The organism is Phaeobacter sp. PT47_59 (assembly GCF_028890025.1).
In the GTDB taxonomy this organism is placed as follows: domain Bacteria; phylum Pseudomonadota; class Alphaproteobacteria; order Rhodobacterales; family Rhodobacteraceae; genus Phycobacter.
Genome location: NZ_JARCJL010000013.1, coordinates 1 through 110,681 on the forward strand (window position 1 = coordinate 1; position 110,681 = coordinate 110,681).

112 protein-coding genes and 3 tRNA genes (1 of these 115 running past the window's edge) are annotated in these 110,681 nt (G+C 63.2%); 59 read left to right on the forward strand and 56 right to left on the reverse strand.

Going from position 1 to position 110,681, the window contains the following annotated elements:
* The first annotated feature begins 207 nt into the window (after positions 1 to 207).
* From PXK01_RS13010 to PXK01_RS13020, 3 genes are all read left to right on the forward strand, one after another.
* A complete protein-coding gene (locus tag PXK01_RS13010; RefSeq protein WP_274860394.1) occupies positions 208 to 582 on the forward strand; it encodes a hypothetical protein in 375 nt (124 codons plus the stop codon).
* Positions 583 to 751: 169 nt separating this feature from the next.
* Positions 752 to 1,411 (forward strand): hypothetical protein, encoded by a 660-nt coding sequence (locus tag PXK01_RS13015; RefSeq protein WP_274860395.1) that lies wholly within the window; start codon positions 752 to 754, stop codon positions 1,409 to 1,411.
* Entirely contained in the window at positions 1,408 to 1,842 is a 435-nt protein-coding gene (locus PXK01_RS13020; RefSeq protein WP_274860396.1) for a hypothetical protein, read from the forward strand. The genes PXK01_RS13015 and PXK01_RS13020 overlap by 4 nt, the downstream gene beginning before the upstream one ends.
* A 6-nt stretch (positions 1,843 to 1,848) precedes the next feature.
* Here the strand turns inward: PXK01_RS13020 and PXK01_RS13025 are convergent, their stop codons facing one another.
* Positions 1,849 to 2,343, reverse strand: a complete 495-nt coding sequence (locus PXK01_RS13025; protein WP_274860397.1) for a hypothetical protein — start codon at positions 2,341 to 2,343, stop codon at positions 1,849 to 1,851.
* A 75-nt stretch (positions 2,344 to 2,418) separates the two neighbouring features.
* Here PXK01_RS13025 and PXK01_RS13030 point away from each other — a divergent pair, with 75 nt between their 5' ends.
* Positions 2,419 to 2,637, forward strand: coding sequence for a helix-turn-helix domain-containing protein (locus PXK01_RS13030; RefSeq protein ID WP_342456192.1), 219 nt, complete (start codon positions 2,419 to 2,421; stop codon positions 2,635 to 2,637).
* A gap of 142 nt (positions 2,638 to 2,779) precedes the next feature.
* Entirely contained in the window at positions 2,780 to 3,004 is a 225-nt protein-coding gene (locus PXK01_RS13035) for a hypothetical protein (protein WP_274860399.1), read from the forward strand.
* A 340-nt stretch (positions 3,005 to 3,344) separates the two neighbouring features.
* Here the strand turns inward: PXK01_RS13035 and PXK01_RS13040 are convergent, their stop codons facing one another.
* Positions 3,345 to 3,725, reverse strand: coding sequence for a hypothetical protein (locus PXK01_RS13040; protein ID WP_274860400.1), 381 nt, complete (start codon positions 3,723 to 3,725; stop codon positions 3,345 to 3,347).
* 202 nt (positions 3,726 to 3,927) lie between these two features.
* Between PXK01_RS13040 and PXK01_RS13045 the strand changes: the two genes are divergently transcribed.
* Positions 3,928 to 4,410, forward strand: coding sequence for a hypothetical protein (locus PXK01_RS13045; protein WP_274860401.1), 483 nt, complete (start codon positions 3,928 to 3,930; stop codon positions 4,408 to 4,410).
* A 48-nt stretch (positions 4,411 to 4,458) separates the two neighbouring features.
* On the opposite strand, the gene PXK01_RS13050 is transcribed toward PXK01_RS13045, so the two are convergent.
* Together PXK01_RS13050 and PXK01_RS13055 are read right to left on the reverse strand one after the other, a co-directional pair.
* Entirely contained in the window at positions 4,459 to 4,821 is a 363-nt protein-coding gene (locus PXK01_RS13050; RefSeq protein WP_274860402.1) for an SEC-C metal-binding domain-containing protein, read from the reverse strand.
* Between the two features lie 308 nt (positions 4,822 to 5,129).
* Positions 5,130 to 6,239: a cyclic GMP-AMP synthase DncV-like nucleotidyltransferase gene (locus tag PXK01_RS13055; protein ID WP_274860403.1), complete on the reverse strand. Its 1,110-nt coding sequence runs from the start codon at positions 6,237 to 6,239 to the stop codon at positions 5,130 to 5,132.
* Positions 6,240 to 6,332: 93 nt separating this feature from the next.
* Between PXK01_RS13055 and PXK01_RS13060 the strand changes: the two genes are divergently transcribed.
* Positions 6,333 to 7,091 carry a Cap15 family cyclic dinucleotide receptor domain-containing protein gene (locus PXK01_RS13060; RefSeq protein WP_274860404.1) on the forward strand — a complete coding sequence of 253 codons (759 nt, stop codon included), beginning with the start codon at positions 6,333 to 6,335 and terminating at the stop codon, positions 7,089 to 7,091.
* Positions 7,092 to 7,216: 125 nt separating this feature from the next.
* On the opposite strand, the gene PXK01_RS13065 is transcribed toward PXK01_RS13060, so the two are convergent.
* From PXK01_RS13065 to PXK01_RS13075, 3 genes are all read right to left on the reverse strand, one after another.
* Positions 7,217 to 7,291: transfer RNA gene (locus PXK01_RS13065), tRNA-Asn, on the reverse strand.
* Between the two features lie 173 nt (positions 7,292 to 7,464).
* Positions 7,465 to 9,963 (reverse strand): hybrid sensor histidine kinase/response regulator, encoded by a 2,499-nt coding sequence (locus PXK01_RS13070; RefSeq protein ID WP_274860406.1) that lies wholly within the window; start codon positions 9,961 to 9,963, stop codon positions 7,465 to 7,467.
* A gap of 12 nt (positions 9,964 to 9,975) precedes the next feature.
* Positions 9,976 to 10,473, reverse strand: coding sequence for an oxidoreductase (locus PXK01_RS13075; RefSeq protein ID WP_274860408.1), 498 nt, complete (start codon positions 10,471 to 10,473; stop codon positions 9,976 to 9,978).
* 323 nt (positions 10,474 to 10,796) lie between these two features.
* On the opposite strand from PXK01_RS13075, the gene PXK01_RS13080 reads away from it, so the two are divergent.
* Positions 10,797 to 11,411 (forward strand): response regulator transcription factor, encoded by a 615-nt coding sequence (locus PXK01_RS13080; protein WP_274860409.1) that lies wholly within the window; start codon positions 10,797 to 10,799, stop codon positions 11,409 to 11,411.
* A gap of 224 nt (positions 11,412 to 11,635) precedes the next feature.
* Here the strand turns inward: PXK01_RS13080 and PXK01_RS13085 are convergent, their stop codons facing one another.
* A complete protein-coding gene (locus tag PXK01_RS13085; RefSeq protein WP_274860410.1) occupies positions 11,636 to 12,511 on the reverse strand; it encodes a hypothetical protein in 876 nt (291 codons plus the stop codon).
* A gap of 128 nt (positions 12,512 to 12,639) precedes the next feature.
* Positions 12,640 to 13,866: a cytochrome P450 gene (locus tag PXK01_RS13090; protein WP_274860411.1), complete on the reverse strand. Its 1,227-nt coding sequence runs from the start codon at positions 13,864 to 13,866 to the stop codon at positions 12,640 to 12,642.
* Between the two features lie 123 nt (positions 13,867 to 13,989).
* On the opposite strand from PXK01_RS13090, the gene PXK01_RS13095 reads away from it, so the two are divergent.
* Positions 13,990 to 14,337, forward strand: a complete 348-nt coding sequence (locus PXK01_RS13095) for a TfoX/Sxy family protein (RefSeq protein WP_274860413.1) — start codon at positions 13,990 to 13,992, stop codon at positions 14,335 to 14,337.
* Positions 14,338 to 14,410: 73 nt separating this feature from the next.
* Here PXK01_RS13095 and ndk read toward each other — a convergent pair whose 3' ends face one another.
* Together ndk and PXK01_RS13105 are read right to left on the reverse strand one after the other, a co-directional pair.
* Entirely contained in the window at positions 14,411 to 14,833 is a 423-nt protein-coding gene (gene ndk / locus PXK01_RS13100) for a nucleoside-diphosphate kinase (RefSeq protein ID WP_274849034.1), read from the reverse strand.
* A gap of 147 nt (positions 14,834 to 14,980) precedes the next feature.
* On the reverse strand, positions 14,981 to 16,183 hold the full coding sequence (locus PXK01_RS13105; protein ID WP_274860414.1) for a multidrug effflux MFS transporter: 1,203 nt from the start codon (positions 16,181 to 16,183) through the stop codon (positions 14,981 to 14,983).
* A 126-nt stretch (positions 16,184 to 16,309) separates the two neighbouring features.
* Between PXK01_RS13105 and PXK01_RS13110 the strand changes: the two genes are divergently transcribed.
* The 3 genes from PXK01_RS13110 to PXK01_RS13120 are packed head-to-tail and all read left to right on the forward strand — an operon-like array spanning position 16,310 to position 19,427.
* Positions 16,310 to 18,163, forward strand: a complete 1,854-nt coding sequence (locus tag PXK01_RS13110) for an ABC-F family ATP-binding cassette domain-containing protein (RefSeq protein ID WP_274860415.1) — start codon at positions 16,310 to 16,312, stop codon at positions 18,161 to 18,163.
* Positions 18,160 to 18,786 (forward strand): MarC family protein, encoded by a 627-nt coding sequence (locus PXK01_RS13115; RefSeq protein ID WP_274860416.1) that lies wholly within the window; start codon positions 18,160 to 18,162, stop codon positions 18,784 to 18,786. The genes PXK01_RS13110 and PXK01_RS13115 overlap by 4 nt, the downstream gene beginning before the upstream one ends.
* A gap of 59 nt (positions 18,787 to 18,845) precedes the next feature.
* Entirely contained in the window at positions 18,846 to 19,427 is a 582-nt protein-coding gene (locus PXK01_RS13120; RefSeq protein ID WP_274849030.1) for a retropepsin-like aspartic protease family protein, read from the forward strand.
* 79 nt (positions 19,428 to 19,506) lie between these two features.
* Here PXK01_RS13120 and PXK01_RS13125 read toward each other — a convergent pair whose 3' ends face one another.
* From PXK01_RS13125 to PXK01_RS13150, 6 genes are all read right to left on the reverse strand, one after another.
* Positions 19,507 to 20,868, reverse strand: a complete 1,362-nt coding sequence (locus PXK01_RS13125) for an SPOR domain-containing protein (RefSeq protein WP_274860417.1) — start codon at positions 20,866 to 20,868, stop codon at positions 19,507 to 19,509.
* 160 nt (positions 20,869 to 21,028) lie between these two features.
* Complete coding sequence (gene upp, locus PXK01_RS13130) at positions 21,029 to 21,661, reverse strand: uracil phosphoribosyltransferase (RefSeq protein ID WP_274849028.1); 633 nt, start codon at positions 21,659 to 21,661, stop codon at positions 21,029 to 21,031.
* 79 nt (positions 21,662 to 21,740) lie between these two features.
* Positions 21,741 to 22,955 (reverse strand): phosphopentomutase, encoded by a 1,215-nt coding sequence (locus PXK01_RS13135; RefSeq protein WP_274860418.1) that lies wholly within the window; start codon positions 22,953 to 22,955, stop codon positions 21,741 to 21,743.
* Positions 22,955 to 24,259 (reverse strand): thymidine phosphorylase, encoded by a 1,305-nt coding sequence (locus PXK01_RS13140; protein WP_274860420.1) that lies wholly within the window; start codon positions 24,257 to 24,259, stop codon positions 22,955 to 22,957. The genes PXK01_RS13135 and PXK01_RS13140 overlap by 1 nt, the downstream gene beginning before the upstream one ends.
* Before the next feature lie 6 nt (positions 24,260 to 24,265).
* On the reverse strand, positions 24,266 to 24,658 hold the full coding sequence (locus PXK01_RS13145) for a cytidine deaminase (RefSeq protein ID WP_274860422.1): 393 nt from the start codon (positions 24,656 to 24,658) through the stop codon (positions 24,266 to 24,268).
* A complete protein-coding gene (locus PXK01_RS13150; protein ID WP_274860423.1) occupies positions 24,655 to 25,758 on the reverse strand; it encodes a cupin domain-containing protein in 1,104 nt (367 codons plus the stop codon). Before PXK01_RS13150 ends, PXK01_RS13145 begins: the two co-directional genes overlap by 4 nt.
* 180 nt (positions 25,759 to 25,938) lie before the next feature.
* Here PXK01_RS13150 and PXK01_RS13155 point away from each other — a divergent pair, with 180 nt between their 5' ends.
* Positions 25,939 to 28,212, forward strand: coding sequence for an NADP-dependent malic enzyme (locus PXK01_RS13155; RefSeq protein ID WP_274860424.1), 2,274 nt, complete (start codon positions 25,939 to 25,941; stop codon positions 28,210 to 28,212).
* 326 nt (positions 28,213 to 28,538) lie between these two features.
* Positions 28,539 to 30,614: a putative bifunctional diguanylate cyclase/phosphodiesterase gene (locus PXK01_RS13160; protein WP_274860425.1), complete on the forward strand. Its 2,076-nt coding sequence runs from the start codon at positions 28,539 to 28,541 to the stop codon at positions 30,612 to 30,614.
* 16 nt (positions 30,615 to 30,630) lie between these two features.
* Here PXK01_RS13160 and PXK01_RS13165 read toward each other — a convergent pair whose 3' ends face one another.
* Together PXK01_RS13165 and PXK01_RS13170 are read right to left on the reverse strand one after the other, a co-directional pair.
* Positions 30,631 to 31,101 (reverse strand): DNA polymerase III subunit chi, encoded by a 471-nt coding sequence (locus tag PXK01_RS13165; RefSeq protein WP_274860426.1) that lies wholly within the window; start codon positions 31,099 to 31,101, stop codon positions 30,631 to 30,633.
* A 7-nt stretch (positions 31,102 to 31,108) separates the two neighbouring features.
* Complete coding sequence (locus tag PXK01_RS13170) at positions 31,109 to 32,584, reverse strand: leucyl aminopeptidase (protein ID WP_274860427.1); 1,476 nt, start codon at positions 32,582 to 32,584, stop codon at positions 31,109 to 31,111.
* Positions 32,585 to 32,780: 196 nt separating this feature from the next.
* Here PXK01_RS13170 and lptF point away from each other — a divergent pair, with 196 nt between their 5' ends.
* Genes lptF through rsmA form a run of 6 tightly spaced genes read left to right on the forward strand, consistent with a single transcriptional unit; the run spans position 32,781 to position 40,328 of the window.
* Positions 32,781 to 33,920, forward strand: coding sequence for an LPS export ABC transporter permease LptF (gene lptF, locus PXK01_RS13175; RefSeq protein WP_274849044.1), 1,140 nt, complete (start codon positions 32,781 to 32,783; stop codon positions 33,918 to 33,920).
* Positions 33,917 to 35,038 (forward strand): LPS export ABC transporter permease LptG, encoded by a 1,122-nt coding sequence (gene lptG, locus PXK01_RS13180; RefSeq protein ID WP_274849019.1) that lies wholly within the window; start codon positions 33,917 to 33,919, stop codon positions 35,036 to 35,038. The genes lptF and lptG overlap by 4 nt, the downstream gene beginning before the upstream one ends.
* A 1-nt stretch (position 35,039) precedes the next feature.
* A complete protein-coding gene (locus PXK01_RS13185) occupies positions 35,040 to 37,202 on the forward strand; it encodes an LPS-assembly protein LptD (RefSeq protein ID WP_274860428.1) in 2,163 nt (720 codons plus the stop codon).
* Positions 37,187 to 38,458, forward strand: a complete 1,272-nt coding sequence (locus tag PXK01_RS13190; protein WP_274860430.1) for a peptidylprolyl isomerase — start codon at positions 37,187 to 37,189, stop codon at positions 38,456 to 38,458. Before PXK01_RS13185 ends, PXK01_RS13190 begins: the two co-directional genes overlap by 16 nt.
* The gene (gene pdxA / locus PXK01_RS13195; RefSeq protein WP_274860431.1) at positions 38,455 to 39,432 is read left to right on the forward strand and encodes a 4-hydroxythreonine-4-phosphate dehydrogenase PdxA; all 978 of its coding nucleotides are present in this window, start codon (positions 38,455 to 38,457) and stop codon (positions 39,430 to 39,432) included. The genes PXK01_RS13190 and pdxA overlap by 4 nt, the downstream gene beginning before the upstream one ends.
* A 50-nt stretch (positions 39,433 to 39,482) precedes the next feature.
* Positions 39,483 to 40,328 (forward strand): 16S rRNA (adenine(1518)-N(6)/adenine(1519)-N(6))-dimethyltransferase RsmA, encoded by an 846-nt coding sequence (gene rsmA, locus PXK01_RS13200; RefSeq protein WP_274860432.1) that lies wholly within the window; start codon positions 39,483 to 39,485, stop codon positions 40,326 to 40,328.
* 75 nt (positions 40,329 to 40,403) lie between these two features.
* On the opposite strand, the gene PXK01_RS13205 is transcribed toward rsmA, so the two are convergent.
* The 3 genes from PXK01_RS13205 to prfA all read right to left on the reverse strand — a co-directional run bounded on the left by PXK01_RS13205 (position 40,404) and on the right by prfA (position 43,225).
* Positions 40,404 to 41,096: a DUF4167 domain-containing protein gene (locus tag PXK01_RS13205; protein ID WP_274860433.1), complete on the reverse strand. Its 693-nt coding sequence runs from the start codon at positions 41,094 to 41,096 to the stop codon at positions 40,404 to 40,406.
* A 223-nt stretch (positions 41,097 to 41,319) separates the two neighbouring features.
* Entirely contained in the window at positions 41,320 to 42,135 is an 816-nt protein-coding gene (prmC, locus tag PXK01_RS13210) for a peptide chain release factor N(5)-glutamine methyltransferase (protein ID WP_274860488.1), read from the reverse strand.
* Between the two features lie 34 nt (positions 42,136 to 42,169).
* Entirely contained in the window at positions 42,170 to 43,225 is a 1,056-nt protein-coding gene (gene prfA / locus PXK01_RS13215; RefSeq protein WP_274849013.1) for a peptide chain release factor 1, read from the reverse strand.
* An 85-nt stretch (positions 43,226 to 43,310) separates the two neighbouring features.
* On the opposite strand from prfA, the gene PXK01_RS13220 reads away from it, so the two are divergent.
* A complete protein-coding gene (locus PXK01_RS13220; RefSeq protein WP_274860434.1) occupies positions 43,311 to 43,628 on the forward strand; it encodes a hypothetical protein in 318 nt (105 codons plus the stop codon).
* Between the two features lie 117 nt (positions 43,629 to 43,745).
* On the opposite strand, the gene PXK01_RS13225 is transcribed toward PXK01_RS13220, so the two are convergent.
* The 4 genes from PXK01_RS13225 to PXK01_RS13240 form a co-directional block, all read right to left on the reverse strand.
* On the reverse strand, positions 43,746 to 44,183 hold the full coding sequence (locus tag PXK01_RS13225) for a DUF1499 domain-containing protein (RefSeq protein WP_274849011.1): 438 nt from the start codon (positions 44,181 to 44,183) through the stop codon (positions 43,746 to 43,748).
* A 67-nt stretch (positions 44,184 to 44,250) separates the two neighbouring features.
* Positions 44,251 to 45,198, reverse strand: a complete 948-nt coding sequence (speB, locus tag PXK01_RS13230; protein ID WP_274849010.1) for an agmatinase — start codon at positions 45,196 to 45,198, stop codon at positions 44,251 to 44,253.
* A 7-nt stretch (positions 45,199 to 45,205) separates the two neighbouring features.
* Positions 45,206 to 46,177 (reverse strand): agmatinase, encoded by a 972-nt coding sequence (speB, locus tag PXK01_RS13235; RefSeq protein WP_274849009.1) that lies wholly within the window; start codon positions 46,175 to 46,177, stop codon positions 45,206 to 45,208.
* An 81-nt stretch (positions 46,178 to 46,258) separates the two neighbouring features.
* Positions 46,259 to 47,434, reverse strand: a complete 1,176-nt coding sequence (locus PXK01_RS13240; RefSeq protein WP_274849008.1) for a M20 aminoacylase family protein — start codon at positions 47,432 to 47,434, stop codon at positions 46,259 to 46,261.
* A gap of 62 nt (positions 47,435 to 47,496) precedes the next feature.
* Between PXK01_RS13240 and mazG the strand changes: the two genes are divergently transcribed.
* The 5 genes from mazG (at position 47,497) to PXK01_RS13265 (ending at position 50,671) form a co-directional block, all read left to right on the forward strand.
* Positions 47,497 to 48,321: a nucleoside triphosphate pyrophosphohydrolase gene (gene mazG, locus PXK01_RS13245; protein ID WP_274860435.1), complete on the forward strand. Its 825-nt coding sequence runs from the start codon at positions 47,497 to 47,499 to the stop codon at positions 48,319 to 48,321.
* Positions 48,322 to 48,355: 34 nt separating this feature from the next.
* Positions 48,356 to 49,297 carry a nucleoside hydrolase gene (locus PXK01_RS13250; RefSeq protein WP_274860436.1) on the forward strand — a complete coding sequence of 314 codons (942 nt, stop codon included), beginning with the start codon at positions 48,356 to 48,358 and terminating at the stop codon, positions 49,295 to 49,297.
* Positions 49,294 to 49,749, forward strand: a complete 456-nt coding sequence (locus PXK01_RS13255; protein WP_274860437.1) for a GNAT family N-acetyltransferase — start codon at positions 49,294 to 49,296, stop codon at positions 49,747 to 49,749. Before PXK01_RS13250 ends, PXK01_RS13255 begins: the two co-directional genes overlap by 4 nt.
* Before the next feature lie 142 nt (positions 49,750 to 49,891).
* On the forward strand, positions 49,892 to 50,167 hold the full coding sequence (locus PXK01_RS13260) for a glycine zipper 2TM domain-containing protein (protein WP_274860438.1): 276 nt from the start codon (positions 49,892 to 49,894) through the stop codon (positions 50,165 to 50,167).
* A gap of 255 nt (positions 50,168 to 50,422) precedes the next feature.
* Positions 50,423 to 50,671, forward strand: coding sequence for a DUF2798 domain-containing protein (locus PXK01_RS13265; protein ID WP_274860439.1), 249 nt, complete (start codon positions 50,423 to 50,425; stop codon positions 50,669 to 50,671).
* Positions 50,672 to 50,741: 70 nt separating this feature from the next.
* Here PXK01_RS13265 and eno read toward each other — a convergent pair whose 3' ends face one another.
* The 3 genes from eno to PXK01_RS13280 all read right to left on the reverse strand — a co-directional run bounded on the left by eno (position 50,742) and on the right by PXK01_RS13280 (position 53,621).
* Entirely contained in the window at positions 50,742 to 52,016 is a 1,275-nt protein-coding gene (gene eno / locus PXK01_RS13270) for a phosphopyruvate hydratase (RefSeq protein WP_274860440.1), read from the reverse strand.
* Between the two features lie 150 nt (positions 52,017 to 52,166).
* Positions 52,167 to 53,054, reverse strand: a complete 888-nt coding sequence (locus PXK01_RS13275) for a DMT family transporter (protein WP_274849001.1) — start codon at positions 53,052 to 53,054, stop codon at positions 52,167 to 52,169.
* Positions 53,055 to 53,204: 150 nt separating this feature from the next.
* Positions 53,205 to 53,621 (reverse strand): Fur family transcriptional regulator, encoded by a 417-nt coding sequence (locus PXK01_RS13280; protein ID WP_274849000.1) that lies wholly within the window; start codon positions 53,619 to 53,621, stop codon positions 53,205 to 53,207.
* 404 nt (positions 53,622 to 54,025) lie between these two features.
* On the opposite strand from PXK01_RS13280, the gene PXK01_RS13285 reads away from it, so the two are divergent.
* Entirely contained in the window at positions 54,026 to 55,348 is a 1,323-nt protein-coding gene (locus tag PXK01_RS13285) for a DEAD/DEAH box helicase (protein ID WP_274860441.1), read from the forward strand.
* A 69-nt stretch (positions 55,349 to 55,417) separates the two neighbouring features.
* On the opposite strand, the gene PXK01_RS13290 is transcribed toward PXK01_RS13285, so the two are convergent.
* On the reverse strand, positions 55,418 to 56,119 hold the full coding sequence (locus PXK01_RS13290) for an endonuclease/exonuclease/phosphatase family protein (RefSeq protein ID WP_274848998.1): 702 nt from the start codon (positions 56,117 to 56,119) through the stop codon (positions 55,418 to 55,420).
* A 132-nt stretch (positions 56,120 to 56,251) separates the two neighbouring features.
* Here PXK01_RS13290 and PXK01_RS13295 point away from each other — a divergent pair, with 132 nt between their 5' ends.
* The gene (locus PXK01_RS13295) at positions 56,252 to 57,139 is read left to right on the forward strand and encodes a DMT family transporter (RefSeq protein ID WP_274860442.1); all 888 of its coding nucleotides are present in this window, start codon (positions 56,252 to 56,254) and stop codon (positions 57,137 to 57,139) included.
* A gap of 186 nt (positions 57,140 to 57,325) precedes the next feature.
* Here PXK01_RS13295 and PXK01_RS13300 read toward each other — a convergent pair whose 3' ends face one another.
* Entirely contained in the window at positions 57,326 to 58,744 is a 1,419-nt protein-coding gene (locus PXK01_RS13300; RefSeq protein ID WP_274860443.1) for a protein adenylyltransferase SelO, read from the reverse strand.
* 71 nt (positions 58,745 to 58,815) lie between these two features.
* Between PXK01_RS13300 and PXK01_RS13305 the strand changes: the two genes are divergently transcribed.
* Positions 58,816 to 59,235, forward strand: coding sequence for a cupin domain-containing protein (locus PXK01_RS13305; RefSeq protein WP_274860489.1), 420 nt, complete (start codon positions 58,816 to 58,818; stop codon positions 59,233 to 59,235).
* Between the two features lie 109 nt (positions 59,236 to 59,344).
* Here PXK01_RS13305 and PXK01_RS13310 read toward each other — a convergent pair whose 3' ends face one another.
* Positions 59,345 to 60,457, reverse strand: coding sequence for an anhydro-N-acetylmuramic acid kinase (locus PXK01_RS13310; RefSeq protein ID WP_274860445.1), 1,113 nt, complete (start codon positions 60,455 to 60,457; stop codon positions 59,345 to 59,347).
* A 127-nt stretch (positions 60,458 to 60,584) separates the two neighbouring features.
* On the opposite strand from PXK01_RS13310, the gene tyrS reads away from it, so the two are divergent.
* Complete coding sequence (tyrS, locus tag PXK01_RS13315) at positions 60,585 to 61,838, forward strand: tyrosine--tRNA ligase (RefSeq protein ID WP_274860446.1); 1,254 nt, start codon at positions 60,585 to 60,587, stop codon at positions 61,836 to 61,838.
* Between the two features lie 337 nt (positions 61,839 to 62,175).
* On the opposite strand, the gene PXK01_RS13320 is transcribed toward tyrS, so the two are convergent.
* Positions 62,176 to 62,313 (reverse strand): hypothetical protein, encoded by a 138-nt coding sequence (locus PXK01_RS13320; RefSeq protein ID WP_274860448.1) that lies wholly within the window; start codon positions 62,311 to 62,313, stop codon positions 62,176 to 62,178.
* Positions 62,314 to 62,358: 45 nt separating this feature from the next.
* Between PXK01_RS13320 and PXK01_RS13325 the strand changes: the two genes are divergently transcribed.
* Together PXK01_RS13325 and PXK01_RS13330 are read left to right on the forward strand one after the other, a co-directional pair.
* Positions 62,359 to 63,273: a GNAT family N-acetyltransferase gene (locus tag PXK01_RS13325; protein WP_274860450.1), complete on the forward strand. Its 915-nt coding sequence runs from the start codon at positions 62,359 to 62,361 to the stop codon at positions 63,271 to 63,273.
* Positions 63,274 to 63,353: 80 nt separating this feature from the next.
* Complete coding sequence (locus tag PXK01_RS13330; protein ID WP_274860452.1) at positions 63,354 to 64,109, forward strand: SDR family NAD(P)-dependent oxidoreductase; 756 nt, start codon at positions 63,354 to 63,356, stop codon at positions 64,107 to 64,109.
* Between the two features lie 156 nt (positions 64,110 to 64,265).
* Here the strand turns inward: PXK01_RS13330 and PXK01_RS13335 are convergent, their stop codons facing one another.
* The 3 genes from PXK01_RS13335 to PXK01_RS13345 all read right to left on the reverse strand — a co-directional run bounded on the left by PXK01_RS13335 (position 64,266) and on the right by PXK01_RS13345 (position 67,537).
* The gene (locus PXK01_RS13335) at positions 64,266 to 66,077 is read right to left on the reverse strand and encodes an ABC-F family ATP-binding cassette domain-containing protein (protein WP_446728451.1); all 1,812 of its coding nucleotides are present in this window, start codon (positions 66,075 to 66,077) and stop codon (positions 64,266 to 64,268) included.
* 61 nt (positions 66,078 to 66,138) lie between these two features.
* Positions 66,139 to 66,885 carry a GNAT family N-acetyltransferase gene (locus tag PXK01_RS13340; RefSeq protein ID WP_274848991.1) on the reverse strand — a complete coding sequence of 249 codons (747 nt, stop codon included), beginning with the start codon at positions 66,883 to 66,885 and terminating at the stop codon, positions 66,139 to 66,141.
* A gap of 181 nt (positions 66,886 to 67,066) precedes the next feature.
* Entirely contained in the window at positions 67,067 to 67,537 is a 471-nt protein-coding gene (locus tag PXK01_RS13345; protein ID WP_274848990.1) for an outer membrane protein assembly factor BamE, read from the reverse strand.
* A 155-nt stretch (positions 67,538 to 67,692) separates the two neighbouring features.
* On the opposite strand from PXK01_RS13345, the gene PXK01_RS13350 reads away from it, so the two are divergent.
* The 8 genes from PXK01_RS13350 to PXK01_RS13385 all read left to right on the forward strand — a co-directional run bounded on the left by PXK01_RS13350 (position 67,693) and on the right by PXK01_RS13385 (position 73,919).
* Positions 67,693 to 68,229 carry a YceD family protein gene (locus PXK01_RS13350; protein ID WP_274848989.1) on the forward strand — a complete coding sequence of 179 codons (537 nt, stop codon included), beginning with the start codon at positions 67,693 to 67,695 and terminating at the stop codon, positions 68,227 to 68,229.
* Positions 68,230 to 68,493: 264 nt separating this feature from the next.
* The gene (rpmF, locus tag PXK01_RS13355; RefSeq protein WP_274848988.1) at positions 68,494 to 68,700 is read left to right on the forward strand and encodes a 50S ribosomal protein L32; all 207 of its coding nucleotides are present in this window, start codon (positions 68,494 to 68,496) and stop codon (positions 68,698 to 68,700) included.
* A 39-nt stretch (positions 68,701 to 68,739) separates the two neighbouring features.
* The gene (plsX, locus tag PXK01_RS13360; RefSeq protein WP_274860454.1) at positions 68,740 to 69,846 is read left to right on the forward strand and encodes a phosphate acyltransferase PlsX; all 1,107 of its coding nucleotides are present in this window, start codon (positions 68,740 to 68,742) and stop codon (positions 69,844 to 69,846) included.
* A gap of 21 nt (positions 69,847 to 69,867) precedes the next feature.
* On the forward strand, positions 69,868 to 70,839 hold the full coding sequence (locus PXK01_RS13365) for a beta-ketoacyl-ACP synthase III (protein WP_274848986.1): 972 nt from the start codon (positions 69,868 to 69,870) through the stop codon (positions 70,837 to 70,839).
* A 92-nt stretch (positions 70,840 to 70,931) separates the two neighbouring features.
* Positions 70,932 to 71,234 carry an integration host factor subunit alpha gene (gene ihfA, locus PXK01_RS13370; protein ID WP_274848985.1) on the forward strand — a complete coding sequence of 101 codons (303 nt, stop codon included), beginning with the start codon at positions 70,932 to 70,934 and terminating at the stop codon, positions 71,232 to 71,234.
* A gap of 44 nt (positions 71,235 to 71,278) precedes the next feature.
* Positions 71,279 to 72,577: a MerR family transcriptional regulator gene (locus PXK01_RS13375; protein WP_274860455.1), complete on the forward strand. Its 1,299-nt coding sequence runs from the start codon at positions 71,279 to 71,281 to the stop codon at positions 72,575 to 72,577.
* Between the two features lie 71 nt (positions 72,578 to 72,648).
* Positions 72,649 to 72,725: transfer RNA gene (locus PXK01_RS13380), tRNA-Pro, on the forward strand.
* 114 nt (positions 72,726 to 72,839) lie between these two features.
* Entirely contained in the window at positions 72,840 to 73,919 is a 1,080-nt protein-coding gene (locus PXK01_RS13385; RefSeq protein WP_274860456.1) for a 2'-deoxycytidine 5'-triphosphate deaminase, read from the forward strand.
* 13 nt (positions 73,920 to 73,932) lie between these two features.
* Here PXK01_RS13385 and PXK01_RS13390 read toward each other — a convergent pair whose 3' ends face one another.
* From PXK01_RS13390 to PXK01_RS13420, 7 genes are all read right to left on the reverse strand, one after another.
* Entirely contained in the window at positions 73,933 to 74,133 is a 201-nt protein-coding gene (locus PXK01_RS13390) for a hypothetical protein (protein ID WP_274848982.1), read from the reverse strand.
* Positions 74,134 to 74,196: 63 nt separating this feature from the next.
* Positions 74,197 to 74,877: an SMC-Scp complex subunit ScpB gene (scpB, locus tag PXK01_RS13395; protein WP_274848981.1), complete on the reverse strand. Its 681-nt coding sequence runs from the start codon at positions 74,875 to 74,877 to the stop codon at positions 74,197 to 74,199.
* A complete protein-coding gene (locus tag PXK01_RS13400) occupies positions 74,877 to 75,674 on the reverse strand; it encodes a segregation and condensation protein A (RefSeq protein ID WP_274860458.1) in 798 nt (265 codons plus the stop codon). The genes scpB and PXK01_RS13400 overlap by 1 nt, the downstream gene beginning before the upstream one ends.
* Positions 75,667 to 76,677 (reverse strand): beta-N-acetylhexosaminidase, encoded by a 1,011-nt coding sequence (gene nagZ, locus PXK01_RS13405; RefSeq protein WP_274860459.1) that lies wholly within the window; start codon positions 76,675 to 76,677, stop codon positions 75,667 to 75,669. The genes PXK01_RS13400 and nagZ overlap by 8 nt, the downstream gene beginning before the upstream one ends.
* The gene (locus PXK01_RS13410; RefSeq protein ID WP_274860460.1) at positions 76,674 to 77,918 is read right to left on the reverse strand and encodes an SPOR domain-containing protein; all 1,245 of its coding nucleotides are present in this window, start codon (positions 77,916 to 77,918) and stop codon (positions 76,674 to 76,676) included. The genes nagZ and PXK01_RS13410 overlap by 4 nt, the downstream gene beginning before the upstream one ends.
* 93 nt (positions 77,919 to 78,011) lie before the next feature.
* Complete coding sequence (gene argS, locus PXK01_RS13415; RefSeq protein ID WP_274860462.1) at positions 78,012 to 79,757, reverse strand: arginine--tRNA ligase; 1,746 nt, start codon at positions 79,755 to 79,757, stop codon at positions 78,012 to 78,014.
* A 141-nt stretch (positions 79,758 to 79,898) separates the two neighbouring features.
* Entirely contained in the window at positions 79,899 to 81,053 is a 1,155-nt protein-coding gene (locus tag PXK01_RS13420; RefSeq protein WP_274860464.1) for a deoxyguanosinetriphosphate triphosphohydrolase, read from the reverse strand.
* Between the two features lie 94 nt (positions 81,054 to 81,147).
* Here PXK01_RS13420 and PXK01_RS13425 point away from each other — a divergent pair, with 94 nt between their 5' ends.
* The gene (locus PXK01_RS13425; RefSeq protein WP_274848975.1) at positions 81,148 to 81,471 is read left to right on the forward strand and encodes a HesB/IscA family protein; all 324 of its coding nucleotides are present in this window, start codon (positions 81,148 to 81,150) and stop codon (positions 81,469 to 81,471) included.
* Positions 81,472 to 81,534: 63 nt separating this feature from the next.
* On the opposite strand, the gene PXK01_RS13430 is transcribed toward PXK01_RS13425, so the two are convergent.
* From PXK01_RS13430 to PXK01_RS13440, 3 genes are all read right to left on the reverse strand, one after another.
* A complete protein-coding gene (locus tag PXK01_RS13430; RefSeq protein ID WP_274860465.1) occupies positions 81,535 to 82,503 on the reverse strand; it encodes a DMT family transporter in 969 nt (322 codons plus the stop codon).
* Complete coding sequence (locus tag PXK01_RS13435; protein WP_274860466.1) at positions 82,500 to 83,603, reverse strand: DUF6902 family protein; 1,104 nt, start codon at positions 83,601 to 83,603, stop codon at positions 82,500 to 82,502. Before PXK01_RS13435 ends, PXK01_RS13430 begins: the two co-directional genes overlap by 4 nt.
* A 152-nt stretch (positions 83,604 to 83,755) precedes the next feature.
* Positions 83,756 to 84,103, reverse strand: a complete 348-nt coding sequence (locus PXK01_RS13440; RefSeq protein WP_274860467.1) for a DUF6749 family protein — start codon at positions 84,101 to 84,103, stop codon at positions 83,756 to 83,758.
* Between the two features lie 378 nt (positions 84,104 to 84,481).
* Here PXK01_RS13440 and xth point away from each other — a divergent pair, with 378 nt between their 5' ends.
* On the forward strand, positions 84,482 to 85,288 hold the full coding sequence (gene xth / locus PXK01_RS13445) for an exodeoxyribonuclease III (protein ID WP_274860469.1): 807 nt from the start codon (positions 84,482 to 84,484) through the stop codon (positions 85,286 to 85,288).
* 7 nt (positions 85,289 to 85,295) lie between these two features.
* Here the strand turns inward: xth and PXK01_RS13450 are convergent, their stop codons facing one another.
* Together PXK01_RS13450 and dksA are read right to left on the reverse strand one after the other, a co-directional pair.
* Positions 85,296 to 86,465: an FAD-dependent monooxygenase gene (locus PXK01_RS13450; RefSeq protein ID WP_274848970.1), complete on the reverse strand. Its 1,170-nt coding sequence runs from the start codon at positions 86,463 to 86,465 to the stop codon at positions 85,296 to 85,298.
* A 92-nt stretch (positions 86,466 to 86,557) separates the two neighbouring features.
* Entirely contained in the window at positions 86,558 to 86,980 is a 423-nt protein-coding gene (gene dksA, locus PXK01_RS13455) for an RNA polymerase-binding protein DksA (protein WP_192966958.1), read from the reverse strand.
* 208 nt (positions 86,981 to 87,188) lie between these two features.
* On the opposite strand from dksA, the gene PXK01_RS13460 reads away from it, so the two are divergent.
* From PXK01_RS13460 to PXK01_RS13490, 7 genes are all read left to right on the forward strand, one after another.
* Positions 87,189 to 88,028: an AAA family ATPase gene (locus PXK01_RS13460; RefSeq protein ID WP_274848968.1), complete on the forward strand. Its 840-nt coding sequence runs from the start codon at positions 87,189 to 87,191 to the stop codon at positions 88,026 to 88,028.
* A 183-nt stretch (positions 88,029 to 88,211) separates the two neighbouring features.
* Positions 88,212 to 88,667: a GNAT family N-acetyltransferase gene (locus PXK01_RS13465; RefSeq protein WP_274860471.1), complete on the forward strand. Its 456-nt coding sequence runs from the start codon at positions 88,212 to 88,214 to the stop codon at positions 88,665 to 88,667.
* A 1-nt stretch (position 88,668) separates the two neighbouring features.
* A complete protein-coding gene (locus tag PXK01_RS13470; protein WP_446728452.1) occupies positions 88,669 to 90,048 on the forward strand; it encodes a DUF2927 domain-containing protein in 1,380 nt (459 codons plus the stop codon).
* A 66-nt stretch (positions 90,049 to 90,114) separates the two neighbouring features.
* Positions 90,115 to 90,282 carry a hypothetical protein gene (locus tag PXK01_RS13475; protein WP_274848966.1) on the forward strand — a complete coding sequence of 56 codons (168 nt, stop codon included), beginning with the start codon at positions 90,115 to 90,117 and terminating at the stop codon, positions 90,280 to 90,282.
* 20 nt (positions 90,283 to 90,302) lie between these two features.
* Positions 90,303 to 91,487 carry a vWA domain-containing protein gene (locus PXK01_RS13480; protein WP_274848965.1) on the forward strand — a complete coding sequence of 395 codons (1,185 nt, stop codon included), beginning with the start codon at positions 90,303 to 90,305 and terminating at the stop codon, positions 91,485 to 91,487.
* 80 nt (positions 91,488 to 91,567) lie between these two features.
* Positions 91,568 to 92,254 (forward strand): M48 family metallopeptidase, encoded by a 687-nt coding sequence (locus tag PXK01_RS13485; protein ID WP_274860473.1) that lies wholly within the window; start codon positions 91,568 to 91,570, stop codon positions 92,252 to 92,254.
* Between the two features lie 87 nt (positions 92,255 to 92,341).
* Positions 92,342 to 93,334: an LLM class flavin-dependent oxidoreductase gene (locus tag PXK01_RS13490; RefSeq protein ID WP_274860474.1), complete on the forward strand. Its 993-nt coding sequence runs from the start codon at positions 92,342 to 92,344 to the stop codon at positions 93,332 to 93,334.
* 3 nt (positions 93,335 to 93,337) lie between these two features.
* Here PXK01_RS13490 and PXK01_RS13495 read toward each other — a convergent pair whose 3' ends face one another.
* From PXK01_RS13495 to PXK01_RS13510, 4 genes are read right to left on the reverse strand one after another with little or no spacing between them, the layout of a single operon-like run.
* Positions 93,338 to 93,880, reverse strand: coding sequence for an RSP_2648 family PIN domain-containing protein (locus PXK01_RS13495; protein WP_274848962.1), 543 nt, complete (start codon positions 93,878 to 93,880; stop codon positions 93,338 to 93,340).
* Between the two features lie 4 nt (positions 93,881 to 93,884).
* Positions 93,885 to 95,108, reverse strand: a complete 1,224-nt coding sequence (locus PXK01_RS13500; RefSeq protein ID WP_274848961.1) for an RSP_2647 family RNA methyltransferase — start codon at positions 95,106 to 95,108, stop codon at positions 93,885 to 93,887.
* 52 nt (positions 95,109 to 95,160) lie between these two features.
* A complete protein-coding gene (locus PXK01_RS13505; RefSeq protein ID WP_274860475.1) occupies positions 95,161 to 95,439 on the reverse strand; it encodes a hypothetical protein in 279 nt (92 codons plus the stop codon).
* The gene (locus PXK01_RS13510; RefSeq protein ID WP_274860476.1) at positions 95,423 to 98,221 is read right to left on the reverse strand and encodes a [protein-PII] uridylyltransferase family protein; all 2,799 of its coding nucleotides are present in this window, start codon (positions 98,219 to 98,221) and stop codon (positions 95,423 to 95,425) included. The genes PXK01_RS13505 and PXK01_RS13510 overlap by 17 nt, the downstream gene beginning before the upstream one ends.
* 770 nt (positions 98,222 to 98,991) lie before the next feature.
* On the opposite strand from PXK01_RS13510, the gene PXK01_RS21995 reads away from it, so the two are divergent.
* Entirely contained in the window at positions 98,992 to 99,267 is a 276-nt protein-coding gene (locus PXK01_RS21995) for a DUF6455 family protein (RefSeq protein WP_446728453.1), read from the forward strand.
* Between the two features lie 117 nt (positions 99,268 to 99,384).
* Positions 99,385 to 99,957, forward strand: a complete 573-nt coding sequence (locus tag PXK01_RS13515) for a thermonuclease family protein (protein ID WP_274848957.1) — start codon at positions 99,385 to 99,387, stop codon at positions 99,955 to 99,957.
* 209 nt (positions 99,958 to 100,166) lie between these two features.
* Here the strand turns inward: PXK01_RS13515 and PXK01_RS13520 are convergent.
* Positions 100,167 to 100,241, reverse strand: a tRNA-Val gene (locus PXK01_RS13520).
* Positions 100,242 to 100,585: 344 nt separating this feature from the next.
* On the opposite strand from PXK01_RS13520, the gene PXK01_RS13525 reads away from it, so the two are divergent.
* Both PXK01_RS13525 and PXK01_RS13530 read left to right on the forward strand, forming a co-directional pair.
* The gene (locus tag PXK01_RS13525) at positions 100,586 to 100,843 is read left to right on the forward strand and encodes a YjhX family toxin (protein WP_274848956.1); all 258 of its coding nucleotides are present in this window, start codon (positions 100,586 to 100,588) and stop codon (positions 100,841 to 100,843) included.
* 17 nt (positions 100,844 to 100,860) lie between these two features.
* Complete coding sequence (locus PXK01_RS13530; RefSeq protein WP_274860478.1) at positions 100,861 to 101,400, forward strand: GNAT family N-acetyltransferase; 540 nt, start codon at positions 100,861 to 100,863, stop codon at positions 101,398 to 101,400.
* Between the two features lie 69 nt (positions 101,401 to 101,469).
* Here the strand turns inward: PXK01_RS13530 and lon are convergent, their stop codons facing one another.
* From lon to tgt, 3 genes are all read right to left on the reverse strand, one after another.
* Complete coding sequence (lon, locus tag PXK01_RS13535) at positions 101,470 to 103,881, reverse strand: endopeptidase La (RefSeq protein ID WP_274860480.1); 2,412 nt, start codon at positions 103,879 to 103,881, stop codon at positions 101,470 to 101,472.
* A gap of 426 nt (positions 103,882 to 104,307) precedes the next feature.
* Positions 104,308 to 104,901 (reverse strand): hypothetical protein, encoded by a 594-nt coding sequence (locus tag PXK01_RS13540; RefSeq protein WP_274860481.1) that lies wholly within the window; start codon positions 104,899 to 104,901, stop codon positions 104,308 to 104,310.
* 89 nt (positions 104,902 to 104,990) lie between these two features.
* Positions 104,991 to 106,121: a tRNA guanosine(34) transglycosylase Tgt gene (tgt, locus tag PXK01_RS13545; RefSeq protein WP_274860482.1), complete on the reverse strand. Its 1,131-nt coding sequence runs from the start codon at positions 106,119 to 106,121 to the stop codon at positions 104,991 to 104,993.
* Between the two features lie 70 nt (positions 106,122 to 106,191).
* Here tgt and rimK point away from each other — a divergent pair, with 70 nt between their 5' ends.
* From rimK to PXK01_RS13575, 6 genes are all read left to right on the forward strand, one after another.
* Positions 106,192 to 107,604, forward strand: coding sequence for a 30S ribosomal protein S6--L-glutamate ligase (gene rimK / locus PXK01_RS13550; protein WP_274848951.1), 1,413 nt, complete (start codon positions 106,192 to 106,194; stop codon positions 107,602 to 107,604).
* Between the two features lie 80 nt (positions 107,605 to 107,684).
* The gene (locus PXK01_RS13555; protein ID WP_274860483.1) at positions 107,685 to 108,575 is read left to right on the forward strand and encodes an SPFH domain-containing protein; all 891 of its coding nucleotides are present in this window, start codon (positions 107,685 to 107,687) and stop codon (positions 108,573 to 108,575) included.
* Positions 108,575 to 108,856 carry an NfeD family protein gene (locus tag PXK01_RS13560; RefSeq protein ID WP_274860485.1) on the forward strand — a complete coding sequence of 94 codons (282 nt, stop codon included), beginning with the start codon at positions 108,575 to 108,577 and terminating at the stop codon, positions 108,854 to 108,856. Before PXK01_RS13555 ends, PXK01_RS13560 begins: the two co-directional genes overlap by 1 nt.
* A 92-nt stretch (positions 108,857 to 108,948) precedes the next feature.
* Positions 108,949 to 109,509: an STM3941 family protein gene (locus PXK01_RS13565; RefSeq protein ID WP_274848295.1), complete on the forward strand. Its 561-nt coding sequence runs from the start codon at positions 108,949 to 108,951 to the stop codon at positions 109,507 to 109,509.
* A 133-nt stretch (positions 109,510 to 109,642) separates the two neighbouring features.
* Positions 109,643 to 110,005: an SUF system Fe-S cluster assembly protein gene (locus PXK01_RS13570; protein WP_274848294.1), complete on the forward strand. Its 363-nt coding sequence runs from the start codon at positions 109,643 to 109,645 to the stop codon at positions 110,003 to 110,005.
* Between the two features lie 105 nt (positions 110,006 to 110,110).
* Positions 110,111 to 110,681, forward strand: the beginning of a protein-coding gene (locus PXK01_RS13575; protein WP_446728454.1) for a glycerophosphodiester phosphodiesterase family protein. Its footprint extends 656 nt past the window's final position; only the first 571 of its 1,227 coding nucleotides appear in the window; its start codon is at positions 110,111 to 110,113; the stop codon falls past the right edge of the window.

A 110,681-nucleotide genomic window follows, 5' to 3' on the forward strand; every position in this document is an offset into this window, starting at 1 on the left:
CGTCGGTCAGCCAGAAAAGATTGCTCATGTCACCGCTCCGTTTTCGGATCCGTGAATCACGCAGCGCTCGGAAAATCAATGCATCCTGACCCTAGGTAATGAAGTTATGATAAAATCCTCGTATGTCAGAGGGGCGGCTTGTTGGCTTACGTGCCCGCGAGATAACGGCACGGTGTTCCGGACGCCAATGACGCCCGAGAACCCCGAATGAGTGAACCTGCGACCCGGCCAATCCCGCCTTTGCCTTCAATCTCCTATGCCAAGACCAAACAAGCGGCCGAGGCGTTGGTTATGGAGGCGTTTGAGGACTTTCCGCCGTCCTCAGATTTCTCAATGCGGGCCAATGCCGTTCGGTTGCTGGTTGGCATGTGGTTCATCCACGGCAGTATGTCCTTTCCCAGAGGCTGGGTCACACCGGCAATGCAGGCATTCATTGAAAGCGGTGTTGATTGCCCCAACCCTCGGTGCTGGCGATCTTATCGGTCAGATGTGAAAGACAACCCTGGCCAATTCCTTTCAACCCCAGGAGCGCCGGGTGATCTTATCCGGCAAATGGAACTCGACGTGATGGGCGAAGTCTAAGCCAGCATTTCACGCTGCACAGTCACACGCTGGTCCCCCGCAGCAGGCAAACGCGGCATCGTATAGCTGTTGGGTCATTTCAACTCCTTTCCCGACACCGGACGGCTAGCATGTTTCTCCTTTTCAGCTAGCCGTCCGGCTCACCGACGACCGCTAAACGAGGACCGATATGGATAAGAAGGAATTGGACCAACGCATTGCCGAACTGAACGCCGAGCGTGAACGCCTGAGCGGGGAACTCGACAAAGCCCGTATCGAGGCCCGAGAGGCCATGATCGCCGGGAAGAAACCCGGCGGAACCGCAGCCGCATTGGCTGAACGGATCGCAATCGTGGACGATGCCTTGGCCGAGCTTCAAGACCGCAGCCGAGGGGCTGCCGAAAGTGCCGAACGGAACAATCGCCGGCGTCGTGCCGAGGCCGCACTTGATGCCACATCGAAGCGGGCCAAGCTCGCCGCCGAAGTGGATGATGCTCTCAATGCGCTGACTTCTTCGTGGGATGCTTATGCCGATGCCCTGCGTAAAGACGTTGGGCAGGTTTCGGGTGCTGGTGGCGACCTGACCGCCGTGGAGCGGGCGCTGACGAACAACCGGGCCGCTGAGCCCCTGGTGAAAGCTCTGATCCAGTCAGGCGGCGTCAAGCTCGCCCGCACCTTTGGCATCGATACCCCGATCCGGGAACGCCACGCAATTTCTCTTGTCGATGCCGAGGGGCGGGTGGCCGAAAGCCTACGGGTGGAATTGCTCCGCATCAAGGCATCGTCCCCGCAACCTTACGTGTCCCGAGAGGCACAAGCTGAACTGGAAAAGATGGAGGCCACACGATGAGCCAGGAAGGACAACGCCATGCCGCTGAACTGGCACGGCTGGAAGCACGCAAGAAAGACCTGGAAGACGCTTTGATGCGGCTGGCCCGTGATGAAGCCGAAGCTCAGGAAGTCGCTGAACTGGCCCTGGAGGTCGAACAGCTTGAAAACCAAGTGGAGACCGCCCGAGCGGCGGCGAATATGGAGAAGACCATGACCAAAGATGTGCGTAAGGTCGCACGGCTAAACCGTGAAGCCGCCGAAACCCAGCTTGATACGCTGGCCAAATCGATGCAGCAGGACGGTGAAACCTTCGAGAAAGCCTACCTGCGGGCGCTTGATACCGACATGGGTAAGGCGCTGATGCAGACCCGCGACGATGCTCAGGAACTTGAGCGGGGTGGCATCACTAGCATGGATGTTGCCGAAGCGCACAAACAGCTTGGCGGCTAACGCGATTTATGGCTTGCCCTTCGACAGAAGGGCCTCAACGGCATCGGTCAGCGATGCAATCGAACTGTGCCGGTGCCCCGAATACTTATCCTTCGAGGTTGATAGACGGCTGGGCGCCAGCACGTACTTGTTCGGACGGTCGGTAGCTACGGCCGGAATGTCGGTCGTCGGTATCATCCAGGCCGTTTCTATGGCCAGGGTCTCCATTTCCATGACGACACATATCAACGCCCCCGACTTGCCCTCCCCAAACGTCGTTTTCTGGACATCGAACTGCACCCTCTTGACCGGTTTGTCTGGGTCGAGCAGCCAAGACTTCACCTGAATCGGCAACGCCCGGCCGCTGATCTTGTCGAGCACGACCAAATCGATGCCGTGGTCGTCTGACAGAGGCTCAAAGGGCGACAACCTTCCTCCGGACTGTGACATGAGCGCCGTTGCCACATGCAACTCAGCGATCTTGCCTCTTTGCGTCGAAGTCAGATTTTGGCGCAATCCCATTGCGTTATCCTGTTTTGGGATAATTCTATTTCGGGATTATCGCGACCAGCACGAGCAGTCAAATGGAACGTGCGGTTGTCAAAGAGCATCTACGATGAAGAATACAGGAAGCTCATCGACGATTTGCGCGCTGAGCGGAAGGCGGCTGGCCTGACGCAACAGGCCTTGGCCGATAGATTAACGAAGCCTCAATCTTTTGTGGCCAAGGTTGAGGGCTACGAAAGGCGGATTGATGTAATTGAGTTCGTCCACTGGTGCAGGGCGCTCGGCATTGAACCCGCCAAATTGATGTAGGACCGCCTGGACGCCGCAGCACGTCACCCCGACATACTATCATTTACCTCTGGCGCCCCAAATAAGGATATGCCGGGGCTTGACGTTTTCCTATTAGATGGTCCGTTCACACGAATCGTGGACGGCTATTTGGAGAAAACTCATGCCTATGGACCAGCCCAACATGCCAAACTTAATCCAGACTGATGTGGTCTGTCTGGAGCAACGCAGGAACGACCTCGCAATTCAACTTGAGGATGTGGAATGCACACTTTGGAACGAGATGGTCAACATCGCGATCCAGCTCGAAAGGGGCAATGCGATTTCATCGGAGGCCGCCCTGGTACTGGCCCGGAACGATCTTCCTGATTTCGAAGACTGGGACTGAACAATGGTGCCGTCCATCTATTGGTGGTCGGCCCTTCTCGTTTTCAACGGCAAAAAAGGAGATTGATATGCCTTTGGATAGAATTGGTGTTGCATCTACGATGCTAAACTTTAATCCCGATTGCACCGCGCGAACGTTAGCTGAAGCGCTTCAATGTTCGGAAGGATATGCCGCGTCGCTTAGGACATTCTTTCGCAACAGCGACGGGAGCGCCGAAGCGATGCGACAGAAGAATAGTGAGGCCAGTCGGCGTTGCAGAGCTGGGAAGCAAGCTCTCCACCGAGACGCAGCGTAATATTGTTGGGCGCCGGGCTTGGTCACCGGCGCCCAACGGCGTCGATTAGCTTGCGAGGACGGTACTGTGCCGAAAAGCATGAACGCCCACACGCCCGCCGTATGTACAAGACTCGATTTTGTGTGACGCAAATTCTGCAAGGGTTGGCAGTTCCGTGTCTAAGAGGCTGAACTCCTCCACGAGAAATTCACAGACATGCCCATGTGCAATCTCGAATGCTTCCTTAACCAGATCAGTCGGCGCATCGGTGACAAGGGCAGGACAGTTCACGGCACCTAAGCCGTGAAGGGCGCCGGATTCCGCGTACCAATTCCGCTCCTCCAGCCAATTCGCGGCCAAATCCAAATGGAGCATCTCTGTTGAATAAAACTGCGACTCCGTCAGGGCAGTATTCTTATTCGGAAAGGGGATTATCTTTGCGGTCAATTTGTTTCTCCTTTTTGCGGTAACGGTTGGATTGTGAACTTCGAGGCTATTTCCCGGAACCCTCATGTCCGATTGCAGGGCGCAATGCGGGCTAAGAAAAGACCGCTATTTCGCTTGAAGCAATTTGTGAGCAACCGACCGGCTCGCAGGCTACCCGCTTCTCGACAGGATGATCCTATCAACGCTGATAAGGAGAACAGCCATGACCAAGACCACCTATGTTGCAACTGCACCTGACGGATCGGAACACACCCGCAAGACCGATCGAACCTACTCTCATGCTGTCCTGCTGGAAGGCAAAGACGGTTGGGCAGTGGTCGGCTTCTGCGGTCGTCTTGACCTCGCCCAAAAGAAGCAAGGCGAGCATCCGGGCAGTATCTTTGTCGAGGTCAGAGAACTCGGTGCGACCGAGGCCGACGAGACCAAGGCCGAGGCTGCCGAAGACGCCGAGCAAGCCAGCCATGAGGCAGAGGAAGCCGCCGAGACCGGTCGGCCAAAGCTGACGATCAGCCGCCTCACTGAAAAGCTGCTGATGGACGAAAATTTGGGCTATGCGGCGATTGTGGATCAGATCGTGGCCGAGTTTCCCGGTGCCAAAACCACGACTCGCTCGGTTGCTTCTGTTGCAGCGGTCATGCGGAAGAAAGGTGTGGATGTTCCGATGCGCAGGAAGTCAAAGGGCTAGGCGTTTGTGTAGTTGGCGGCCTTCGTGGTCGCCGACCCCAGCAGTTCCTTAGGCGGCTTTTCGTGGCGTGATCGTGGCGTGCATCCGTTTTGCCATAAACGACGGAATTCTTTGGCTCAACCTTCGGAGATCATCGCTGTGACAGTCCCTCAGGCGTTTCCCGCTACCGCAAGGACACAATGCGTGTCCTTTAATTTTCTGGCGAGAAAGCAGGTGAAGATAGTCTGCTATGACTCTTGCGTCGGGGGACACGCCGAGAAGATCAGCATAGCTTTCTAAAACGCCGAGAACGCCATGTGATCTTTCACCATAGGGCCAACTGCCATTGACCTCAAAGTGGGTCTGGCTGACGAAATAGTCGTGCATCGGCCCAGTGAGAAAGGTCTCAAAACGATGATCTGGTGCCGTCAATAGCCACTCCTCCCAAACGCCTAGGCAGCAGTTCCCATCCTCTGGAAAAACATGACGATCAGCTATCCGCGGAATACGCCCTCCGGTCTCGAAAACGACTGGTTCCTCAACGGGAAATCCCGCTGTCACTCCTGCCTGGATTTTGTAGGAATCGAAGACCCCATCTGGCGTATCGACTGGCCCATCGGGTCCACAAGCAAGGAACTGGCCCTCAAGAATAATTAGCCTTTCTGTTCGTGAAACGCTCAGCTCTGGCTGATGATGAGCTACTGCCTTTTGCACCTCAGAATAGAAGGCGTCCGGTATAGTCACTCCGCCCAAGGTTTGCCACCACTCCCGCTCTCTTTCCGAGCGTTGACCGCCGACTCCATTCGCGATTGCTTTTCGCTATCTGAGAGTGCAGCCGCTGCTTTCGAGGCAAGAAATGGTGCGGCCAGACCGGCACCGCCAAGAGCACTCTTGGTTTCAAGGGGAGCACTGGAGCTGTTTGCCGCATTCTTAGTAGCATCGTCAAAAAAGCTATGGCGGAAGACGGTCTTCCAAATCTTGTTGGCGTCTGAATCTGTGATGTCGTCCGCGTCAAGTTTGTCGAGTTCCTTTACGGTGTCCTTAGCCTGGTCGATCAACCGACCAATGCGGTCGGTATCCTTGTCGTCTGATACTTGAACTCCGTTGGCAAACACGGGCGTGTATTTCGAACGCTGTGACAGGCTGCGAAGCGTCTCCCGGAAGGACCTGTCGTCGCGGCCCTCATCCGCCGTGTAGCACTCAATGAATAGCGCGGTAGCGACCAAACCGCCGGGAAAAGACCTTTTGAGCCTTGCGGCATGCGTCTTCGAGAAGAACTTACCAAATCGGATGATGCGTCGCAGCTGGTAGCTGCCCGAAGTCTCCGGGCTTTTCCAGGAAACCTCTCGCTCAATCCACTGGTTCATGGCGGCAGGGTCGGAGGCAACCCACTCATCGCCCGAAGACAGTTCGTAGCGCCAGCCTACATCGGTCCAGCGCCTACGGAACACGGGGAAATCACACTGATACCCGTCCGCATACACAACCCGGACACACTTTTTCTTGGTCACCGGATCGTTCTTCATATTCGTCGCCTTGCGGGCGATTGCTTGGCGAACCCAATCACGGGTGGTTCTCGGTCCATTGGCATCGTCCTGATCGAAAACGATTCCAAGGTCGATGTCGTACCGGCTTTCCTGGTCGGATTCCGGCGGTTGGGTCATGGTCTTTTGAGCGTAACCACCTTGATTGATGGTTTCTTTGAAGGCTGGCTTTTCCAATTCTTCGAGACCCTTCTCGATACGGTCGAGATTGGTTTCGCGTCTGCGCTTCATGTCCGCGCGCTGGTCGTTGCTCAGCCGGACGTGTTGGTTGTGAAAGCTGGAAATTCGCTTTGAAAAATCATACATCTTGGGCACCTGCCTCTGTCGTTCCCCTCAATCTGGTGGGCGCGCCGACGAAATTCAAGGGGATTGGGCCAGAAAAGAATCGGAGAACGAATCGTGTATTCACTGTTGCCTTGGAGATGGATTGGTTCCGCTGTCGCGTTGATTGTGGCGGTCTCGCTTTACGCCGACGACATTGGTCTGCTGTTGGGCTTTACGGTAACCGATCAGCACCTCATCCGATACCTGCCTCCCGTGCTCTTGGGTTTCCTCGCCGGGTTTTTCGGACCCACTGGCTACTGGGCACCTTGGCGGGTTGTGTGGCGCTTGATACCCGCTCTCAACAGATGGCTACCTGACCTGAATGGAGTATGGCTGGGGACAACTGGCTCCAATTGGCCGACGATCAAGAAGATGCTGGATGGGGCACAGGCTTACTCGGTCATTGACAAAGAAGAGTTGCACTCAACGCAAGAACAGGTGGATGCTATGGCCGTTCAGGTTACGGCCTCCTTGTTCCGTTTGAAGGTCGAGGCGGGCCTCAGTTCGACCGACGGGCGTTCGCATTCGATAACCGCGAAGCCTCACCGGGATCAGCACTCTGGGCGGATACATCTCACCTACGTCTATGAACAGACTTCGCCAAATCCGGCCATCACAGACGAGGAAAGGCATATGGGTGCTGCCGACCTGACCATCGACCCGGACAACCTCGACGTAGCCGAAGGAGTGTATTGGACCCGAAGGAATTGGCAGATAGGGCTCAATACAGCAGGGCGCCTTGAACTGCACCGATCCACTCAACGCAAGGAAAAGGGTAAATCTCTACGTCAATATGCGGCGGAGGAGAAAAAGCGTTTAGAGGCCGATAGTTAGCGAAAGAACATGGCACTGGGTCACAAATGATCCAACAACACCGATCCGGGCAGTGTTTGCTGTACTTACTCTGTACTCGAAAAGAAAAAGGACTTAGCGGATGAGCGCTAAGTCCTTGAAATCTTTGGCTCCGGCGGTAGGGATCGAACCTACGACCAATTGATTAACAGTCAACTGCTCTACCGCTGAGCTACGCCGGAACGGTGCAGGCGATATAGCGGGACCATTGCGGCGCGTCCAGAGGGAAATTGACGTCGCCCGCAAGTTTTTTGCCCCAGTCAACTCTGCAGCGCATAGACATAACCCATTGGGCGCACGGGTTTCTTTTGGGACCATGCGGTGTGTCGCGCGGACGAATGCCTCTGGCGCAGGGTCAGGCACACATGTGGACGGAGAGGAAGCTCTCCGCCTCGCTCCAGATTTCGTCCAGAAGCTGCGGATCGACCACCTGATCGCCCTCGGCCATTTCAATCTCCAGCATCAAGGCCCGGAAGCGGGTCAGGCCCAGGACCGCCGCGGAGCCGGCCAGGCGGTGAGCCTCCTGGCGCAGGGCGCTGGTCAGTTCGGAACTGGCAGCCAGATCCGCGCGCAGCCGTTCGACATCCTGACAGAAGGTGACCAGGAACCCCCGGGCGCGCTCCGGACCCAGGGCATCGAAGAACTGAACGATATTCTCCTGCTGATTGTCCTCGGCCAGCACCGGCGTGCGACCGGCGCGGCGGGCGATCAGATCGGCCAGTTCCCGTTTGCTGATCGGCTTGGTGATCACCTCGGCAAATCCGGCCTCCAGAATGCGGGCGTGATCCTCGGGGGCGGCATGGGCGGTCAGGGCCACGATATCCGTGCCCTCTGCCAGTTTTCCCTCCCGGATCCGGCGAATGGCCTCGATGCCATCCACCTCGGGCATGCTGATATCCATCAGGATCAGATCGAAGCTGCCGTCCCGTGCCGCCTCCACAGCCTGCAGGCCTCCGGCGGCGGTGGTCACCTCCTGGCCCTGCTGCACCAGCATCTGCTCCAGGAGCAGGCGATTGATATCGTTGTCTTCCACCACAAGAATCGCGTTGGAGCCGCTCTGCTGCTTGGTGGCGGCATCGTCTTGCTCCATCTGGGCAGAGGCAATCGGCAGCGGCATGGAAATCGTGAACAGGCTGCCCTCTCCGACCTCGCTTTCGCAGGTGATTCCCCCATCCATCGCCAGCACGATACGCCGGGTGATGGCCAGCCCCAGACCGGTGCCCTCGTTGCCGCGCCGATAGCTGGCATCGAGCATGGTGAAATCCTCGAAGATCCGCTGCTGATCCTCCTCGGGAATGCCGGGGCCGGTATCTGCCACCTGGAACTCCACCTGATCCGTGTCGGCTTGGCGCTGGATATCGACGGAAACCGCACCTTCCTTGGTGAATTTCAGCGCATTGGCAATCAGGTTCAACAGCGCCTGCTGGATCGCACGCGGCCGCCCCGCCACCATCGGTGACGGACCCAGGCTGCAATGCAGAGACAGGTCGATGCCACGGCTGAGCGCCGTGGCCTGCTGGCTTTCTAGCAGGCCTTCGGCAAGCTCCTGCAGGTCGAAGACGCGCATCTTCTCCGGATCGACGCCCGCCTCCAGGCGCGACAGCTGCAGAACATCATTGACGTGATGCAGCAGCAATTCGCCGGACACCCGCATCGCCTGCAGATAGCGCGCCTGTTCGCTGGTGGGATCGGTGTCCTCCAGCAGATCGATCGCGCCCAGCACCCCGGTCAGCGGCGTGCGCATCTCGTGGCTCATCACCGTCAGCAGGTTCGCCTTGGCCCGTTCCCCCGCAAGCGCATCGTCGCGCGCCGTTCGCAGCTCTTCCTCGGCGGCCATGCGGTCGGAGATATCGCGCAGGAAACTGACAAAAACCATGTCCTGCCCGGTCTGGCTGAGAGACAGCGACAGTTCCACCGGGAAGATCTCGCCCGTTTTACGCATGCCGTCCAACTGCACCCGCCCTGCCCCGATGACGCGGTTTTCACCGGTTTTCAGGAAACGGGCCATGCCGCGGGCATGTGCCTCGCGCAGGTGCGGCGGAATGATGAGGTTTTGCATCTTCTGCCCGATGGCCTCGGCGCGGCTATAGCCGAAAATGCTCTCGGCGGCTCCGTTGAAGGCCTGGATACGGTCCTCCTGATCGACCACCAGGATCGCATCCAGCGAGGAAGAGATCATCGCCTCCATCCGGGAGGCGGCGCGGCGGCGTTCCTCGGCCAGAGACTGCCCGCGCCGGTACATGCGTGCCAGCATCAAGGCGGTGATGGCCAATGCCACAAAAAGCCCCAGGATCACCCAGGCCAGCTGTGACAGAATGCTGAACAGCTGCAGACGCTTGGCTTCCGTCCCCTCGACCTGGATGACCACGCCGAACAGGGCCAGTTCGCGGACTTCCTCGCCGTTGTGGGCGAGTTCACCCTGCACCTGGAGCATATTCTGCAGCAATTGCTGATCGCTGACATCGATCAGCTCGGCCAGCCGATCCAGCCGGGCGCTTAGCCCGCCCAGGAGCACCCCGCCCGCCTCGCTTTCGCGCAGATCCTGAAACAGCGGGCTTTCGAGAAAGGTTGCAATGCGGCTGTAGTAGATGTCGAACTGCCGCCGGAGCAGGCCCAGGTCTTCAGGCGCCTTGGCGGCGTTGACCGCGGCTGCAAGTTTCAGATGCTCGACCTCGGCCTGAGACATCACCCATTGCATGTTGTCGGTTGCCGCAGTCGAAAGCCCCTCAAGGCGCAGCAGAACCTGGTGACCCAGACGGACGGACTGCACCGCGAGCAACGGCAGCACGATCAAGGCGGCTGCCAGAACCCAACGCGATGCAAGCGGAAAACGCCACTCCGTCTCTTGTGTCACCGATCCTCACCCTCACTGCTGCACGTCGATCCGATCCAGCTGCCAGATGCTCCGGGAATAGACCGCTTCGGTCTTATAGGCGGGATTGCTGTCATAAGGGTAAACAAGCCACAGCGGCCCCTTGGAACGTACCGACATCTCGGCGCCGTTGCGTTCATAGGCGATGATCGGCCCCCCTTCGACCGCATCCGAAACCGGCACTTCGACCATGTAGTCGTTGATCGCCCGCGCCTGAAGCACTCCTTCGGACACGCCCAGATGCGTGGTCAGCGCCAGCAGCGACACGCCAGAAAACGTCTGCGTGCCCGTGGTCCAGATGGTTTCGGTTTCAAATGAAGTTTCCCCCAGTGCTTCCAATTCGCTGCGCGTGAAGGTGACGGGCGCGGACTCTTCACCTGCAAGACGCACGGTGAGCAGCACGCCGTCCTGGGACCCGGCCCAGGCCGAACCGGCCGCCCCCGACCAGATTGCCACCGCAAAAGCACATAAGGTCCTGATCAAACGGGTCATATCTATCTCCTTCTCCATCCCGGACTATCCTGATGCGCCTACCATGCCAGATCGCAATCGACCTGCCACCTACAACTGTGGATATATTTCTATACGAAGGGATAGGCACCACACCCAATCGAGAGCAGCATTCGACTATTGCAGCATTCTCATTACTTAATGCTATGTTATTATTTAATTAGATTGTATTGGCACGCGACCGCATCAGGCCCTTATAGACGATTGTTTAGGAGAATCGGAGCAACGGCAGCGGGAGTTGATACTTATGAAACCCTTGTCGGGTAGTGTTTGATCTCGACGTCTCACATTGGCTGAGGAAATGTATGCGTATTCTTTTGGCAGATGACCACGATATGGTTCGGGAAACGATTTCCGCCTACCTCAGCAATGAGGGCGGCGCAGAGGTCTCTTTGGCGACGGATCTGTCCGGCGCCCTGGATAAGATTTCTGCGGAAGGCCCCTATGACCTCGTGCTTCTGGATTACCAGATGCCGGGCATGATGGGGCTGGACGGTCTGGCCAAGGCGCTGGCGGCCAATGGCGGCAAAGGGGTTGCCATCCTGTCCGGCAGCGCCCCTGCAAATACCGCCAAGGCGGCGCTGGATGCCGGGGCCATCGGCTTCATCCCCAAGACCATGGGGGCGCAGTCCCTTCTGAATGCGGTTCGGTTCATGAGCGCCGGGGAAGTCTACGCCCCGGTCGATCTGATGCGCGCCGAGAGCGCGACCCCGACGCACCCCTTGGCCGAACGGCTGAGTCCGCGGGAACTTGAGGTGCTGAACGGGCTGTGCCGGGGGCTTTCAAACAAGGAAATCGCCCGCGAGCTGGACCTTCAAGAGGTCACCATCAAGCTGCATGTGCGCACCCTGTGCAAGAAGCTGGATGCCAAGAACCGCACCCAGGCCGCGCTGACCGCCAAAGAGGCAAGCCTGTTCTGACCCCCGGGCGGATCGGTCGCCTACGCCGCAAAAGACATCTTTCGCAAAAGAAAGTGCCCCGCCGCGCCGGAACCGGGCATGCAGCGGGGCGTGATCCAGGCATGAAGCAAAGCCGATGGGCCGGTTGGGGAGGCCAGGAAGCAGCTTTTGCCCGGATGGGGAGTGGTCTTCGTTCCAAGTGTCGCGGTGCCGAGCCATCGGGCCCGCCATCGCTTGGCTCGATCTCAAGCGGCGATTGCACGCCCTGTTGCCGGTTTTTGACCGGCAGCCCGGGTGGCGGCAGCGCGATCGGCCTGCGCATCGCTGTACCAATCCGCAAAGGGATCCTGCTGTGGGTCTTCGCACGGCAGCGCCACAACCGTCTCCATGCGCGCCAGGATCGCTGTTTCGAAATCTTCCCGACGGACCCGGTCATAGGCCTGCGGCGCAAGGCGCAGGAAGCCATCGCGCGCATCGATCTCTTCGACCGCACGTTTGGTGGATTGCAAAAGACGCGGCGCATAGCGTTTGAAGGCCGCCAGCAGGCTTCCGGCCCGTACCATGTAGACACCCGCATTCGTCAGCGCGGCGGACGCCGAGGCGCCGGAAGTGGCGTCTTTGAACAGCGCCTGAACCGGCTCACCCAAGCGGGCACGGCACAGGGGCTGCGCGTGACCATAGCGGGAGGTGCCGCGGCCCTCCTGCGTCAACAGCACCAGGCTGCCGACAAAGACCTCCGGCAAGGCCGCCTCTAGGACGTGATAAAAGGGAGCGCCTTCGGCACCGGAATACTCGGCCGGAAGCACCAGAAGAGTGGCCTCCGGGTCATGCTGGAACCTGAGCGCGACCGCCGCCAGGGCGGCAGCAGAATTCGACAGGCCGGGTTCGATCAACAGGTCGCCCGAGGCGCCCACCGCCTGCATCTGTTGCACCGCGAGGAACCTGTGGGCTTCGCAGGCAACGATGGTGGGCGCGGCGAACATCGGGTGCATCAATCCCCGCAGCAGCGATTGGAACCGGCTTTCGACCATCTCTTCACCGCAGAAATGCGCAGGCAGGCTCTCTGCCGCCCCGCATCCGCCTGGCTCCTGCGGGCCAGAAAGTACAATCGGATAGATCATGTGACGCCTCTCCGGGTTGATACCGTTAACCCATTAATAGGCCCGCAGCCCCGCAAAAGCGCCTATCCATGGGGCGGAAGACCCGGTGCAAAAGGATAGGCCCTTGGCGCGAAACTACTGCTTCAGGCTCACCCCAGCCGCGAAGGCAGATGCGCATAGCCCCGGAACCGGATGCGCCCGCCGGGCACCCGACCGGGCAACAGATGGTAGTTCGGATAGCGCTTCAGGAAACGCTCGATTGCGATCTTCCCTTCCAGCCGCGCCAGTGTCAGCCCGACGCAGACATGCGGTCCGCCCGCAAAGGCCAGATGGCGGTTGGGCTTGCGCGCGATGTCGAAACGCCCCGGATCCTTGAACACCTCCGGGTCGCGGTTGGCCGCCCCGATCACCAGGTGCAGGTTGGTGCCGCGCGGGATCTCCACCCCGCCGATCTCGACCATTCGGGTGGTTTCGCGGTTGCCCAGCTGGTTCGGGGACCGCATGCGCAGCATCTCCTCCACCGCCGGTTTGATCAGCTCGGGATCCTCCTGCAGACGCGCGCGCTGATCGGGGTGATCATTCAAGAGCGCCAGCCCGTTGCCGATCAGGTTGGTGGTGGTCTCATGCCCCGCGTTCAGGATGAAGATACAGTTCTGAATGAGTTCGATCTCGCTCAGCTGCGCATCCGCCCCCTCGCCCCGAATGAGCCGGGTCAGCACATCTGTTTCGGGATCACCGGGATGCGCACGACGATCGGCGATAAGGCCGGTCAGGTAGGTCTTGAACTCCTCCACCGCGCGATGGCCCTGCGCCAGCTGCGCGTCGCTCAAGGCAGGCTCCAGCGCGCCCAGGATCGCCAGCGACCAGTCCCGCAGCGGACCGCGCTCCTCCATCGGCACGTCCAGGAGATTGCCGATGATCTGGATCGGGATGGTGGAGGCGAAATCCTCGATCAGGTCCACCTCCTCGCGCCCTTCCATCGCGTCAAGCAGCTGATCCACGGTATCGATCAGCCCCTGCTCCATCCGGCCAATGGCGCGCGGCGTCAGCGCCGAGGTCATGATCTTGCGCACCCGGGTATGCAGCGGCGGATCAGAGAACACCAGCGATGTGGTGTGATGTTCAAACAGCGGCGAGCCTTCCCCGAACTTGGGCGCAAAGGCAGCCTTCTTGTCCGATGAAAACGACGTGGTATCGCGATAGATCCGGTCCAGATCTGCGTGCCTGCTCAACAGGATAGAGCCATCCGGTTGTTTCAGCACCGGCGCATCGGCCAGGAGCGCATCATAAAAGGGAAAGGGATCTTCGACAAATCCGTCCGGCGGATTGGCCAGATCAAAGGCGTGGATACTATCGGTGGCTGGCTGTTTGCTCACGTGTGCTCCTCCCAGAACGTGCCGTAAGGTCATCCGCCCATCCGTGAGTGTCAATCACCATGCGGGAAAATTCCGCAACGAAACCGGCGTGACAGGATCGCGCAACCCGCATATGTTCGCCTTATGTCCTCGCCCATCTCGTCGATCCGCAATCTTGGCCCCGCCTCGGAAGAAGCCTTTGCCCGTGCCGGCATCCATTCCGCCGAAGAGCTGCGGGATCTTGGCGCCGATGCCGCCTATGCACGGCTGTTGCAGGCGGGCAGCCGCCCCCATTTCATCGGCTACTACGTGCTGGTGATGGGGCTTCAGGGCCGCCCCTGGAACGATTGCAAGGGGGAGGAGAAGACGGCCCTGCGCAAGCGGTTCGATCAGATCAAGGCCGAGAACAAAACGGCCACGACCCAGGCCGCCGGCCTGTCACGGCTTGAGCGCGAGCTGGACGCCATCGGTGTCATCCCCCGGCGCGGGTGAGGTACCTCAGCAAAGAAAAAGGCCGCGCAGGTCTCCCCGCACGGCCCGAATTCCTGATCAGGACAGATCCGGCTTAGCCGACCAGTTCCAGACCGGAGAAGAAGTAGGCGATTTCAACCGCTGCGGTTTCCGGTGCGTCGGAACCGTGGACGGAGTTTTCGCCAACCGATTCTGCGAACTCGGCGCGGATGGTGCCGGGGGCCGCATCGGCGGGGTTGGTGGCGCCCATGATTTCGCGGTTTTTCGCGATGGCACCTTCACCTTCCAGAACCTGGCAGACGATCGGCTCGGAGGACATGAATTCGCACAGTTCGTCGTAGAAGGGACGCTCGGCGTGCACTTCGTAAAACTTGCCAGCCTGTTCCTTGGTCAGGTGGATGCGCTTTTGCGCGACGATGCGCAGGCCAGCTTCTTCGAACTTGGCGTTGATCGCGCCGGTCAGGTTGCGGCGGGTTGCATCGGGCTTGATGATCGAAAAGGTGCGTTCCAGAGCCATCGGGCGTTCTCCATTCCAAAATGCGGGCACGGGGGCAATTCCCGCGCCGGATATCTCGCGCGCCGCCTAGCATGCCTGCGCCCGCATGGGAAGGGCCGAGTTGCGCCAAGAGGCCATTTACACGCGCCCAGGCGGCACAGCGGCGTGTCAGCCCGCCTCGGGCAAGGGATCGCACCGATCGACCCAGCGCACATAAAGCGCAGAGGCCAGCGCCAGGATGCTGGAGCAAAGGATGATGCCCAGCACCGCGAAAGGCGCGAGGTGAGGCTCCACCAATGCGCCGGTCAACGAGGTGATCACCGCGCCAAGCGCCACCGACAAGGCGCCCGAAAGCCCCGAGGCGCTGCCCGCAAGATGCGGCCGTACCGACATCAGACCGGCACTGGCATTGGCGATGGTAAGCCCGTTGCCGAACCCCACAAGGATCGCCGAGCCGAAGAAGACCGGAACCGATCCCTGCCCCAGTGCAAAGAGGAACAGACCCGCCAGCGGGCCAAGGGTCGCACTGATGCGCCCGGCAATGATCAGCGTCAAAAGCGGCACCCGGCCCGCAACCCGGCCGGTGATGAAATTGCCCAGCATGAAGCCACCGGTGATGATGCCGATTCCAAGCCCCACCATGGCCGGGCTCAGGTCGAACCAGGCCGCCGCCACCAGGGGCGCACCGGTGATGAAGGCAAAGAAACCGCCAATGGAGAAGGCGACACACAGGCTGTAGCCCCAGAACCGGCGCGAGGCCAGCAGTTCGGGGTATGTGCGCATCTGTGCACCGAAGGTGGCGGACCGGTTGCTGTTGGTCTCGCCCCAGTCGCCCCAGGCCAGGGCCAGCATGCCAAGGCCCAGCACAGTATAAAGGACAAATCCCGCCCGCCAGCCGAAGGCCATTTCCAGGAAACCGCCCAGCATCGGCCCCAGCATCGGCGCCAGGGCCATCGCCATCGAGACATAGCCCATCTTGCTGGCGGCCTCTTGGGCGCTGTGCATGTCGCGGATCGCGGCACGCGACACCACCTGCCCCGCAACCACCGCGCCCTGCGCCAGGCGAAAGCCCAAGAACACCCAGATCGATTGCGCCAAGGCGCAGCCGACAGAGGCCGCAACGAAGATCGCAATCGACAAGAGCATCACCGGACGCCGCCCAAAGCGATCCGACAGCGGCCCCATCACCAGCTGCAGCACCGCGGAAATCGCCAGATATCCGGCGATGGACAGGTTCACCAGGCCATAATCGGCCTGGAAATCCTCGCCGATCCGAGCCAGTGACGGCAGAAACATATTGAGCGACAGAACCGACAGGGCGGTACCGAAGATGAGCGTCACGATGTGAGGCGCCGTTTGCGCAGGCCGCATGGGGAGATCACCGACAGGAAAGGTATCAATGTGATCCAGCTAGCACGCAAGCCCAGGAAGGACCAGTTGCAACGCGGCGTTTAATGGCGCTGGTTTGCCCCCATCGGCTCTGTTATGAGCGCTGCCATGTTACGCATTCAGGACATCACCTATTCGGTCGAAGGCCGCCCCCTGTTCGACGGGGCCAGCGCCACCATTCCCACCGGTCACAAGGTCGGCCTTGTGGGGCGCAACGGCACCGGCAAGACGACGCTGTTCCGCCTGATCAAGGGCGAGCTGTCGCTGGAGGGCGGCAGCATCTCCCTGCCCTCCAAAGCGCGGATCGGCGGTATCGCGCAGGAGGCACCCGCCTCGGATGTGTCGCTGATCGACACGGTTCTGGCGGCCGATACCGAACGCGCCGCCCTGATGGCCGAGGCGGAGACCGCGACGGACCCTGCCCGCATTGCCGAGGTTCAGACCCGCCTGGCCGATATCGACGCCTGGTCGGCAGAGGCGCGCGCCGCCTCGATCCTCAAGGGGCTTGGCTTTGACGAAGAGGCGCAGCAACGTCCCTGCGCCGATTTCTCGGGCGGCTGGCGAATGCGGGTGGCCCTGGCGGCGGTGCTGTTCTCGGAGCCGGACCTCTTGCTCCTGGACGAACCGACCAACTATCTGGATCTGGAAGGTGCGCTCTGGCTTGAGGCCTATCTGGTGAAGTACCCCCATACGGTCATCATCATCAGCCACGACCGCGAGCTGCTCAATCGATCGGTCGGCGGCATCCTGCATCTGGAGGATCGCGGGCTGATTTACTATGGCGGCAACTACGACCAGTTTGCCCGCCAGCGCGCCGCCAACCGCGCCAATCAGGCCGCAGCCGCCAAGAAACAGGAAGCGCAGCGCGCCCACCTGCAGGCCTTTGTGGACCGGTTCAAGGCCAAGGCCAGCAAGGCCAAACAGGCCCAGAGCCGCGTCAAGATGCTGGAGAAGATGGAAACCATCCGCGCGCCCGAAGATGCGGCGCGCACCGTTTTCACTTTTCCCGAGCCCGAGGAACTGTCGCCGCCGATCATCGCCATGGAAGGCGGCTCGGTCGGCTATGGCGACACCGTGATCCTGTCGCGCCTCAACCTGCGCATCGATCAGGATGACCGGATCGCGCTCTTGGGCAAGAACGGTGAGGGTAAATCGACCCTGTCGAAACTGCTCTCAGATCGCCTGAAGCCGATGTCCGGCAAGATCACCCGCTCCGGCAAGCTGCGCATCGGCTTCTTTGCCCAGCACCAGGTGGACGAGCTTTATATCGACGAAACGCCGCTGCAGCACCTGCAGCGCGAGCGCCCCGAGGAAGGCCAGGCGAAACTGCGCGCCCGCCTTGCGGGGTTTGGCCTGGGGGCAAATCAGGCCGATACCGAAGTCCGGCGCCTATCGGGCGGGCAAAAGGCGCGCCTGTCGCTCTTGCTGGCCACGCTGGATGCACCGCATCTGTTGATCCTCGACGAGCCGACCAACCACCTGGATATAGAAAGCCGCGAAGCCCTGGTCGAGGCGCTGACCGCCTATACCGGCGCCGTGATCCTGGTTAGTCACGACATGCACCTTCTGAGCCTGGTGGCGGATCGGCTCTGGCTGGTCTCGAAAGGGACCGTGGCGCCCTACGAAGGGGATCTCGCCTCTTATCGGGCGCTCTTGCTGGAAAAGGACAAACCCGCCCCGAAAGTATCTGCGCCCAAGCCCAAGCCGAAACGCCCCTCCCGCGATGCCATGCTGGCGCTGCGATCCGAGGCGCGCAAGGCAGAGGACCGCGTCAACAAGCTGACCGAGATGAAGGACAAGCTGGACATCAAGCTGGCCGATCCGGAGCTTTACGAGGTAGAGAAGAAGGACGAGGCCCGCGTCTGGCAGGCCAAGCACGCCGAGGTGATGGAGGCGCTGGAGCGCGCCGAGACCCTGTGGATGCGCGCCCTTGAGAAACTGGAAAAGGCCGAAGCCCTATGATTGACACGGCCTTTCTGATCACCTCCTTTGTCACGCTGTTTGTGATCATCGATCCCATTGGCCTGACCCCGATCTTTCTGGCGCTGACCCAAGGCATGAGCCCGCGCCATCGGCGCGGCGTCGCCATCCGGGCCTCGCTCACGGCCACCTTCATCCTGGCGCTCTTCACCCTGTTCGGGGAGGCTGTTCTGGCCTTTGTCGGCATCTCCATGCCCGCCTTCCGGGTGGCCGGGGGCGCGCTGTTGTTCCTGACCGCGCTTGACATGCTGTTCGAACGGCGCACCAAGCGGCGCGAACACCAGGGCGAAGAAGCCACCGAACAGGAGGACCCATCGGTATTCCCGATCTCGATCCCGCTGATCGCGGGGCCGGGTTCGATCGCGACGGTGATCCTGCTGGCAGGTCAGAAACCGGGGATCGAAGGCTTCGTTCTGGTGATGAGCATCGTTCTGGCGGTGCTGGCGCTGATGCTGGTGATGTTCATGGTCTCGGGCGTGTTGGAGCGTCTTCTCGGCAAGACCGGCATCAATGTGGTCACCCGCCTGCTGGGCATGCTGCTCGCGGCGCTGTCGGTGCAGTTCATTCTGGACGGTCTGCGCGCCTTTGGCTTTGCCGGGGGCTAGGCCCCAAGGGCTAGGAACTCGGCTCAAACTTCCTACATCAAGGGCCAGGAGGCGCGCACATGAGCGATATGGACTATGGCCGGGTGATCTATCTGGTGCTGCTGCTGTTGGCCGTGGGATCCTGGGTCTTTGTGCAGAACCGGCAATCCCTGGGTAAGACGGTGCAATCCCTGGCGATCTGGGCCTTCATCTTCCTCGGCGTCATCGCGGGCTACGGCCTGTGGGGGGATATCCGCCAGACCGTGATGCCGCAGCAAAGCGTGATGACCGAACAAGGCCGGGTCGAGGTGCCCCTGGCACGGGACGGGCACTACTATCTCACGCTCTCGGTCAATGGCGCGCCGGTGAATTTCCTGGTGGATACCGGCGCCAGCCAGGTGGTGCTGAGCCGCAAAGATGCCGAACGAGCCGGGATTGACACCGAAAGCCTCGCCTATCTGGGCCGCGCGCAGACCGCCAATGGCGAAGTGCGCACCGCCTCCACCTGGGTCGAGGAGATGTCGCTCGGCGGAATCACAGACAAGGGCGTGCGCGTCTGGGTCAACAGCGGCGACATGGAGAAATCGCTTCTGGGCATGGGGTACCTGCAGCGCTGGTCCCGGATCGAGATCCAGAACCGCGCCCTGGTTCTGACCCGCTAGCCTGGTTCTGACCTGCCAGGATGTGCAAATCCGCCAAGATGTGCGAACCCGCTAGGCCAGAACGCCCAACCTGAGCGGATTACTTGCTGAGCCGCGCCTTGGGGTAACCGGCACCACGCACCCTGTTCAAAGCCGCCTCCCCGGCCCCGTCACCCGTGAAGGGACCAGCCAGAACCACCTTATAGGGTTTCCCGTTGCGGGTCGCCGTGCCCAGACGTACGGGCAAGCCCGTGCCACGCGCCAGGGCCTGGGCAGCGCTGCGTGCCGCTTCGGGATCGGCAAAGGTTGCGGCGCGCACATAGCGGCGCGGACCAGCGTCGGATGATGCTGTCTCGGCTGCCGGATCAGAACGGGTGGACAGGCGCATCATCAGCGGTTCGCGTGCTTCGGCCGCACTGCGCGCCTGATGTCCGGACAGGCGCACCGTCGGGCGATCCAGCGGCTGTCTCACCAGGGTGCGCGGCACCTTGTCGGTCCAGATTTCCGCCATCCGGGCGTCGCCCTCGGCGGTCCGCTGGGCGCGCATCGCATTCATCCGGTCGTCGTCCCGTTCGACACGCACATATCCCGGAGGAACAGTTGCGTCCTGGCGGATCACGGCCGATGCAATTGTACGCTCGGCCCGGCGCAGGTTCAGGCGATCATCCTTCCAGACCGGGCGATACCCCTCGGGCACGGAAAGATCGCTGCTATAGCGCCGCTGATGATAGACATGGGCCGGGACGACAGGCGTATTCGGCGCCAGCTGTAGGGAAGAGTTTTGATCGTAGCGTCCCCCACGACCATAGGTCACCGGAGATTCCGCTTGCGGGCCGCAGCGCACGTTCGCCCCGCTGTTGATATACTGCTGGCTGATGGCCGAAGCACCGGGACATCCACCCGCCGCAGGTGAGACCTGCCGGATCACCGGCGCGGGGGCAGGCGCAACCGGCGCCGGTTTGACGACCCGCGGCGGCACTGAGGCAGTCACCCGGGCCGGGGTGGCGCTGGTGCTGCTGGCGGTGCGTCGCGGCTTGGCGGTGGTCACGACCCGTGGCGCGGGCGCTGGCGTTCGAACCGAGGCCGCAGGCGCGGTTTGCGCCGCCGCGGCGCTGGCCGTCGTCGTCGTTGCGCCACCTGGGCGCTGCGATTCTGGCAAGGTGATCATCTCAAACGCCGGAGCACCACCGGTTCCTGTCTTGGTCGTTCCTGCGATGGTGGTCGGCTTGTAGCCACACAGCTGCTTGCGGCTGCGGGTGACCCGCGGCACCCAGCTCACATTGCCGTCGATACCCGCACGGATGTAGATACAGCCACGGCTGTCCACATATTGCTTGCCCTTGTAAGAGGCGGGCGGAACTTCCGATGGCGGACCCGACGCACGCAGTGTCTGCGCCTCTGCCCCTTGAAGGCCAAATGTGCCTGCAATCAAGGCGAGCGCGACAATTCTTGTTATTCTCATGAGACAGCCCCACAACATATGGGCGCAGGATGCCTGAAAATGAAATTTGAGTAAACCCGGCGGCAGGACAATCTTCCTGCCACCGCGCAATTTGTTTCCATGTCCAGTCAAGGCGCGCGAACCTGCGCGCCGCCCCCCGTTCCAGACGGCGAGCGACCGTTTACTTGGTGCCGAACATCCGGTCGCCGGCATCGCCCAAACCGGGCATGATATAGCCCTTCTTGTTGAGCTCGCGATCCAGCGCGGCGGTCACGATCGGCACATCCGGGTGCGCCTCTTTCATGCGGGCAACCCCCTCGGGGGCGGCCAGCAGACACAGGAAGCGGATATTGTTGGCACCTGCCTCTTTCAGCAGGTCAATCGCCGCCACCGAAGAGTTGCCAGTGGCCAGCATCGGATCGACCGCGATCACCAGACGATCCTTCAGGCCTTCGGGCGCCTTGAAGTAGTATTGCACCGGCTGAAGGGTCTCTTCGTCGCGGTAAAGACCGACAAATCCGACCCGGGCCGAGGGGATCAGCTCCAGCACGCCGTCCAGCATGCCGTTGCCGGCCCGCAGGATCGACACCAGTGCCAGTTTCTTGCCTGCCAGGATCGGTGCTTCCATTTCTTCCATCGGCGTTTCGATGGCGGTTGTGGTCAGCGGAATCTCGCGGGTGATCTCATAAGCGAGAAGCTGGGTGATCTCGCGCAGCAGGCGGCGGAAACCGGCGGTGGAGGTGCCCTTGTCCCGCATCAGGGTCAGCTTGTGCTGCACCAGCGGGTGATCGACAACGGTCAGATGATCGGACATAGCGGCATTCTCCTACAGAAATCTCTGTTCTCTCTTATGCGCCCTTGCCCCGGACAGGCAAGCCGGAAGGCCAAAGCCGTCACAGAAAGCTGCGACCGGGGCCTGTGCTTGGCACCCCCAGATGCGCGGCCAGCGAAACACCGACATCGGCAAAGGCACGGGCGCCGATAGGGCCTGCCCGCCCCGCCCCCGCCACCAGCACCGGCACCTGTTCGCGGGTGTGATCGGTTCCGGGCCAGGAGGGATCATTGCCATGATCGGCGGTCAGCACCAGGATGTCACCCTGGCGCAGACGCGGCAGAAGCTTGCCGATTTCGGCATCGAACCATTCCAGCGCCCGGGCATAGCCCGAGATATCGCGCCGGTGCCCGTAAAGGCTGTCGAACTCGACAAAGTTGGCAAAGGTCAGGCTACCGTCTTCGGCCGTGTCGATGGCCCCTGCCAGATGCTGCATCAATTCGGCATCGCTGCCCTTTTTCAGGGTGTCGATGCCGCTCATGGTGAAGATATCGCCAATCTTGCCGATGGCATGAACCCTGCGCCCCGCATCCTGCACCCAGTTGGTCAGCAGCTTTGCAGGCGGCGCAATGGCAAAGTCGCGCCGGTTGGTGGTGCGGGTGAACCCAGCCTCGGGCGTACCGACAAAGGGACGCGCAATCACCCGGCCCACTTTCATCTCATGCAGGCGCGGCGCCACCGCGCGGCACAACTCCAACAGGCGTTCCAGGCCGAATGTCTCTTCATGGGCGGCGATCTGGAAGACGCTGTCGGCGGAGGTATAGCAGATCGGCGCGCCGGTCTGCATGTGTTCGGCGCCGTGGCGCGCAATGATCTCGGTCCCCGAGGCGTGGCAATTGCCAAGGATGCCATCCGCACCCGCGGCCTTTGCCACAAGGGCGCTGAGCTCCGCTGGAAAGGCAGGATCAGTGTCGGGAAAGAAATGCCAGTTCCAGGGCACGGGCAGACCAGCCAATTCCCAATGCCCCGAAGGCGTATCCTTGCCGGGGCTGACTTCGGCGGCGCAGCCCCACAGCCCTTCGGGCGTGGCCGCCAACCCCGGAACGGGGACGGAAGAGGCCAGCCGCATGGCGGCGCCAAGGCCCAGCCGATCGAGATTGGGCAGATTGAGCGGGCCGCTGCGCCCCTCTTCGGCGCGCCCCTCGGCGCAGGCCTGAGCAATATGGGCCAGCGTGTTCGCGCCCAGATCCGGCAGATCGCCATTGTAGAAACGGTGCGCATCCGGCGCGCTGCCAAGGCCGACGGAATCCATCACCACAAGAAAGGCACGGGGCATCAGGTGATCCTTTCATGGATGAGCGGAGGCAGCTCCGGCGCCATCCTAGAAATGGTGATCGCCGCCCGCACCTCTGCGGCAGCGCGGTCTGCGGCGTCCTCGCGCGATGCATGGATGCGCGCCATCGGCGTACCGCGCGCGACCCTGGTGCCAAGCGGCAGGATATCCGACAGGCCCACTGCCGGGTCCACCAGATCGCTCTCCACCATCCGCCCACCGCCAAGGCGCACCACGGCAAGGCCCAGCGCCTCGCCATCGATGGCGCTGATATAGCCTGCCTCCGGTGCTGCCACCTCGCGGATGACGCTGGCCTCTGGCAGGACACGGGCCCAGCCCGTGGCAAAATCCCGAGGGCCACCCATGGCCGCCACCATCGTTTCGAACCGCTTGGCAGCCCGGCCATCCCGCAAGGTCGCCGATAGCTGCTCTGCCGCCTCTTCCTCTGTCTTGCAAAGCCCCGCCTGCACCAACAACACCGCTCCGAGCGCCACGGTGATCTCGGCCAGGGGACCAGAGGTCTCGCCAGTCAGAACGCGCATGACCTCGGCCACCTCCAGCGCATTGCCAAGGGAGGGCGCCAGCGGCTGGTTCATATCGGTGATCAGGGCCGAGGTCGCACAGCCCGCCGCATTGGCGGTATCGACCAGCGATTGCGCCAGCGCCCGGGCATCATCGATGGATTTCATAAAGGCGCCAGAGCCGAGCTTCACGTCCAGCACCAGCGCATCTGGGCTGGCGGCCAGCTTCTTGGACAGGATCGAAGCGGTGATCAGATCGAGGCTTTCGACCGTGGCGGTCACATCGCGGATCGCATAAAGCCGCTTGTCAGCCGGGGCAATCCGGGAGGTGGCGCCGACAATGGCGCAGCCGACATCGCGCATCAGCTCCTGCAGGCGCTCTTCGCTGACATTGATCGAAACCCCGGGGATGGCTTCCATCTTGTCCAGCGTTCCGCCGGTATGCCCCAGCCCTCGCCCCGAAATCATCGGCACATAGGCGCCGCATGCGGCCAGCGCGGGCGCCAGCAACAGCGAGACGCAATCCCCCACACCGCCGGTGGAATGCTTGTCCAGCACCGGACCGTCCAGATCCCATGTCAGCACATCGCCGCTGTCGCGCATGGCCAGCGTCAGCGCGCGGCGCCCCTCGGTGCTGAGGCCCTGCAGGCAGACCGCCATGGCAAAGGCCCCGGCCTGCGCATCGCTGACCGCGCCATTGGCCAGCCCTTCGGCAAACCAGCTGAGATCGGCGTCACTGGGTGTCTCGCCCCGGCGCAGGGCAGCGTTGATCGCACGGGCATCCATGGCCGGTTATTGTCCGTCCATATGGCAGGTCTCAAAGGCGCCGGGCAGCAGGTCGGCAATGGTGCTGGCCCGCTCGGCGCCACGGGTGGTGCCCATGGTGACGGGTACATCCCCTGCCCCGAATTCCGCGAGTTTCTGGCGGCACCCGCCGCAGGGCGGCACCGGATCGGGGCAATCGGCGATCACATAGACCTCGGTCAGCTGTTTTTCGCCCGCGGCAACCATGGCGGCAATCGCGCCGGCTTCGGCGCAGGTGCCCTCCGGATAGGCGGCGTTTTCCACATTGCAGCCCACATAGACAGCCCCCGAGGCCGCGCGGATGGCGGCCCCGACCTTGAACTTGGAATAGGGCGCATGGGCGTTTTCACGAACGGCGGTGGCGGCGTCTTTCAGGCTCATGATGTCTCCAGGCTTGTGGTGAAGGCTCCCGGCAGGCTGACTTCCAGAAGTTCCAGATCGTCCGAGGCATCGCTAAGCCGGGTTTTCATACCCGGCGGTATCACGAAGGCATCCCCGGTTTCCAGAGCGTAAGGCTCCCGCCCCTCCCCGTGCAAGGTCACAGTGCCCGCCATTACGAAGGTGAAGAGGATATCGGTGTCATGGCTGGCCCAGGGGCTGTTCCCGGCATCCGCACCTTCGCCGGGGCGCACCACCTGCACCGAGGCAACGCCCTTGGTGTTTTTATTGATGGTGGTGTCGCGGCAGATGAAGCCCGGCAAGCGGAAGGGCACCCAATCGGCGCCTGCGGCCTGATTGTAGACAAACCGCTGTCCCTGCCATTCGCGGTCGGGGCGGTAATCCGGCGTCGGCAAGGTCATCTCGTGGTCGATCTCGGTCACATGTTCCGCCGGAACGCCGATCTCGATCACCTGCACATTGTCGCTGGCCTCCAGCACGCGGTGGCGGATCTCGGGCGGCTGGATAAAGCAATCGCCCGCCGTCAGGCGCATCTTCTCGCCCTGATCTTCATAGACCACATCGACCCAGCCATGGATGCAGAAGATCAACTGGAACCCGACCCGGTGAAAATGCACCATGTCCGGTACCGGACCGCCATCGGGGATGCGGATGTGGCTGGCGATGATCGAGCCGCCGAGGCGATCCGGCACCAGGTCGCGGTAGTGCATGCCCGCGCGCCCGATGATCCAGGGCGCCTGATCCTTCAGCCTGCGCACCACGAAGGAATGCACCGTCTCCGGCATCACCAGCGGCGGGTTGCGCTCCTCGATCTCGATCTTGGTGCCATTGGGCGCGGTCAAGGTCCGCGCGCCATCGGCGAATCCTTCCGGGTCCTCGGTCAGGATCCGCAGGGTGCCCGGGCCTTCCGGTGCGCCCCGCTCGATGCGCAGACGCAGCCCATGGCCGGAAAACACCCCGATGCGCGGATCATCCGCCGGATAGATCATATCCAGCTTCATTCCCAAAACCTTGGTATAGAACGGAATATCGTCGCGCAGCTCTTCTGTGGGCAGCCGCATCTCGGCAATGGTCTCTGCCATTCTGGTCTCCCTGAGGGTAATTTAATGATCTTTTAAACTCACGGCACAGTGATCCCATTGCCGGGGATGTGCAAGGATATGCCGATCACATCGATGACAGCGACGCCCTGAGTGGAAATCGCTGTTTCCCTTCGATCCAAAGTAGTTTAACGCTAAACTATCAGTTTTGGAGCCCTTGCAATGTCCGATACACCCAACCTGCGCGACGCCGCCCTGCGCTATCACGAGTTCCCTCGCCCCGGAAAACTGGAGATCCGTGCCACCAAACCGATGGCGAACGGGCGCGACCTGGCGCGAGCCTATTCGCCGGGCGTGGCAGAGGCCTGCCTGGAGATCAAGGACGACCCCGCAAATGCGGCGCGCTATACCTCGCGCGGCAACCTGGTGGCTGTGGTCTCCAATGGTTCGGCGGTTCTGGGGCTTGGCAATATCGGCCCGCTGGCCTCCAAGCCGGTGATGGAGGGCAAGGCGGTCCTGTTCAAGAATTTCGCGGGCATCGACTGTTTCGACCTGGAGCTGAACGAAAGCGATCCGGAAAAGCTCGCCGATCTGGTCTGCGCGCTGGAACCCACATTCGGCGCCATCAACCTGGAAGACATCAAGGCCCCCGACTGTTTCATCGTCGAGAAGATCTGCCGGGAACGCATGGGCATCCCGGTCTTTCATGACGATCAGCACGGCACCGCCATCGTGGTCGGGGCGGCGGCGCGCAATGCGCTGCATGTGGCGAAGAAATCCTTCGCGGATATCAAGGTGGTTTCTACTGGTGGTGGCGCTGCGGGCATTGCCTGCCTCAACATGCTGGTGAAGCTGGGCGTCAAGCGTGAAAACATCTGGCTCTGCGACCTACACGGGCTGGTCTACGCGGGCCGCACCGAGGACATGAACCCGATGAAGGCCGCCTTTGCCCAGGAGACCGAGCTGCGGACCTTGGACGATGTGATCGCGGGCGCCGATCTGTTCCTCGGCCTGTCCGGCCCCAATGTGCTGAAACCCGACCACGTGGCCAGGATGGCCGCGCGGCCCATCATCTTTGCCCTGGCCAACCCCACCCCCGAAATCATGCCGGAGGAGGCCCGCAAGGTGGCCCCCGATGCGATCATCGCCACCGGGCGCAGTGACTTTCCCAACCAGGTCAACAACGTCCTGTGCTTTCCCTTCATTTTCCGCGGCGCCTTGGACGTCGGCGCGACCGAGATCAACGACGCCATGCAGATTGCCTGCGTCGAGGGCATCGCGGCGCTGGCCCGCGCCACCACCTCGGCCGAGGCGGCAGCGGCCTACAAGGGCGAGCAGCTGACCTTTGGCGCCGATTACCTGATCCCCAAACCCTTTGATCCGCGCCTCGTCGGCATTGTCTCCTCTGCCGTGGCCCGTGCCGCGATGGAAAGCGGTGTCGCCACCCGCCCGATCGAGGATCTGACCGCCTATCGCGCCAAGCTGAACCAGACCGTGTTCAAATCGGCCCTGCTGATGAAACCGGTGTTCGAGGCCGCCCGCGCCGCATCGCGCCGCATCGTCTTTGCCGAGGGCGAGGACGAGCGCGTGTTGCGCGCCGCCCAGGAGGTGCTGGAGGAAACCACCGAGACCCCGATCCTGATCGGCCGCCCCGAGGTGATCGAGGCGCGTTGCGAAAAGCTCGGCCTGCGCATCCGCCCCGGCACCGATGTCGAGATCGTCAACCCCGAGAACGATCCGCGCTATTACGACTATTGGAACAGCTATCACCAGACCATGGAGCGCCGCGGCGTGACCCCAGATCTGGCCAAGGCGATCCTGCGCACCAATACCACCGCCATCGGCGCGATCATGGTGCAACGCGGAGATGCGGACAGCCTGATCTGCGGCACCTTCGGCGAATACCGCTGGCACCTGAACTACGTGACGCAGGTTCTGGGCGGCGGCACCTATGCGCCTCATGGGGCGCTGTCGATGATGATCCTGGAAGATGGCCCGCTGTTCATCGCCGACACGCAGGTGCGGATCGAACCCAGCCCCGAGCAGATCGCCCAGACCGTGATGGGCGCCGCGCGGCATGTTCGCCGTTTTGGCCTCACGCCGCAGATCGCGCTCTGCTCGCAATCTCAGTTCGGCAATATCGACTGCGACACCGGTGCCAGGCTGCGGGCGGCCATCGACATTCTGGATCGCGAGAAACGCGATTTCATCTACGAGGGCGAGATGAACATCGACACCGCCCTGGATGCCGACCTGCGGGAACGCATCTTCCCCAACTCCAGGCTGGAAGGGGCCGCAAATGTGCTGGTCTTTGCCCATGCGGATGCGGCCAGCGGGGTGCGCAATATTCTGAAGATGCGCTCTGACGGGCTGGAGGTCGGACCGATCCTGATGGGGATGGGCAACCGCGCCCATATCGTCAGCCCGTCGATCACCGCGCGCGGCCTGCTCAACATGGCCGCCATTGCCGGAACCCCGGTCGCCCACTACGGATGACCCGCCGCGGATGATCACCTGCGGATAAGCCGGGGCGAATAGCCCCGCCCGCCCCGGCACCTGCCGGGCCTGCCAGGCCTGCCCTGTGACTGGCGGCCTGCCGCAGTTGGCAGGGGGGCAGGGCTACAGGCCCGAACACGGCAACATATCTAAAAATGCTAATATCAACACAATAATAACCCCCGACACTTAACAGTGACAGAACCACCTGTCTGCGCGCGAGCGGGTGGTCGTGGCACCGGCTCGAGATCATTTATCTCCAGTGCCTCGGCAAGGCGACGCAGGGTTTTGAAAAAGCCCCGATCCAAGGGTTGAACGAGTTGACGGTGAGTAATCCCAATAGTGCCTTTCCCGGCACTGCCCCCGCGGCAGAGACGGAAGGCTGCTCCACGGAGCAAAGGGCAGAGATTGATCTGTGCCTGGTGCGACATGGCTATAACAACTACCTGTCAAATATCGTGGTCAATGTCGCCTGCGGCCTGGGGCTTTACGCGGAATTCTATATCACCGGGCACAACTCCGCGCTTGTCACCGCTCTGATCGTCGGCTTGCTCGTGCTGTCTTTGGGGCGCGTCCTTGCCGGGCGCAGTGACATCCAGCGCCTGCAAGCGGTGGATACGCCCCCTTCGGACGTGGCGCGCGGCGCCAGGCGCTACTTTCTTGGCATGTCTGCCGGGGTTGCCCTGTGGGGTACCCTGCTGCATCTGGCGCTTCAAAGCGGCAATGACAACCTGAAGTATTTTGCCATTATCGTGGTCTCCGCTATGGCATCGGGTGCGACCGGCGTCATCGCGCCTTTGTTGAAATCGGGCCGCGTCTATATCAGCGGCTTGCTCATAGTGATCATTGCAGAATTGCAGCTGCAACCCGAACCGCAGCACGTTCTGAGCCTGCTGGTCGCGACCTTTTGGGGCGTGATGCTGGTCACCCATGGCCGCAACCACAATATCCTGCGCAACTCGATTGAGCTGCAGATGCGGAACCGAAGCCTGGTGGACGACCTGCGCGTGCAGCAGGAGGCCTTGACCGAGTTCAACGCCACCCTGGAAGATCGTGTCAAGCGACGCACCAGCGATCTCAAACGCCTGGCCGAACGCGACAGTCTCACGCAACTCTACAACCGGCGCGGCATCATCCAATGGGTCGAAGACCAGCGCCCCCGGATCCCCGAAGGTCATGCCTTTGCGGTCATTTTCATCGATCTGGACCGGTTCAAACAGATCAATGACGGCATGGGACATGCCACCGGAGACTGCACCCTTGCGGAAATCGGGCAGCGGCTGGCCGAGGCCGCGCCGGATCTCTGTGCCTTCTGCCGCTGGGGCGGCGATGAGTTCGTCGGGCTTCTGGCGGCACCCGAAGACCGCTGCGCCGATATCGGCCATGAATTCACCGCCCAGCTGCGCGCCATCGTGCAAAGGCCAGTCAACTTCAGCAACCGTGAGGTCTCGGTCGGCTTCAGCGCCGGACTTGCCGTCTGCCGCCCGCATCCGGTGGCGGTGAGCGAAGCGATCAGGTCCGCCGATCTGGCCGCCGGAGAGATCAAACGCACGGGGCGCGGCAATACCCTGCTTTACTCCCAGGATCTGGTGGCCGAGCAGGAACGCACCCTGATCATCGCCCAGCGCCTGAAACATGCCTTGGCCTCCGAGGAAATGCACCTGGCCTTCCAGCCGCTGGTCTGTTCCGACGATTTCTCCGTACATTCCTACGAGGTGCTGCTGCGCTGGGACAATCCGATCCTGGGCCGTATCAGCCCGGAGGAATTCATCCCCATTGCCGAGGATATCGGCGAGATCGTCAATATCGGCGAATTCGTACTCGACACCGCCCTGGCCACCTACACAGAGGAACTGGGGCGGGCATCGCATATCCGCCTGGCCCTGAACATCTCGCTGCGGCAACTGGTGGTGCCCGGGTTTGCCGAGTTTATCCTCGGCTACCTCGACAAATACGATTTGCCGCCCTGCATGCTGATCCTCGAGGTGACCGAGACCATCATCGATGCCCGCAATCAGGACGCCATCATCGGCGTTCTGAACGACCTGCATTCGCTGGGCATCGAAATCCACATCGACGATTTCGGCACCGGCTATTCCTCGCTGTCACGGCTGCATGAAATGCCGATTTCGGCGCTGAAGATCGACAAATCCTTCGTGCAGCAGATCGACGATCAGCGCTGCGCCATCATTGAGGGCAGCGTGATGATCGCCGAACGGTTCGGCGTGCACACCGTGGCGGAAGGGGTGGAAACCCTGGAGCAGGCCCGGCTGCTGCATGCCATCGGCGTGACCTACCTGCAGGGCTATCTGTTCGGCAAACCGGTAGAACATTTTGCCGAAGTCACCGTCGATTCAGATTTCCTGATCTGGTCGCAGGACAAGCAGAGCAAGGCCTCCTAGGCTCAGGGCCCGGGCGCTACTGCGCGGGCTCCTTCTCGGCTTTCTTTTCCCAGCGGCCGCTTTCCTCGGACCAGTATTGCGCCGCACATCCGGCATCGGTCAGGGTCTTCCACTGCACCCGCGCATGCTGCACCGCCTCCGGGTCGGTGCCATCGAAAAGGATGCAGACCCGTTCCAGCGCCTGCACCTCCTCGGGCGTCACCTCAGCCCCATCCACGGACATCACGCATGTCGGCTTGTTCGCCGCCTCTGTCGCCGTGGTCAGCAGGATCGGTTGATGCGCATCATGCGGGCCACCGGCCAGCCCGTGCGGCAGGAAGCTTTCGTCGCCCCCCAGCCACAGCCGTTCATCCAGCCAGGCCAGCCGCTCGGCATCAGGGCCGCGCACCGCGATGCGCCAGCCCGCGCCGCGCGCCTTGTCCAGCAGCACCGGCAGCGTGTCCTGCAGCCGCCTGCGGGTCAGGTGGTAGAAGAAAGCGGCCCCCATGGCAGTGTCATTCCGCCTCGAAACGGTCCTGCACCAGGCGGTTGAGCGCCATCACCCCCCAGCCGGTCGCGCCCTTCGGCGCATAAGAGGTATCGGTCTTGACCGAGGCAACACCGGCGATATCCAGGTGGATCCAGGGCGTCCCCTCCTGCACGAAGCGCTGCAGGAACTGCGCGGCAGTGATCGAGCCCGCCGGGCGCCCGCCCACGTTCTTCATATCGGCGATGCGCGATTTCAGCATGTCGTCATAGGCCTGGCCCAGCGGCATTCGCCAGGCGCCTTCATCCTCGGCGCTCGCGGATTTCAGGAAGGCATCGCAGAGCTTGTCGTCATTGGAGAAGACACCGGCATTTTCATGACCAAGGCCGATGATGATCGCACCGGTCAGGGTGGCCAGATCGATCATCCCAGCCGGTTTGAAGCGGTCCTGCGCGTACCACATGACATCGCAGAGCACCAAACGCCCCTCGGCATCGGTGTTGATCACCTCCACCGTATCGCCCTTCATGGTCTTGACCACATCACCGGGACGGGTGGCATTGCCCGAGGGCATGTTCTCGACCAGCCCCACCAGGCCCACCACATTGGCCTTGGCCTTGCGCAGGGCCAGCGCCTTCATGGTGCCGGTGACAACGCCTGCGCCACCCATATCCATGGTCATGTCTTCCATGCCCGCCGCCGGTTTCAGCGAGATGCCGCCGGTGTCAAAAACCACGCCCTTGCCCACCAGCGCTAGCGGTGCCTCGTCCTTGGGACCGCCCTTCCACTGCATCACCGCCACCTTGGAGGGGCTGTCGGACCCCTGCCCAACCGACAAAAGGCAATGCATGCCCAGCTTCTCAAGATCCGCCTCTTCGAGGATCTCCACCTCGACACCGATCTCGCTGAGCCCTTCGATGCGGCGGGCAAATTCGCTGGTGGTCAGCACATTGGCCGGCTCGTTGATCAGATCGCGGGTCATATGCACGCCCTCGGCCACTGCCTGCAGCGGTGCAAAGGCGGCTGTCATCTCCTCGGGTCTTTTGTGGGCGATCACCACCTCGCCCGCCTGGGTTTCCTCTTTGGGTGTCTTGTGCTGATCGAAATCATAGGCGCGCAGGGCAATCCCCATGGCCAGATCGGCGGCGCGGCTCATCGGGCCGGCCATCACGGTCATCGCCTTGCCCTTCGCCAGTTTGGCCAGTTCCGCACCGGCCTTGCGGGCCTCGGCCTGACTGATCCGCTTGGGCAGAACCAGCACATGCAGCGCCTCGGCCACCAGGCCCGAGGGCCAGTTCAGGCTGATCACCTGACCGGTTTTTGCGGATGTGAAGGTCTCGGAGTCTTTCAGCCGGGCAAGCGCGCCCTTGGTCAGCCGATTGGCGGTGCGGGCGGCCTGACCCATCGTGCCTTCAGGGGGCAGCACAACCACAAGATGGCCACTGATCTGCGCCAGCTCCTTGGGGTCGAAGGCGTCAAAACGGATCGGGGTCAGACCAGACATCTCATGAGCTCCTGTCGTCTTAGGCATGCGTTTTGCAACAGCTAGCCTGTGTGCCCCGGCTTGACCAGCCCGGAACCACCGCCCCTGCCCGCCACAGGCTGCCTTTGCATATGGGGCGCGCAGATTGCAGTTTTCCCCGCCCGACAATTCCTTTAAGCTGCGGCAAAACAACAATGGCAAGATCTGGGGGGATCGGGTGTCACGCTACGACAGATACGTGCTGTCGCAATACCTGCTGTTCTTCGGCTTCTTTGCGCTTATTCTTGTTGCTGTTTTCTGGTTGAACCGGGCCGTTGTCCTGTTCGACCGGCTGATCGGTGACGGACAATCAGCCCTGGTTTTCCTGGAATTCACCGCCCTGACCCTGCCGAATCTGGTACGTATGGTGCTGCCGGTCGCCGCCTTTGCCGCTTCGATCTGGGTCACCAACCGGCTGCACAGCGAAAGCGAGCTGACGGTGCTGCGCTCGACCGGATCGAGCCCCTGGCAGATGGCCCGACCTGCTCTGGCTTTCGGGCTGATCACCGCGCTGATGATGTCGGCGCTGACCCATGTTCTGCTGCCCGCATCGATCAGCCAGCTGGAAGTCCGGGAACGGGAGGTCTCCCGCAATGTCACGGCCCGGCTTCTGACCGAAGGCAATTTTCTGCACCCAACCAAGGGCGTGACCTTCTACATTCGCCAGATCGATCCGGACGGCACGCTTCGCGACGTCTTCCTCTCCGACCGCCGCGACCCCGATCGTGCCGTGACCTATACCGGCGCGCGGGCCTTTCTGGTACGCGACGAGGACCGCGCGCATCTGATCCTGGTGGAGGGCATGGCCCAGCGGCTGGATGCCAAAACGCGCAGGCTGTCGACCACCGTGTTTTCGGATTTTTCATACGATATCAGCGAACTGACCAAGAAGACGGAAAACCCCATCCGCAATATCCGCGCCATTCCCAGCCTTGAGCTCTTGACCGCGCGCGCAGAGGTGACCGCAACAGATGGCTATTCTGCCGGCACCCAGAGCGAAGAGCTGCATCTGCGCTTTGCCCAGGCATTGATCTGCGTGGTGGTGGCACTGATCGGGTTTTCCACCCTCATGCTGGGGACGTTTTCGCGCTTTGGGGTCTGGCGGCAGGCGCTTTTGGCCTTCCTGTTGCTGATCCTGGTCGAGGGCATGCGCGGGGTGGTGTCAGACCCGGTGATCAAGAACCCGGACCTGTGGCCGCTGATCTACCTGCCTGCGCTGATCGGGCTTTTCTTTGCGCTCGGGTTTCTCTATCTGGCCAGCCATCCCGGCCTGATGCATTGGCAGCGGCCCTCCAAACCGGGGGATCACCCGGCATGAAACTCGATCTCTACTATGCGCGCAGGTTCGCCCAGTGGTTCTTGATCATTACCAGCGTCTTGATGACCCTGGTGATCCTGATCGACCTCAACGAACAGATTCGCCGGTTTGACAGCCTGGAGCTGGGCGCGGGCCGGTTGATCGGGCTGACCCTGCTCAATGCGCCCGCGGCCTTCAGCGAGTTCCTGCCGCTGATCATGATCCTCTCCACCATCGTGCTGTTTGTCGGCCTGGCGCGCAGCAGCGAGTTGGTGGTCACACGGGCGATCGGGCGATCGGGTCTGCGCGCCCTGGCCGCTCCGGTGATCGTGGCGGCGCTGATCGGTGTTCTGGCGGTCAGCATGCTCAACCCCATCGTGGCGGCGACCAGCAACCGGTTCAAGGCGCTCTCCGACACCTATCGCAACGGTGGCCCGGCGGCACTGTCCCTGTCCGGCGAAGGGCTGTGGCTGCGCCAGGGCAGCCCGGACGGGCAGTCGGTGATCCACGCCCGCGGCTATGGCAACGATGAGGCCGAGGCAGGCAATGCGGAGAATATCACCCTGTTTGACGTCACCATCCACGATTACGCGCCCGGCGGCGGCCCGATCCGCTATATCATTGCCGAAAGCGCGCGCCTGCAGGGAGAGGACTGGCTGCTGACCAAGGCCAAGGTCTGGCCCTTGACGATCGGCCTCAACCCCGAAAGCATCGCTGCCGAACATGACGTGCTGATCCTACCCACCACCCTGACCAGCGAGCGCATCCGCGACACCCTGGGCACCGCCGAGGGCATTTCCATCTACGACCTGCCGGCAACGATCCGGGATCTGGCCGCTGCCGGCTTTTCCACCAAACGCTACGAGGTCTGGTACCAGGTCGCATTGGCACGGCCCTTGTTCCTGGTGGCAATGGTGCTGGTCGGCGCCGCTTTCACCATGCGCCACACGAGGTTCGGAGGCACGGGCCTGGCGGTGCTTACGGCGGTGCTGCTGGGGTTTGGGCTTTATTTCATCCGCAATTTTGCGCAGGTTCTGGGCGAGAACGGCCAGATCCCGGTGGCCCTCGCCGCCTGGGCGCCTCCGGTGGCCTCAATCCTGCTGACGATGGGACTGCTTCTACATGCCGAGGACGGATAACATGCGCCGCGCCCTTCTCAGCCTTGCGCTGCTGCCCTGGCTTGGCCTTGGCGCCCCCACCCGGGCAGAGCCCCCGGCCGGAGCAGAGAGCGCTTCGGCCCCGGCCATGCTGGTTGCCGACCGCGTCTTCATCACGCCCCAGCGGATTCTCGTGGCCACCGGCAATGTGGAGGCCTTTCAGGGCGATGTGCGCTTGCGGGCGCAAAAGATCACCTATGATCAAAGCAATGGGACGCTGGAGATCGCGGGCCCGATCCGCATCGATCAGGGCGGCGATGTCACCATCCTGGCCAGCGCCGCCGAAATGGACCGTGATCTGCAGAACGGCATCCTGAGCAGCGCGCGCATGGTGTTCAAACAGCAGCTGCAACTGGCCTCGCTGCAGATGACCCGCGTCAGCGGCCGCTATACGCAGCTTTACAAAACCGCCGTGACCTCCTGCCATGTCTGCGACGACGGGCGCCCGCCCCTGTGGCAGATCCGCGCCGAACGCGTCACCCACGACCAACTGGCGCAACAGCTCTACTTCGAGAATGCCCAGCTGCGCGTGCTGGACGTGCCCGTCTTCTATTTTCCGGGCATCCGCCTGCCGGATCCGACCCTGGAGCGCACCACCGGTTTTCTGATCCCGTCGATCCGTACCACCTCGAACCTTGGGTCAGGGGTGAAAGTGCCCTATTTCTTCCGGCTGGGCGATCACCGGGACCTGACGCTCAGCCCCTATATCTCCGGCAAGACCCGCACCCTGGAGGGGCGCTACCGCCAGGCCTTCCGGACCGGCCGCATCACTATCGAGGGCGCCCATACCCGCGACGACCTGCAAACGGGTGAAAGCCGTGGCTATATCTTCGCGCAGGGGCAGTTCGAGCTTCCCAAGGGCGTGAACCTGGACTTTGATCTGAAAACCGTCTCGGATGATGCCTATCTCGCCGATTACGGCCTGCAGGATCTCGACCGGTTGCGGTCAGAGGCGACCCTGACAAAGGCCCGGCGCGACATGCTGTTGCGGGCCGGCGTCTATCACTACAAGACGCTGCGCGACAGTGAACAGCAGGAGTTCATTCCCTCCGCCATCGCTGATGTGACCTATCAGCAGCGTTTCTCCCCCGGGCGCCTTGGCGGTGAGATGCGCCTCAGCCTCGAAGGCCACGGCCATCGCCGCCAATCGAACCTGACAAGCATCGGCCCTCTGCCGCAGGGACGCGATGTGGCGCGGCTGACGGCGGATGTGGACTGGCGCCGCAACTGGCGGCTGGCCTATGGCATTGTCGCCGAATGGCAGGTCGGAGCCGCAGCGGATGCCTTTTCGGTCTATAACGACGCCAATTTCGCCAACTCGGAAATCCGCCTTGCGCCGCGCAGCGCGCTGACCCTGCGCCTGCCGATGAGCCGCCGCAGCGCCGCAGGCCACAGCACCTATCTGGAACCGATCGTGCAACTGGGCTGGCGTGACGTCACCGGCGAAGCGGTGCCGGAAGACGAAAGCGGCTTTGTCGAGTTCGACCAGGGTAATCTCCTGGCCCTGTCCCGGTTCCCCGCCATCGACGCGCGCGAAGAGGGCCTGACCCTGGTCTATGGCTTCAACTGGGCCCGCTACTCCACCAGCGGCTGGCAGGCCTTCGCCACCGTCGGCCAGGTCATCCGGCAGGATGCAGACCCGAGGTTCACCAAGAGTTCCGGTCTTGGCGGCACCAGCTCGGATCTGCTGCTGGCAGGCCAGTTGAGACTGAGCGAAGATCTGTCGCTGACAGCGCGCGGCCTGCTGAACGGATCATTGAACTTTTCCAAGGCGGAATTCCGCGGCGACTGGCGGCACAGCCGGGCCACCGTCGCCGGCACCTACCTGTGGCTGGGCACCGACCCGGCGGAAGGGCGCAGCGAGGAATCATCGGAAATGTGGTTCGACGGGACCTACGATATTTCCCCCTCCTGGCGCGCCAGTGCCAGCCTGCGCTACGACATCTCCGACGCCCGCGCCACCCGGGCCGGGTTCGGCCTTGCCTATAGCAACGAATGCGTCACGGTCGACGTGACGATCAACCGGCGCTATACATCGACAACAAGTCTTGAGCCTTCGACCGATTTTGGGTTTACCATCGCGTTGAACGGGTTCTCCGTGAACAGCGGCAACAAGAAGTACAGGCGATCATGCAGCAATACTTGACCTATCGGCATCTGGCCTCTCTAACACACCGCAGCCTGCGCGTTGCGAGCCGCCCTGCCGCAGCCGTTTTGATCTGCGCCGCGTTGCTGGCGTCTCCCCAACCTGCCCCTGCCCAAGGGCTGTTCTCGCCGGCGATCACCGTCGATGACGCGGTCATCACCCATTACGAGCTGGAACAACGGGCACGGTTCATGGCCGTCCTGCGCGTCCCTGGCGACCTGATGGAGGCCGCGCGCAAGGAGCTGATCAACGACCGCCTGAAACTGGTTGCCATGGAAGAGGCCGGAATTGCGCCCAGCGAGGACGAAATCACCACCGGCATGACCGAACTGGCGGGACGGGCGAATCTCTCCTTGAACGAATTTCTCTCGACCCTGCAGGAAAACGGTGTCGATCCTGAAACCGTGCGCGATTTTTCCCGCGTGGGCATCGGCTGGCGCGACCTTGTCAGCGCCCGTTTCCTGGCCCGTGCCCGCCCCACCGAGGCCGAGATCGACCGCGCCATGGGCCAGGCGGGATCCGGCAGCGTTCAGGTGCTGCTCTCGGAAATCATCCTGCCCATCAATGAACAGAATGCACCTCAGGTCGAAGACCTCGCCCAGCAGATTGCGGCCCTGACCACGCGCGCGGCCTTTGCCGCCGCCGCGACCCAGTATTCCGCCGCCCAAAGCCGCGAGCGGGGCGGCGAATTGAACTGGATGCCGCTGACCAAACTGCCGCCGCAGCTGCAGCAGGTGGTGCTGGCCCTCTCGCCCGGGGACATCACCGAACCCCTGCCCCTGCAGGGGGCGGTCGCCCTGTTCCAGATGCGTGGCCTGCGCGAGGTCTCTGGCCGTGCGCAACGCTTTGCAGCCATTGAATATGCCGCCTACTACCTGCCCGGCGGGCGCAGCGCCGCGACCCTGGCCAAGGCACAAGAGATCATCGAGGGCACCGATACATGCGACGATCTCTATGGCGTCGCCAAGGGGCAGGACCCATCGGTTCTGGACCGCGTGAGCCTCTCGCCGGGTGAGATCGACCGCGACATCGCAATTGAACTCGCCAAACTGGACCCCGGTGAAACCTCCACCGCCGTGACCCGCAACAACGGTGAAACCCTGGTGCTCCTGCGCCTGTGCGGGCGCACCGCGGAACTGGGCGAAGGTGAAAGCCGGGAAACCGTTGCCAATGCGCTGACCGCACAGCGGGTCGAATCCCTCTCTGCAAGTTACCTGGAACAGCTGCGCGCCGACGCCCGGATCGAGGACAAATGACCCCGCCACGCCCGGTTGCGATCAGCTGCGGCGAACCGGCGGGCATCGGCCCTGAAATCGCGGCCAAGGCCTGGGCCGCCTTGAAGTCAGAGCTGCCCATGCTGTGGATCGGCGATCCGCGGCACCTGCCTGCAGACACCCCCTGGCAAGAGGTTCAGCGCGCGGAAGAGGCCGCGCGGATCTGCCCCCATGCCCTGCCGGTGCTGCACCTGCCCTTTGCTGGCTCTGCTGACTGCGGCACTGCCGATCCCAGAAATGCCCCCGGCGTGATCGCAGCGATCGAGACCGGCGTCGCGCTGGTGCGCTCTGGTGCCGCTGCGGCGCTCTGTACCGCGCCGATCCACAAGAAGGCGCTGATCGACGGGGCCGGTTTTGCCTATCCCGGCCATACCGAGTTCCTCGCCCATCTGGCGGGGCGCGCGCGGGTGGTGATGATGCTGGCAAGCGAACAGCTGCGGGTGGTCCCCGCAACGATCCACATTGCCCTGTCAGAGGTGCCGAAGGCTCTGACCCCCAGCCTGCTGCGCGAGACCATCGCCATTACCGCCGACGGGCTGCGCCACCAGTTCGGCTTTGCCCATCCGCGCATCGCCATTGCCGGTCTCAACCCCCATGCGGGCGAAGGCGGTGCCATGGGACCGGAGGAGATCGACTGGATCGCGCCTTTGATCGACCAGTTGCAATCGCCCGAGATGACCCTGACCGGCCCACATCCGGCGGACACGCTGTTTCACGCCGCCGCCCGCGCCCGCTATGATGCGGCGATCTGCATGTATCACGACCAGGCCCTGATCCCGATCAAGACGCTGGATTTCGACCGGGGCGTCAACGTGACCCTGGGCCTGCCCTTCATCCGCACCTCGCCCGACCATGGCACCGCCTTCGATATCGCCGGAACCGGGCAGGCAAACCCGTCCAGCATGATCGAAGCGGTGAAAATGGCGCATCGCATGGCCATCTCTACAGGCAGCTGACCGCCCGCCCCCCTTGCCATCCTCCCGGTTTTCGCCGCATAGGAGGGAACATGAGCCAGATCGACACCCTGCCCCCCCTGCGCGAGGTCATCGCGACGCACCAGCTATCCGCCCGCAAATCGCTGGGCCAGAACTTCCTGTTGGATTTGAACCTCACCGCCAAGATCGCGCGGCAGGCCGGGGACCTGACGGGCTGCGACGTGCTGGAGATCGGCCCCGGCCCCGGTGGCCTCACCCGTGGTCTTCTGGCCGAAGGCGCGCGCCGGGTGCTGGCGGTGGAGAAAGACAGCCGCTGCCTGCCTGTCCTGGCCGAGATCGCCGCGGCCTATCCGGACCGCCTGCAGGTGATCAATGGCGACGCGCTGGAGATCGACCCGCTGGAATACCTGACGCCGCCGGTGCGGGTGGTGGCAAACCTGCCCTATAACGTGGGCACCGAACTTCTGGTGCGCTGGCTGACACCGAAAGCCTGGCCGCCCTTCTGGCAAAGCCTCACGCTGATGTTCCAGCGCGAGGTCGCCGAACGCATCGTGGCCCAGCCCGGCTCCAAGGCCTATGGCCGCCTGGCAATCCTGGCGCAGTGGCGGGCCGATGCGCGGATCGTGCTTTCGCTGCCGCCCGGCGCCTTTACCCCGCCGCCCAAGGTCAGCAGCGCCGTGGTGCATCTTGATGCGCTGGCCGAGCCCCGTTTTCCTGCGGATGCCGCGGTGCTGTCGCGGGTTGTGGCCGCCGCCTTCAACCAGCGGCGCAAGATGCTGCGCGCCAGCCTCAAGGGGGTCTCTCCCGATATCGAGGAACACCTGGTTGCCGCGGGCATCGCCCCGACCGAACGCGCCGAACAGGTCAGTCTTGAGGCCTTCTGCGCCCTGGCCCGCAGCCTGAAACCGCTGGGTTGACCCAGTTTTCTCAATAAAAAAACCCCGGCGCCCAACAGGGCGACCGGGGGTATTCATCTCGCTTCCGAGCTGCGCTTATTCAGCCGCCTCTGCCGTGTCTTCCGGTTTCGGCTTGGGCTTGGCCCGGCTGCGTGCGGGTTTCTTGGCGGCGGGCTTTTTCTCGCCCTCTTCGGCAGCGGGCGCTGCAGCTTCAGCCGATTGCTCCCCATCCGCAGGCTTCTTGGCCGCGGGTTTGCGGGGCGCGCGCGGTTTGCGGGCCGGTTTGTTGGAAGCAGCGTCATCTCCGCCCCCCTTGCTTTCGGGTGTTTCCACCAGACCGCTGTCCTGATCGTGGCCTGCATCCGCTGCTGCGCTTTCGCGCGGGTCGATCACATCGGGCTGCGGAGCCTCGGCGGGATCCTGTGCCCTGGCCGCGGCCTCACGCTCCTGGCGTTCCAGTCGTTCGGCGCGCTCGCGGTCGCGTTCGGCCTGGCGTTCGCGGTTCTGGCGCTCCTGCTCCTCGCGGCGCGCTTCGATCTCGCGCTGTGCTTCATTGAGAAGGCGCAGATAATGTTCGGCGTGCTGCTGGAAGTTTTCCGTGGCAACGCGGTCATTGCTCAACTGGGCATCGCGCGCCAGCTGGTTGTATTTGTCGATGATCTGCTGCGGCGTACCGCGCACCTTGCCTTCGGGGCCGGAGCTGTCAAACACACGATTGACAACATTGGCGCCATTTGCAGGACGATTCCGGTTCGACTTGGAGCGCGAACGTGATTTTGACGATCTCATATGCCTAACGTCAGCCTTGATTTAATGCGTCGTAGCCCCCTTTGTGCGCAAGCTTTGCGCCGGGTCATCGACAATTTGGGCTTGATGTCGCCGGGAGGCACGAGCGCCTCACTCCGCAAGCGACAGTTTGAGTAACCATTTTCCGCGCCCCCATACAAGGGGCACCGGGCGATTTTCGCCTCTTTTTCTTTCTAAAGTCCGAATTTTTTCGGTTCTGCCCCAGTTATTCCGGCCGAATGCCGCAGACAACCCGGTCGCGCCCGTCCAGATCCGGCAGGATTTGCACGGCCTCAAGCCCTGCTGCGTTGAAAAGATCAGCAACCGCAGCCCCCTGGATCGGGCCGATTTCGACCATCAGCCGCCCGCCGACCACAAGATGCTGCATCACATCCGACAGGATGCTGCGATAGGCGCCAAGACCATCTCCGCCATCGGTCAGCGCCATCTCGGGCTCATGGCTGCGCACCTCTGGCGCAAGGTCCGCCATTTCCGCCACCGCGATATAGGGCGGGTTGGAGACAATCAGGTCAAAGCTGCCGCTTACTGTGGATAGCCAGTCGGACTGGCGGATATCGGCGCGCTCCGCAACCCCGTGCAAAACCGCATTGGCGCTGGCCTGCAGGCAGGCGGCCTCGCTCAGGTCCACGCCCAGGCCCGTGGCCTCGGGCCGTTCTGCCAGAAGCGTCACCAGGATACAGCCCGAGCCGGTGCCCAGATCCAGAACACGCCGATAGGGGCGCGACAGGGCCGCCTCGATCAGGGTCTCGGTCTCGGGGCGCGGATCCAGGACATCACCGGACACCTTGAAACGGCGCCCGTAAAACTCCCGCTCGCCGATCAGATGCGACACCGGCACCCGGATACAGCGCAGCGCGATCAGCTGTTCGTAGCGGTCCGCCACCTCGGTCGACAGCTCTTCCGGGGCAATCAGGGTGACCCGGCTGGCTTCGATCTTGGCCGCATGGGCCAGAAGCACCCGCGCATCTCGGGCCGGATCCGGCACCCCCGCGGCGCGCAGCCGTGCCGCCGCCGCCGCCATGGCCTGCGCTGCGGTTCCGCCTGACAGCTCCACCCTATTGGCCCATCTCGGCCAGCATGCGGGCCTGATCGTCTGCTGTCAGCGCATCGATGATCTCATCCAGGTCGCCCTGCATGATCTGATCCAGCTTATAAAGCGTCAGGTTAATGCGGTGATCGGACATGCGTCCTTGCGGAAAGTTATAGGTGCGGATCCGTTCAGACCGGTCGCCCGACCCTACCTGGCTTGCCCGGCTGGCCGAGCGTTCGCTGTCGATCCGCTGGCGCTCCAGATCGTAAAGCCGGGTGCGCAGCACCTGCATGGCGATCTCGCGGTTGCGGTGCTGGGATTTCTCGGAACTGGTCACCACGGTGCCCGTGGGCAGGTGGGTGATCCGCACCGCGGAATCGGTGGTGTTGACGTGCTGCCCGCCCGCGCCCGAGGATCGCATGGTGTCGATGCGCAGGTCGTTGGGATCGATGGTGATATCCACGTCCTCTGCCTCGGGCAGGACTGCCACGGTCGCGGCCGAGGTATGGATGCGGCCACCGGATTCGGTCACGGGCACCCGCTGCACCCGGTGCACGCCGGATTCGTATTTCAGGCGGGCAAAGACGTTATCGCCCTTGATATGGACGGTGACTTCCTTGATGCCGCCAAGTTCGCTGGCCTGTTCTTCCAGGATCTCGAACTTCCAGCCACGTGCCTCGGCATAGCGCTGGTACATGCGCAGAAGGTCGCCTGCGAACAGGGCTGCCTCATCGCCGCCGGTGCCCGGACGGATTTCCAGGATCGCCGGGCGCGCATCGGCCTTGTCCTTGGGCAAGAGCGACAGCTGCAAGTCATGCTCTGCCTCGGGCAGCGCCGCCTTCAGGGCGGGCAGCTCTTCCTCGGCCAGTTCCTTCATGTCGGGGTCCGACAGCATCGCCTCGGCCTCCTCCATGTCGGACAGGAGCTTGCGATAGGCAACAACCTGCTCGGCCACGGGTTTCAGCTCGGAGTATTCCTTGGCCAGCGCCGCAATGTCCCCGCCGCTGGCGCCATCCGCCATTGCGGCTTCAAGGTATTGGAACCGTTGCAGGATCTGCTCCAGCCGATCTTCGGGTACCATTGGGAAGGCCTATCTTGTTTCGCTCGTATCTGATCGCCGACACGGATGTTTTGGTCCGGGCCGCGCCTTGTGATATTCTAGGGCCATGCAATATGCCAGATCTGTTCTTTTGTCTGCGGTGATCTGCGGCGCCCTGTTTGGCGGTCCTGTCTGGTCCGATGTCATCGGGCCGGGCGGCAAGACGATTGACTGCTATTGCACGGATAGGTCCGGCGCCCGCGTCGAATTGGGAGAGTTCCGCTGTCTCTTCGTCGACGGGCGCAGCTTCATGGCGCAATGCCAGATGTCACTCAATGTGCCGATGTGGCGCGAGGTGCGCGCCGATTGCCCCTCGGCCAGCTTGGAAGAGACCGCTCCGGCAGCGCCGCTTTCCGTCCTGCCCGCCTCGCTTCCCCGGCTCTAGCCGCCATCCGATCAGGCGCCATCCGCGCCGCGCGTCAGCGCGGCGCCCGGCCCAACGGGAGCGGTGCATGCCCCATGCACCTGCGACGGGCGGGAGCACCCGCCTGCCCATATCACATCAGTTCGACGCACTCGCACTGTCCTGCATGTCCATCTGGGCCAGCCAGCCATCGATCCGCGCCTTGTTGGTGCCCAGATCCGAACGGCCAAAGCGCAGCCGCGCATAGACCTTCAGCAATTCGCCATCCTGGCGCGCCGTGGTGTAATCGGGAAAGCCGAACAGCTTGGTGCGGGTCACATAGGTGGCCATCTGGTCCTCGACCGAGCCGGCCAACAGCTTGGTGCGCGGCGCCTGGCCGACGATCCGGTTGAAGCGCTCCAGCCCATCCGGCCCGGTGCGCACCACCCGGAAGACGCCGCCACGGAACTCCTTGTCCTCGGAGAGCTCCGGTTGGGTGTTCCAGTCCAGGGGATCAGAGGGTGCCAGGCGGATAAAGCCCAAGACCACCACGACGACCGCCAATGCAATCCAGCCCAACATCATCACCCGTCCCATGTACTGTCCAGTCCCCGCCATCCCCTGCCCGCGAAGGCCACCGGGATCCCGGGTGCGCTCCGCCTGCCTATTTCGTCGTCACACCCGGCAAGACACAGATCAGCTCGTAGAGCAGGTTCGCCGCCGTCAAAGCCGTGTTGCCCGAAGGGTCATAGGGCGGCGACACCTCAACCAGGTCACAGCCCACGATATTGAGCCCTTTCAGGGCGCGGATCAGCTCCAGCGCCTGCGGTGTCGTCAGCCCGCCGATTTCGGGCGTGCCGGTGCCCGGCGCATAGGCCGGGTCAAGACTATCGATATCATAGGTCACATAGACCGGCCTATTGCCGATATCGCGACGTATTTCCGCACCCATGTTGTGGAGCTGCCGCCCCCAGAGTTCCTGCGCCGGGAAGTGCTGGAACCCCCAGGACTGGGCCTCGGCAAAATCCTGCGCCGAATAGCCGGTGCCACGAATGCCGATCTGATAGGTCTTGTCAGGAACGATCAGCCCTTCCTCATAGGCGCGGCGGAAGACGGTGCCATGGGTTTCCTTTTCCCCGAACATCTCGTCATTGACGTCGGCATGGGCATCCACATGCACCAGCGCCACGGGGCCGTATTTTGCAGCAATCGCCCGCAGGATCGGCAGGGTGATCGAATGATCGCCGCCCATGGCGACCGGAATGGCCGAGCCCCCCAGGATGGCCGCATAGCTGTCCTGGATGATGCGCAGCGAATCCTTGAGCGAGAAGGTGTTGATCGCCAGATCGCCGATATCGGCGATGTTCAAACTGTCAAAGGGCGCCGCTCCGGTGGCCATGTTATAGGGCCGCAGCATGGCGCTTTCGGCACGGATCTGCTTGGGGCCGAACCGGGTGCCCGACCGCCAGGAGGTGCCGATATCCATCGGAATGCCCAGAACCGCCACATCGAGGCCAGCCAGCGAGGTCGCCTGCGGCAGGCGCATATAGGTGTTGGGCCCGGAGAACCGCGCCAGATCGTTGCCACTGATCGGTTGATTGAACTCAGACATTCTCTGCTCAGCCACTCTTATTTGTCATGTTCCAGCCCAGAAGGCAGATGATTTCCATCGCCACATGAGCGCCCGCAATCGCCGTGGCGCCTGTGGTGTCGAACGGAGGCGAGACCTCCACCACATCGCCGCCCTTGATGTTGATCCCGGCGATGTCGCGCAGGATCCGCGCCGCTTGCGCCGAAGTCAGCCCACCCCAGACCGGCGTGCCGGTGCCCGGCGCATAGGCGGGATCCAGGCAGTCGATGTCAAAGGTCAGGTAGGTGGGGCGATCGCCCAGGATCTCCTTGATGCGGCGCGCGGTCTCTGCCGGGCCGATCTCATGCACGGTGGGGGCGTCGATGATATTGACGCCCAGCGTGTCCTCATTGGTGGTGCGGATGCCCACCTGCACCGAAGTCTTGGGATCCACGATGCCGGACTTCACCGCCTTGTAGAACATGGTGCCGTGATCCACCCGGGTGAAATCGTCATCCTCCCAGGTGTCGGTATGGGCATCGAAATGGAGGAGCGAGATCGGTCCGTATTTCTCGGCATAGGCGCGCAGGATCGGAAAGCTGATGTAGTGATCGCCGCCCAGGGCGACCGAGGCGGTATCGCTGTCCAGAATGCCCTTGATATGAGCCGTCAGGGTATCCGGAAAGGCCGGCACATTGGCGTAATCGAAGGCGAGATCGCCATAATCGGCGATGGCCAGCTCGCTAAGCGGACAATAGCCCCAGCCATAGGGCGCATCGGGGCTTTGCAGCAGGCTCGCCTCCCGGATGGCGCGCGGGCCAAGGCGGGTGCCGGGGCGGTTGGTCACCGCCTGATCGAAGGGCACGCCGGTCACGGCAATGTCAGCACCGCTCAGATCCTTGGTGTAGCGGCGGCGGGCAAAGGAGGGCGCGCCGCCGAATGTGTTCTCGAAACTGAGGCCCTTCAGGTCTTCGCGGGTGAAGGCCTGATCCACCTGGGTCTTTGCGTCTTCTAGTGCCATCGGGCCTGCTCTGCTGTTGTTAACCCTGTTTCAGCCGGGAATACCCGACTGATCGGCCCTTGTCACCACTTCCCGCCGATATCAGCCGACCGGCTGCGCGCGCTCCACCAGACGGGCAAAGAAAGAGGCGCCGATGGGGGCGATCTCGTCGTTGAAATCATATTTCGGATGGTGCAGCCCGGCAGTATCGCCCTGGCCGAGGAACAGGTAGGCGCCGGGGCGCGCCTCCAGCATGTAAGAGAAGTCCTCGGCGCCCATTTCGCGCCCGCCTTCGGCCTCCACGGCGCCCTCACCGGAGATTTCGCGGGCAACCTCGGCGGCAAAACCGGTCTTGGCGGGCTCGTTGATGGTGGCGGGATAACCCACCTCGTAATCCAACCGTGCTTCAACGCCGTAGCTGGCCGCCTGGCCTGCGACGATTTCCTCCATGCGGCGCATCACCATCTTCTGTACCTCAGGGTCGAATGTGCGCACGGTGCCGTTGATATAGGCGGTATCCGGGATCACGTTGTCCACGGTGCCGGTGTGGATCTGGGTCACCGAGACCACCAGATCCTGCAGCGCATAGTGGTTGCGGCTGACGATGGTCTGGATCGCCTGGGCAATGCCGCAGGCCGCCATCACCGGATCGCGGGTCTCATGCGGCATGGCACCGTGGCCACCCTGCCCCTGGATATGGACGTGAAAGGTATCGACCGCCGCCATGATCGGCCCGGGCGTGGTCAGGAAGGCGCCCACGGGCAGACCCGGCGCATTATGGAGCGCGTAGACCTCGTTGATGTCGAACCGCTCCATGATGCCTTCCTCGACCATGATGCGGGCGCCGCCGATGGCCTCTTCCGCGGGCTGGAAGATCAGCGCAACGCGGCCAGAGAAATTGCGCGTCTCCGCCAGGTATTTCGCCGCGCCCAAGAGCATGGTGGTATGCCCGTCGTGACCGCAGGCATGCATGTTGCCCGCATGGCCGGAGACATATTCGACGCCGGTTTCCTCGGGGATCGGCAGCGCGTCCATATCGGCGCGCAGGCCGATGGTCTTTGCCCCCGGTGCATCGTATCCCTGCCCGTTGATGATCGCCACCATGCCGGTCTCAGCGATGCCTTCGTGCAGCTCGTCCACGCCGAACTCACGCAGTCGCTCGGCCACGAAGGCGGCGGTCTTCGGCAGGTCCAGCGCCAGTTCCGGGATCTGGTGCAGATGGCGGCGCCATGCGGTCATCTCGGGGGCAAAATCGGCGATACGGTTGACGACCGGCATGGGGTGGACTCCTTGGTCAGACTCGGGATGATGCATGTGACACCGATCAATGGGCAGCTGCAATGGCCGAAACAGACCTCATCCACGACGAAACCGCCGGTATTGAACGGCTTTTGCAGATCATGCGGCGCTTGCGCGATCCCGAAACGGGCTGCCCCTGGGATGTTGCACAGGATTTCAGCACCATCGCGCCCTACACGATCGAGGAAGCCTATGAGGTCGCCGATGCGATCGAGCGTGACGCCTGGGATGAATTGAAGGGAGAGCTGGGCGATCTTCTGTTCCAGTCCGTGTTCCACGCGCAGATGGCCGAGGAGGCCGGGCATTTCACCTTTCAGGATGTGGTCACCACCATGTCCAACAAGATGGTCAGCCGCCACCCGCATGTGTTTGGCGAGGAGTCGCGGGACAAATCGCCCGAACAGCAGACCCGCGACTGGGAGGCGATCAAGGCCGCAGAACGGGCCGAAAAGGCACAGAAAGGCACCCTGGATGGCGTCGCAGTCGGCCTTCCGGCACTGCTGCGGGCCTACAAGTTGCAAAAACGCGCCGCAAGGGTTGGGTTCGACTGGCCCGATGCCTCACATGTCATCGACAAGATTAGGGAAGAAGCCGCCGAACTGGTGGAGGCGCGCGATAGCCTGACCCAGGACGCGGTAGAGGAGGAATTCGGCGATCTGATGTTCGTCATGGCCAATCTTGGCCGCCACCTGGGCGTCGAACCCGAGGCGGCGCTACGCCGCGCCAATACGAAGTTCATCCGCCGTTTCGAAGGCGTCGAAGCCCGCCTGGCTGCCCTGGGCAAGCGGCCCGAGGACAGCAGCCTTGAAGAAATGGACGCGCTATGGGATGCCGAAAAGGCAGCCCAGCGCGCCAAGACTGCCTGAGTGCGACTGACATAGATACGGGAAAACCATTTTCATGACTGCACGCAAGATCATCATCGATACCGACCCCGGCCAGGACGATGCCGTTGCCCTGCTCTTGGCGCTGGCCAGCCCGGACGAGCTGGATATCCTCGGCATCACCTGCGTGGCGGGCAATGTGCCGCTGGAGCTGACGCAGAAGAACGCCCGCATGATCTGCGAGGTCGCGGGCCGCACCGATGTTCCGGTGCATGCGGGCTGCGAGGCGCCGCTTTCGCGCCCGCTGGTCACGGCGGAACATGTGCACGGCAAGACCGGCCTTGATGGGCCGGAACTCTGGGAGCCGAAACTGCAACTGACCGAAGGCCATGCGGTGGATTTCATCATCCACAGCCTGCGCCGCCATGCGCCGGGGTCGGTGACGCTTTGCCCGCTGGGACCACTCACCAATATCGCCAGCGCCATTCAGAAAGCCCCCGACATCGTCAAGCGCATCAAGGAGATCGTGCTGATGGGCGGCGCCTATTTCGAGGTGGGCAATGTGACCCCGGCCGCCGAATTCAATATCTACGTAGATCCCGAGGCCGCCAAGGTGGTCTTTACCTCGGGCGTGCCGCTGGTGGTGATGCCGCTTGATGTCACCCACAAGGCGCTGGCGACCCGCCCCCGTGTCGAGGCGATCCGGGCCCTGGATAGTCGCGCGGGCCATTTCACCGCCGATATGCTCGATTTCTTCGAACGCTTCGATGTGGCGAAATACGGCTCGCAAGGCGGCCCGCTGCATGATCCCTGCGTCATTGCCTACCTGTTGCAGCCCGAGCTGTTCACAGGTCGCAACGTGAACGTGGAGATCGAAACCCAGTCGGAGCTGACCCTTGGCATGACCGTGGCCGATTGGTGGGGTGTCACCGACCGCGAGCCGAATGCCATGTTCATGGGCGATGTGGATGCGGACGGGTTCTTTGCGCTGATCACCGAACGGCTTGCCCGGCTATGAGCGCCGCGCTGCACCTTGCCAAGCCCGAGCACCTGGGTACGCTGCTGCCGCTGGTGGCGGCCTTTCACGGCGAGACAGGGATCGACAGCATGGAAGCCCAGCGCGAGGCGGCCATTGCGCCGCTCTTGCAGGGGATCCCCTATGGCGCGGTCTATATCATCGGCCCCACCCGCGCGCCCATCGGCTATATCGTGGTGACCTTCAGCTGGTCGGTGGAGTTTGGCGGCATGGACGGCTTTGTGGATGAGATCTACATCCGCCCCGCCGTGCGCGGGCGTGGCATCGCCACGGAAGTGCTGACCGAACTCCCGAAAACCCTGGCCGAAGCCGGGATCACCGCGCTGCACCTTGAGGTCGACCGGGAAAACGAGGCCGCCCAGCGGCTTTATGCGCGGGCCCGCTTTGCGCCCCGCGAGCGTTTCATGCTGATGAGCAAGATCCTCACATCCTGAGACGCAGCGACACGATAGGGCCTTTGCACTCCGCACTCACCTGGCTCGATGATTATTTTTTCATCCCTTTGATCCAGAACAGATCAGGCTGTTGAAAGCGCTGCGATACTCCCCGCCAGACCACCGACCAAGGAGTGCACGAATGAAGACCAAGATCATCGCCAGCGCCACTGCTGCGCTTCTGGCCTTGGCAGGCTGCGATGGCTTGACCAGCAATCAGCGCAAGGTTGTCGCCATCACCGGCGGGGCCGCTGCCGGTCTGATCGCCGCCGATGCCCTGAATGCCAACAAGAACTGGCGCATTGTCGCGGCTTTGGCGGGGGCCGCGGCAGGCACCGTGGTTGCCCAGAACCACAACAGCGGGGCCTGCGCCTATGCCCGCGGCAATGGCACCTTCTATCAGGCGCCCTGCCCCTAGGCCCGCTTTTGCCGCATCTCCTTGACCGGCGCGCCGCCACGGGCTAGCCAGGACCCAGCTGGAAAACGCAAGGCCGGTACGGTTATCCCGGCCCTTGCAGGGGAAATCTTCGCACATCGGTGAGGCTGCCCTGCAAGAGTTAGTCGGAGCAGCCTTTGCCGCCCGAACCCACAGCAACCCCATCGGGGTGCTGTGGTGAACTCTGACCTGAACGCACACACCCCTGTCATGCCTATCGCGAACGGAGTGCGTCTCATGCCTCATACCAAAGCAACGGTCCTATTGGCCCAGTTCTTCATTGCCCTGATCATGGCCTTCCTGATGACCGGGATCTTCACGGGTATTCCCACGGGATTTGCCCCCGGATGGGTCAGCGTTTGGCTGCAGCGGTTCGTAATCGCCATGCCCATCGCCTTTGTGCTGTCTCTGGCTGTGGGTCCCATCGGCTTTTTCCTTGCCAGCCGACTGATCCGCATCCTGATGCCGTCACGTGACGCCGGATGAAGCCTGCATGGAAACGCAAAAGGCCCCGGTGATATCGCCGGGGCCTTCTGAGCGATCTATGTGACCGATCTTACTTCAGGATCGAACGGCCTGCATATTCGGCCACTTCGCCCAGCACCTCTTCGATGCGAATGAGCTGGTTGTATTTCGCGAGCCGGTCGGACCGCGCCAAGGAGCCGGTCTTGATCTGGCCGCAGTTGGTGGCAACGGCGAGATCGGCAATGGTGGCATCCTCGGTCTCGCCCGAGCGGTGCGACATCACGTTGGTGTAGCGGGCGCGATGCGCCATATCGACGGCACGCAGGGTTTCAGTGAGCGAGCCGATCTGGTTCACCTTCACCAGCATGGAGTTCGCAACGCCGCGGGAAATACCATCGGCCAGACGCGCCGGGTTGGTCACGAAGAGGTCGTCGCCCACCAGCTGCACCTTGTCACCGATCTTGTCGGTCAAGAGTTTCCAACCGTCCCAGTCATCCTCGGACATGCCATCCTCGATCGAGATGATCGGGTAATCCGCAACCAGCGCCGCCAGATAGTCGACGTTTTCTTCGGATGTCAGGGTCTTGCCCTCACCGGACAGCACGTATTTTCCGTCCTTGAAGTATTCGGTCGCGGCACAATCGAGCGCCAGGTAGATGTCCTCACCGGGGCGGTAGCCTGCCTTTTCGACCGACTTCAGGATGAAATCCAGCGCCTCGCGCGAAGATCCGATGTTGGGAGCAAAGCCGCCCTCGTCACCGATCCCGGTGGAAAGACCCGCAGCCGACAGCTCTTTCTTCAGGGTGTGGAACACCTCGGCGCCCATGCGCACGGCGTCGCGGATGTTCTCCGCTGCCACCGGCATGATCATGAATTCCTGGATGTCGATCGGGTTATCCGCATGTTCGCCGCCGTTGATGATGTTCATCATCGGAACCGGCAGAACCCGCGCCGAGGTGCCGCCCACGTAGCGGAACAGCGGCTGGGTGGTGAAATCGGCTGCGGCCTTGGCCACGGCCAGCGACACGCCCAGGATGGCGTTTGCGCCCAGACGGCCCTTGTTGTCGGTGCCGTCCAGCTCGATCATGGCAGAGTCGATGGCGACCTGCTCGGTCGCGTCAAAGCCGACCAGCTCTTCGGCGATCTCACCGTTGACGGCGGCGACAGCTTCCAGCACGCCCTTGCCCATGTAGCGGGATGTGTCACCGTCACGCTTTTCCACCGCCTCATAGGCGCCGGTAGAGGCCCCCGAGGGCACGGCGGCGCGGCCCATGGTGCCGTCTTCCAGAACAACGTCGACCTCGACGGTCGGGTTGCCCCGGCTATCGAGGATTTCTCGGGCGTGAATGTCGATAATGGTGCTCATCGGTCGGTTCCTGACTGTGGCAATTGGTTGCCAGCGTCATAGCAGCCGCGCGCCAATTGTAAACCAGTCTCGTTATCGCTAACGTGCGCTATTTCGCCCCTTTAGGGCTAACAATTCTCTGTTTGCGCCAACAGTTTTCGGCTCTGGCGCTCAGGCCTGGGGGCTGGATGCGCCAGCGCGGGCCAGGCGCCGCTCGCGCAGATAGGTATAAAGCCCCGACGCGATGATCAGCCCGGCCCCGGCCAGGGTCATGGCATCGGGGCGTTCATTGAAGATGATGACGCCGACAAGGATCGAGAAAACCAGCCGCGAATACCGGAACGGGGTCACCGCCGAAGCATCGCCGATCCGCATGGCGGTGACAATCCCGTAGTAACCCAGCACGCCGAAGACCACCCCGCCCAGCATCATCAGCCCTTCCTGGCCCGCCAGCATGCGCGCCTCCCCTGGCGTCAGCAGCAGCAACAGCGCCCCCGCCGGAATCACCGCGGCAAAGGCCTGAAAGCTGACCACAGTGGAGGGCACCGCACTGTCCATCACCCGTGTCAGAAGGTCCCGCCCGGCCACGGTCACGACAGAGACCAGCACCAAAAGTGCCGCCGGTTCAAACCCCGCAAGGCCCGGACGGATGATCATCAGAACCCCGGCAAACCCTGTCAGGATAGCGCTCCAGCGCCGCCAGCCGACCTGTTCGCCCAGAAACAGCGCCGCCCCCATGGTGATCACCAGTGGGGTGGCCTGGAACACTGCCGCCACCACCGAGATATCCACCAGCGCCAGCGAGGTGGCAAAGCTGACCGCCGCCACCGCTTCGGTAAGGGCACGCAGCATCGGCAGCCGCCGCCAGGCGCGCGCAGCCAGGATCCGGTGCCCCTGCCACTTCGCCAGCACCGCAAAGACCGACCCGCTGCCAATCCCCAGAAAGATCAGGATCTGCCCCACCGGCAGTTGCTCGGACAGGGATTTGATGAACATGTCCTCCAGGGTGAAGGCCGCCATGGCGCCGATCACCAGAAGAATGCCGTTGACGTTGTTCATGAGCGCGCCTCCTGCCGGACAGACCCCGTCGCCTGCACGAGGTTTCACCGGGCATGCCCAGAGTGAACCGGCTCGGCAAGCGATTCCGCGACATGGGAAGCGCACAAGTTGTGATGTTAATCATCACGCAGGCTGATGGATGCCCTGCGCTCAGCTCTCTTTCTTGATCGGCACGCCATAAAGTTCAAGCTTGTGCCCTTTGAGCTGATAGCCCAGCTTGGCGGCGATCTTTTCCTGCAGCGCCTCGATTTCGGGGTCGCAGAATTCGATCACCTCGCCCGAGTTGATATCGATGAGGTGGTCGTGATGCTCGCGGTCGGCATCCTCGTAGCGGGCGCGCCCATCGCCGAACTCCAGCCGTTCCAGAATGCCGGCTTCCTCGAACAGCTTTACCGTGCGATAGACCGTCGCCAGTGAGATCCCCGCATCCAGCGCGCTGGCACGGGCATATAGCTCTTCCACATCCGGATGATCATCGCTGTCCTCAAGCGCACGCGCGATCACGCGGCGCTGGCCGGTCATGCGCAGGCCCTTGGCCTCGCAGCGGGCGATAATCGATTCTGGCATCGCGGTCCTCTCCGGTTTCTGGCTCCCCTGTTTAACGAAGGAACCCAGGCGCGAAAACCGACAATTCGCCCGCCTTTTCCCTGCAACTTCCCTGCAACGCGCCCTCTCGTGCCCGCTCGTGCCATTGACATTTCCCGCCCGCGGTCCCATGTGGCTCTCAAGGCATCCCTCCCTGCCGCGTGAGCAGAGACGGCCCGGTCGCACCTGAGCTGCGAATGATCCCGGCGTCTAGTGATATGCCCCGAGTTCCCAAAATCACGCGTGGGGCGTTTGCAGAGGCCAGCGGCCTGGCATCCGGCCAGCCCCCGCCCGAGGTCCCTGCCCCACCATTTCCGCGCCCGGACCGTATCCGGGGGCGCGGCACCGGCTCTTTGCATGTCGCAGGGGCCGCGAAAGGACGACAATTGACTGAATTCTCCACCATGGGGCTGCCCGAGCAGCTTCTTTCCCGCCTCGATGCAATGGGTCTGAAGGATCCGACCCCGATCCAGGCGCGCGCCATTCCCCATGCGCTCAATGGCGAAGACGTGCTGGGCCTGGCGCAGACCGGCACCGGCAAGACCGCCGCCTTCGGCATTCCGCTGGTCACCCGCATGCAGGACTATGGCCGCAAACCCGCCGCCAAGACCGTGCGCGGCCTTGTGCTGGCGCCCACGCGCGAGCTGGCCAACCAGATCGCCGCCACCTTGAAGGACCTGACCGAGGGCACCCCGATGAAGGTGGGCCTGGTGGTCGGCGGCGTGTCGATCAACCCGCAGATCCAGCGCATCGCCCGCGGCACCGATATCCTGGTGGCCACCCCCGGCCGCCTGCTTGATATCCTGGACCGCGACGCGCTGGACCTTGGCTCCTGCGATTTCCTGGTGCTGGACGAGGCCGACCAGATGCTGGACCTTGGCTTTATCCATGCCCTGCGCAAGATCTCGGCCCTTCTGCCCGAAGAGCGCCAGACCATGCTGTTCTCGGCCACCATGCCGAAGCAGATGAACGAGATCGCCAACTCCTACCTCAAGCGCCCTGTGCGCATCGAGGTGACCCCTCCGGGCAAACCCGCCGCCAAGGTGACGCAATCGGTGCATTTCATCGCCAAGGCGGAAAAGCTGAACCTGCTGAAGGAGCTGCTGGCCGAACACAAGGACGAGCGCACGCTGGTCTTTGGCCGCACGAAATACGGCATGGAAAAGCTGATGCGGGTGCTGGAAAAGGCCGGTTTTGCCGCCGCCGCGATCCATGGCAACAAGAGCCAGGGGCAGCGCGAACGTGCGCTTGCCGCCTTCAAATCCGGTGATGTGAAGGTGCTGGTCGCCACCGATGTGGCGGCGCGCGGCCTGGATATCCCGGACGTGAAATACGTCTACAACTACGAACTGCCCAATGTGCCGGATGCCTATGTGCACCGGATCGGCCGCACCGCGCGGGCGGGCAAAGATGGTCAGGCGGTGGCCTTTTGTGCCCCCGATGAAATGGAAGAGCTGAAGGCGATCCAGAAGACCATGAAGATCACCATCCCGGTGGCCTCTGGCCGCCCCTGGGAAGTGCTGCCCGACCCCGACGCTCCCAAGGGCCGTCGTGGCGGTCCCGGCGGCGGTGGCAAACCAGGCGGACGCCCCGGTGGCAACCGGCGGCGCCGGGGCGGCGGCGGAGGTCGTGGCAAGGGCCAGGGTGGTGGCCAGGGTGGTGGCCAGGGCGGACATCAGGGTGGCGGACAGCGCCGCCGCTCGAGCTGATCGGACACCCCAGTCCTCATGAAAGCCGCTGCGCCCCGCGCAGCGGCTTTTCCATTTTAGATCAGATAACTAACCTACTCGCCTCAAATCGGCCCAGACCGGCAAATGGTCCGAGGCGATATGCGCAGGCTGCGCCTTGTGCACCCCGGTGCGCACGGCCTCCAGCCCCTCGCTATGGGCAATCCGGTCCAGGGCGCCCAAGGGCCTGAGCGCCGGAAAGCTCGGCAGGGGCGGCAGAAAGCGCATCATCGGGGCCAGCCGGTCCAAGACCGAGCCGCGCGACCAATCGTTGAAATCCCCACCCCAGACCATCGGCATATCAGTCCATGCCTCGCTGTGCTGCGCCAGATGCAGCACCTGCGCCCGCCGCGCCCGGCCCGTCAGCCCCAGATGGGCGCCCACCACACGCAGGGGGCCGATCGGCGTGTCAAAAGCGGCCCAGACCGCGCCGCGCGGCTCCAGCCCCGGCAGATCGATATGGCCCTTGCCCAGTAGAGAGATGCCCTGCCCTTTCCAGATCACCGCATTGCCGTGCCAGCCAAGCGAGCCCGCCCCGCCCAGATCCACATCCCGCCAGCCCGCCTCCTCCAATACGAAATGCGGCAGGGCTGCCGGGCGGGGCGGCAGGCGCTTGTCGGCCTCCTGCAACAGCACGATGCGGGCGCCGATATCCTCCAGCACATTGAGAATGCGCCGGGGCTGCCGCCGCAGGTCCAGGCCGACACATTTCTGGATATTGTAGCTCGCCAGGCGCAGCGTGGGCTCAAGCATGGGCGCTCCTTTCCCGATCCAGTTTTCAACGCCCCGATGCAGGGCGCAAGGCAAGATCGCAGCATGTCTCGCATTGGTGCGGCACGGCGCGTCATGCTTGACACGCCCTCGTGCCAAGCGGCTGATGCGGGCATGACAGAAAAGAGATCCATGGATGCCGCAGGCGCGGTTGCGCTCACCGGCTTTGCCGCCCTTCTGGGCTTCAATCAGGTGGTGATAAAACTCACCAATGGCGGTTTTGGCCCGGTGTTTCAGGCCGGCATGCGCTCGCTTGTTGCACTGGCGGTGATCCTGCTCTGGGTCTGGCTGCGCAGATCCCGCTTGCGCCCCGAGGCGGGCCTGTCGCCGGGGATCCATGTCTGGGGGATCGTGGCGGGGCTGTTGTTCAGCATCGAATTCCTCTGCCTGTTCTGGGCGCTGGATGTCTCATCGGTGTCGCGGGTCACCATCATCTTCAACTCGATGCCGGTCTGGCTGGCGCTGGCCGCGCATCTGTGGCTGCCCGGAGAGCGGCTGAGCCGCCTGCGCGTCACCGGCCTGGCACTGGCCATGGGCGGGGTGGTGCTGGCGGTGCTGGATCGGGATGCCAGCGGTGCATCGGTGCTGGGCGATGCCCTGGCGCTGACTGCCACCCTGTGCTGGGCCGGGATCGCCTTTTGCCTGCGTGTGACGCCCCTGTCGCGGGTGCCGCCGGTGATGCAGCTGATCTATCAACTGGCGGTCTCGGCGGTCGTGCTTCTGGCGCTGGCGCCGCTGTTCGGCCCGCTAATGCGCGCGCCCGACATGATGCATATCGCCGGTGTGCTGTTTCAGGCCGTGGCCATTGCCAGCCTTGGCTATCTTCTGTGGTTCTGGCTGTTCACCATCTACAAGGCGGGATCGGTCGCCTCCTTCAGCTTCCTGTCACCGGTGCTGGCGGTGCTGATGGGCTGGCTGATCCTGGGCGAGACACTCACCTACGAGGTCTGGCTCGCACTGGCGCTGGTGGCGGCCGGTGTGTTCCTGATCAACCGCCCCTGAAAGGCGACGGGGGTTCTCCCGCCCGTCGCAGCTGCATCAAGGATGCAACCGCTCCCGTTGGGCCCGGCGCCCCGAAGGGGCGCACGCCGTGCCAAAGCACGGCGCCGGGCCCAAGGGGGAGAGCACCTCCGACAGGAGGTCGATCCCGCGCGGGAGAGCCCCCGGCGATCGGTTTGATTGATCCCTTCAGGTGCCGCAGAAGGTTGCCGGAACCACCTCTTGGGGGCGTGGTGGGTTTTGCAGATTCCTATGCTCCGGCTGATCCTCATAGGGATGCACAAGAACGTCCATCAGCCGCTCGAAAGGCGCCAAGTCGCCGCTGACCGCCGCCGCAATCATCTCTTCCATGCGATGGTTGCGCGGAATGAAGGCCGGATTGACCTGCCGCATCAGGCCTTCCGGGTCTTCCTCTGAGGCAATCCGCTGCCGCCACGTCGTTGCCCAGCTGTCAAAGGCCCCAGGATCCAGGAATTGACCCCGCGCGGCCTCCCCGGCCAGAGCGCGGAACGTATTGGTGAAATCCGCCTGCCCCGCGGCCATGCGATCCAGCAGATCCTCGATCAGCGCCATATCGCCCTCCTTGGGCGTCGTGATCCCGATCTTCGCGGCAAAGCGGCTGAGCCATTCCCGCTCGATCACGCCAGGCATGGCATGGACGATCTCGGTTGCCTCCTCGACGCCCTCCTGCGGATCGTCCATCTGCTGGATCAGGGCCGTGGCGAGCTGCGCCAGGTTCCAGACCACGATCCCCGGCTGGTTGTCATAGGCATAGCGCCCCATCCGGTCGATGGAGCTGAAGACCTGCGAGGGATTATAGATATCCATGAAGGCGCAGGGCCCATAGTCGATCGTCTCGCCCGAGATGGTGCAATTGTCGGTGTTCATCACCCCGTGGATGAAGCCCACCGACATCCACTGCGCCACCAGCCGCGCCTGGGCATCGCGCACCGCGCGCAACAGGCCCATCGGCCCCTTGGCCCCCGGGTAATGGCGATCAATCGCATATTGGGTGAGCCGCTTCAGCGCCGCGGTCTCTCGGCGGGCGGCAAAGATCTGAAAGGTCCCCACCCTCAGGTGACTGGCGGCCACCCGCGTCAGCACCGCACCGGGCATGGCCGCCTCGCGCCAGACTGAATCGCCGGTTTCCACCGCCGCCAGCGCCCGTGTGGTGGGAATGCCAAGGGCATGCATCGCCTCTGAGACCACATATTCCCGCAACACAGGCCCCATCCAGGCCCGCCCATCCCCGCGGCGCGAATAGGGCGTGCGCCCCGATCCTTTGAGCTGGATATCCCGGCGGATTCCGTCCGTGCCGATCACCTCCCCCAAGAGCACCGCGCGCCCATCGCCCAGCTGCGGGTTGAATGTGCCGAACTGATGCCCGGCGTATAGCTGCGCCAGCGGATCGGCGCCCTCCGGCACCCGGTTGCCACCAAAGACCTGCGCCATTTCCGGCAAGTCCCCCGGCGTGATGCCCAGGACCTGCGCCAGGTCGCGATTGAAGGCGAGCATGCGCGGGCTTGAAACCGGCTCCGGAGCCTGTTTGCTGTAGAACCCCGAGCCAAGGCCCGCGTATGTGTTGTCAAAGGGGATGTGCAATGTCATGGCCCAAACATATGCGGCCATTAGCGGATTGCCAGATCAAACCGGCGCAATGCAGGAGGAAAGAGATGCCCATGACGGCAGATGAGATCATCAAGCACCTCAGACTGGAGCCTCACCCCGAGGGCGGCTGGTATCGGCAGACCTGGGTGGCCGAAAACGAGGGCCGCCCCAGCGGCACCTGCATCTATTTCCTTCTGAAAGCCGGAGAGGCCAGTCATTGGCACCGGGTCGATGCGGCCGAGATCTGGCTTTATCACGCGGGCGCACCGCTGGTGCTGTCGCTCTCTGCATCGGATGAAGGCCCTGCGACAGATCACCTGCTGACCCCGGATCTGACCAAGGGCGCGCCGCAGCTGATCGTGCCCACAGGTCACTGGCAGGCCGCGCGCACGACCGGCGACTATACGCTGGTCAGCTGCACCGTGTCGCCGGGGTTCCAGTTCGAGGGCTTCGAGCTGGCAGAGCCTGGGTTTGATATTCCGCGCGGATAACCTGAGGGCAGCGGCGGAGCCTGGTAGGAAGCGCATACGCCCTCCCTTGGGACGGGTCGGGCGCTGCCCGGCCCTCTCGTCCGGGCAAGTCACTTAAAACACCTCTGTGTTAGCCCTCGCCTGGCAGGCTGACCACACCGCCGCCGACACAGGCGCTCACCCCCGTGGTGCCGGGACAGGAAGTCGGCATGCCCCGCGCAACCCGCACCGCCAGATGGGCAAAGGCCTGGGCCTCCAGCATATCGCCATCAAGACCCACATCCTCGACGGGCTTCACCGGACAGTCGAGCGAGACCCGCAGCATCTCCATCAGCACCGGATTGTGCCGCCCGCCCCCCGTGACCAGCACCACCTCGGGCAGCTCGGGGCAATGCTCCACGCCTTGAGCCACGGCAGCGGCACACATCGCTGTCAGCGTCGCGGCGGCGTCTGCATCGCTCAACTCGCCCACCAAAGTGACCATCTCGGCAAAATCGTTTCGATCCAGAGACTTGGGAGGCATCTTGGCAAAGAAGGGCTCGGCCAGGAACAGCTCCAGCGCGCCCTCTTCCACCTCACCCCTGCGGGCAATCGCGCCATCCTTGTCATAGGGCAGCCCCAGGCGCGCTTGCAGCAAATCGTTGAGCGGCGCATTGGCCGGGCCGGTGTCAAAGGCCAGAAGCGCACCGGCTTCCTCGGGGCGCCGGAAACGCGGATCCACGTAGGTGATATTGCCCACCCCGCCGAGGTTCAGGAAGCAAAGGGGAGCCGTCGCGCCGATGAATTTGGCGCAGGCAAAATGGAAAAACGGCGCCAGCGGCGCGCCTTCGCCGCCCAGGGCCACATCGTCGGACCGGAAATCCCAGACCACGGGTTTTCCCAGCGCCTCGGCCAGGGCCGCGCCATCGCCCACCTGCAGCGTGCCCTGACGGCGCGGCGCATGGGCCAGGGTCTGGCCGTGAAAGCCGACGATCTGCGCAGCAGGAAAACCCGCCAGAACTTCGGCATGGACGCGATCCGTCAGGGCGGCGGCCTCCTCCACCTCTGGCCCCGACCATTTGCCGAGGCCCGCCCGCAGCACCGCCCGCTCTGCCGCGCTATAGGCGCGATAGCCGCTGTCGCCAAAGGCAAAGATCCGCTCCCCGTCGGTGTCCACCAGCGCCGCATCCACCCCATCCAGCGAGGTGCCGCTCATGGCGCCCAATGCGGTCACGCGACCGGTTTTCGAAATCGCTCGTGTCATCATCCGCTCTTTTGTCCGCCCCCTGCAGCCTGCCCGAAGGGGCCATGAAATTCTGCGCAAAAGCAGGTTCCATGTGCTCCCTTTGCGTTTTATACAGCAGATCGCAATAGACAAGCCGAGGCATGCCATGACCTACCATCCAAAATCGGATTTCATCACCGTGATGATGGAGCGCGGGTTTCTCGCCGACTGTACGGACTATCAGGGTCTGGACGAGGCGCTGATGACCCCGGGCCAGTCCGGCTATATCGGCTTTGACGCCACCGCGAAATCGCTGCACGTGGGCTCGCTGATCCAGATCATGATGCTGCGCTGGCTGCAGAAGACCGGCCACAAGCCGATCACCCTGATGGGCGGCGGCACCACCAAGGTGGGCGATCCGTCGTTTCGCGCCGATGAACGCCCGCTGCTGACGCCCGAACAGATCGACGACAATATCGCGGGGATCAAGAAGGTGTTTTCGGCCTATGTCGATTACAACGACGGCCCCAGTGGCGCGATGATGATCAACAACGACGAATGGCTGAGCGGGCTCAACTACCTGGAATTCCTGCGCGACATCGGGCGGCATTTCTCGGTCAACCGGATGCTGTCCTTTGAAAGCGTGAAATCGCGGCTGGACCGGGAGCAATCGCTCAGCTTCCTCGAATTCAATTACATGATCCTGCAGGCCTATGACTTTCTGGAGCTGAACCGCCGCTATGGCTGCATCCTTCAGATGGGCGGCTCGGACCAATGGGGCAATATCGTCAACGGCATCGACCTGACGCGCCGGGTGCTGGATCACGAGATCTACGGGCTGACCTCGCCGCTCTTGACCACTTCGGATGGCAAGAAGATGGGCAAGTCGCAGAACGGTGCAGTCTGGCTGAACCCGGATATGCTCTCCCCTTATGAGTTCTGGCAGTTCTGGCGCAACACCACGGATGCGGATGTGGGCAGGTTCCTGAAGCTCTACACCGAGCTGCCGGTGGAGGAATGCGACCGTCTGGGCGCGCTGGCAGGGTCCGAGATCAACGCCGCAAAGGTGATCCTCGCCAATGAGGTGACCACCCTGCTGCATGGTTCTGACGCCGCCGAGGCCGCCGAGGCCACCGCGCGCGAGGTCTTTGAGAAAGGCGGCGTGGGCGACGACCTGCCGACGCTGAACCTGACGCCTGCGGACCTAGAGGGTGGTATTTCGATCGTGCAGTTGATCGTGAAGTCCGGCCTTGCGAAATCCGGCAAGGAGGCCAAGCGGCTGATCTCCGAGAATGGCGCGCGGATCGACGACGCGCCACTGACAGACGCGGGCCTGATGATCGACGCGGGCGCCCTCGCCGCTCCTATCAAGCTGAGTGCCGGCAAGAAGCGCCACGCATTGGTGCAACTGGTCGACTGAAGACCCTGCTCATCTGTGCTACGGCCAAAGGGGCAAGATCTGCCCCTTTTTCTTTGCCTTGAAACGCTAGTCGAAAGGCAAACGTCGCCCTCCCGCCCGTCGCGGGCGCATCAAAGATGCATCTGCTCCCGTTGGGCCTGGCGCCGCGCTTTGGCGCGGCGTGGGTGCGCCCGGTAGCAAACGGCAGGTCGTTGAAGGGCTTCCGGCAGTTTTAGGGCTCCGCCGCGCGGCGCAGCCGCGCCGGGCCCAAGGCCGCACAAAGGCGTTGACGGCGGCAGCCGTCAGCACCTGCGGGCGCGGGAGCCCCCAGCCGGCAACAGAAGCGGGGGCTATCGATCTAGAAGACCAGCAGATCCGCCAAGGTCAGCAGGAAGAACACCGGGATCGACAGCAGGGTGGCGAACAGAACCGCAGCACTCTTGCTGATCCGAGGACTGGGGGCGCTGTGGCCCATGATATGTGTCGGCTTTTTCATGCCCCTATTAACCCTGAATTAGGTTTCCGTTCCGTAAATGGATATATGTTCGATTTCATTCCGCCGGTCTCTGCGACCCGCCCCGACACTCAGGGCAGCCTGCCCCAATCCGAGGAATTCCTACGCGCTCTGAGGGCGACGGGACAGGATCCGCTGGTCCTGGAACGGATGAACAATACGGTCGTGCTGCGGCAACGGCTCTGGGGTCGCCTGGATGTCGCCATGGTGAACCGCGCCCGGTTTGAAAAGCCCCTGCGCCTCTTGGAGATCCTGCAGGAAGAGGGCCTGCGCCGCACACCGGTGATCCTGTCCCCCGAAGCCCCCACGCCCGAACTGGCCCAGCATGGCGCCCTGCCCTTGATGGGACCGGCCAGTATCGCCCGGCTGGACCTGTCCAGCAGCCCCGAGCGGCGCCGTGCCGCCCTGCACCAGAAATGGCGCAATCGGCTGAAACATGGCGAAAGCCAGGGCCTGCGCCTGACCCGGCAGACCATGCCGTTCGATGCAAATCACTGGCTCTTTGCCGCAGACCAGGCCCAGCAATCCGAACGTGGCTACCGCAGCTGGCCGCTGGCACTGACCCTTGCCTATGGGCAGGCCAACAAGGGCATGGCAAAGCTGTTTCAGGCCTTTGAGGGCAAAGACCCCGTGGCCGCCATCCTGGTGCTGCGCCACGGGCGTGAGGCCAGCTATCACATCGCCCACACCACCCAACGCGGCAAGGCGCTGTCGGCCCATAACCTCTTGCTGTGGGAAGCGATGAGCTGGCTCTCGGCCCAGGGCTGCAAGAGCCTCGATCTGGGCGTGATCAATACCGAGGACGCGCCGGGTCTGGCGCGCTTCAAACTGGGCACCGGTGCCCAGCTGCATCGCCTGGGCGGCACCTGGCTCTTCTGGCCACCGATGGGTCGGCTGCTGACGCCGCTGGCGCGGCTCGACAGGCGCATGATGGGCGCATGATGGACGCGTAGGAACGCTGGACAGCGCCCGCCCCCCGTGTTTATTTGAACACATGTTCAGATACCGGGAGGACCCCTTTCATGAAACTCGATCAGACATGCGCGGTGATCACCGGCGGCGCATCCGGTCTTGGTGAGGCAACCGCCCGCCATTTTGCCGAGAGCGGCGCCAAGGTCACCATCCTGGACCGCGACGCCGAGCGCGGCGCCAAGGTCGCGGCCGAGATCGGCGGCTATTTCGTCGAAACCGACGTAACGGACGAGGGCTCTGTCGCCGCGGCCATCACCTATGCGGCCGAGCAGATGGGCCGCATATCGGCCTGCGTGAACTGCGCCGGCATCGCCTACGGGATCAAGACCGTCGGCAAGGAGGGCGCGCACCCGCTTGATGCCTACAAGCGGACCATCGACATCAACCTGGTGGGCACCTTCAACGTGGCGCGCCTCGCCGCGGTCGAAATCGCCAAGAACGAGCCCGAACCGGATGGCGCCCGCGGCGTGATCATCAACACCGCATCGATCGCGGCCTTTGACGGGCAGAAGGGCCAGGTGGCCTATTCCGCCTCCAAGGGCGGTGTCGTGGGCATGTGCCTGCCGATGGCGCGCGATCTGGCCTCGACCGGCATTCGCGTGATGACCATCGCACCGGGCATCTTCATGACCCCGATGCTGGCCGGCCTGCCCGAAGAGGTGCAACAGCAACTGGCCGCCGATGTGCCGAACCCGGCCCGCCTGGGCGATCCGTCGGAATACGGTCGCCTGGCCGGGTTCATCGTCGAGATGGGCTACCTAAATGGTGAGGTGATCCGCATCGATGGCGCCCTGCGGATGCGGTAAACTCGATCATTAACAAATTGTTAAGGCGAAACCTTAAAGGGGCACTCTCACCGGGCGCCCCTTTTTGCGTCTCCTTATTCACCGCAGGAAGGTGAATGAAGTATTAACCATATAAAGCTGATTTTATTCAATGTTTCGTGCGCGAAACACAGCCCGTCAGGCGCCTTCGGATTTTTCTTCCAGCTCCAGCCACTCCTCTTCGGCGGCAGCCAGTTTTTCCTGCCGTTCCACAAGGGCTTCACTGGCCTTCTTGAACTTCACAGGTTCACGGGTGAAGAGCTCCGGATCGGCCATCAGCTGTTCCAGCTTGGCGATTTCCTGCTCCAGGCGTTCGATCTCGCCGGGCAGCGCCTCAAGCCGGTGTTTCTCCTTGAAGCTAAGCCCCTCTTTCGGCTGCGCCTCCTGCTTTGGCTTCGGCTTTGAGGCCTTTGGCTTTTCTGCCTTTTCCTCCGGCTCGCTTGGGGCACGCTGGGACAGGTAATCGCTCCATCCCCCGGCATAGGCGGTGGCGCGGCCATCCCCTTCCATGGCGATGGTGGTGGTGGCAACGCGATCCAGAAAATCCCGGTCGTGGCTCACCAGCAAGACCGTGCCATCATAGGCATCCAGCAGCTCTTGCAGCAGGTCCAGCGTTTCCACATCCAGATCGTTGGTCGGTTCGTCCAGCACCAGAAGGTTGCTTTGCCGCGCCATCAGCCGGGCCAGCAAGAGCCGCGCCTTCTCCCCACCCGAGAGCGAGCGCACCGGCGCGCGGGCCTGGCGTTCGTCGAACAGGAATTCCTTCAGGTATCCCACCACATGTTTCGGCTGACCACGTACCATGACCTGATCCGCCTTGCCGGAAATCCCCAAGGCAGGATCAGTGGTGAGGTTCTCCCAGAGCGAGGCTTCGGGATCCAGCTGATCGCGGGTCTGGTCGAAAAAGGCGATCTCGAGATTGGTGCCCAGCGTCACCTTGCCGGCATCGGGCTGCTCCATCCCCAGCAGCATCTTCAAGAGCGTCGTCTTGCCCGCGCCATTGGGGCCGACAAAGGCGACGCGTTCGCCGCGCTGCACCTTCAGCGAGAAATTGGAAACGATGGTTTTGCCGTCATAGGCCTTGGCTAATCCCTCGGCCTCGATCACCTTGCGGCCCGATTTGGGGCCTGCCTCCAGCGCCAGTTCGGCAGCGCCCTGGCGTTTGATCTGCGATGCGCGCTCGGCCTTCAGATCCTGCAGGGCGCGCACCCGGCCCATGTTGCGCTTGCGCCGGGCCGAGATGCCTTCGACCGCCCAGCGGCTTTCGGATTTGATCAGGCGGTTCAGCTTGTGGCGCTGCTGGTCTTCCTCTTCCCAGATCTTGTCGCGCCAGGCCTCAAAGGCGTCAAAGCCCTTTTCCTGCCGCCGCACCTGCCCTCGGTCCACCCAGAGCGTGGCGCGGGTCAGGGCGCGCAGGAAGGCGCGGTCGTGGGAGATCAGCACATAGGCGGCGCGGGTGGATTTCAGCTCATTTTCAAGCCAGGTGATCGCCTCGATATCCAGATGGTTCGTCGGCTCGTCCAGCAGCATCAGATCCGGCGCCTCGGCCATCAGCTTCGCCAGGGCCGCACGGCGGCGTTCGCCCCCCGAAGCGGTCTCTACCGGGCGGGCGGGATCGAATTTCAGCCCCTCACCCGCGCGCTCCACCCGGTACATCTCGCCGGGTTCCAGCGCGCTGGCGGCGAAATCGCCCAAGGTCGCAAAGCCCGTCATCTGCGGGTCCTGCTCCATATAGCCAACCGTCTTGCCGGGCGGCACCACGATGCTGCCCCGGTCGGATTCCACCAGGCCGGCCATCACCTTCATCAGGGTGGACTTGCCGGAACCGTTGCGCCCCACCAGCGCTACCCGGTCACTGGGCTGCACCACGAGATCGAGATCGGAAAACACCGGATCGCCCCCGAAGGTGAGCGATATGCCGGACATCTGCAAAAGAGGAATTCGTGCCATAGACGCCAGCTAAACCGGCCCGCGCGCGCCGTCAACGCCGCAGGTGCGCAGAGGCCACCCGTCAGGCCGGTGCGGCCACCGCTCGCAACAGCCGTTTGCGCGCCTCCGGGATGGCATCGATGGCAACGCCGGTGAAGACATGCAGCGTATTGAGATCCCGATCCACCACCGCGTGATCGCTGACCCAGCCCCCCATCAGGAGGTAGGTGCGCAAGAGCGGTGGCATCTGGCGCAGGGCGTCCTTCTGGTCAGGGGGGTGATCTGGCAGATCCGAGAAGCGCAGGACCTCGGCCGCCTTGGCAGCCGGGCGCCATTGCTCGGGCGCAAGATGGCGCTGCCGCAGCAGTGCCAGGCTGTCTAGATAGGGCGCCACCTGTGTGCCCGCAAAGGAGCTGCAGCCAAACAGCAGGCGCACATCGCCCGCCTCCACCAGTGCCGTGATCGCGCCCCAGGCAAGGCGCAGGATATCGGCATCCTTTGCCGTGGGCCCGATACAGAAGCGGCCGACCTCGGCAATGGCACCCTCAAATGCACGCAGCCGCTCCAGATCGTAAAACTGTGCCGAATAGCTCTGATCGATCTCAGAGCCGCCCGACAGCAGGATCATCCGGAAACAGCACAGCAGCGCGCCGCTTTGCTGATCCTCCACCAGTACATGTCGGCAGATGTCGTCATAGGAGTCAGAATCCGGCCCCTTTGTACCGAAACACAGCCCACGCAGGGTCTGCGCCGCCCGAAGGTCCGCCGCATCCGCCGCCAGGCGTGCCCGGTAGCGTCCCTTGCTCAGGAGTGTGTCGCCTTCAGCCATTCCGGACCCTCAATGAAGCAGACACCGCCGACACCGGCAGCTGTTCCGCTGTGGCAGGCACCACGGCGCAGCAAAACACAGGCTGATCACAGCAAGGCGACAGACTTCGGGAGAAACCACAGGCCACAGGAATTGGACAGAACAGGCGAATAGGACAGGCCGACCACAGAGTCAGGCGCCCCTACTCGTCCAGAAGTGCCCCGGGCCCGAAGTTGCCGAGGTTGCCAAGCAGCTGCCGCAGGAATGTCTTGTCCTGAACGCTGGAGGAGGTCACCCGACGCTGCAGGGGAATCACCCGTCCATCTTCCAGTCCGAACCGCTGCACACCGCTGACGACACCGTTCTTGTCGAAGTTGACGGCAACCAGATCACGCGAAACCGGCTTGGGCGCCGCCGCTCCGAAATGCCGCATGCGGGTCGAGATATAATAATAGCCGCTGTCGTTCAGAACCCCCGAGGAACCCGGAACGCCGATGGTTTCGGCAACGGAATCGCGGGTATCCACCCCGACGACCACCTCTGCCAGCTGCTCATCCGAGGGCACATAGCCGTGTTTGCGATAGCTCGCCGCACAGGCCGCCACGGATCCGGCGGCCAGAAGCAGCAGCGCGCGCCGCATGGCTGTTTTCAGCTGAAATGACTGTGCACCCATGATGCCCCCTGATCCTGTGCCGGTCTCCGGCCTGACGGCCATCCGGCCCCGACTGTACGTATCCCGTACGAAGGCCCGATCGCCACGGCTTGATTGCGCCGCCCATCCCGATTACCTAATGCGCGCTTCTGGTTCAAGAAACGAAAGTTGCCAATATGGCTGACAGCACAGCTTTGCGCGTGGCCGATCTGCCGCAAAACGCCCCGACAGTTTTTGAAATTCGCCCCGAAGGCGAGACCCTCACCGCCCTGGCGCAGGAGCTGGGCCTCAACGCCCTGCGCAAGCTGCGCTTTGCCGGAGAGATCCGCGCCAGCGGCAAACGGGACTGGAGCCTGCAAGCCACCCTGGGCGCCACGGTGGTGCAGGATTGCGTGGTAACGCTGGAGCCGGTCACCACCCGCATAGATCAGAAGGTCGAGCGGCGTTACCTTGCAGGCTTTGAAGACCCCGGCGAGGAAGAGGCGGAAATGCCCGAGGATGAGACCAGCGAAGCCCTGGGCAGCCATATCGATCCCTTCGCGGTCATGGTCGAAGCCTTGAGCCTGGCGATCCCCGCCTACCCGCGCAAGGACGGGGAAGCCCTGGGCGAAGCCGTCTTCACCGCACCGGGCGTCGCGCCGATGCGCGATGAGGACACCAAACCCTTTGCGGCGCTGGCCGCGCTCAAGGATCAGCTGAAGACAGACGACTAGACGCCCGGCGGAAAACCACTGGCGAATAAATCACTGGCGCAAAAAACACCCGCCGCCCGTTTTTCCGGCTGGTACAGATCCGCGTCCTGGCTTAAAAAACCGCTTGCGTCGAAAAGGATTCGCAGTATTTTCGCGCGCTCATCGGAATTTTTGGTTGGACATCGGACAGGCTGCGGCCTACACGCACGTCACACCGATCACGACAGACAATGAAATCGCGCGGCGGGGAAGGCCCCAAGGCGCCAAGCAGACAAAGGTTGAGACATGGCCGTCCAACAGAACAAAGTATCCAAATCGCGCCGCAACAACCGTCGTGCGCACGATGCCCTGGTTGCTGCAAACCCGAATGAATGCTCCAGCTGCGGCGAACTGCGCCGTCCGCATCACGTGTGCCCCTCCTGCGGCCACTACGATGACAAGGAAATCATCGCGGCAAACGACGAAATCGACATGGATGAGGACGCGGCTTAAGCCCTCCTTTCAATCACGTAGCGCCAGGCAGGCAGGCTCATGACGGGAACACCCGATCGAACTGAGGCACAGACTGGCCGAATCGTGATTTCTGTCGATGCCATGGGCGGAGATGCCGGCCCTGCCGCTGTGGTGGCCGGTATCGCAAAATCCGCCGAGAAGAACACGCGAATCGCATTTCTTCTGCACGGCCCCGAAGACGAGCTGGCGCCCCTGGTCGCCAAACGACGCATCCTGACGGATCGCGTCGTTATTCGTCATGCGGAGAAGGTCGTCACCATGGGTGACAAGCCCAGCCAGGTGATGCGCAACGGCAAGGGCACCTCGATGTGGTCTGCCCTGGATGCCGTCAAGAACGGCGAGGCGGCAGGCGTTGTCTCCTGTGGCAACACCGGGGCGCTGATGGCGCTCAGCATGCTGCGCCTGCGCAAGATCCCCGGCGTCAACCGTCCGGCGATTGCGATTCTCTGGCCCTCGCGCAACCCGCAGGGGTTCAACGTGATGCTGGACGTCGGCGCCGACATTCGCGCCGATGCCGAGGATCTGTTGCAATATGCGCTCATGGGCACCTCCTACACGCGCAACTCGATGGATATCGCCCGCCCGCGCGTCGGTCTGCTCAATGTGGGCACCGAAGAGCACAAGGGCCGCGCCGAGCTGAAAGAAGCCTATGCGCTGATCGCGGAAAATGCCGAGGTTGCCGATTACGATTTTGTCGGTTTCGTCGAGGGCAGCGACATCCCCGGAAGCGTAGCCGATGTGATCGTCACCGATGGTTTCACCGGCAATGTGGCGATCAAGACCGGCGAAGGCACCGCAAGCCTCCTGCGTTCGGCGGTGAAGGAGGCGTTCGAATACTCCATCCTGTCGAAACTGGCGGCGCTGCTGGCCTATAGCTCCCTGTCGCGGCTGGCAAAGCGGCTTGATCCGCGCCGCGCCAATGGCGGCGTGTTCCTGGGCCTCAATGGCACCGTGGTGAAATCCCATGGCGGCGCCGATGCGACCGGCGTGTCCGCCGCTGTCAAACTGGCCTTCCGCCTGGCCGAGCAGGGCTTTGCCGACAAGCTGGCCGCACGGGTTGCATCCGCCGTCGAGCTTGCTCAGGATGCGCCAACTTCGGGCGATACCCGCCCTCCCACAGACTAACCCCATAAAGGCAGGCAACGAATGACGCGACGTGCAGTAGTAGTAGGCACAGGACATTACCTTCCCAAACGGGTGGTGGAAAACGCGGAATTCGAAAAGACGCTCGATACCTCGGACGAGTGGATCCGGGCGCGGTCGGGCATTGAGCGGCGCCATTTTGCCGAAGAGGGTGAAACCACATCCACCATGGCAACCGCCGCAGCCCGGGCAGCGCTGGCCGATGCTGGGCTTGAGGCCGACGATATCGACGCCATCGTGGTGGCCACCTCTACCGCCGATCTGACCTTTCCGTCTGCCGCCACCATGGTACAGGCGCAGCTGGAGATGACGCGCGGCTTTGCCTTTGACGTGCAGGCGGTCTGCGCGGGCTTTGTCTATGCCCTGTGCAATGCCAATGCGCTGATCGCCTCCGGCCAGGCCAACCGGGTGCTGGTGATCGGTGCCGAGACCTTCTCGAGGATCATGGACTGGACCGACCGGTCGACCTGCGTGCTGTTCGGCGATGGTGCGGGCGCGCTGATCCTTGAGGGACAGGAGGGCGCAGGCACCAACCAGGACCGCGGCATTCTGGCGACCGATCTCAATTCGGACGGGCGTTACAAGGATCTGCTCTATGTGGACGGTGGCGTCTCGACGCAGAACACCGGCCATTTGCGCATGCAGGGCAATCAGGTCTTCCGCCATGCGGTGGAAAAGCTGGCAAAAACCGCAAATACCGCGCTGGAGCGGGCCGGGCTTGGCGCCGATGAGGTCGATTGGATCGTGCCTCACCAGGCCAATATCCGCATCATCCAGGGCACCGCAAAGAAGATGGGGCTGAGCATGGAGAACGTTGTGGTGACCGTTCAGGATCATGGCAACACCTCCGCCGCCTCCATCCCGCTGGCGCTGTCGGTGGGCAAAGAGCGCGGCCAGATCAAGCCCGGCGACCTGATCGTGACCGAGGCCATTGGCGGCGGATTGGCCTGGGGTGCGGTCGTGCTGCGGTGGTAGCACGACTGCGTACAAACTCCTGCCTCGCAATTCATTGATATTGACAGTGAAATTCACCACACCCTATGCTTGAGTAAACAACGGGGATTGGTATGAGTGAAAAAACTCTGACGCGAATGGACCTGAGCGAGGCAGTTTTCCGCGAAGTCGGCCTCTCACGCAACGAAAGCGCCCAGCTGGTCGAAAGCATGCTGCAGCACATGTCCGACGCCCTGGTCCGGGGGGAGCAGGTGAAAATCTCGTCCTTCGGCACCTTCAGCGTGCGGGATAAATCGGCCCGTGTCGGCCGAAATCCCAAAACCGGTGAAGAGGTCCCGATCCAGCCGCGTCGCGTGCTGACCTTCCGGCCCTCCCATCTGATGAAAGACCGCGTCGCCGACGGCAACCGCAGCTGACGGCAGCTTGATCCGCGCGGTCGCAACCAACGGAACGAATACCCATGTCCAAATCACCAGACGCCTTCCGCACCATCAGTGAAGTTGCGGAATGGCTGGGGGTGCAGGCGCATGTGCTGCGCTTCTGGGAAAGCAAGTTCACCCAGGTCAAACCCGTGAAACGGGCGGGCGGGCGCAGGTACTACAGGCCCGCGGACATGCTGCTTTTGGGGGGCATCCGTAAACTGCTGCATGACGATGGCATGTCCATCAAGGAAGTGCAGGCGATCCTGCGCGATCTCGGGATTGGCCATGTCTCGGAGATGTCGCATAGCCTTGAGTCTGCGGCTCCCGGCGAACCCTCCATCAGTGGCGATGGCGGCCACCAGGACCAATCGGGCGCAGATGCCGCTTCTGGCGCGGCCCCTCAGGCCACCTCCGAAGAGAGCGCAGCCGACGCATCCCAGTCCGCCGCCCAGCCTCCCGCCGACGAGACCCCGCCCTTGGAAGGGCAGATGGATGCGCCCTCCGAAAACCAGGCCTTCTTCCATCAAGATGAGTTGGAGAGCGATCCCTCGGCCGCCGCGCAGGAACCTGCACCCACGCCAGACACCGGGACTTCGGATGCAGATCTGACAGCGCCTGAGATCACGGAACCGGATGTGGATAGCGCCCTGGAAAGCGCAGAGAGTGACGCCCCGGGTCACACACCGGACCCCGCAGCCGAGGAGCAAGCAATCGCAGCCGAGCCGGAACAGATCATGATGGATCTGGGTGCCCCGGCAGCGGGCACGGCGCCGGACCCGCTTGCTGTGCCCGACGCGGAAGACCTGCCCGCTCCCGAAGCCTCGCTTGAGGAAGCACCCGCCTCCGATGTGGACACCACACCGGACCTCTCACAAGCTGCGGAGGCCCTCGCGGATGACAGCTCCGCGCCGATGGATGCCGATCTTGCGTCCCCCCCCGAACTGACAGCCGACAGTGAGCCTGCGGCTGAACCGGTATTGGAAGCTGAGGCTGATCTCGCCTGGCAAAGCGCCATGGATGCCGATGCCCCCGCCGCACCAGAGGCCGAAGCGGCAGAACCGGCGGCTGACGATCCGGGCGCCTTCTCCGCCGCAATTGAACCGGCACCCGAAGACGCCACCCCGGTCGTGGCCTTGGATGACGCGGGCTCAAGTGATCCCGCCACGGACAGCAAGCCGCGAATCATTGCCGTTGCCGATGAGGACCTCGCCGCTCAGGTCAGCCTGCGCCCCGGAATTCTGACGCTCCTGTCGCAAGCAACCGAGATTGCGCCGGAGGCCCGTGCCGAAGTTGCCGCCTGCGCAGAGGAGCTGCGCGCCTGGCTGGACGCACATTAATTCTCCAAAGCGCGGAAAAACTTGGCAATGCCTCTTGCCCCCGCCGCCAAAACCGGTAGAAAGCGCGTCAACGGGCTATGGCGCAGCCTGGTAGCGCGTCCGTCTGGGGGACGGAAGGTCGCAGGTTCGAGTCCTGCTAGCCCGACCATATAAAACGCCTGGGTGTTTGCGCACCCAGGCGTTTTGTGTATCTGTAACCGGGGGTTACGGCTGTGGCGTATCAATTCACACAGAGCGGAACCCGGCCAGAGGGAGAGCGAATATGACAGGCGTATTGCCCAGCCAGAGACTGGAAACCATGCTGAGCCAGGGCCAAATTACCCTGGCCGAACCGCTGGTTGCCGGGCAGATCCAGCCCGCCAGCCTGGATCTGCGCTTGGGTCATGTGGCCTACCGCGTGCGCGCCTCCTTCCTGTCGGGCCATGGCAATACGGTCGCGGATCGCCTGTCCGAATTCGAAATGCACCGGATCGATCTGACCGGTGGCGCGGTGTTGGAAAAGGGTTGCGTCTACGTGGTGCCGCTGATGGAAGGCCTGGCGCTGCCGCAGGATATCTCGGCTGTGGCCAATGCCAAAAGCTCCACCGGGCGGCTTGACCTGCTGACGCGCACCATTACCGACGGCGGCGAGGAATTCGACCGCATCAAACCCGGCTACACCGGCCCGCTTTATGCCGAGATCTGCCCGCGCTCCTTCTCGGTCCTGGTGCGTCCGGGGATGCGGCTCAATCAGATCCGGTTCCGCACCGGTCAGGCGGTGCTGAGCGATCAGGAACTCGCCGCGCTGCACGCCCAAAGCCCGCTGGTGGATGGCGAGGCGGTGATCGAGGACGGGCTTGGCTTTTCCGTCGACCTGCAACTGCCCGGCAGCGATCTGGTGGGCTACCGCGCCAAGCCCCATACCGGGGTGATCGATCTGGATCGCATCGGCGCCTATGAAGCGCAGGACTATTGGGAGGAAGTGCGCACCACCAAGGGCCGCATCATCCTGGACCCCGGCGCCTTCTACATCCTGGTCAGCCGCGAGGCGGTGCATATCCCGCCCGCCTATGCCGCCGAAATGGCGCCCTATCTGGCGATGGTCGGGGAGTTCCGGGTGCATTACGCGGGCTTTTTCGATCCCGGGTTCGGCCATGCCTCAGCGGGTGGCGCCGGATCGCGCGGCGTGCTGGAGGTGCGCTGCCACGAGGCGCCCTTCGTGCTGGAACACGGGCAGGTCGTCGGCAGGCTGGTCTATGAACGGATGGCCGAGGTACCAGAGCAGCTATATGGCGCGGGCATTGCCTCCAACTACCAGGGACAGGGGCTGAAACTGTCCAAGCATTTCAAAAGCCCGCAGTAGAACCGGGCAACCGTCAGCGATTGTCCCGCTGTGCGCGTCTGGCGCGGCGCTCCTGCCGTATGGCGCGGACCCGTTCCTGCTCTTCGGTCTCAGCGGCTGCCTGGCGCCCCCTGCCCCGCCCGGCCATCGCATTGATCCCGGCATCCACGCCCTTGTTGACTGCCCGCCCCACCAGGCGGCGCAGGATCATGTTGAAGATGGATTCGACATTCATCACTTGGCTCCGCTTCTGTCCAATCCCAGGCTAGCCCAGGAATGAGACGATTTCTGGGCGCGCTCAGCTTTCGAACAGCTCCGGCTGCTCGCCAGTATCGTCGTCATCCGAATCGTCGCTCCCCTGGCCCAGCGGGAAGCTGCCCGGCGGCGGGCGGCTTTCGAGCAGACCCGCGGCGCGCAGTTCCTTCAGGCCCGGCAGATCGCGCGCGCTTTCCAGACCAAAGTGATCCAGGAACACCGGCGTCACCACAAATGTCACCGGGCGCCCCGGCGTCATCCGTCGGCGCCCCAGCCGGATCCACTCCATCTCCAGAAGCTGATCGATGGTGCCGCGCGACACCGAGACACCGCGGATCTCTTCGATCTCGGCACGGGTCACCGGCTGGTGATAGGCGATGATGGCAAGGGTCTCGATCGCGGCACGGCTCAGCTTGCGGGTCTCGACGACCTCCTTCTGCATCAGGAAGCCGAGGTCGGGCGCGGTGCGGATCGCCCAGGCCTCGCCCACGCGCACCACCCGCACGCCGCGTCCCTCGTAGCGTTTGCGCAGGTATTCCAGCGCCTCGCCCGGGTTGCAGCCATGCGGCATGCGCGCTTCCAGATCGCGGATCGTCACGGGTTCCGTGCTGGCAAACAGCACCGCTTCGACCATGCGTTCCTGTTCGGCCATGGGCGGGGCCTCGAACAAGCTGTCCGAGCCTTCGGGCCTGCCTTCGCTTTCAGGATTGCTGAAATCTTCCATCAGGGGTCCCCATTCAGATGGCGCAGCTGGATCGGCGCAAATGTTTCGCTCTGGCGCAGTTCCACCTGGCCTTCCTTCACCAGTTGAAGTGAGGCGGCAAAGGTCGCCGCCGTGGCCGAGCGCCGCTTCACCGGGTCGCTGTGCCAGCCCTCCGGCAGGTAGCTCAGCATATCGGTCCAGCTGCCGGTAAAGCCAATCAGCCCGCGCATCCGTTCCAGCGCCTCTTCCATGGTGAAGACCGAATCGCGGTCCATCACGAAGGGGCGGAAATCGTCGCGGGTGCGGATGCGGGCATAGCCCTGCATCAGGTCAAGCAGGTTGGCGCTATAGGTGACGGTGCGGATCCGCTCCACGGTTTCGCTTTGACCGCGGGCAAAGAAGTCGCGCCCCAGCTGATCGCGCCCCATCAACCGCGCCGCCGCATCGCGCATCGCCTGCAGCCGCTCCAGCTGGAAGGCCAGGTGTGCCGCCAGTTCTTCGCCCGAGGGCCCTTCTTCCTCCGGGTCGGGCGGCAGCAGCAGGCGCGACTTCAGGAAGGCAAGCCAGGCCGCCATCACCAGGTAGTCGGCAGCCAGTTCGATGCGCAGCTCCTTGGCGCGCTCCACGAAACTCAGATATTGCCGCGCCAGTTCCAGAACCGAAATCCGCCGCAGATCCACCTTCTGGGTGCGCGACAGCATCAGCAAAAGGTCGAGCGGCCCCTCATAGCCGTCGACATCGACGATCAGCGCCTCAGCCGCCAGACGGTCTTCGACCGAGGGCTGAGCCTCTTCCGGGAACAGGGTATCTTCAGACATAAACCTTTCCGCCCATCAGGGCAGCAAGTTCGGCCTCGGCGGCCTCTATGTCAAGCGGCGCAGGCGTTTTGCGCGCCTCAACCGCCTTCAACGCACGCATTTGGCCCGTCTCGTCCAGGCGTCCGGCAGCTTCGGCCACGGCGGTGCGGGTGGGCAGATCCGCATTGCACAGAAGCACGATATCGCAGCCCGCAGCCCGGGACTGGCGCGCGATATCCTGCGGCGCGCCTTTCAGCGCCTTCATCGAGATGTCATCGGTCATGATCAGCCCGTCAAAGCCGATCTGCTGGCGGATCATGTTCATCACCGGCTGGGACAGGGTCGCCGGGCGCTGATCCAGCGCCTCGAACACGATATGGGCGGTCATGGCCATGGGCAGGTCGTTCAAGGCCTGGAACGGGGCGAAATCGGTTTGCTCCAGCTCCTCAAAGGAGGTTGCCACATGGGGCAGGTCGTGATGGCTGTCCGCCACCGCGCGACCATGGCCGGGAATATGTTTCAGCACCGGCACCACGCCACCGTCCAGATGCCCCGCAGCGACCGCGCGGGACAGCTCAGCCACATCGGCAGCCGTTTCGCCGTAGCAGCGGTTCTTCAGGAAGGGGTGCGTATCGGCCCCGGCAATATCGGCAAGCGGCGCGCAGTTGCTGTCGATGCCAAGGGCGCGCAGCTCCTGGGCAATCAGGCGGTAGCGCAGATACATGGCGCGGGGGGCCTCCTTGCCTGCCTGCACGGCATGGTCCAGCGGCGGCATCCATTCGCGGCCCAAGGGGGCGCGCAGACGCTGCACGCGTCCGCCTTCCTGATCGATGGTGATCAGACAGTCGCGCCCCACCGCCTCGCGCATGTCATCGCAGAGCGCGCGGATCTGATCGGGCGTGTCGATATTGCGGGCAAACAGGATGAACCCAAACGGGTCCGCGTCGCGAAACAGCGCCTTTTCATCTGGGCTCAGGCGCAGGCCCGTGGCATCCAGGATGGTGGCGCCGAAACCGCCGCTCATCGCGTGGTCACGGGGATGCAATCGGCATTGCCTGCCACCAGCGCCGAGCAGAAGCGACGCGCATCCGACAGCCCGTCAAAGCCCATGGCGCGCAGGCGGTAGAAGGTACGCCCGCCACTTTCGGCGCGCTGGATCACGCGCTTCTTGTCGGCAAGGTAGTCTTCGAACTGGCCATAGATGCGGTCCCATTCGGCGCGGGCGACCTCGGCGCTTTCGTAGGCGCCAAGCTGGGCCAGCCGGGTGCCCGCAGGCAGGCTGTCGGCAGAGACTTCCAGGGCAACCGAGCCCGAAGCCGTGGCCGCAGGGGCCGTGGCCGGGGCAAACCGCGCCGGACGCAGATGCGGGCGCAGGGAGATCTTCACCCCCGGCGCCTTCAGAAGCGCGGCAGAGGGTTGCGGTGCCGCCGCGATGGCGGCGATCTCCACCGGCTTCAGCGGCTCGGGCTGGATGATCGCCGGGGCAGAGAGGGCTGTTTCAACGCGCTCTGCGGGGGCAGATCCGACCTCCGGAGCCGATCCAAGCGGCGCAACGCCCTCGGTCAGCTCGGCCACCAGCGCATTGATGTCACCGCCTTGATAGGCGGCCAGGGTTTCCTCGGACACGGCAGAGCCGGAAGGCCCGGCCTGATCGGCGCGGTCCTGTTCGGCCAGTTGCGCCAGTTCCGACATCGGACGGTCATCTTCGGTCAGTTCGATCGGCTCGGGCGCCAGCACCAGGCGATCCGCGGGATCCTCGGCAACGCCGGTGGCGGCCACCGCATTGACCGCCAGCCCCTGATGATCCGCCTGACGTCCGCCGGGGTTTTCCGGCTGGATACGCATCGGGCCTTCAACGGCCCGCACCACCGGCACGCCGCTCACATCACGCATCACCAGCTTGTAGCCCCAGACACCGATGCCAACCACCAGCGCCAGCGAGGCGATACCGCCCAAGATCCCGGCGATGCGGCCAAAGCCGCCCTGCCCTGCAGCGGCATCCTCGTCGATGCCATCATATCCGTAATCGTCTTCCCCATAGGCCCCGGCCTGGGCCGGATCGAAGCCGCCATAGGCATGCGGCGCTTCCGGGGCCGCGTATGCGGGCTGTGGCTGGCCAAAGGGCTGCCGGGCCGGAGCCGCGATGGGCGGCTCGGGCGCTGCGAAGTGCTGCTGCTGATACTGTGCACCGCCTGCGGGGTCAGCTTGTGCGACTCCACCGTGGTCATAGGCAGGGCGCGCGCCCGCCTGCGTAAAATACGCCATGATCCGCCTCACTGCCCATCTCACGCAGGGCCGGGATGGCGCTGCGTGTCAGGGTCTCTTGAACTGCCTCGTTCCGGCGGTCTGTGCGTATTTTTATCGCATCTCTTCCGCCGGGGTTACGCCAAGAATACCAAGACCTGCGGAAATGACAATGGAAACGGCCCGTGCCAGCGCCAAATTGGCATGTGTTGCCGATTGGCTGCTCTCATTAACAAATCGTAAACTTTTGTCACTTTTGCCGAGGTGGTACAATCCGTGCAGATCCGAGGCCAGATCATAGAGGTAGAAGGCGATGCGATGCGGCTCGTTGCTGCGCGCGGCGATCTCCACCAGACGCGGCCATTCCGCCAGCTTGCGGGCCACCGCCTGCTGCGCCGGGGCGGCCAGCAAAGACAGATCCGCACCCTTCAGTGTCTCATCATCGGTGGCAATCCCCGCCTCTGCCGCCTTGCGCAGGGTCGAGCAGATCCGGGCATTGGCATATTGCACGTAGAAGACGGGGTTATCCTTGGACTGTTCCAGCGCCTTGTCGAGATCGAAATCAAAGCCCTGATCGTTCTTGCGGGTGAGCAGCATGAAGCGGGTGACATCGGGACCCACCGCCTCGACCACGTCGCGCAGGGTGACAAAGGTCCCTGCCCGCTTGGACATCTTGAACTCCTGGCCGTCCTTGAACAGCTTCACCAGCTGGCACAGTTTGATATCCAGCGGCACCTTGCCATCGGACAGGGCCGAAACGGCGGCCTTCATGCGTTTGACATAGCCACCATGGTCGGCGCCGAAGATATCGATCAGCATATCGAAGCCACGGGTCACCTTGTCATAGTGATAGGCGATATCGGGGGCGAAATAGGTCCAGGCACCGTCGGATTTCTTCACCGGGCGATCCACGTCATCGCCGTGTTCGGTGGATTTGAACAGGGTCTGCTCGCGCGGCTCCCAGTCATCGGGCTTCTTGCCCTTGGGCGGCTCCAGCACGCCCTGATAGATCAGCCCCTTGGCATCGAGGCTTTCAAGTGCCGCTTCGATCCGGCCGGTGCCATAGAGGGATTTCTCCGAGAAGAAGACATCCATCTTGATGCCGAGCAGGTTCAGATCCGCGCGGATCAGGTCCATCATCGCATCGGTGGCAAAGTTGCGCACCTCTTCCAGCCAGACCTCTTCGCCCTTGCCGACATAGGCATCGCCCACCTTGGCCTTCAGCGCCTCGCCCACCTCGATCAGGTAGTCACCGGGGTATGTGCCGTCTTCAAAGGCGACCTCCTGCCCGTGCGCCTCGAGGTAGCGCAGGTAGACAGAACGGGCTAGGACATCGACCTGCCCGCCGCCATCGTTAATGTAGTATTCGCGGGTGACATCATAGCCTGCATAGGCCAGCAGTGACGCCAGCGCATCGCCAAAGACCGCGCCGCGGGTATGACCCACATGCAAGGGGCCGGTCGGGTTGGCCGAGACATATTCCACATTGACCCGCTTGCCCGCACCCAGATCCGAGCGCCCGTAGGCAATGCCATCCTTCAGCACCGATGCCAGCACGCCCTGCCAAACCCCTTCGGCGAGGCGCAGGTTCAGGAAACCGGGACCGGCGACCTCGGCCGAGGTGATGCGCGGATCCGTTGCCAGCTGGGCGGCCAGCGCCTCGGCGATGTCGCGGGGCTTTGCCTTGGCGGGCTTTGCCAGTACCATGGCGGCATTGGTCGCCATATCCCCATGGGCCGCATCGCGGGGCGGCTCTACCGCCACATGGTCAAAGGAAAGCCCCTCGGGCAGAGTGCCTGCGGCGGTGAGCGCTGTCAGGCTGTCGATCACGAGCGAGCGGATATCGGTAAAGAGGTTCATATCGGGCGTCCTATAGGTTTGTCCTAGCGGATACCCACGCCCGCGCCCCCGGTCAACCGGATCACGCGCCCGTTGGGCCCTCTGGGCCTGGAAACCCGCACCACGGATGACCGCCGATCAGCCAGAGGGTCAGCCGGAGGATCAGCCAGAGGCGGGTTTGCCCGCAATCAGTCTTTCGTGCAGCTGCAGGGCAAACCGGTCCGTCATGCCCGCGATGTAATCGGACACCAGCCGCGCCAGCGCCGTCTTGTTCTGCGCCATGCGGATTTCGGGATGCCAGCGTTCCGGCATCTCCAGCGGGTTGGCCAGAAAATAGGGAAACAGCGCCTCGACCACCTTGGAAACTTCGGCACGCTTTTCCATCACCTTGGGGGCGCGATACATGCGTTCGAACAGGAAGGCGCGGATATCCTTCAGATCCAGCCACAGCCCATCGGAGAAGCGCACCACCGGCGCCCCCAGCGCCCGCACCTCCTCGACGCTTTGCACGCCGGATTCCTGAAGGCGGTCCTGCGAGGTTTCGATCACATCCTGCACCATCACCCCAAAGACGCGGCGCAGCGCCTCGTGACGGCGACGGTTCTTCTCCAGCCCCGGATAGCGCAGATCCACATCGCGATAGGCAGAGCTGACGATGGGCAAGCGGGCGACTTCCGCGTCCGAGAATAGGCCCGCGCGCAATCCGTCGTGCAGATCGTGGTTGTTATAGGCAATGTCATCGGCCAGGGCCGCCACCTGCGCCTCGGCGCTGGCATGGCTGTGCAGCTCCAGGTCCATGGTGGCGTTGAACTCCGCCAGCGCCCAGGGCAGCGCGCCGGTGACCGGCCCGTTGTGCTTGGCGATGGCTTCCAGCGTCTCCCAGGTGAGGTTCAGCCCGTCGAAATTGGCATAGTGCCGTTCCAGGTTGGTGACGATGCGGATGGCCTGGGCATTGTGATCAAAGCCGCCATAAGGCCCCATCAACGCATGCAGCGCATCCTCTCCGGTGTGGCCGAACGGGGTGTGACCCAGATCATGGGCCAGGGCGACCGCCTCGGTCAGCTCCTGATTGAGCCCCAGCGCGCCCGCAATGGTACGCGCCACCTGGGCCACCTCGATCGAATGGGTCAGCCGGGTGCGGTAATTGTCACCCTCATGCTCGACAAAGACCTGGGTCTTGTGCTTGAGCCTGCGAAAGGCGCTGGCATGGATGATGCGATCCCGATCGCGCTGGAAGGGAGAGCGGAAGTAGCTTTCTTCCTCGGCAACCAGCCGCCCGCGGCTCTTGTCTGGCATGGTGGCAAAAGGCGCATACATTTCTGATCTTTATCCTTTGCAAATCTTGCCGCCCGCTGTGCGCGTTTCTATATGTATCCTAGCATGCTGCAACCTCGATTTGGGAGAGATTTATATGCAATTGCCCCCAAAGGTAACCGATCGCGCCTTTGCCCGCCTTGCCGAGATCGGCGCCGCTGATCAGGGACAGGCCCTGCGCGTTGCCGTCGAGGGCGGCGGATGCTCGGGCTTTCAGTATGAAATCGCCCTGGACACGCCCAAGTCCGATGATCTGGTGCTGGAAGGCGGCGGCGAAAAGGTGGTGGTCGATGCGGTCTCCCTGCCCTTCCTGGAAAACGCGGTCATCGACTTCACCGAAGAGCTGATCGGCGCGCGGTTCACCATCGAGAACCCCAATGCCACCTCCAGCTGCGGCTGTGGCACCTCCTTTTCCATGTAAGCGTGACCTCCATACCAGCCTGACCTGGCAGCGTGCCTGTCGTGATCGGGGCGCAGATGCGGCTCAAGGGTCCGTCTGCGGCAGACGCAAGCGTGCCACAAGGCTGCTGCGCCCCACGCCCATCTGGTCCCACACCAGATAAAGCCCCGAGATCATGATCGCCGCTGCCCCGGCCCAAGTATCGGGACGCACCGCTTCGCCAAAGGCCAGGCCGCCAATCACCACCATCCAGACGAATTGCAGGTTCATCAGCGGCGTGACCGCAAATGCGGGCAACAGCCGCAGGGCCGCCACCAAGAGCCAACGGGCGCCAAACAGCATCCCCGCATAGATCAGCGCCCAGGCAACATCCGCAAAAGGCATCGGCTGCCAGACGAAGGGCAAGACTGGCAGCATGGTCAGGCAGAGCGCCAGGTTGGGGTAGAAGACCTGCGCCAGCACATTCTGCTCATACCGCCCGATATAGCGCGACAGGGTGATCGACAGGGTTCCCAGCACCGAGGCCGCCAGCGCCACGCCGTGCCCGCCAGACAAGGCCGAAATACCGCCGGGAAAGACGCAGATCACCCCGACAGATCCGACCGCAAGCGCGCCCCAGGCCACCGGGCGCACCCGCTCCCCCAGGATCGGGGCGGACATCAGCCCTGCCAGAAGCGGCATCAGGCCGATAAAGATGAAGACCTCGGCAAAGGGGAGCAGCCGGAAGGCATAGAAGAAACACAAGGCCGCCAGCACCGTGGCGCCCGACCGCACGCCCATGGCCCGGATGCACCGGGTGCGCAGCCCCGCCGTGATCGCGGCCCGCGCGGGCGCGCTGCGGTCGCGTGCAACGAGGCAAGCCAAGGTGCACAGGCCCGCAACCACTGCCCCGGACAGGGCGTATAGCTGCGCGGGCGCATAGCCTCCGGCCAGGAGTTTGGTGATCCCATCCGCCGAAGCGATGAAGCCGGTGTAGACGACCACCAAAAGGGCGCCGCTCAGCGCCGGGGTCCCCAAGGTTTGGGAGCCCAAGGCCGGGAACGCCCGCTTCATGCGCAGCCCGCCCGCAGGCTGCCTGCCTCACCGCTGCGGGCAAACAGCGCGAAGAACTCACCAAAGGCCTGGGAACTGGCCTCGGCCCTCTCCATCACCTCGATCTGGCCCGGATCGAGCCAGGCCGCCAGATCCCGCCGCGCCACATCCCAATCGCCATAGCCGCGCGGCTCTGCCTCATAGAGCGCACGGGAAAGGCTGCGCAGCACCCCCGCTCCGCCCGGTCGCCGCAGCAAGGTGCCCCCCTGCGGCAAGCCCCGCCAAAAGGGCTGCCCGCCTGCAACGCCCTGCCACCAGTTGCAAACGAAATAGGTGTGATAGTCATCCGGCTGGCCGCCAAACCCGTTCTCCACCACCTCGAACCCGGCCACCTGCCGCTGCAGCCAGTCCTGCCAGACCTGCGGCACCTCGGCACCTGCGTAAGCCAGCGCGATGGCCACCTCTGCCAGCAGGTCCGCATCCTGATCGAGGAAGGAAACCAGCCCCAGGTATTCAAGGCTTTTCAACGCCGCAGGCGACAGGCCCGGATCGCGCCGCCCGTATTCCGACAGGTAGAAGACCAGATGGGTCAACTCGTAGCCGATCTTCTTGTTCGGCAGGGCAAAGGCCGCCGAGCCTTCGGCAAAGGCGTGCAGGCGCTCGTCCAGCCCCGGCATATCCAGCCGCACGTCCCGGCGCGCCAAAAGACGGCGCGCCTCGGCCCGTTGCAGATCCGACAGCTCCGCCTGGGCCAGCCCCTGCGCCCCCACCCATCGGGCCAGCGCCGCGCCCTTGTTGTGCCGCGCCAAGCCGAGATCCTCCAGATCGAGGCAGATCGACAGGATGAAACGGTAATAGGGACGAAAGAAACCAAGGCGCCGTTCGACCGTGTCGTAAAACGCCTGAAAGGGCGCCAGCGCAGCCGTAGGCACATCGGCCCCGGTGCACTCCAGGATGTTCAGCAGTTCGGCGTTTTCCTTCAACCAGAAGACGCTCTCCGGATCGTGCCGGTACTCGGCAAAACTCGTGCAGAGCACCGCCCGCCCCCCGGCACCCCCTGGCGTAGTCCGGATGCGATTGCCCGGAAAGGACAGAACCTGTGCGGTTGAACCTCGCGTCATTGTCGACACCCCCCTGGCCTGCGCCAGTCCTATGCTGCCATGCGTGCCCCCGACGGATCCGGGAACTTGGGGGCACCCCCGGAGGGATCCGGAGCTGCCCCTATCTGTCATGGCGCGCCCCTCACCGGGCCGCGCGCCGTGCAGCCGCGCCCTTAGCTGCCCGAAGAAAACAGGCCGGTGGCCTCGCCCCGGGTGCGGCTGGCCTCTGCCCGCGGCGCCGAACCGGACGAGAACAGACCGGTCAGAACGCCCGCGGACTGGCTGGCATCGGCAACCGGAGCGGAGCCGGAGGAAAACAGCGACACCGCTTCTCCGGTCAGGCTGTCGGCGCTGCACGGCGCGGACCCCGAAGAGAACATCTCGGCGCCACCACCGCTGAGCAGATCGGTCGTGGGGGCCGAGCCCGAGGAGAACATCTCGGCTCCATGGCCGCCAAACAGGCTGTCCGGCGCGGTCTGAGCGGTGGTGTGAATGTGTTTTTTCTTGAGCAATGCAGTCATGGAAACCTCCAACGTTAAAGCGTGATTGCCCTGAAACGCTGGCACGGAGGACGTCGCCCAAAAACAGAAAACTGCAATTTACGGTTGCTTTTTCCGCGGTCGACACTTGAACTTTAATCCACAAATTATTACCATTTATCAATGATTTAAAGTGACACACACCTTATGCCCAACCTTGTCCACACGGGCAGTATTGCACAACCCCAGGCATCAACTCAAGGTAGACACCAACGGAGTCGCAAAACGATCCCTGACATGCCCGAACACCTCGGCAGAAACGATTCGCCTTTCGGGGCGCGCTCTTGCTCTGCCGGGGCGTTTGGGCGATAGAAATCGCAACGCAAAACGCCCGCAGCCGCGCCTTTCTGGAGACCGGACATGAAAATCGCCACCTTCAACATCAATGGCATCAAGGCCCGCGCCAAGGCGCTGCCCGACTGGCTGGATGAAGCGCAACCGGACGTGGCGGTTCTGCAGGAGATCAAATCGGTGGACGAGGCCTTCCCGCGCGAGATCTTCGAAGAGCGTGGCTACAACGTGGAAACCCACGGTCAGAAAAGCTTCAACGGGGTGGCGATCCTGTCGAAACTGCCGCTGGAGGATGTGCGCCGCGGCCTGCCCGGCGATGACAGCGACGAACAGGCCCGCTGGATCGAGGCCACCGTGGTCGGCAAGCAGGCCATCCGCATCTGCGGGCTCTACCTGCCCAATGGCAACCCGGTGGAACTGCAGGCCGATGGCAGCCCCGTCGCGGGCGGCAAATACGCCTACAAGCTGGCCTGGATGGAGCGGCTGCGCGACCGCGCCAGGGACCTGATGGCCGATGAGATGCCTGCCCTGATGGCGGGCGACTACAACATCATCCCCCAGCCCGAAGACGCCAAGCGCCCCGAGGCCTGGATCGACGACGCCCTGCACCGCCCCGAAAGCCGCGCCGCCTTTCAGCGCATCGTGAACCTCGGCTTCACCGAAGCCTTCCGCGCCCGCCACCCGGGGCCGGGACACTATTCCTTCTGGGACTACCAGGCAGGCGCCTGGAACCGCGACGACGGCATCCGCATCGATCATTTCCTGCTGACCCCGCAGGCGGCGGATCTTCTGCTGGACTGTCAGATCGACAAGGATGTGCGCGGGCGTGAAAAACCCTCGGACCACGTGCCGGTCTGGGTCGAACTGGATCTTTGAGCGCGCCTTAGAGGGCGGTCACATCGTGGCGGTAGATCCAGTCGAACTGCCCCACCATCATCTGCGGCAAAAGGCGGCCGCCCAGTTTCAGGATCTGATGCGCGGGCCAGTTGAAGGGCGGGCGCAGGTGATATTTCCAGGCATTGCCATTGGCAGCGGCAACCACCTTCGCCGCGCGGTCGCGACGGCGGGCCTGGTATAGTGCAAGCCCCGATGGCATATCCGGCGCCTGGCTCAAGCACGCGGACAGGCTCCAGGCATCCTCCAGCGCCAGATTCGCCCCCTGCGCCATGAAGGGCAATGTGGGATGGGCCGCATCCCCCAGCAGGGCCAGACCTTCACCATGCCAGGACTCCGCCACCTCGTGACGGAACAATCCCCAGAGCGCCACGTCATCGACAGCGCGCAACAGCTCTCCCGCGATACCGCCGAATCCGGCAAAGGCGCGGCGCAGGTTCTGCGGGTCATCCTTGAAATTCCAGCCTTCTTCGGCCCATGCCTTGCGCTCCTGCGCGGCCACCAGATTCACCACGGAACCATCCCGAAGCGGATAGGCCACCAGGTGCCGCCCCGGCCCCATGAAGACCTGCGCCTCCGGCCCCAGCCCCACTGTATTGGGCACAATGGCGCGCCAGGCCACCTGGCCGGTGAAAAACGGCTTGGCCGCACCATTGAGCGCGGCACGCAGGCGCGAGTGCAGGCCATCCGCCCCCACCACCAGATCGCTGCCACAATGGGCCCCGTTGGCAAGCAGCACCCTGGGCTGCGCGCCCGGCTCCACCTGCTCGACCTTCTGCAGCAGGCGCACCTGCACCCCGTCGCGGCGGGCAGCTGCGGCCAGGATGCCGATCAGGTCCGAGCGATGCACGAAGTAATAGCGCAGGTCGGAGGCATATTGCTCCAGATCGAGGCGCAGCACTTCCGCACTGCGGGCATGGCTGCGCAGAACCACGGCGCGCGCGCGCTGCGAACACCAGGCCAGATCCTGGGCCAGGTCCAGCGCCTTCAGCACCGCCAGCCCATTCGGTGTGATCTGCAGCCCCGCCCCCACTTCCGAGATCGCCTCGGCCTGCTCCAGCACCGTCACCCGCGCGCCCTGACGGCGCAGCGCGATGGCCGCCGCTAACCCGCCAATCCCGGCGCCGATGATGGTGATTTTCGTGTCTTTCAGTTCCATGGGACCTGCAGAATCTCCGCTTGTCTCTGCCATAAACGAAAAACGCCGGAGCCGCAGGCCCCGACGTTCATATTTCTGGCTTTCCCGCGCAGTTAGTCGTCGCGGTGGACCTTTTCGCGGCGCTCGTGACGCTCTTGCGCCTCAAGGCTCATGGTGGCGATCGGGCGCGCATCCAGGCGTTTCAGCGAAATCGGCTCTCCGGTGACTTCGCAGTAACCATATTCGCCCTCGTCGATGCGGCGGATGGCGGCGTCGATCTTGGCGACCAGTTTGCGCTGGCGATCACGGGTGCGCAGCTCAAGCGCGCGATCCGTTTCCTCGCTGGCGCGGTCGGCAACATCGGGAATGTTTCGGGTGTTGTCCTGCAATCCTTCGATGGTGTCGCGGCTCTCCGCCAGGAGTTCCTGCTTCCAATTCAACAGCTTGCGACGGAAATACTCGGCTTGCCTATCATTCATGAAAGGCTCGTCTTCGGCCGGACGATAGTCTTCCGGCAGAAACATTTCTTGCTTCATTTCGGCTCCTTCGGTCTGGCCCATAATGCTGGTCTCTTCAATTTGTTCCAAGCACTGCGGCTCCCCATGCCGCAGCGTTTATCCCCTGCGACACAGATTGTCACTACACAATAGTAAACGCGGTGGGTTAAAAGCGCTCTAATCGCGCCGCACCGATGGCTTGTGCTGGCCTATGCGCAATGGAAACAACAAGGGATGCAGGACGGACATGCAGTTTCAGGGCACCAAGGACTATGTTGCAACGGATGATCTGAAGGTGGCCGTGAATGCCGCCGTGACGCTGGAGCGCCCGCTACTGGTCAAGGGAGAGCCCGGCACCGGCAAGACCGAACTGGCCAAACAGGTGGCCGATGCCCTTGGCCTGCGGATCATCGAGTGGAACGTGAAATCCACCACCCGCGCCCAGCAGGGTCTTTACGAATACGATGCGGTCAGCCGGTTGCGCGACAGCCAGCTGGGCGACGAGCGCGTGCATGACGTCAGGAACTACATCAAGAAGGGCAAGCTTTGGGAGGCCTTCGAGGCCGATGAGAAGGTCGTGCTCTTGATCGACGAGATCGACAAGGCCGATATCGAGTTCCCCAATGACCTGTTGCAGGAGCTCGACAAGATGGAGTTCCACGTCTACGAGACCGGCGAGACGATCCGCGCCAAGCAGCGCCCGATCATGATCATCACCTCCAACAACGAAAAGGAACTGCCGGACGCCTTTCTGCGCCGCTGTTTCTTCCACTACATCCAGTTCCCCGATGCCGAGACCATGAGGAAGATCGTCGAGGTGCATCACCCCGGCATCAAGGAAAGCCTGTTGACCACGGCGCTGACCCAGTTTTACGAGATCCGCGATACTGCCGGGCTGAAGAAGAAACCCTCCACCTCCGAGGTGATCGACTGGCTGAAGCTGCTGCTCGCAGAAGACCTCACCCCCGAGGATCTGGCCCGCGATGGCGCCGATGCCCTGCCGAAGCTGCACGGCGCACTACTGAAGAACGAGCAGGACGTGCACCTGTTCGAACGGCTCGCCTTCATGGCGCGGGGACGGCGCTGACCCACAGGGCAGAACAGCCGATCCGGCCCGATGCGCCCGCTGTCACAGCGGGCGTTTTACTTTATTGCCACCAATCTGATCTCGTCACCGGCCGCCACTTCACAAAGCCGCAGCCCCATGACCATACTGCCGTAACAGGCATCCCGCCGTTTCAGACAACCCCATAGTTCAAGGACCACAGGCGTGACCACCTCCCCCGCTCCCACCATTCGCCCGCTGCAGCCTTCGGACGAGGCCGAATGGCGCCGTCTTTGGACGGCCTATCTGGACTTCTACAATACCTCCGCTCCCGAAGAGGTTTATCAGACGCTGTTTTCCCGCTTGCTGAGCGATGATCCGGCCTCTTTCTCCTGCTTTGTCGCTGACGCGGGGGACCGGCTGGTGGGGCTCACGCACTACGTCTTTCACCCGCACGCCTGGAACATCAATGAGGTCTGCTACCTGCAGGATCTTTATGCCGATCCGGACAGCCGTGGCACCGGCGTGGGACGGGCCCTGATCGAGGCGGTCTACCAAGCCGCAGACGCGCGCAAGGCCGCCAATGTCTACTGGCTGACCCAGGACAGCAATGAAACCGCGCGGCGCCTCTATGACCGCATCGGCAAGCTGCCCCCCTTCCTGCGCTATCAGCGAGGTTGATTTGACCTCCCTCGCGCCCCTTCTTCGACGCGCCCTGCTGGCCTTTGGCGTGGCAGCCCTCACCGGCTGCAGCGCTGGCGTTGATGTCGATCAGCCCAGCCGCGCCGCCATCGCGGACAGCACCCTGCCCCCGGCGAAGGCCTTTGGCAGCTCTCACCCCCAGCCACCGATCCGGGCCAACAGCGATATCGCGCGGGATTTCCTGGACCTTCACTTCAATCTCGAAGGCGGCGGCACCCTGCCCGTCTTTACCCGCTTTGAAGAGCCGATCACCCTGCGGCTGACGGGCACCGCGAAACCGGGCTTTCGCCAGGATCTGAACCGGCTGCTGCACAGGCTGCGCGATGAGGCGGGGGTCGACATTGCCGAGGTCACCGGCGGGCCCGCGCATATCACCGTTGAGACGGTATCGCGCAAGGCGATCCGCAAGGCCCTGCCCAAGGCGGCCTGTTTCGTGGTGCCGAATGTGTCATCCCTGGCCGAGTTCCGCCGCAAGCGCCGCAGCCCCGATACCGATTGGAGCCAGCTGCGCAGCCGCGAACAGCTGGCCATTTTCCTGCCCAACGATGTCAGCCCGCAAGAGGCCCGCGACTGCCTGCACGAGGAACTGGCCCAGGCCATCGGCCCCTTGAACGATCTCTACCGGTTGCCGGATTCGGTCTTCAACGACGACAATGTGCATACCGTTCTGACCGGCTTTGACATGCTGATCCTGCGCGCGACCTATGCGCCGGAGCTGCACACCGGGCTCAGCCGTGCCGAGGTCGCCGCCCGCCTGCCCGCCCTTCTGGCCCGGCTCAACCCGGCGGGGCAGCGCATCGCGCCCCACCCGCTGCAGCGCACGCCGCGCGCCTGGATCGATGCGATCGAAACGGCTCTTGGCCCCGATACCCGCCTGCCGCAACGCCAGAACGCGGCACGGACCGCCCTGCGGATCGCCCGCGACAATGGCTGGCGCGACCACCGGCACGCGCAGGCGCTTTATGTGCTGGGGCGCCTGATCCAGGCCGAAAACCCGAACGCCGCGCAAGAGATGTTCCTGGCCGCGATGGAAATCCTGCGCACCCAGCCCGGAACCGAGCTGCACCAGGCCCGCCTGCGCCCAAGGATGGCGGCGAAGGCCATCGCGGAAGGTGCCGCAGACAGGGCGCTGGCCCAGCTTGCCCCCGTGCCGGAGATCGCCGCCCGCCACGAAAACGCGGCTCTGTTGGCCACCGCCTTGATGATGCAGGCCGAAGCGCTAGACCTTGCGGGGCAATTCGACGCCGCCGCCGCGGTCAGGCTGGACAGCCTTGGCTGGGCGCGATACGGGTTTGGCCCGGATTGGGCGGTGCGCGCCAAACTGCAGGAAGTGGCGGGCCTCAGGCCCCGAACCAACTGATCGCATCGGGACCGATTGGCCCGGCCCGAACCGCGCAGGTAACAGGATGAAACAGGCGGAAGACATATGATCGTAATCGCTGCTTTGCTGCTGGGGGCCACTTTGGGCGTCCTGACAGCGCGGAAACGTAACGGCAATCTGGCCGACATGCTGCAATATGGCGCTGTCTATGCCATTGCCTTTGGTATTGTCGGGATGCTCGCCACCCTGATCATTCACCGGATGGCGGTGTAAGACGCAAGGATAGACAGCCGATGTTCCAGCCCTTTTTCGAGAACCTGCGAAAGGCCTCCGTTCCCGTGTCTCTGCGGGAGTATCTGACCTTTCTGGAGGGGATGAAACGGGGATTGGCGACCTACGACATCGACGCCTTCTACTATCTGGCCCGCGCCGCCATGGTGAAGGACGAGCGCAATATCGACAAGTTCGACCGTGCCTTTGCTGCCACCTTCGAAGGGCTCGAAGCGCTGCCCGCCTCTGCCGTTCTGGAAGCCGTGGACATCCCAGAGGAATGGCTGCGCAAGATGGCGGAAAAGCACCTTTCCGAGGAGGAGCGCGCCGAGATCGAGGCGATGGGCGGCTTTGAGAAGCTGATGGAGGCCCTGCAGGAACGCCTGAAAGAACAGGAAGGGCGTCACCAGGGCGGCAACAAGTGGATCGGCACCGCCGGCACCTCTCCCTTTGGCGCCTATGGCTACAATCCCGAGGGCGTGCGCATCGGCCAGAAAGAGGGCCGCCATGGCCGCGCGGTCAAGGTCTGGGACAAGCGGGAGTTCAGGAACCTGGATGGCGACGTGGAGCTGGGCACCCGCAACATCAAGGTCGCCCTGAAACGCCTGCGCCGCTGGGTGCGCGAGGGCGCGCAGGAAGAGCTGGATCTCGATCACACCATCCGCGCCACCGCCGAACACGGCTACCTGGACGTCAAGACCCGCCCCGAGCGGCACAACGCAGTGAAGGTGCTGCTGTTCCTCGATGTGGGCGGCTCGATGGATCCTCATATCAAGGTGGTGGAAGAGCTGTTCTCGGCCGCGCGAAGCGAGTTCAAGCACCTGGAATACTTCTACTTCCACAACTGCCTCTACGAAGGGGTGTGGCGCGACAACCGTCGCCGCTGGGATGCGCAAACGCCCACCCATGAGGTGCTGCGCACCTATGGCCCCGACTACAAATGCATCTTCGTGGGCGATGCCTCGATGTCGCCCTATGAGATCGCCTATCCGGGCGGCGCCAACGAGCATTGGAACCAGGAGGCCGGTCAGGTCTGGCTGCAGCGCGCCCGCGAGCAATGGGCGTCGAACCTCTGGATCAACCCGGTGCCCGAGAAATACTGGGATCACACCCATTCCATCGGCATGATCCGCGAGATCTTCGAAAACAACATGGTGCCGATGACCCTGCACGGGCTGGAAAAGGGCATGCGCGAGCTGACCCGCTAATCCGGCACATCAAGCGCCTCTTGGACCTTGGGGGCAACAATCCGCTTGAGCACAGGCCGCCTGCACCCCATATCTATGCCATGCTGCGTCTGACCCCGATCCTGCTGGCCGTGATCTATGGCCTTGTCTCCTACCGGATTTCCGTCTGGCGGACCCACCGCGAGCTGGACGCCAAATCGACCCGCCTGGCCGATCCGCGCCTGAAAAAGCTGACCGACCGCATGGCGGCGGCACTGGAGGTGGCGGATATCCCCGTCTTCATCTACGAGGTCGACCCGGTGAACGGGCTTGCTGCCCCCGATGGGCGCATCTTCATCACCCGCGGATTTTACCGCAAATACGAAGCGGGCGAGGTGAGCGATGCGGAACTCTCTTCGGTGATTGCCCATGAGTTGGGCCATGTGGCGCTGGGGCATTCGAAGAAACGGATCATCGATTTTTCCGGCCAGAACGCCCTGCGCACGGCGCTGATGATGATCCTTGGCCGCTACATTCCCTTTGTCGGCCCCTGGATCGCGGGTCTCTTGGCCAATCTGCTGGCCGCCCGCCTGTCGCGCGGCGATGAATATGAGGCGGATGAATATGCCGCCGCACTGTTGATGAAGGCAGGCATCGGGGTGGAGCCGCAGAAAAGCCTGTTCCGCAAGCTTGAGGAACTGACCCAGGCGCGCGCGGGCATGGCCCCCGCCTGGCTGATGAGCCACCCCAAGACAGAGCAGCGCATCGCCGCCATCGAACGGCTGGAGGCCGACTGGGCCAAGGTGTAACGCCGGGTCACGCCGCTCGCGGGCATCTTGCTTGCCGTGACAGGAAGGTCCACATCTAGGCAAAGACATCGCGACCGAGGCACCCCCATGCGCTACTCCCTGCTCGATCTGGCTCCCGTCCCCGAAGGCTCCGACATTGCCCAGGCGCTGAAGAACAGCACAGAGCTGGCGCGCCATGCCGAGGCGCTTGGATTTCATCGCTACTGGCTGGCCGAGCATCACAACATGCCCGGCATCGCAAGTGCGGCCACCGCCGTGCTGATCGGCCATATCGCCAGCCAGACAAGCAGCATGCGCATCGGTGCCGGTGGCATCATGCTGCCCAATCACGCGCCCTATATGGTGGCAGAGGCCTTTGGCACGCTGGCCTCCCTTTATGGTGACCGCATCGATCTGGGGCTGGGGCGCGCGCCGGGTACCGATATGCAGACCGCCCGCGCCCTGCGCCGGGGCATGGGGGCGGCGGCCAGTGGCGACAGCTTCCCGCAGGATGTGATCGACCTCATCGGCTTCATGGCGCCCGAAGACCCAGCGGCCCCGGTGCGCGCCTTTCCGGGGCAAGGCACCAATGTGCCGGTCTGGATCCTCGGTTCCAGCCTCTATGGCGCGCAGCTGGCCGCGCATCTGGGCCTGCCTTACGCCTTTGCCTCTCATTTTGCGCCGCAGGCGCTGGAGGAGGCGCTGGAGGTCTATCGGCGCAGCTTCCAGCCCTCGGTGTTCCTCGACAAACCCCATGCGATGATGGCGATCAATGTCTTTGCCGCCGACACGGACGCCGAAGGGGTGCGCCTGCGCAGCACCATGCAGCAGGCCTTTGCCCGCCTGCGCCTTGGACGCCCCGGCAAGCTGCCCGCGCCTGTCGATGACATCAATGACCACCTGCAACCGCATGTTCTGGCAGGCGTCAACGAGGCCCTGCGCATCACCGCAGTCGGCAGCCCCGACACGGTGCGCAGCCAGCTGTCGGAGATCATCGGCAAACATCAGCCCGACGAGGTGATCCTGACCGGGCAGATCCACGACCACAAGGCACGTATGCGGTCTTTCGAGATCGCCGCCGGTATCCTGAAGGATCTCTGAGGCTCAGCCCGCCAGCGCCTTGGCCAGACGAGGCAGGCGCGCCTTCTTCAAGAGGGGGCGCATCTGCCAGCCGCCGCCCGACAGGCGGTTGGCCTCGGCCAGAACCGCTGCGCCCACGGCCTCCATCCCCGCCTGTTCCTGGAGCCACAGATCGTAAAGCAGCTCATCCGGGCCGATGCGTTTCAGCCCCTCTTCCGCCAGGGTATGGCGGGGGAAATCCTTGGCATTCATGGTGACGATGCCATCGGCATGGCCTGAAATGGCCGCCGCCAGCACATGCAGATCCGCCGCGTCCGGCAGCCAGAGCCGCGCCTCTACCGCCGGGGCGGGCGGCACCACGGCGCCGGGCCAACCCGCCTGCAGCATCGCGACTTCGGCCTGCGCCTGCGCCGCGCCTTCGGGCCCAAGCTTCAGCGCCGCACGGCGCCATTCCTCCAGGATACGCTCGGACCAGAGCGGCGTATATAGCCCCAGCCGCGCCGCGCCCAAGAGCATCTCCCGCATCACAGTGGGATATAAAACGCAGGTATCAAGGAGCAGTTTCACGCTCTTAGCCCAGCCGGAAGAACACGGCCTTCAAGTATCCGCTTTCCGCAAGCTGCGGCATCTGCGGATGGTCGGGGCCTGCGTATCCGGTGTGAATGAGCTGCCCGCGCCGCCCCGCCTTACCGATCCCGCGCGCCGAAGCATTGCGGAACCGGGTCAGATCCGCCGCATGGGAACAGGAGCAAAGCCCCAGATAACCGCCCGGCGCCACCAGAGGGGCGGCGAGCTTGGCCACCCGCTCATAGGCGCGCAGGCCCGCTTCCAGTGCGTTTTTCGAGGGCGCAAAGGCGGGCGGATCGCAGATCACCACATCGAATTGCGCGCCTTCCGCGCCAAGGGCCGTCAGCACGTCAAAGGCATCGCCCTGCCGCGCGGTGAACCGATCCTGCCAGCCCGCTGCAGCGGCGCCCTGCCCGGCCAGATCCAAGGCCGCGGCCGACCCATCGACGCAGGTGGCCTCTGACGCGCCAGCCGCCAGCATGGCCAGACCAAAACCGCCCACATGGGAAAACACATCCAGCACCTTGGCCCCCGGCGCCACCAGACGCGCGGCAAAGCCGTGATTTTCACGCTGATCGAAGAACAGGCCGGTTTTCTGCCCGCCCGTCAGATCCGCCATATAGGTGGCCCCGTTCATGACGACCGGGACCGGCGCGGTGGGCGCATCGCCCAGAAGGGTGGCGTTCTGATCATCGAGCCCCTCAAGACCCCGGGTGCGGCCCGAGGCATTTTTCAGGATCACTTCGGCGCCGGTCACCTCGGCCAGGGCTGCGGTCAGCGCCTCCAGATGCGCCTCGGCCCAGGCGGCGTTGGGCTGCACCACGCAAGAGCCGCCAAATCGGTCGATCACCACGCCGGGCAGCCCGTCCGCCTCGGCGTGAACCAGCCGGTAGAAGGGAGCCTCATATAGCTGGGCGCGCATCTCCTGTGCCCGCTGCAGCCGCGCCGCGAACCAGGCCTGATCGATCACCGCTTCGGGGTCGCGGTCCAGCATCCGGGCGATGATCTTGCTTTCAGGGTTGACCGCGACCAGCCCCAGGGGGCGCATCGCCTCATCCTCCAGCACCGCCAGAGTACCCGGCGCCAGCTTGCGCGTGCGTCGGTCGGTAACCAGCTCGTTGGCATAGACCCAAGGGAAACCATGGCGGATCGCGCGGGCGTTCGCCTTGGGCTTCAGTTTGATGCGGGCGCGCTGGGGCGCCGAGGGGGCGGAGGCTGTATCTGTCATGCCCCCTCATAGACCCAAGGGGCCGCAAGGGGAAGAGAGCCCGTGCACCAGCTCAGCGCGCCCGACTGCGCCAGCCGCCGCGCCTGCCCGGGCGCGCCAGTTCTGCCAGGCCTTCGCTCAGAACGGCCCGCATGGGGTGATCCTGCGGCTGCTCCGCGTAACGTTCCAGGAGGGCGCCGATGGCATCGCGGCTGTCCTGATCTGCAGGCAGGCTCAAGGCCCAATCCAGGAAGATGCTGCGGCATTGGCTGGCGTCGATGCCTTCGATGCGAAAGGCCTCGCGGATCAGCCCCTTCGGGTCGATCAGGTTCTGCTCATTCGGTGTCGGCATCTGCCCCTTCCCGTTTCAAAGCCTCGTCGATGATCGCAGCACAGTTTGCATAGCTCTGCTGCAACCGCGCCTCCAGCGCTGCAAGCGAGTCGAAACCGGTGCTCCGGCAGAGGAACTGCGCGCCCCCCTCGCCCAGGGTTGCCGCATCCAGCCCCTTGCCTGACAACAGCCTCGCCGCGACCTGCACCGACCAGTATAGACGATAGGCCGCCTCTAGGTGTTCGCCTTCTGCGACCTTCAGCCAGCCACAGGCGACAGCCCCCTGCAAGCCAGCCGCCACATCCCGCGCGCCCGAACCGGACACCAGCGCCCCGGCCTGGGCCACCAGTTCGATATCCATCATCCGCCCCGGCCCGGTCTTGGCATCCCAGATCCCGGCGGGCGCCTTGGCGGCGGCGATGCGCCCGCGCATGGTGGCGACCTCGCCAAGGATGTCACGCAAGCCGCGGGGAGAAGACAGAACCTGGCTGCGAATGCCTTCAATATCCGCACGCAGATCCTGCGGCCCGGCGATGGTGCGGGCCCGGGTCAGCGCCAGATGCTCCCAGACCCAGGCTTCGTTCTGCTGGTAGTGGGCAAAGCTGGCCATACTCGTGGCCACTGGCCCCTGGCTGCCCGACGGGCGCAGCCGCATGTCCACCTCGTAAAGCCGCCCCTGCGCCATCGGCGCGGTCAGCGCGGTGATCAGAGCCTGCGTCAGCCGTGCGAAATAGGGGCGTGTTGCCAGCGGGCGCTTGCCCTCCGAGGCTTCGACCTCTTGCGGATCATAGATCACGATCACATCCAGATCCGATTGCGCATTGATCCGCCCGGCCCCAAGCGAGCCCATGGCAACCACCGCCGCCCCGCGCCCCGGTGCGGCCCCGTGTTTCGCCGCAAACTGTGTTTCCACGCAGGGCACCAGCGCGGCGATCACCGCCTCGGCCAGTTCGGCATATTGGATGCCCGCGGCCTCTGCATCGATCAGCCCGCGCAGATGGTGGACACCGATGCGGAAATGCCATTCCTTGCACCAGCGCCGGGCGGCATCCAGCTGCGCCTCATAGTCGCCCTCCGCCTTCAGCAAGGCCACAAGCTGCTGCGTGAGGGGCTCCCGACCCGGCCAGGGATCAAAGAACGAGCCGCCAATCACCGCGTCGAAGACACCCGAATTGCGCGACAGGAAGGTCGCCAGCTCCGCCGAGGTGCCGACGATATCCACCAGCAGGTCCATCAACTGCGGGTTGGCTTCGAAAAGCGAGAACAGCTGCACCCCTGCAGGCAGCCCCGACAGGAACCCGTCCAGCGCAAGCAGCGCCTCTCCCGGTTTGGCGGTGCGGGCAAGCCGCGACAGCAGTTCCGGTTTCAGCCTCTCGAAGATCTGCGCGCCGCGCGCCGAGCGCAGCGCCGGATAGGTGCGCCAGCGGGCGATGATGCCCTGGTCCAGCCCCTCTGGCACCGCGGGCGTTACCGCTGGCGCGGCATCGGGGGCAAAGAAATCCTCGGTCTGGGCGTGCACCTCGGTCAGGCGGGCGCGGATCTCGTCCTGCAGGTCCTTCGGATCGCGTCCCATCAGGCAGGCAACCCGGGCGATGCCATCCTCGGACTTGGGCATCCGGTGGGTCTGGGCGTCATGGACCATCTGGATGCGGTGTTCCACCTCGCGATGAAAGCGATAGTGATCCGAGAGGTTCGCGGCCAGATCGTCCGGGATCCAGCCCTTGCCCGCCAGGGCTGCCAGCCCTTCCACGGTGCCGCGCAGGCGCAGGCTTTCGTCGCGCCCGCCCGCGATCAACTGCCGGGTCTGGGTGAAAAACTCGATCTCGCGAATGCCGCCGCGCCCCAGTTTCATGTCGTGACCGGGCACGGTGATGGCACCGCCGGTGCCCTTGTTCTCCCGGATGCGCAGGCGCATGTCGTGGGCGTCCTGGATGGCGGCAAAATCAAGGTGGCGCCGCCAGATGAAGGGCCGCAAGGAGGTGAGGAACCGCTCCCCCGCAGCGATATCCCCGGCGCAGGCGCGGGCCTTGATGTAGGCGGCGCGCTCCCAGGTGCGACCCAGGCTTTCATAGTAGCGCTCGGCCGCCTCCATCGCGAGCGCCACGGGGGTGACCGAAGGATCCGGGCGCAGGCGCAGATCGGTGCGGAAGACATAGCCATCGCCGGTCTTGTCACTCAGCAGCGCACACATGTTGCGGGTGGCGCGCACCATGCCCTGACGCGCCTCGTAGAAGTCATCCGGATCAAAGCGGGTTTCATCGAAAAGACAGATGAGATCGATGTCAGAGGAGTAGTTCAGTTCATGCGCGCCCATCTTGCCCATGGCGAGAATGGCAAGGCCGCCTGCCGTCTCCACGTCATCCTCGGTGAGCCCCGGCAGTTTCTTGCGCCGGATCAGCGCGGCGATTTCGGATTTGATCGCCACATCGGCACAGAGCGCGCCGAAATCCGTGAGTACCCCGGTGACCCGCTCCAGCGGCCAGACCCCGCCCAGATCGCAAAGCGCCGTCAACAGCGCAATGCGCCGCTTGGCCTGACGCAGCCCCGGTTTCAACTGGTCCGGCGGCAGGGCGCGGCAGGTCGCAAACACCCGATCCACCGCAGCCTCCGGATCTGCCAACGCCTCGGGCAACCAGGCGGCCTCGCGTGCAATCAAGCCGTTCAGATAGGGGCTGGATCCCCCCGCCCCGGCCACCAGCAGCGCCATGTCACCGCCAAGCTCCGGAACATGGGCGCGGATCTCCTCGCCAAGGGCAGCATCAAAGGGGCGCGGAAGGCGGGTGATCTGAAAGAGCTGTGTCATGGCGCGACTGTGTTCCGCCCCGCAGCCCTCGTCAATGCGCCTTTTGGCAGCAAGCCAAATTGCCCATTCTGCTTTTCAATCCAATCCATTGCATGGGTCAGGAATACCCCCATAGCCTTAGATAGCAGGGGTCGGCTATCAGCGATATGTGGCTGTGTTCCACTCTTCGTCAGGGTGTTTCGATAACAAGTTCCGTTTTTTCGCAAAGGCCTAGGTCTTTGTGGGTTTCCCAAGGTGTCAGGCTTTCGGGTGTTTCAGTACCGTGACGAGTAATACGTTCCTTTGTGCTGAAGATGAGCATGGCCACACCCCAGAAGACGGGGAGCGCATGCCCTCAGATTTCGTGACGTCGTATCTCGTGATGCCATATCTCCTGACCTAGCGGAGGCACCTGCGTCTCCCCGGTCAAAAAGACCCCGATCATCAAGATCCCAGCCCCCATCCCGATCATCAGCGTTTGACACGGTGATGCGCGATCTATCGCCGGAATTGAACGCCGATTATGAACATGTTATCATAAGTTGTAGGCGTTTTTCACGCGATTTTCGCGATGCGCCCCATGACCGCCACAAAGGCGCCGTCATTCTCAACCCATCTAAGCGGGCCGGTGAGAGGATGAAATCGAACAGCACATCGGTCCGCAGAATGTGGACCACGGCACGAGCGAACGCTCATGTACCTATTACAATGCTAGTTCTTCCACCTGTTGACCTGCGCTGCCCTTGTCGCGGCCTGCCGGATCCAGGTGGCCCTACGGATCGGAGCCCGGCGTGACAAAGACCGCTACCAAAATCAGACCCAAGCCTGGGTATTTGAGCAAATCCATCGGCTTGCTCTCCTCCACTGCCCGGGCCAGCGGGATCGATCTGGGATCGGCCATGAAACAGGGAAAAATCACCGCCGTCGATTACGCACGAATGGTACACACCTGCAATTCATCGGATTGTGCCCTGAAATGCCAGAACTGGCGCCAATCCGAAGAAGGTCGGCGCGATCCGCCCCCGTTCTGTCCGAATCTTGATATCCTGGAGCGCCTCAAGTCCTGACAGCTCCGGTGAGGGAGGTCTTCTTGGGAAAAACCCTCGCCTCCGTTAACCAAATTTTGTGCTCTTTACTGTCATTGTCCGATCGTAGCGAAACCACTTCCGATCCGAGACATTGTCATGATGAAGATGAAAAACGTCCTAGCACGCATTGCATTTACCTTTGCAGCCAGCGCCGCCATGTCGGCAGACCTGCAGCCTGGCGATCCCATCTCGGCAAAGATCTTCCTGCAACTGCACAGCATTGAGAAGCTGGCCGGTCAGCTGACGCCCTTTGTCGCCGCGCCCGGTCGCGATTTCCGGGTCATCGATGGCGATTCCCTGGCCATGGGCGATCTCAATATCCGCCTGGCCGACATCGATGCGCCGCTCACCACCCAGCGCTGCAATACGCCGGACGGCAGCTATTGGGATTGCGCCGCAGTGGCCCGCCAGCGGGTCCGCACCATTGTAGATCAGGCGGACCAGGTTCAGTGCTTCAGCACGGAACAGGATGTCTACGGCCGCCATCTGGCCACCTGCGATGCCGATGGCGTCGATCTGGGTGCCCTGCTGGTCGAAGAAGGCCTGGCCTGGCCGCATCACAATCAGGGGCGCTATCTGCCCGAAGCCTCTGCCGCGCAGGCCAATGCCCGCGGCATCTGGCAGGCCGAAACGCCAACCCCCTGGGATCTGCAGGACGAGCGGGACTAAGTGCCCAGAACCTAGCGGAGCTGCCCCCCTCCCCTTCAATGACCTGCAACAGATGGGGCTCCCCCAAGGAGCCCCTAAAGTCTTCAGAGATGCAGGACTGCCCCCTGTCCATCGGACGCAGGTCCGGCGTTTCATCTAAAAAGGCCAGAAATCACCAAAGGCCGCGTCCGGCCAAAGCCTTGACCCAAAGCAACGATGATGGGGGGGAATGGTGGGTGATAAGAGATTTGAACTCCTGACATCTTCGATGTGAACGAAGCGCTCTACCACTGAGCTAATCACCCGTGAGACGGGGTATTACCGTCCGCGCTGTGGCTCTGCAAGAGGTCATCCGAAGAAAATTCGCATCGCACCGCATTTTCGTGGCTTTCGAGATCCTTCGCTGCAGTGCCTGCTTGGGTCCCTTCCCGTTCCGTGCCGGAACTGGGCTTGTCAGCGGGGCGTTCAATCCCTATCTGAGACAAAAGACATGTGGCTGACGCCGCATGAATCGGAGATTTTATGAAAGAGACCCGGGCATAAGCCCGTTCCCGGCGCAACGCTCCTGGAACGCAGAACTCAGCAAGGACACTCAAGGCATTGGCTGAGTGGCCCTTTGTTTTGCACTCTCATAAAATCGAGACTTCCATTGAATATCTCAAAATACGAGCAACGCGTGTTGCACGAACTCGCCCTGGGTGGGGCGATCCACTATGAACGCGGCGCAAACGGCAAGATCGGCAGCATCATCTGCTATACGCGCCAGGGTCATGTCCTGTCGGACTGCAGCCTGGACGTCTTCCAGCGCCTCAAGAAGCGGCGGTTCATCCAGTCGCGCAACGGGCAGCCGTATCGCGCCTCACGCCTTGGCATCAAGGCGGTGCGCGCGCAACTGAACCAACGATGATACGAAAGGATCGGACCATGGAAATGTCATCCCAGTTTGAAGGGCAGAAGGCCGATATCAGCGCACTTTTCAACGCCTCCTTCAGCCAGTCCGAAGGCGCAGAGGAAGGACAGTTGATCGCAAACCTGGTGACGGAGATCTTTGCCACCACGGCCGAGGAGGATCTTTATGTCTTCTCGGCCCTGGATCAGGACGCGGTCACTGCCTGCATCCTGTTTACCCGCATGACCTACGCAAATGACGGTCGCTGCGTGTTCCTGCTGTCTCCTGTGGCGGTGGCGACAGAGCATCAGGGCAAGGGGATCGGGCAAGACCTGCTGCGGCACGGGCTGAACCAGCTGAAAGACCGGGGTGTCGATGTGGTGCTGACCTATGGCGATATCAACTTCTACTCCAAGGTCGGCTTCAAACAGATCACAGAACGTGACGCCGCAGCCCCCCTGCCCCTGTCCTACCCGCATGGCTGGCTGGGGCAATCGCTGCGCGCACCTTCGCTAGAGCCGCTGATCGGCCCTGCCAGCTGTGTGTCAGCTTTCCAAAACCCGGATTTGTGGTAGGCATCCAAGCCAAAAGAAAAAGGGCGGCCCGATCAGGACCGCCCTTCTCTGTTTCCAAACGCCCCGTGCTTAATGCGCAGTCGGCGCAGCGGCTGCAGATTTCGCCTCCAGCGCAGCCTGGGCAGCGGCGGCCTCTTCGGCCTCCTCATCCCATTCAATCGGCTCGGGAGCCGAAACCAGCGCGTGTTTCAGCACTTCGGAGACATGGCTCACCGTGATGATCTCCAGACCTTCCTTCACGTTGTCAGGAATGTCCGGCAGATCCTTGGCGTTCTCCTCGGGGATGAGGACGGTCTTGATGCCGCCGCGCAGCGCCGCAAGCAGTTTCTCCTTGAGCCCGCCGATGGCCAGCGCATTGCCGCGCAGGGTGACCTCGCCGGTCATGGCGATGTCCTTGCGCACCGGAATTCCGGTCAGCACCGACACGATGGAGGTCACCATCGCGAGACCAGCCGAGGGGCCATCCTTGGGCGTGGCACCTTCGGGCACGTGCACGTGGATATCCCACTTGTCGAACTTGGGCGGCTTGATCCCCAGCTGCGGCGCAACCGAGCGCACGTAGGATGAGGCAGCCTCGATCGACTCCTTCATAACATCGCCCAGCTTACCGGTGGTCTTCATGCGGCCCTTGCCCGGCAGGCGCAGCGCCTCGATGGACAGAAGCTCACCGCCAACCGAGGTATAGGCAAGCCCGGTGACGACACCGACCTGATCTTCCTTCTCGGCCAGGCCGAAACGGTATTTCGGCACGCCGAGGAATTCGTCGAGATTGTCATGGGTGACCTTGACGCTCTCGGCTTCCTTCTTGACGATCTTGGTCAAGGATTTCCGAGCGACCTTGGCGATTTCGCGCTCCAGGTTCCGCACGCCCGCCTCGCGGGTGTAGGTACGGATGATATCGGTCAGCGCCTCGTCGGTCAGCTCGAACTCCTTGGCCTTCAGACCGTGGTTCTTCACTTGTTTGGTCACCAGGTGCTGCTTGGCGATCTCGCGCTTTTCGTCCTCGGTGTAACCCGACAGCGGGATGATTTCCATCCGGTCCAGAAGCGGACCCGGCATGTTGTAGCTGTTGGAGGTGGTCAGGAACATCACGTTCGAGAGGTCGTATTCCACCTCAAGATAGTGATCCACGAAGGTGGAGTTCTGTTCCGGATCCAGCACTTCCAGCATCGCCGAAGCCGGATCGCCACGGAAATCCTGGCCCATCTTGTCGATTTCATCGAGCAGGATCAGCGGATTGGTGGTCTTGGCCTTTTTCAGCGCCTGGATGATCTTGCCCGGCATCGAGCCGATATAGGTCCGGCGGTGACCGCGGATCTCGCTCTCATCACGCACGCCGCCAAGGCTGATGCGGATGAACTCACGGCCCGTTGCCTTGGCCACGGATTTACCGAGGCTGGTCTTACCCACACCCGGAGGGCCGACGAGGCAGAGGATCGGCCCCTTCAGCTTGGCCGAGCGCTGCTGCACGGCCAGATATTCGACGATGCGTTCCTTGACCTTCTCCAGCCCGTAGTGATCCTTGTCGAGGATGTCCTGCGCGCGCGCCAGATCCTTCTTCACGCGGGATTTGGTGCCCCACGGGATCGACAGCATCCAGTCGAGATAGTTGCGCACAACGGTGGCCTCGGCCGACATGGGCGACATGTTCTTGAGCTTCTTTAGCTCGGCATCGGCCTTTTCGCGCGCCTCTTTCGACAGCTTGGTCTCGGCGATTTTCTCTTCCAGCTCGGCCACTTCGCCCGAACCTTCCTCGCCGTCGCCCAGCTCCTTCTGAATGGCCTTCATTTGCTCATTCAGGTAATACTCGCGCTGGGTCTTCTCCATCTGCGATTTGACGCGGGTCTTGATCTTCTTCTCGACCTGCAGGACGGACATTTCGCCCTGCATGAGGCCATAGACCTTTTCCAGACGTTCGCTGACCGACAGGGTTTCCAAGAGTTCCTGCTTGCGGTCGACCTCGATGCCCAGATGACCGGCCACCAGATCCGCCAGCTTGGCCGGTTCGGTGGTCTCCCCCACGGCGCTCAGCGCCTCTTCGGGGATGTTCTTGCGCACCTTGGCATAGCGTTCGAATTCATCGCCCACGGTGCGCAGCAGCGCCTCTGTGGTGGTGACATCGCCCGGCATTTCGCTGATCAGCTCGGCCCGGGCTTCGAAATAGCTGTCGTTTTCCAGGAAATCGGTGATCTTCACCCGCTGCTGGCCTTCGACCAGCACCTTGACGGTGCCATCGGGCAGTTTCAGCAGCTGCAGCACATTGGCCAGAACACCAACCCGGTAGATGCCTTCCACCTCCGGATCGTCCTCGGAGGGATCGATCTGGCTGGACAGCAGGATCTGTTTGTCATCGGCCATCACCTCTTCCAAGGCACGCACCGATTTCTCCCGACCCACGAACAGCGGCACGATCATATGGGGGAATACCACGATGTCGCGCAACGGCAGTACGGGATAGGAAGAATTGAGTGGCTCTTGCATACTCGGTCCTTTTCTTTGGCAAGACGACCAGGCCCCAGGATAGGCAGCCGTCGTCGTCTCCTCTTGGAACTGTTACTTGGGTCGGCGTCCGGGTCTTTTCAACCACTGTTGCGCACGCGTGCCTCATTGTTTGGAGTGCACTTTGCCCGGCACGGCAAGGGACCACAAGGGCGCTTTTGGACTTAAGGCTACCAAATCATGACCATTGGGCACCTTGGCCTGCCGACGGTTGAACAATCGGCGGAGGAGCTCGTTAACAGGTTAGTGCAACATGGTTACCCATTCGTTAACCGAGCCATCCATTCACCGGGCCATTTGCCCCCCGTACCGGAGCGGAACACGCCCGTCACACAACGACCGCGCGCCAAGAAAAAAGCACCGGATCGCCCTCCGGTGCCTGGCCCGTCACCCCGGCGCCGCCCAGCGCTACCCTTTTGAAAAGGTGACCAAACGGTGCGAGAAATTGCCGTCGCTTTCTTCGATATGCAGAATGCCGCTCATGTGGCTTTCATCGACGATATAGAGCTCCATCCGCTGGCTTTGCGGCTGACCGGTCGCGGAAGGCACGTCGCTGTCGAACCCGACGGCAAGCATGTCAGAGGGAACGCAGGACGGAGGCCGACCCAAGGCCGCCTCGTCAATCAACACGGTCGCACCCTGAGGCAGATCATCCCGTCCCGCCACCGCTGCGGGCAGGCCAGCCAGGCGCGCGCCGCCCTCCAGCACCGTGAGCCTGTGTTCGCCGAGCGTGGCAAAATGCATCGTGAGCGCCCCGTCCTCGGACAGGATCGCAAGCGTCTGGCTTGCGCCCTGCGACAGCGGCAGCATCATGATCTGATTGCCGATCCTGCTGCTCATCTCGCCGGGTCCATACCGCATGGTCCAGCGCCCCTCGAAGGTCTTGAACAGGTCAGGGCCAAAGGCGTCGATCTTCAGGCCGCACCCGTTGAGCACATTGGCCTGCGCATTCCCGGCCAGACTGGCCAGGACCAAAAGGGCTGCCGCCACAGCTTTTCTCACTTCAGCTATCCTCGCACCTCAAACAACTCAGACAGCTAGGCCCGGATTTCCCCCTACATTCAAGGAGAAGGCCAGAGGCGTTTTCCCCTTCAGATCGGTTCGATATCCCCTTCAGCCCGCTGCGCGTGGAACTCGGCCTGCCAGGCGTCAAACGTACCGGCCGCGATGGCCTCGCGCATACCTGCCATGATCTCCTGGAAATAGTGCAGATTGTGCCAGGTCAAGAGCATGCCCGAGATCATCTCGTTGGCGCGGAAAACGTGGTGCAGATAGGCGCGCGAATAATGCGAACAGGCCGGGCAGCTGCACTGTTCATCCAGCGGGCGCGGGTCATCGGCATGGCGGGCGTTCTTGATATTGACCACGCCGCGGCGGGTAAAGACCTGGCCCGTGCGCCCCGAGCGCGACGGCAGCACGCAGTCCATCATGTCGATCCCGCGCGCCACGGCGCCGACGATATCATCGGGTTTGCCCACCCCCATCAGGTAGCGCGGCTTGTCCTGCGGCAGCATGTCCGGGGCGTAATCAAGGCAGCCGAACATCGCCTCCTGCCCCTCACCCACCGCAAGGCCGCCCACCGCATAGCCGTCGAAACCGATCCCTTTCAGCGCCTCGGCGCTTTCTTCGCGCAGGTCCTGCTCCAGCCCGCCCTGCATGATCCCGAACAGCGCATGACCGGGACGATCCCCGAAGGCCTCTTTCGAGCGCTCCGCCCAGCGCATCGACAGGCGCATGCTTTCGGCGATGCGGTCGCGGTCCGCAGGCAGGGCCGGGCATTCGTCGAAACACATGACGATATCGCTGCCCAAAAGGCGCTGGATCTCCATCGAGCGTTCCGGAGTCAGCTCATGCTTGGAGCCATCGATATGGCTTTTGAAGGTGACGCCCTTTTCCGTCAGCTTGCGCAAGCCCGCCAGCGACATCACCTGGAACCCACCGCTGTCGGTCAGGATGGGGCGCTGCCAATTCATGAACTTGTGCAAACCGCCCAGCCGGTCGATGCGTTCGGCGGTGGGCCGCAGCATCAGGTGGTAGGTATTGCCGAGCAGGATATCGGCGCCAGTTTCGCGCACGCTCTCGGGCATCATCGCCTTCACGGTTGCGGCGGTGCCCACGGGCATGAAGGCCGGGGTGCGGATCTCGCCGCGCGGCGTGTTGATCACCCCCGTGCGTGCCTTTCCGTCGGTTGCCTTCAGTTCGAAGTTGAAAAGCTCAGCCATCTCGTATTCCTGCCGTTACCATGACACCGGGAATGCCGGTGATTCCCCCTAATGCCAAGGAGACCCCCTCATGTCCACAGACGACACGAGCCCCAAACTGACCCTCGGGTGGGAGGAATGGGTGAGCCTGCCGGGCCTGGGGCTGCCTGCGATGAAGGCCAAGGTGGATACCGGGGCACGCACATCCTCCCTTCATGCGACCGAGATCGAGACCTTCGGCCCGGCCGCGGCACCGAAAGTACGCTTTACCGTGCACCCCATCCCCGGCGAAGAGGGGCTTCTGATCCCCTGCTCGGCCCAGATCGTCGACCGGCGCGAGGTGATCTCGTCGAATGGCGAAAGCGAGATGCGCTATGTCATTGCCACCGACCTCTCCGTCGCTGGGCAAAGCTGGCCAATCGAGATCACCCTGACGGACCGGCGCGGCATGGCTTCGCACATGCTGCTGGGGCGGCAGGCGCTTGGGGAACAGATCGCCGTCAACCCATCGGAACGCTTCTGCCAGCCGGAACTGGATTACTCCGTCTATGCCTCCACGAAAATCCGCAAGACCGCCCCCAAGCGGGTGCTGCGCATTGCCGTGCTCAGCCGCGAGGACAACTACTCCACCCGCCGCCTGGTGGAAGAGGGCGAGAAACGCGGCCACACGGTGGAGGTGATCGACACCACCCGCTGCTACATGGACATCAACGCCCTGGCCCCCGAGGTGCATTACGACGGCAAGCGCCTGCCGCGTTATGATGCGGTGATCCCGCGCATCGGCGCCTCGATCACCCAATATGGCACCGCCCTGCTGCGCCAGTTCGAAACCCTTGGCACCTTTTGCGTCAACGGCAGCGCGGGCATCACCGCCAGCCGCGACAAGCTGCACGCCCATCAGGTGCTGGCGCGCCAGAAGATCGGCATGCCCGCCACCGCCTTTGCTGCCTCGCCCAAGGACACCAAGAACCTGATCGACATCGTCGGCGGCGCACCGCTGATCGTCAAACTGCTGGAAAGCACCCAGGGCAAGGGCGTGGTGCTGGCCGAGACCAAGAAGGCGGCGGAATCCGTGATCACCGCCTTTCGCGGCCTCAAGGCCAACTTCCTGGTGCAGCAATTCGTGAAAGAGGCAGGTGGCGAGGATATCCGCTGCCTCGTCGTGGGCTCCAAGGTGGTTGCGGCGATGAAACGCTCGGGCGCCGAGGGCGATTTCCGCTCTAACCTGCACCTGGGCGGCAGCGCGGTCGCGGTGCGCATCAGCAAGGAAGAGCGCGCAACGGCCGTGAAGGCCGCCAAGGCATTCGGCCTCAACGTCGCAGGCGTGGATCTGTTGCGCTCGGAAACCGGGCCCAAGGTGCTGGAGGTCAACTCCTCTCCCGGTCTGGAAGGGATCGAGCGCACTTCGAAAAAGAACATCGCCGCGCTGATCCATGACGAGATCGAAACCAACGTGCGCCCTGCCCCTTTGCGCCTGCGCAGGCCCGCCACCAGCCGCGGCTAGCAGGGCAGCATGGGCGCGGGGCTTGACCCGGCGCCCCCGGACCCCGATCTTATGGTAAGATTTCAAACAGGATTTTGACCATGAGCGAAGACCAGATCATCTCCCTGCTGTCCGGCAGCCTCCTTTACATTCTCGGGGCGGTCTTCCTGATCGTCGTGATCCTCAAGGGCGTGCGGATCGTGCCGCAGTCCGAAAAATTCGTGGTCGAACGCTTTGGCCGCCTGCAGGCCGTGCTGGGGCCGGGCATCAACTTTATCATCCCCTTCCTAGATGTGGTGCGCCACAAGGTCTCGATCCTGGAACGCCAGCTGCCCAATGCCACCCAGGACGCCATCACCAAGGACAACGTGCTGGTGCAGATCGATACCTCGGTCTTCTACCGCATCCTGGAACCGGAAAAGACCGTCTACCGCATCCGCGACGTGGATGGCGCCATTGCCACCACCGTGGCGGGCATCGTGCGCGCCGAGATCGGCAAGATGGACCTGGATGAGGTCCAGTCCAACCGCGCGCAATTGATTGCCCAGATCCAGAAAAGTGTCGAAAGTGCTGTGGACGACTGGGGGATCGAGGTGACCCGCGCCGAGATCCTGGATGTGAACCTCGACCAGGCGACCCGCGATGCGATGCTGCAGCAGCTCAATGCCGAACGCGCCCGCCGCGCCCAGGTGACCGAGGCAGAGGGGCAGAAACGCGCCGTGGAACTCGCCGCCGATGCCGAGCTTTACGCCGCCGAACAGACAGCCAAGGCCCGCCGTATCGAGGCCGAGGCCGAAGCCTATGCGACCGAGGTCGTGGCCAAGGCGATCGCCCAGAACGGGATCGAGGCGGCGCAATATCAGGTCGCCCTGAAACAGGTTGAGGCGCTCAACACCCTGGGCGCGGGCAGCGGCAAGCAGACCATCCTGGTCCCCGCACAGGCGCTGGAGGCCTTTGGCGATGCCTTCAAGATGCTGAAAGGGGGCAAATGATGGCGGTCCCCTTCTGGGCGCTCTGGTGGGTCTGGTGCGCCGCGGCCCTTGCCCTTGGCATCCTTGAAGTGCTGGCGCCTGGGTTCGTCTTCCTCGGCTTTGCCGCCGGTTCGCTGGGCGTCGGGGTGCTATTGCTGACCCTCGGCGGCCAGACCTTCGGGTTGCCCGCGCTGATCTTCATCTTCGCCGCCCTATCCTTGGTCGCCTGGCTCATCCTGCGCCGCGCCTTCGCCCTGCCCCGCGGCCAGGTGAAGACCTTCGAGACGGATATCAACGACTAGGCCGGCAATCCTCTGCCCCAGGCAGCATCCATCCTTCTATGGAGCAACGCTCCTGTCCTGGGGGCGCTCTGACCATTTGCTTGGAACCACCAATGACCAACGGCCCCGAAACAACGGTTTCATTTGAGCGCAGCACACGCCGCATGCTCAACATGGTACTATTGGGCTGTTTATTCTGCTTTGTAGGATACCAACTTACGCAAGACTGGGCTGTTGCACAGAGGGGCGCCTATGCTGCTGTTGTCGGCTGGCTTGGGCTGGCCGTCTTCGGCACGTTCCTGACGGCTATCGTGTACCGCTGGATCCGATTGCCAAAAACCATCTTGGAGCTTTCCGCGACAGGTTTTCTGGATCGGCGATTGTCGAACAAAGTGATCCCTTGGCGTGACATTGCCGGGATTTCACAAAAAACGGTCAGAGGCCAGGCATCATTGGGACTGAAGGTGACAGAGGAAGGAATGCAACAGCTTCGCCGCAACCTACCTTGGCCGACCCAAATCAGGCTGAGTATTGGCCCGGAGAGAGACACCTTGTGGGTTTCAATCGTCGAATTTGACGCGTCCTTTGACGACCTATGGGCATGCACGACCCGCTTTCTTCAAGAACACAATCCCAGCGCCCTGCCGGAGCCGTCACCTCCTTCTGGGCAATGACGTTTTCACCGGACGGCCTTGAGCCCCTCAACGGCGTTCAATCCGCCCGGTCACGACCAGAGTTTTCCACCCCACTGGACGCCCTCCCCACAGTTCCCTATATAATCGGTCGGATAACCAGTCAGGGACCGATATGACCAACGCTTCCGAACCTCTTGAAGGGACGCCGCTGATCGCGCCGTCTTCCGTTTCCCATCCGCTTTATGATGCGGTGGCTGACGCATGCCGTAGCGTCTATGACCCTGAAATCCCTGTCAATATCTATGAACTTGGCCTGATCTACACCATCGACATCAATGATGAGAACGACGTGAAGATCATCATGACCCTGACCGCGCCGGGCTGTCCCGTCGCCGGTGAGATGCCGGGCTGGATCGTCGATGCGATCTCGCCTGTGCCGGGGGTGAAATCCGTCGATGTCGAACTCACCTGGGAGCCGCCCTGGGGCATGGAGATGATGTCGGACGAGGCGCGCCTGGAACTGGGCTTTATGTAAGCCCGGCCCATCGGGGCAGTTTCACATTTCTTTCACCAGATCGCGGCGCAGGTGTTACCCGGCGCCGCGATCTGTCATTTCAAAGCCATTTTCAGGAGAACTCCATTGCGCAAAGCCCTTGCCCTGCCCGCCCTTTTTCTGGCGCTGACCACGACCGAGGCCGCTGCCACGGACATCGGTCTCACCTACGGGCCGCGCCCGGCCTATCTGATCGACAAGCTGCCCGAAGGCGCGCTGAAGGAAAAACTGCAGTCCTGCGCCGCGCAACGGCCGCAACGCACGGATTTCTCCATCGGCCACCGCGGCGCGCCGCTCCTGTTCCCGGAACACACGGTCGAAAGCAACATGGCCGCCGCGCAGATGGGTGCGGGGATCCTGGAATGCGATGTGACCTTTACCAAGGATCTGGAACTGGTCTGCCGCCACGCGCAGAACGATCTGCACACCACCACCAATATCCTCACCACCGATCTGGCCGAGACCTGTATCACCCCCTTTTCCCCGGCAGGCGGCGGGGAGGATGCCAAGGCCGAGTGCCGCACCTCCGAGATCACCCTGGACGAGTTCCGCAGCCTCACCCCCAAGATGGACAGCCGCGACAAGAGCGCCACGACGCCCGAAGCCTATCAGGGCGGCACGGCGCCCTGGCGCAGCACGCTTTACGTGGATGGCGCGC

What these genes read in the sequence shown, in the direction of transcription:
- prmC (WP_274860488.1), bottom strand. Translation starts at nt 42,135, where the DNA reads ATGGCGGCGGCGGCGGCACGGCTGCGCGCCGCGGGGGTGCCGGATCCG.
- PXK01_RS13325 (WP_274860450.1), top strand. Translation starts at nt 62,359, where the DNA reads ATGTTCGATTTCATTCCGCCGGTCTCTGCGACCCGCCCCGACACTCAG.
- eno (WP_274860440.1), bottom strand. Translation starts at nt 52,016, where the DNA reads ATGAGCACCATTATCGACATTCACGCCCGAGAAATCCTCGATAGCCGG.
- PXK01_RS13190 (WP_274860430.1), top strand. Translation starts at nt 37,187, where the DNA reads ATGCAGCAATACTTGACCTATCGGCATCTGGCCTCTCTAACACACCGC.
- PXK01_RS13275 (WP_274849001.1), bottom strand. Translation starts at nt 53,054, where the DNA reads ATGAACAACGTCAACGGCATTCTTCTGGTGATCGGCGCCATGGCGGCC.
- PXK01_RS13565 (WP_274848295.1), top strand. Translation starts at nt 108,949, where the DNA reads ATGACCAACGGCCCCGAAACAACGGTTTCATTTGAGCGCAGCACACGC.
- xth (WP_274860469.1), top strand. Translation starts at nt 84,482, where the DNA reads ATGAAAATCGCCACCTTCAACATCAATGGCATCAAGGCCCGCGCCAAG.
- PXK01_RS13125 (WP_274860417.1), bottom strand. Translation starts at nt 20,868, where the DNA reads ATGAGAATAACAAGAATTGTCGCGCTCGCCTTGATTGCAGGCACATTT.
- plsX (WP_274860454.1), top strand. Translation starts at nt 68,740, where the DNA reads ATGACGGGAACACCCGATCGAACTGAGGCACAGACTGGCCGAATCGTG.
- PXK01_RS13480 (WP_274848965.1), top strand. Translation starts at nt 90,303, where the DNA reads ATGTTCCAGCCCTTTTTCGAGAACCTGCGAAAGGCCTCCGTTCCCGTG.
- PXK01_RS13390 (WP_274848982.1), bottom strand. Translation starts at nt 74,133, where the DNA reads ATGAATGTCGAATCCATCTTCAACATGATCCTGCGCCGCCTGGTGGGG.
- PXK01_RS13450 (WP_274848970.1), bottom strand. Translation starts at nt 86,465, where the DNA reads ATGGAACTGAAAGACACGAAAATCACCATCATCGGCGCCGGGATTGGC.
- PXK01_RS13340 (WP_274848991.1), bottom strand. Translation starts at nt 66,885, where the DNA reads ATGGCTGAAGGCGACACACTCCTGAGCAAGGGACGCTACCGGGCACGC.
- PXK01_RS13435 (WP_274860466.1), bottom strand. Translation starts at nt 83,603, where the DNA reads ATGACGCGAGGTTCAACCGCACAGGTTCTGTCCTTTCCGGGCAATCGC.
- PXK01_RS13255 (WP_274860437.1), top strand. Translation starts at nt 49,294, where the DNA reads ATGAGCGCCGCGCTGCACCTTGCCAAGCCCGAGCACCTGGGTACGCTG.
- PXK01_RS13300 (WP_274860443.1), bottom strand. Translation starts at nt 58,744, where the DNA reads ATGACATTGCACATCCCCTTTGACAACACATACGCGGGCCTTGGCTCG.
- PXK01_RS13510 (WP_274860476.1), bottom strand. Translation starts at nt 98,221, where the DNA reads ATGACACAGCTCTTTCAGATCACCCGCCTTCCGCGCCCCTTTGATGCT.
- PXK01_RS13410 (WP_274860460.1), bottom strand. Translation starts at nt 77,918, where the DNA reads ATGGCGTATTTTACGCAGGCGGGCGCGCGCCCTGCCTATGACCACGGT.
- rimK (WP_274848951.1), top strand. Translation starts at nt 106,192, where the DNA reads ATGTCCACAGACGACACGAGCCCCAAACTGACCCTCGGGTGGGAGGAA.
- mazG (WP_274860435.1), top strand. Translation starts at nt 47,497, where the DNA reads ATGGCCGAAACAGACCTCATCCACGACGAAACCGCCGGTATTGAACGG.
- PXK01_RS13095 (WP_274860413.1), top strand. Translation starts at nt 13,990, where the DNA reads ATGTCCTCGCCCATCTCGTCGATCCGCAATCTTGGCCCCGCCTCGGAA.
- PXK01_RS13115 (WP_274860416.1), top strand. Translation starts at nt 18,160, where the DNA reads ATGATTGACACGGCCTTTCTGATCACCTCCTTTGTCACGCTGTTTGTG.
- PXK01_RS13010 (WP_274860394.1), top strand. Translation starts at nt 208, where the DNA reads ATGAGTGAACCTGCGACCCGGCCAATCCCGCCTTTGCCTTCAATCTCC.
- prfA (WP_274849013.1), bottom strand. Translation starts at nt 43,225, where the DNA reads ATGGTACCCGAAGATCGGCTGGAGCAGATCCTGCAACGGTTCCAATAC.
- pdxA (WP_274860431.1), top strand. Translation starts at nt 38,455, where the DNA reads ATGACCCCGCCACGCCCGGTTGCGATCAGCTGCGGCGAACCGGCGGGC.
- tyrS (WP_274860446.1), top strand. Translation starts at nt 60,585, where the DNA reads ATGACCTACCATCCAAAATCGGATTTCATCACCGTGATGATGGAGCGC.
- PXK01_RS13150 (WP_274860423.1), bottom strand. Translation starts at nt 25,758, where the DNA reads ATGGCAGAGACCATTGCCGAGATGCGGCTGCCCACAGAAGAGCTGCGC.
- PXK01_RS13420 (WP_274860464.1), bottom strand. Translation starts at nt 81,053, where the DNA reads ATGTATGCGCCTTTTGCCACCATGCCAGACAAGAGCCGCGGGCGGCTG.
- PXK01_RS13400 (WP_274860458.1), bottom strand. Translation starts at nt 75,674, where the DNA reads ATGTCTGAAGATACCCTGTTCCCGGAAGAGGCTCAGCCCTCGGTCGAA.
- PXK01_RS13515 (WP_274848957.1), top strand. Translation starts at nt 99,385, where the DNA reads ATGATGAAGATGAAAAACGTCCTAGCACGCATTGCATTTACCTTTGCA.
- speB (WP_274849009.1), bottom strand. Translation starts at nt 46,177, where the DNA reads ATGGCACTAGAAGACGCAAAGACCCAGGTGGATCAGGCCTTCACCCGC.
- PXK01_RS13310 (WP_274860445.1), bottom strand. Translation starts at nt 60,457, where the DNA reads ATGACACGAGCGATTTCGAAAACCGGTCGCGTGACCGCATTGGGCGCC.
- scpB (WP_274848981.1), bottom strand. Translation starts at nt 74,877, where the DNA reads ATGGAAGATTTCAGCAATCCTGAAAGCGAAGGCAGGCCCGAAGGCTCG.
- PXK01_RS13045 (WP_274860401.1), top strand. Translation starts at nt 3,928, where the DNA reads ATGACCAAGACCACCTATGTTGCAACTGCACCTGACGGATCGGAACAC.
- PXK01_RS13250 (WP_274860436.1), top strand. Translation starts at nt 48,356, where the DNA reads ATGACTGCACGCAAGATCATCATCGATACCGACCCCGGCCAGGACGAT.
- PXK01_RS13155 (WP_274860424.1), top strand. Translation starts at nt 25,939, where the DNA reads ATGTCCGATACACCCAACCTGCGCGACGCCGCCCTGCGCTATCACGAG.
- rsmA (WP_274860432.1), top strand. Translation starts at nt 39,483, where the DNA reads ATGAGCCAGATCGACACCCTGCCCCCCCTGCGCGAGGTCATCGCGACG.
- nagZ (WP_274860459.1), bottom strand. Translation starts at nt 76,677, where the DNA reads ATGAGCGGCGGTTTCGGCGCCACCATCCTGGATGCCACGGGCCTGCGC.
- PXK01_RS13320 (WP_274860448.1), bottom strand. Translation starts at nt 62,313, where the DNA reads ATGAAAAAGCCGACACATATCATGGGCCACAGCGCCCCCAGTCCTCGG.
- argS (WP_274860462.1), bottom strand. Translation starts at nt 79,757, where the DNA reads ATGAACCTCTTTACCGATATCCGCTCGCTCGTGATCGACAGCCTGACA.
- PXK01_RS13240 (WP_274849008.1), bottom strand. Translation starts at nt 47,434, where the DNA reads ATGCCGGTCGTCAACCGTATCGCCGATTTTGCCCCCGAGATGACCGCA.
- PXK01_RS13290 (WP_274848998.1), bottom strand. Translation starts at nt 56,119, where the DNA reads ATGCTTGAGCCCACGCTGCGCCTGGCGAGCTACAATATCCAGAAATGT.
- PXK01_RS13185 (WP_274860428.1), top strand. Translation starts at nt 35,040, where the DNA reads ATGCGCCGCGCCCTTCTCAGCCTTGCGCTGCTGCCCTGGCTTGGCCTT.
- PXK01_RS13570 (WP_274848294.1), top strand. Translation starts at nt 109,643, where the DNA reads ATGACCAACGCTTCCGAACCTCTTGAAGGGACGCCGCTGATCGCGCCG.
- PXK01_RS13260 (WP_274860438.1), top strand. Translation starts at nt 49,892, where the DNA reads ATGAAGACCAAGATCATCGCCAGCGCCACTGCTGCGCTTCTGGCCTTG.
- tgt (WP_274860482.1), bottom strand. Translation starts at nt 106,121, where the DNA reads ATGGCTGAGCTTTTCAACTTCGAACTGAAGGCAACCGACGGAAAGGCA.
- PXK01_RS13015 (WP_274860395.1), top strand. Translation starts at nt 752, where the DNA reads ATGGATAAGAAGGAATTGGACCAACGCATTGCCGAACTGAACGCCGAG.
- PXK01_RS13425 (WP_274848975.1), top strand. Translation starts at nt 81,148, where the DNA reads ATGCAATTGCCCCCAAAGGTAACCGATCGCGCCTTTGCCCGCCTTGCC.
- PXK01_RS13140 (WP_274860420.1), bottom strand. Translation starts at nt 24,259, where the DNA reads ATGGATGCCCGTGCGATCAACGCTGCCCTGCGCCGGGGCGAGACACCC.
- PXK01_RS13265 (WP_274860439.1), top strand. Translation starts at nt 50,423, where the DNA reads ATGCCTCATACCAAAGCAACGGTCCTATTGGCCCAGTTCTTCATTGCC.
- upp (WP_274849028.1), bottom strand. Translation starts at nt 21,661, where the DNA reads ATGTCCGATCATCTGACCGTTGTCGATCACCCGCTGGTGCAGCACAAG.
- dksA (WP_192966958.1), bottom strand. Translation starts at nt 86,980, where the DNA reads ATGAAGCAAGAAATGTTTCTGCCGGAAGACTATCGTCCGGCCGAAGAC.
- ndk (WP_274849034.1), bottom strand. Translation starts at nt 14,833, where the DNA reads ATGGCTCTGGAACGCACCTTTTCGATCATCAAGCCCGATGCAACCCGC.
- PXK01_RS13500 (WP_274848961.1), bottom strand. Translation starts at nt 95,108, where the DNA reads ATGACAGATACAGCCTCCGCCCCCTCGGCGCCCCAGCGCGCCCGCATC.
- speB (WP_274849010.1), bottom strand. Translation starts at nt 45,198, where the DNA reads ATGTCTGAGTTCAATCAACCGATCAGTGGCAACGATCTGGCGCGGTTC.
- PXK01_RS13490 (WP_274860474.1), top strand. Translation starts at nt 92,342, where the DNA reads ATGCGCTACTCCCTGCTCGATCTGGCTCCCGTCCCCGAAGGCTCCGAC.
- PXK01_RS13205 (WP_274860433.1), bottom strand. Translation starts at nt 41,096, where the DNA reads ATGAGATCGTCAAAATCACGTTCGCGCTCCAAGTCGAACCGGAATCGT.
- PXK01_RS13080 (WP_274860409.1), top strand. Translation starts at nt 10,797, where the DNA reads ATGCGTATTCTTTTGGCAGATGACCACGATATGGTTCGGGAAACGATT.
- PXK01_RS13345 (WP_274848990.1), bottom strand. Translation starts at nt 67,537, where the DNA reads ATGGGTGCACAGTCATTTCAGCTGAAAACAGCCATGCGGCGCGCGCTG.
- PXK01_RS13485 (WP_274860473.1), top strand. Translation starts at nt 91,568, where the DNA reads ATGCTGCGTCTGACCCCGATCCTGCTGGCCGTGATCTATGGCCTTGTC.
- PXK01_RS13025 (WP_274860397.1), bottom strand. Translation starts at nt 2,343, where the DNA reads ATGGGATTGCGCCAAAATCTGACTTCGACGCAAAGAGGCAAGATCGCT.
- PXK01_RS13295 (WP_274860442.1), top strand. Translation starts at nt 56,252, where the DNA reads ATGACAGAAAAGAGATCCATGGATGCCGCAGGCGCGGTTGCGCTCACC.
- PXK01_RS13375 (WP_274860455.1), top strand. Translation starts at nt 71,279, where the DNA reads ATGTCCAAATCACCAGACGCCTTCCGCACCATCAGTGAAGTTGCGGAA.
- PXK01_RS13330 (WP_274860452.1), top strand. Translation starts at nt 63,354, where the DNA reads ATGAAACTCGATCAGACATGCGCGGTGATCACCGGCGGCGCATCCGGT.
- PXK01_RS13555 (WP_274860483.1), top strand. Translation starts at nt 107,685, where the DNA reads ATGAGCGAAGACCAGATCATCTCCCTGCTGTCCGGCAGCCTCCTTTAC.
- PXK01_RS13475 (WP_274848966.1), top strand. Translation starts at nt 90,115, where the DNA reads ATGATCGTAATCGCTGCTTTGCTGCTGGGGGCCACTTTGGGCGTCCTG.
- PXK01_RS13335 (WP_446728451.1), bottom strand. Translation starts at nt 66,077, where the DNA reads ATGGCACGAATTCCTCTTTTGCAGATGTCCGGCATATCGCTCACCTTC.
- PXK01_RS13085 (WP_274860410.1), bottom strand. Translation starts at nt 12,511, where the DNA reads ATGATCTATCCGATTGTACTTTCTGGCCCGCAGGAGCCAGGCGGATGC.
- PXK01_RS13385 (WP_274860456.1), top strand. Translation starts at nt 72,840, where the DNA reads ATGACAGGCGTATTGCCCAGCCAGAGACTGGAAACCATGCTGAGCCAG.
- ihfA (WP_274848985.1), top strand. Translation starts at nt 70,932, where the DNA reads ATGAGTGAAAAAACTCTGACGCGAATGGACCTGAGCGAGGCAGTTTTC.
- PXK01_RS13225 (WP_274849011.1), bottom strand. Translation starts at nt 44,183, where the DNA reads ATGGGACGGGTGATGATGTTGGGCTGGATTGCATTGGCGGTCGTCGTG.
- PXK01_RS13055 (WP_274860403.1), bottom strand. Translation starts at nt 6,239, where the DNA reads ATGTATGATTTTTCAAAGCGAATTTCCAGCTTTCACAACCAACACGTC.
- PXK01_RS13170 (WP_274860427.1), bottom strand. Translation starts at nt 32,584, where the DNA reads ATGTCTGGTCTGACCCCGATCCGTTTTGACGCCTTCGACCCCAAGGAG.
- PXK01_RS13430 (WP_274860465.1), bottom strand. Translation starts at nt 82,503, where the DNA reads ATGAAGCGGGCGTTCCCGGCCTTGGGCTCCCAAACCTTGGGGACCCCG.
- PXK01_RS13120 (WP_274849030.1), top strand. Translation starts at nt 18,846, where the DNA reads ATGAGCGATATGGACTATGGCCGGGTGATCTATCTGGTGCTGCTGCTG.
- PXK01_RS13460 (WP_274848968.1), top strand. Translation starts at nt 87,189, where the DNA reads ATGCAGTTTCAGGGCACCAAGGACTATGTTGCAACGGATGATCTGAAG.
- PXK01_RS13035 (WP_274860399.1), top strand. Translation starts at nt 2,780, where the DNA reads ATGCCTATGGACCAGCCCAACATGCCAAACTTAATCCAGACTGATGTG.
- lon (WP_274860480.1), bottom strand. Translation starts at nt 103,881, where the DNA reads ATGCAAGAGCCACTCAATTCTTCCTATCCCGTACTGCCGTTGCGCGAC.
- PXK01_RS13220 (WP_274860434.1), top strand. Translation starts at nt 43,311, where the DNA reads ATGCAATATGCCAGATCTGTTCTTTTGTCTGCGGTGATCTGCGGCGCC.
- PXK01_RS13560 (WP_274860485.1), top strand. Translation starts at nt 108,575, where the DNA reads ATGGCGGTCCCCTTCTGGGCGCTCTGGTGGGTCTGGTGCGCCGCGGCC.
- PXK01_RS13280 (WP_274849000.1), bottom strand. Translation starts at nt 53,621, where the DNA reads ATGCCAGAATCGATTATCGCCCGCTGCGAGGCCAAGGGCCTGCGCATG.
- PXK01_RS13135 (WP_274860418.1), bottom strand. Translation starts at nt 22,955, where the DNA reads ATGCCCCGTGCCTTTCTTGTGGTGATGGATTCCGTCGGCCTTGGCAGC.
- PXK01_RS13365 (WP_274848986.1), top strand. Translation starts at nt 69,868, where the DNA reads ATGACGCGACGTGCAGTAGTAGTAGGCACAGGACATTACCTTCCCAAA.
- PXK01_RS13505 (WP_274860475.1), bottom strand. Translation starts at nt 95,439, where the DNA reads ATGCCGACACCGAATGAGCAGAACCTGATCGACCCGAAGGGGCTGATC.
- PXK01_RS13165 (WP_274860426.1), bottom strand. Translation starts at nt 31,101, where the DNA reads ATGGGGGCCGCTTTCTTCTACCACCTGACCCGCAGGCGGCTGCAGGAC.
- lptG (WP_274849019.1), top strand. Translation starts at nt 33,917, where the DNA reads ATGAAACTCGATCTCTACTATGCGCGCAGGTTCGCCCAGTGGTTCTTG.
- PXK01_RS13350 (WP_274848989.1), top strand. Translation starts at nt 67,693, where the DNA reads ATGGCTGACAGCACAGCTTTGCGCGTGGCCGATCTGCCGCAAAACGCC.
- PXK01_RS13020 (WP_274860396.1), top strand. Translation starts at nt 1,408, where the DNA reads ATGAGCCAGGAAGGACAACGCCATGCCGCTGAACTGGCACGGCTGGAA.
- PXK01_RS13530 (WP_274860478.1), top strand. Translation starts at nt 100,861, where the DNA reads ATGGAAATGTCATCCCAGTTTGAAGGGCAGAAGGCCGATATCAGCGCA.
- PXK01_RS13110 (WP_274860415.1), top strand. Translation starts at nt 16,310, where the DNA reads ATGTTACGCATTCAGGACATCACCTATTCGGTCGAAGGCCGCCCCCTG.
- PXK01_RS13440 (WP_274860467.1), bottom strand. Translation starts at nt 84,103, where the DNA reads ATGACTGCATTGCTCAAGAAAAAACACATTCACACCACCGCTCAGACC.
- PXK01_RS13305 (WP_274860489.1), top strand. Translation starts at nt 58,816, where the DNA reads ATGACGGCAGATGAGATCATCAAGCACCTCAGACTGGAGCCTCACCCC.
- PXK01_RS13105 (WP_274860414.1), bottom strand. Translation starts at nt 16,183, where the DNA reads ATGCGGCCTGCGCAAACGGCGCCTCACATCGTGACGCTCATCTTCGGT.
- rpmF (WP_274848988.1), top strand. Translation starts at nt 68,494, where the DNA reads ATGGCCGTCCAACAGAACAAAGTATCCAAATCGCGCCGCAACAACCGT.
- PXK01_RS13075 (WP_274860408.1), bottom strand. Translation starts at nt 10,473, where the DNA reads ATGACCCGTTTGATCAGGACCTTATGTGCTTTTGCGGTGGCAATCTGG.
- PXK01_RS13145 (WP_274860422.1), bottom strand. Translation starts at nt 24,658, where the DNA reads ATGAGCCTGAAAGACGCCGCCACCGCCGTTCGTGAAAACGCCCATGCG.